Source organism: Lelliottia nimipressuralis (assembly GCF_004402045.1).
Lineage (GTDB): Bacteria > Pseudomonadota > Gammaproteobacteria > Enterobacterales > Enterobacteriaceae > Enterobacter > Enterobacter chinensis.
The window spans coordinates 228000-309077 of record NZ_SOMG01000015.1 but is presented as its reverse complement, the minus strand read 5'-3'; the positions used below and the strand labels follow the sequence as shown (position 1 = coordinate 309077).

73 protein-coding genes, 1 other RNA gene and 1 pseudogene (1 of these 75 cut by a window edge) are annotated in these 81078 nt (G+C 55.5%); 47 read left to right on the top strand and 28 right to left on the bottom strand.

Annotation, left to right across the window (positions count from 1 at the left end; genetic code table 11):
• Window positions 1–103: 103 nt before the first annotated feature.
• Window positions 104–1018: a recombination-associated protein RdgC gene (gene rdgC, locus E3U32_RS10050; RefSeq protein ID WP_023310540.1), complete on the bottom strand. Its 915-nt coding sequence runs from the start codon at window positions 1016–1018 to the stop codon at window positions 104–106.
• Between the two features lie 123 nt (window positions 1019–1141).
• Here rdgC and mak point away from each other — a divergent pair, with 123 nt between their 5' ends.
• A complete protein-coding gene (gene mak, locus E3U32_RS10045) occupies window positions 1142–2053 on the top strand; it encodes a fructokinase (protein ID WP_134348651.1) in 912 nt (303 codons plus the stop codon).
• Window positions 2054–2151: 98 nt separating this feature from the next.
• Here the strand turns inward: mak and sbcC are convergent, their stop codons facing one another.
• Both sbcC and sbcD read right to left on the bottom strand, forming a co-directional pair.
• Window positions 2152–5283, bottom strand: coding sequence for an exonuclease subunit SbcC (gene sbcC / locus E3U32_RS10040; RefSeq protein WP_134348650.1), 3132 nt, complete (start codon window positions 5281–5283; stop codon window positions 2152–2154).
• Window positions 5280–6485: an exonuclease subunit SbcD gene (gene sbcD, locus E3U32_RS10035; protein ID WP_134348648.1), complete on the bottom strand. Its 1206-nt coding sequence runs from the start codon at window positions 6483–6485 to the stop codon at window positions 5280–5282. The genes sbcC and sbcD overlap by 4 nt, the downstream gene beginning before the upstream one ends.
• Before the next feature lie 187 nt (window positions 6486–6672).
• Here sbcD and phoB point away from each other — a divergent pair, with 187 nt between their 5' ends.
• The 7 genes from phoB to E3U32_RS10000 all read left to right on the top strand — a co-directional run bounded on the left by phoB (window position 6673) and on the right by E3U32_RS10000 (window position 17934).
• Window positions 6673–7362 carry a phosphate response regulator transcription factor PhoB gene (phoB, locus tag E3U32_RS10030; RefSeq protein WP_008503265.1) on the top strand — a complete coding sequence of 230 codons (690 nt, stop codon included), beginning with the start codon at window positions 6673–6675 and terminating at the stop codon, window positions 7360–7362.
• 21 nt (window positions 7363–7383) lie between these two features.
• Window positions 7384–8679, top strand: coding sequence for a phosphate regulon sensor histidine kinase PhoR (gene phoR / locus E3U32_RS10025; RefSeq protein ID WP_134348647.1), 1296 nt, complete (start codon window positions 7384–7386; stop codon window positions 8677–8679).
• Window positions 8680–9088: 409 nt separating this feature from the next.
• The gene (gene brnQ, locus E3U32_RS10020; protein ID WP_134348646.1) at window positions 9089–10408 is read left to right on the top strand and encodes a branched-chain amino acid transporter carrier protein BrnQ; all 1320 of its coding nucleotides are present in this window, start codon (window positions 9089–9091) and stop codon (window positions 10406–10408) included.
• A gap of 81 nt (window positions 10409–10489) precedes the next feature.
• Entirely contained in the window at window positions 10490–11863 is a 1374-nt protein-coding gene (gene proY / locus E3U32_RS10015; RefSeq protein WP_033144753.1) for a proline-specific permease ProY, read from the top strand.
• Between the two features lie 164 nt (window positions 11864–12027).
• Window positions 12028–13845 (top strand): maltodextrin glucosidase, encoded by a 1818-nt coding sequence (gene malZ, locus E3U32_RS10010; RefSeq protein ID WP_134348645.1) that lies wholly within the window; start codon window positions 12028–12030, stop codon window positions 13843–13845.
• A 91-nt stretch (window positions 13846–13936) separates the two neighbouring features.
• The gene (locus E3U32_RS10005; protein WP_134348644.1) at window positions 13937–16552 is read left to right on the top strand and encodes a DUF2339 domain-containing protein; all 2616 of its coding nucleotides are present in this window, start codon (window positions 13937–13939) and stop codon (window positions 16550–16552) included.
• Window positions 16549–17934 carry a DUF3999 domain-containing protein gene (locus E3U32_RS10000; protein WP_134348643.1) on the top strand — a complete coding sequence of 462 codons (1386 nt, stop codon included), beginning with the start codon at window positions 16549–16551 and terminating at the stop codon, window positions 17932–17934. Before E3U32_RS10005 ends, E3U32_RS10000 begins: the two co-directional genes overlap by 4 nt.
• A gap of 43 nt (window positions 17935–17977) precedes the next feature.
• On the opposite strand, the gene E3U32_RS09995 is transcribed toward E3U32_RS10000, so the two are convergent.
• The gene (locus E3U32_RS09995; RefSeq protein WP_014168840.1) at window positions 17978–18580 is read right to left on the bottom strand and encodes a peroxiredoxin; all 603 of its coding nucleotides are present in this window, start codon (window positions 18578–18580) and stop codon (window positions 17978–17980) included.
• A 127-nt stretch (window positions 18581–18707) separates the two neighbouring features.
• Window positions 18708–19289 carry an ACP phosphodiesterase gene (gene acpH / locus E3U32_RS09990; RefSeq protein ID WP_134348642.1) on the bottom strand — a complete coding sequence of 194 codons (582 nt, stop codon included), beginning with the start codon at window positions 19287–19289 and terminating at the stop codon, window positions 18708–18710.
• A 92-nt stretch (window positions 19290–19381) separates the two neighbouring features.
• On the opposite strand from acpH, the gene queA reads away from it, so the two are divergent.
• The 7 genes from queA (at window position 19382) to E3U32_RS09955 (ending at window position 26050) form a co-directional block, all read left to right on the top strand.
• Window positions 19382–20452, top strand: coding sequence for a tRNA preQ1(34) S-adenosylmethionine ribosyltransferase-isomerase QueA (gene queA, locus E3U32_RS09985; protein WP_134348641.1), 1071 nt, complete (start codon window positions 19382–19384; stop codon window positions 20450–20452).
• Window positions 20453–20507: 55 nt separating this feature from the next.
• Window positions 20508–21635 carry a tRNA guanosine(34) transglycosylase Tgt gene (gene tgt / locus E3U32_RS09980; protein WP_134348640.1) on the top strand — a complete coding sequence of 376 codons (1128 nt, stop codon included), beginning with the start codon at window positions 20508–20510 and terminating at the stop codon, window positions 21633–21635.
• A 22-nt stretch (window positions 21636–21657) separates the two neighbouring features.
• A complete protein-coding gene (gene yajC / locus E3U32_RS09975) occupies window positions 21658–21990 on the top strand; it encodes a preprotein translocase subunit YajC (protein ID WP_042320789.1) in 333 nt (110 codons plus the stop codon).
• 27 nt (window positions 21991–22017) lie between these two features.
• Window positions 22018–23865 (top strand): protein translocase subunit SecD, encoded by a 1848-nt coding sequence (gene secD / locus E3U32_RS09970; protein WP_134348639.1) that lies wholly within the window; start codon window positions 22018–22020, stop codon window positions 23863–23865.
• A 10-nt stretch (window positions 23866–23875) separates the two neighbouring features.
• Window positions 23876–24847 (top strand): protein translocase subunit SecF, encoded by a 972-nt coding sequence (gene secF, locus E3U32_RS09965; RefSeq protein WP_134348638.1) that lies wholly within the window; start codon window positions 23876–23878, stop codon window positions 24845–24847.
• A 142-nt stretch (window positions 24848–24989) separates the two neighbouring features.
• Window positions 24990–25355, top strand: a complete 366-nt coding sequence (locus tag E3U32_RS09960) for a VOC family protein (RefSeq protein ID WP_134348637.1) — start codon at window positions 24990–24992, stop codon at window positions 25353–25355.
• A 14-nt stretch (window positions 25356–25369) separates the two neighbouring features.
• Window positions 25370–26050, top strand: coding sequence for a helix-turn-helix transcriptional regulator (locus E3U32_RS09955; protein ID WP_134348636.1), 681 nt, complete (start codon window positions 25370–25372; stop codon window positions 26048–26050).
• Window positions 26051–26138: 88 nt separating this feature from the next.
• Here the strand turns inward: E3U32_RS09955 and E3U32_RS09950 are convergent, their stop codons facing one another.
• Together E3U32_RS09950 and E3U32_RS09945 are read right to left on the bottom strand one after the other, a co-directional pair.
• A complete protein-coding gene (locus E3U32_RS09950) occupies window positions 26139–27023 on the bottom strand; it encodes a nucleoside-specific channel-forming protein Tsx (protein ID WP_025756198.1) in 885 nt (294 codons plus the stop codon).
• A 270-nt stretch (window positions 27024–27293) separates the two neighbouring features.
• On the bottom strand, window positions 27294–27833 hold the full coding sequence (locus E3U32_RS09945) for a DUF3251 domain-containing protein (protein WP_134348635.1): 540 nt from the start codon (window positions 27831–27833) through the stop codon (window positions 27294–27296).
• A 152-nt stretch (window positions 27834–27985) separates the two neighbouring features.
• On the opposite strand from E3U32_RS09945, the gene nrdR reads away from it, so the two are divergent.
• From nrdR to thiL, 5 genes are all read left to right on the top strand, one after another.
• Window positions 27986–28435, top strand: a complete 450-nt coding sequence (gene nrdR, locus E3U32_RS09940) for a transcriptional regulator NrdR (RefSeq protein ID WP_006176872.1) — start codon at window positions 27986–27988, stop codon at window positions 28433–28435.
• A 4-nt stretch (window positions 28436–28439) separates the two neighbouring features.
• On the top strand, window positions 28440–29543 hold the full coding sequence (gene ribD / locus E3U32_RS09935; protein ID WP_134348634.1) for a bifunctional diaminohydroxyphosphoribosylaminopyrimidine deaminase/5-amino-6-(5-phosphoribosylamino)uracil reductase RibD: 1104 nt from the start codon (window positions 28440–28442) through the stop codon (window positions 29541–29543).
• A gap of 87 nt (window positions 29544–29630) precedes the next feature.
• Entirely contained in the window at window positions 29631–30101 is a 471-nt protein-coding gene (gene ribH / locus E3U32_RS09930) for a 6,7-dimethyl-8-ribityllumazine synthase (RefSeq protein ID WP_006176874.1), read from the top strand.
• A gap of 21 nt (window positions 30102–30122) precedes the next feature.
• Window positions 30123–30542, top strand: coding sequence for a transcription antitermination factor NusB (gene nusB, locus E3U32_RS09925; RefSeq protein ID WP_006809908.1), 420 nt, complete (start codon window positions 30123–30125; stop codon window positions 30540–30542).
• Between the two features lie 77 nt (window positions 30543–30619).
• Window positions 30620–31591 (top strand): thiamine-phosphate kinase, encoded by a 972-nt coding sequence (gene thiL, locus E3U32_RS09920; RefSeq protein WP_116341632.1) that lies wholly within the window; start codon window positions 30620–30622, stop codon window positions 31589–31591.
• A 62-nt stretch (window positions 31592–31653) separates the two neighbouring features.
• Here thiL and E3U32_RS09915 read toward each other — a convergent pair whose 3' ends face one another.
• The 4 genes from E3U32_RS09915 to xseB form a co-directional block, all read right to left on the bottom strand.
• The gene (locus E3U32_RS09915) at window positions 31654–32628 is read right to left on the bottom strand and encodes an aldo/keto reductase (RefSeq protein WP_134348633.1); all 975 of its coding nucleotides are present in this window, start codon (window positions 32626–32628) and stop codon (window positions 31654–31656) included.
• 64 nt (window positions 32629–32692) lie between these two features.
• On the bottom strand, window positions 32693–34555 hold the full coding sequence (gene dxs / locus E3U32_RS09910) for a 1-deoxy-D-xylulose-5-phosphate synthase (RefSeq protein WP_134348632.1): 1863 nt from the start codon (window positions 34553–34555) through the stop codon (window positions 32693–32695).
• Window positions 34556–34579: 24 nt separating this feature from the next.
• Window positions 34580–35479: a (2E,6E)-farnesyl diphosphate synthase gene (ispA, locus tag E3U32_RS09905; protein ID WP_134348631.1), complete on the bottom strand. Its 900-nt coding sequence runs from the start codon at window positions 35477–35479 to the stop codon at window positions 34580–34582.
• Window positions 35480–35722, bottom strand: coding sequence for an exodeoxyribonuclease VII small subunit (xseB, locus tag E3U32_RS09900; protein WP_008503331.1), 243 nt, complete (start codon window positions 35720–35722; stop codon window positions 35480–35482).
• 191 nt (window positions 35723–35913) lie between these two features.
• Here xseB and thiI point away from each other — a divergent pair, with 191 nt between their 5' ends.
• Complete coding sequence (gene thiI / locus E3U32_RS09895) at window positions 35914–37362, top strand: tRNA uracil 4-sulfurtransferase ThiI (protein WP_134348630.1); 1449 nt, start codon at window positions 35914–35916, stop codon at window positions 37360–37362.
• A gap of 95 nt (window positions 37363–37457) precedes the next feature.
• On the opposite strand, the gene yajL is transcribed toward thiI, so the two are convergent.
• Entirely contained in the window at window positions 37458–38051 is a 594-nt protein-coding gene (yajL, locus tag E3U32_RS09890) for a protein deglycase YajL (protein ID WP_134348629.1), read from the bottom strand.
• Window positions 38014–38925, bottom strand: a complete 912-nt coding sequence (gene panE, locus E3U32_RS09885; RefSeq protein ID WP_134348628.1) for a 2-dehydropantoate 2-reductase — start codon at window positions 38923–38925, stop codon at window positions 38014–38016. The genes yajL and panE overlap by 38 nt, the downstream gene beginning before the upstream one ends.
• Window positions 38926–39046: 121 nt before the next feature.
• Here panE and E3U32_RS09880 point away from each other — a divergent pair, with 121 nt between their 5' ends.
• Window positions 39047–39538, top strand: a complete 492-nt coding sequence (locus E3U32_RS09880; RefSeq protein ID WP_023334701.1) for a YajQ family cyclic di-GMP-binding protein — start codon at window positions 39047–39049, stop codon at window positions 39536–39538.
• 30 nt (window positions 39539–39568) lie between these two features.
• On the opposite strand, the gene E3U32_RS09875 is transcribed toward E3U32_RS09880, so the two are convergent.
• The 8 genes from E3U32_RS09875 to E3U32_RS09840 form a co-directional block, all read right to left on the bottom strand.
• Complete coding sequence (locus E3U32_RS09875) at window positions 39569–40930, bottom strand: MFS transporter (protein WP_134348627.1); 1362 nt, start codon at window positions 40928–40930, stop codon at window positions 39569–39571.
• Between the two features lie 149 nt (window positions 40931–41079).
• On the bottom strand, window positions 41080–41967 hold the full coding sequence (gene cyoE, locus E3U32_RS09870; RefSeq protein WP_013095848.1) for a heme o synthase: 888 nt from the start codon (window positions 41965–41967) through the stop codon (window positions 41080–41082).
• A gap of 11 nt (window positions 41968–41978) precedes the next feature.
• Window positions 41979–42305: a cytochrome o ubiquinol oxidase subunit IV gene (locus E3U32_RS09865; RefSeq protein ID WP_134348626.1), complete on the bottom strand. Its 327-nt coding sequence runs from the start codon at window positions 42303–42305 to the stop codon at window positions 41979–41981.
• Entirely contained in the window at window positions 42305–42919 is a 615-nt protein-coding gene (locus tag E3U32_RS09860) for a cytochrome o ubiquinol oxidase subunit III (protein WP_023334703.1), read from the bottom strand. The genes E3U32_RS09865 and E3U32_RS09860 overlap by 1 nt, the downstream gene beginning before the upstream one ends.
• Window positions 42909–44900 (bottom strand): cytochrome o ubiquinol oxidase subunit I, encoded by a 1992-nt coding sequence (gene cyoB, locus E3U32_RS09855; RefSeq protein WP_063144774.1) that lies wholly within the window; start codon window positions 44898–44900, stop codon window positions 42909–42911. The genes E3U32_RS09860 and cyoB overlap by 11 nt, the downstream gene beginning before the upstream one ends.
• Before the next feature lie 16 nt (window positions 44901–44916).
• Window positions 44917–45864, bottom strand: a complete 948-nt coding sequence (gene cyoA / locus E3U32_RS09850) for a cytochrome o ubiquinol oxidase subunit II (RefSeq protein WP_134348625.1) — start codon at window positions 45862–45864, stop codon at window positions 44917–44919.
• A 477-nt stretch (window positions 45865–46341) separates the two neighbouring features.
• Window positions 46342–47817: a muropeptide MFS transporter AmpG gene (gene ampG, locus E3U32_RS09845; RefSeq protein WP_134348624.1), complete on the bottom strand. Its 1476-nt coding sequence runs from the start codon at window positions 47815–47817 to the stop codon at window positions 46342–46344.
• A gap of 46 nt (window positions 47818–47863) precedes the next feature.
• Entirely contained in the window at window positions 47864–48442 is a 579-nt protein-coding gene (locus E3U32_RS09840; RefSeq protein WP_063144771.1) for a lipoprotein, read from the bottom strand.
• Between the two features lie 302 nt (window positions 48443–48744).
• Between E3U32_RS09840 and bolA the strand changes: the two genes are divergently transcribed.
• The 11 genes from bolA to E3U32_RS09780 all read left to right on the top strand — a co-directional run bounded on the left by bolA (window position 48745) and on the right by E3U32_RS09780 (window position 59826).
• Window positions 48745–49062: a transcriptional regulator BolA gene (gene bolA, locus E3U32_RS09835; protein WP_021241655.1), complete on the top strand. Its 318-nt coding sequence runs from the start codon at window positions 48745–48747 to the stop codon at window positions 49060–49062.
• A gap of 330 nt (window positions 49063–49392) precedes the next feature.
• Window positions 49393–50691, top strand: coding sequence for a trigger factor (tig, locus tag E3U32_RS09830; protein WP_134348623.1), 1299 nt, complete (start codon window positions 49393–49395; stop codon window positions 50689–50691).
• Between the two features lie 260 nt (window positions 50692–50951).
• Window positions 50952–51575: an ATP-dependent Clp endopeptidase proteolytic subunit ClpP gene (gene clpP, locus E3U32_RS09825; RefSeq protein ID WP_010428105.1), complete on the top strand. Its 624-nt coding sequence runs from the start codon at window positions 50952–50954 to the stop codon at window positions 51573–51575.
• A 127-nt stretch (window positions 51576–51702) separates the two neighbouring features.
• On the top strand, window positions 51703–52977 hold the full coding sequence (gene clpX, locus E3U32_RS09820) for an ATP-dependent protease ATP-binding subunit ClpX (protein ID WP_023334705.1): 1275 nt from the start codon (window positions 51703–51705) through the stop codon (window positions 52975–52977).
• A 182-nt stretch (window positions 52978–53159) separates the two neighbouring features.
• The gene (lon, locus tag E3U32_RS09815; protein ID WP_014882775.1) at window positions 53160–55514 is read left to right on the top strand and encodes an endopeptidase La; all 2355 of its coding nucleotides are present in this window, start codon (window positions 53160–53162) and stop codon (window positions 55512–55514) included.
• Between the two features lie 210 nt (window positions 55515–55724).
• Window positions 55725–55997 (top strand): nucleoid-associated protein HU-beta, encoded by a 273-nt coding sequence (gene hupB / locus E3U32_RS09810; protein WP_002444653.1) that lies wholly within the window; start codon window positions 55725–55727, stop codon window positions 55995–55997.
• 212 nt (window positions 55998–56209) lie between these two features.
• Complete coding sequence (ppiD, locus tag E3U32_RS09805; protein ID WP_134348622.1) at window positions 56210–58081, top strand: peptidylprolyl isomerase; 1872 nt, start codon at window positions 56210–56212, stop codon at window positions 58079–58081.
• 148 nt (window positions 58082–58229) lie between these two features.
• Window positions 58230–58610: a helix-hairpin-helix domain-containing protein gene (locus tag E3U32_RS09795; protein ID WP_134348621.1), complete on the top strand. Its 381-nt coding sequence runs from the start codon at window positions 58230–58232 to the stop codon at window positions 58608–58610.
• Window positions 58611–58709: 99 nt separating this feature from the next.
• Window positions 58710–59108 (top strand): YbgC/FadM family acyl-CoA thioesterase, encoded by a 399-nt coding sequence (locus E3U32_RS09790; protein ID WP_134348620.1) that lies wholly within the window; start codon window positions 58710–58712, stop codon window positions 59106–59108.
• 48 nt (window positions 59109–59156) lie between these two features.
• Window positions 59157–59510, top strand: coding sequence for a type II toxin-antitoxin system RelE/ParE family toxin (locus tag E3U32_RS09785; protein ID WP_108415717.1), 354 nt, complete (start codon window positions 59157–59159; stop codon window positions 59508–59510).
• The gene (locus E3U32_RS09780) at window positions 59497–59826 is read left to right on the top strand and encodes an addiction module antidote protein (RefSeq protein WP_134348619.1); all 330 of its coding nucleotides are present in this window, start codon (window positions 59497–59499) and stop codon (window positions 59824–59826) included. Before E3U32_RS09785 ends, E3U32_RS09780 begins: the two co-directional genes overlap by 14 nt.
• Window positions 59827–59828: 2 nt before the next feature.
• Here E3U32_RS09780 and queC read toward each other — a convergent pair whose 3' ends face one another.
• Both queC and E3U32_RS09770 read right to left on the bottom strand, forming a co-directional pair.
• Window positions 59829–60524 (bottom strand): 7-cyano-7-deazaguanine synthase QueC, encoded by a 696-nt coding sequence (gene queC / locus E3U32_RS09775; protein ID WP_134348618.1) that lies wholly within the window; start codon window positions 60522–60524, stop codon window positions 59829–59831.
• A gap of 65 nt (window positions 60525–60589) precedes the next feature.
• The gene (locus E3U32_RS09770) at window positions 60590–62290 is read right to left on the bottom strand and encodes an SgrR family transcriptional regulator (RefSeq protein ID WP_134348617.1); all 1701 of its coding nucleotides are present in this window, start codon (window positions 62288–62290) and stop codon (window positions 60590–60592) included.
• Window positions 62291–62391: 101 nt separating this feature from the next.
• Here E3U32_RS09770 and cof point away from each other — a divergent pair, with 101 nt between their 5' ends.
• Window positions 62392–63210 (top strand): HMP-PP phosphatase, encoded by an 819-nt coding sequence (cof, locus tag E3U32_RS09765; protein ID WP_134348616.1) that lies wholly within the window; start codon window positions 62392–62394, stop codon window positions 63208–63210.
• Between the two features lie 40 nt (window positions 63211–63250).
• Here the strand turns inward: cof and E3U32_RS09760 are convergent, their stop codons facing one another.
• Window positions 63251–64297 (bottom strand): PLP-dependent cysteine synthase family protein, encoded by a 1047-nt coding sequence (locus E3U32_RS09760; RefSeq protein ID WP_134348615.1) that lies wholly within the window; start codon window positions 64295–64297, stop codon window positions 63251–63253.
• A gap of 115 nt (window positions 64298–64412) precedes the next feature.
• Here E3U32_RS09760 and E3U32_RS09755 point away from each other — a divergent pair, with 115 nt between their 5' ends.
• The 5 genes from E3U32_RS09755 (at window position 64413) to amtB (ending at window position 70332) form a co-directional block, all read left to right on the top strand.
• Window positions 64413–64871: an Lrp/AsnC family transcriptional regulator gene (locus tag E3U32_RS09755; protein WP_008503307.1), complete on the top strand. Its 459-nt coding sequence runs from the start codon at window positions 64413–64415 to the stop codon at window positions 64869–64871.
• A 30-nt stretch (window positions 64872–64901) separates the two neighbouring features.
• Window positions 64902–66674 carry a SmdA family multidrug ABC transporter permease/ATP-binding protein gene (locus tag E3U32_RS09750; protein WP_134348614.1) on the top strand — a complete coding sequence of 591 codons (1773 nt, stop codon included), beginning with the start codon at window positions 64902–64904 and terminating at the stop codon, window positions 66672–66674.
• Window positions 66667–68448 carry a SmdB family multidrug efflux ABC transporter permease/ATP-binding protein gene (locus E3U32_RS09745; RefSeq protein ID WP_134348613.1) on the top strand — a complete coding sequence of 594 codons (1782 nt, stop codon included), beginning with the start codon at window positions 66667–66669 and terminating at the stop codon, window positions 68446–68448. Before E3U32_RS09750 ends, E3U32_RS09745 begins: the two co-directional genes overlap by 8 nt.
• 220 nt (window positions 68449–68668) lie before the next feature.
• Entirely contained in the window at window positions 68669–69007 is a 339-nt protein-coding gene (gene glnK, locus E3U32_RS09740; RefSeq protein ID WP_008503304.1) for a P-II family nitrogen regulator, read from the top strand.
• Window positions 69008–69042: 35 nt separating this feature from the next.
• The gene (amtB, locus tag E3U32_RS09735; RefSeq protein ID WP_047347266.1) at window positions 69043–70332 is read left to right on the top strand and encodes an ammonium transporter AmtB; all 1290 of its coding nucleotides are present in this window, start codon (window positions 69043–69045) and stop codon (window positions 70330–70332) included.
• Window positions 70333–70415: 83 nt separating this feature from the next.
• Here amtB and tesB read toward each other — a convergent pair whose 3' ends face one another.
• Window positions 70416–71276, bottom strand: a complete 861-nt coding sequence (tesB, locus tag E3U32_RS09730) for an acyl-CoA thioesterase II (RefSeq protein ID WP_134348612.1) — start codon at window positions 71274–71276, stop codon at window positions 70416–70418.
• Between the two features lie 203 nt (window positions 71277–71479).
• On the opposite strand from tesB, the gene E3U32_RS09725 reads away from it, so the two are divergent.
• Window positions 71480–72007, top strand: a complete 528-nt coding sequence (locus E3U32_RS09725; protein ID WP_029741632.1) for a YbaY family lipoprotein — start codon at window positions 71480–71482, stop codon at window positions 72005–72007.
• 33 nt (window positions 72008–72040) lie between these two features.
• Here E3U32_RS09725 and E3U32_RS09720 read toward each other — a convergent pair.
• A pseudogene (locus E3U32_RS09720) lies at window positions 72041–72438 on the bottom strand (MGMT family protein).
• An 84-nt stretch (window positions 72439–72522) separates the two neighbouring features.
• Between E3U32_RS09720 and ffs the strand changes: the two are divergent.
• From ffs to E3U32_RS09705, 3 genes are all read left to right on the top strand, one after another.
• Window positions 72523–72619, top strand: an RNA gene (gene ffs, locus E3U32_RS09715) — signal recognition particle sRNA small type.
• Window positions 72620–72865: 246 nt separating this feature from the next.
• Entirely contained in the window at window positions 72866–73117 is a 252-nt protein-coding gene (locus E3U32_RS09710) for a hypothetical protein (protein ID WP_063144756.1), read from the top strand.
• A complete protein-coding gene (locus E3U32_RS09705) occupies window positions 73114–73329 on the top strand; it encodes a hypothetical protein (RefSeq protein ID WP_008503298.1) in 216 nt (71 codons plus the stop codon). Before E3U32_RS09710 ends, E3U32_RS09705 begins: the two co-directional genes overlap by 4 nt.
• Window positions 73330–73412: 83 nt before the next feature.
• Here E3U32_RS09705 and E3U32_RS09700 read toward each other — a convergent pair whose 3' ends face one another.
• Complete coding sequence (locus E3U32_RS09700) at window positions 73413–74834, bottom strand: PLP-dependent aminotransferase family protein (RefSeq protein WP_134348610.1); 1422 nt, start codon at window positions 74832–74834, stop codon at window positions 73413–73415.
• 86 nt (window positions 74835–74920) lie between these two features.
• Between E3U32_RS09700 and E3U32_RS09695 the strand changes: the two genes are divergently transcribed.
• The 3 genes from E3U32_RS09695 (at window position 74921) to E3U32_RS09685 (ending at window position 79873) form a co-directional block, all read left to right on the top strand.
• Window positions 74921–75532 carry a YczE/YyaS/YitT family protein gene (locus tag E3U32_RS09695; protein WP_134348609.1) on the top strand — a complete coding sequence of 204 codons (612 nt, stop codon included), beginning with the start codon at window positions 74921–74923 and terminating at the stop codon, window positions 75530–75532.
• 77 nt (window positions 75533–75609) lie between these two features.
• Window positions 75610–76677 (top strand): LacI family DNA-binding transcriptional regulator, encoded by a 1068-nt coding sequence (locus E3U32_RS09690; protein WP_134348608.1) that lies wholly within the window; start codon window positions 75610–75612, stop codon window positions 76675–76677.
• 103 nt (window positions 76678–76780) lie between these two features.
• Window positions 76781–79873 (top strand): beta-galactosidase, encoded by a 3093-nt coding sequence (locus E3U32_RS09685; protein ID WP_134348607.1) that lies wholly within the window; start codon window positions 76781–76783, stop codon window positions 79871–79873.
• Between the two features lie 35 nt (window positions 79874–79908).
• Here the strand turns inward: E3U32_RS09685 and E3U32_RS09680 are convergent, their stop codons facing one another.
• A complete protein-coding gene (locus E3U32_RS09680; protein ID WP_134348606.1) occupies window positions 79909–80718 on the bottom strand; it encodes a nickel/cobalt efflux protein RcnA in 810 nt (269 codons plus the stop codon).
• A 135-nt stretch (window positions 80719–80853) separates the two neighbouring features.
• Here E3U32_RS09680 and E3U32_RS09675 point away from each other — a divergent pair, with 135 nt between their 5' ends.
• Window positions 80854–81078, top strand: the 5' portion of a protein-coding gene (locus E3U32_RS09675; protein WP_024906840.1) for a metal/formaldehyde-sensitive transcriptional repressor. It continues 48 nt past the right edge of the window; the window shows 225 of its 273 coding nt (coding positions 1–225); it begins with the start codon at window positions 80854–80856; its stop codon lies off the right edge, out of view.

Genomic DNA, 81078 nt, shown 5'->3' with positions numbered 1-81078 from the left:
AAACGGGTTCTTATGCCTTAGTTGTAAGTGTCTACCATGTCCCCGAACAAGTGTTCACTATGTCCCCGGACCGTACAGGGGAGAGGGTCAGGGTGAGGGGAAATTATCTCTGCGCTTCGCCGCCGAGACCTTCCACCAGATTCTGAATCAACGCAGCCAGCTCTCCGGTCATCAGGATGAAGTCCGCGTCAAAGCGCTGAGCGTAGTCTTCTCTGTCGATATCTTCGTTCTGATCGCGCAGCTCGTCGCAGAACTTCAGACGTTTCACGGAGCCGTCGTCGCACATCACGAACTGAATGCGCTGCTGCCAGTCGAGAGCCAGTTTGGTGACCACTTTGCCCGCTTCGATGTGTACCGCGATCTCGTCGCTCACCAGATCCTGTTTTTTCGCACGGATCACGCCGCCATCTTCCAGCAACGCTTTCAGTTCGGCCTCATCAAGGATCTGGAAACCTTGTGCCGCAGCACCGCTGCGTACCCATTCGGTCAGCGTCAACTCGATTGGCGTTTCCAGTGCCAGCGGAACGACCGGTAAAGAGCCGATACTTTTGCGCAGCAGGGCAAGCGTATCTTCCGCTTTTTTAGCACTGGCGCAGTCCACCATGATCAGCCCGTTAACGGTATCGATCCACATCATGGTCTGGCTAAAGCGGCTGAAGGCGCGCGGCAGCAGGGAATGCAGAACTTCGTCTTTCAGCGAATCTTTTTCGGTTTTTTTCAGCTTGCGGCCCTGCTCGGCTTCCAGCTTGAAAATTTTCGCTTCGAGCGCCTGCTTAACTACCGGCGTGGGCAGTATTTTCTCTTCTTTGCGGGCGCAGACGATGATTTGACCCGTGCTACTGGCGTGGGTCAGTGCATCGCTTTGTGAACCCATTGGAGGAACCCAACCGGTTTTTGCCATATCCTGGCTACCGCATGGGGAAAAGGTATAAGCGGCTAACTGTTTTTCCATCTCTTCTGCACGCAGCGAAACGTCGCGGCTGAGACGGTAAACCATCAAATTTTTGAACCACAGCATGATAATTTCCACGGCCTTGTCGTTAAATCAGCGGGCATGATAACGAATTGTCGCATCGCTTGCATTGCTAATCGGGAAGCGTGCTTCTACTCTGTTGATAATCAAAATAATGAGGAGAGTCTTGTGCGTATTGGGATTGATTTGGGCGGCACCAAAACAGAAGTCATCGCGCTGAGCGAGCAGGGGCAACAGCTGTTCCGCCATCGTCTGCCGACGCCGCGCGATGATTATCACCAGACTATCGAGACGATTGCCAGGCTGGTTGAGATGGCAGAGCAGGCGACAGGGCAAACCGGCAGCGTCGGGATGGGGATCCCGGGGTCGATCTCGCCATATACCGGGGTGGTTAAAAACGCCAACTCGACCTGGCTCAACGGTCAGCCTTTTGATAAAGATTTAAGCGCGCGCCTGAACCGGGAAGTGCGTCTGGCCAACGATGCCAATTGCCTGGCGGTCTCTGAAGCCATCGATGGCGCAGCCGCCGGCGCCCAGACCGTGTTTGCCGTTATCATCGGTACCGGCTGCGGCGCGGGCGTGGCGTTCGGCGGGCGCGCCCATATCGGCGGTAACGGTACCGCGGGCGAGTGGGGACATAACCCGCTGCCGTGGATGGATGAGGATGAGCTTAAATACCGCGCTGAAGTGCCGTGCTACTGCGGAAAACAAGGCTGTATTGAGACGTTTATCTCCGGCACCGGTTTTGCGACCGATTACCACCGTCTGAGCGGCCAGCCGCTCAAGGGCAACGAGATCATGCGTCTGGTCGAGGAGCAGGATCCGGTGGCCGAGCTGGCCCTGAGCCGCTACGAAATGCGGCTGGCGAAATCTCTGGCACACGTGGTGAATATTCTCGATCCAGACGTGATTGTGCTGGGCGGCGGCATGAGCAACGTCGACCGGCTGTACGCCACAGTGCCGACCCTGATGAAACAGTGGGTCTTCGGCGGCGAGTGTGAAACCCCGATCCGCAAAGCCGTCCACGGTGACTCCAGCGGCGTGCGCGGCGCGGCGTGGCTGTGGCCAGTAAATTCGTAGACCCGGTAAGCGAAGCGCCACCGGGCGAATTCAGGCAGCCGCAATAAAAAAGCCGGGTGGCGGCTACGCCTTACCCGGCCTACAGAATGGAGTGGCCTTTACTGCACGGCAAACTCCCTGTCCAGCCTGCTATACCCCAGCCCGTTAATTTTCTTCACTTTGATCTGCACTGGAATGCGCTCTTTCATCGCCTCAACGTGGCTGATCACACCGATGGTTTTTCCGGTGGCGTTCAGCGCGTCGAGCGCATCCAGCGCGGTATCCAGCGTTTCACTGTCGAGCGTGCCGAACCCTTCATCCAGGAACAGGGAATCAATCCGCGTCTTATGACTCACCAGATCGGAAAGGGCCAGTGCCAGCGCCAGACTGACCAGGAAGCTCTCGCCGCCCGAGAGCGTACGGGTATCGCGAACTGCATCTGCCTGCCAGGTATCGACCACTGCCAGCTCCAGCGCGTCGCTGGCCTTACGCTGCAACAGATAGCGCCCGTGCAGACGGTTAAGCTGCTGGTTGGCGAGCCAGACAAGATTGTCCAGCGTCAGCCCCTGAGCGAACTTACGGAACTTGTCACCGGTGCTGGATCCGATAAGCGCGTTCAGATACCCCCAGTCGTCTGCCTGACGTGCGGCCTCTTCAATTTGTTGCATCAGCGCCATCTGGTGCTGTCGGTTATCGCTGTCCTGCTTAAGCTGCTGACGGATCTCGCCCTGATGCGTGGTGTTCTCCCGAAGCTGTTGCGCCAGCAGTTGCAGCTGGATTTGCAGTGTGGCGGCGTCGGCGTCGAGCCCTTCCGGACGCAGCGCCAGATGAGAGTGCAGCTGTTGGTTAGCTTGTCCACACAGAGTCGCGGCCTGCTGTAACTGGTTTTCCAGCGACTGTTTCAGCTGTTCGAGGTGGCGAATGGTGTCATCATCCAGCAGAGCGGCAAGAAACGCGTCCCGATCGGCAAAACAGCTTGCTGAGAGCGCCGTGGTGAATTGCGTCTGTGACTGCAGCAGGCGCTCTCGCTCCAGCGCTTCCTGTTGCTGCTGTGCGCTAAGCTGGCTTTGTAGCGACACGCATTCGTCGTGGATGTCGCGCCAGTCATCAGGAATAGCCGGTTCGACTTCTCCACCGTCCGTTACCGGAAGCGCGTCAAGCAGCGGCTTCAGAGTATTCATACGTTCCTGAAGCACGCCGTGCTGCGTTTGCTTCTCCTGCCACTGTGCGAATTCGGCTTCACGGGCGTGTAGCCAGGCGGCTTCGTTGCCGTCTTCAGGTACGTTAAGCGATAGTGAGAGCAGGGTGTGTTCCAGCGCCTGGCGCGTGGTCGTCAGCTGCTGCTGATACTGTCGTTCCTGCACTTCCTGCTCGTTCAGCTGATTTTGCAGGGTCAGACGCTGGCTGAGCTGATAAAGCTGGCGCTCATAATGTTCCTGCTCGTTCATCCATGGCGCGATATCATCCTGAATAGTCAACGCGACATTCAGGGACGTGCAGGTTTCCAGCCACTCTTTAGTGAGTGCTTGCTCTTCCTGAGCCAGGGTCTGCGCTTCGTCTGTCTCACGCTGGATCTGCTGAGTGAGGGCGTTGACCTGTCCCAGCACCAGCAGGCCTTCCTCTTTGAGTGAGGCGACCTCTTTCTCCAGGGCATCACGGCGGCGCTGATTATCCGTCAGTTCAAGCGACTGGTATGTCTCCACCGCGGGGTGCTCGCTGGAACCGCACAGCGGACAGGGTTTGCCTGCCTCAAGCTGGGAACGAAAGCTTTCCAGGTCTTTAATCGTCGCTTCACGTTCGCAGAGGGTCTTCAGGTCCAGATAGTGCTGGTGTTTCTCTTTGTACTGCTGGCGGCGCAGCGTCAGCGTTTCGTTGAGTTTATTTTGATCGGCCTGGGCCTTCTGAACACTTTCACCGCTCTGGCGCAGGCGCTTTTGCAACGGCTGATAGCGGGCATGCAGCGACGTTAGCCGCTGGCGCAGCGTGCGTGACCGGGACTGCTGCTCCATGGCGACGCTGACCTCATCCGCCGTCAGCGTCAGCGCATTTTCCGGCATCTCAGCCAGCTTGTTACGTAATTCACTCATCCTCATAGCAAGCGAGGCTAACTGCGATTTATCGCGGTTAAGCTGTGAGAACTGCGCGCGCCAGCCGGCAATCTCCTGACCCAGCAGACGATAACGCTCGTGCTCCGCCAGCCACTGCGCCAGCGCGGTCAGTTCGGTCTGAAGCTGCTCGTGGTTACGCAGGGCGGTGTTGCGGATCCGCGCGCGCAGCGCGGTTTTAGCTTTTAAGCGAGTATTTACTTCGATAATTCGCTGCTGTGTTTGCGTCAGGCGCGTGGTCTGCTCCTGCTGATGCTCCCAAAGCGGCCGAAGCTGGGCGGCGGGCTGAGCAAGCTGGAGTTTTGCCAGTTCAGGTGCTGCGTCCGTCAGCGCCTGTTGCGCCTGCTGTTGCATCGCGGTGACGCGCTGTTGCTCGCGCACAAGCTCATCATGGCGCGTAAGCCACTGAAAATCTTTCTGTTGGCTTTGCTGCTGTTCCAGCAGGGTTTTCTCTTCGTCAGTAAGTGCCTGCAAACTTTGCTGTAACTGCTGCTGTTGCTCTTCGCTCAACAGCACGACGCCCGCAGCCTGCGCCTCGCACTTTTCAAGCACGCTGCGGGCGGCCTTGTGTTTCTCAAATACCATGGCGGAAATCTGGCCGTAGATCTCGGTGCCGGTCAGCTCTTCCAGCAGTTCTGCACGATCGCTCGGTTTGGCATTCAGGAAGGCGGCAAATTGTCCCTGAGAGAGCAGCATGGAGCGGGTAAAACGGCCATAGTCCAGTCCGGTAAGCGCGGCGGTTTGCTCCAGCTTATCCGTCACTTTGTCGGCCAGGATTTTGCCATCTTCGCAGCGCGCCAGCTCCACGCGCGGTGCCTGCAGATTCCCGTCAGGCTGATTGCGCGCGCGGTTCTGGCTCCAGAAGGCGCGATAGGCAGTTCCTTTCACTTCAAACTCCACTTCGGCCAGACACTCAGCGGTGTCGCGCGTCATCAGGTCGTTTTGCGCCTGAGAAACCTTCTGCAGGCGTGGGGTTTCGTGATAAAGCGCCAGACAGATGGCGTCGAGCAGGGTGGTTTTGCCTGCTCCCGTCGCGCCGGTAATGGCAAATAGCCCGTTGCTGGCAAAGGGCTCAGCGGTAAAGTCAATTTTCCACTCGCCCTTGAGGGAGTTAAGATTTTTCAGGCGCAGGCTCAAAATTTTCATGCGTTTTCATCCTCATCATTGAGCGCATGCAGGGTATGAGTGAACAGCTCGCTAAGCCTTATGCGCTTCGCGTCGTCTATCTCCTCCTGCGAGAGCCTGCGTTCAAACACTTCTTCTACCCTCAGCTCGCTGAGGGTTTCGCGCTGGGCGCTGAGCAGAATTTTCTCGCGCTGCTCGCGGCTGCGGCGTACCAGTAACACTTCAACCGGCAAGTCTTCGGTCAGCGCCTGGATTTTTCGCTGCATATCATGCAGGTATTCATCGGTGGTGATTTCGATATCCAGCCAGACGGGAGGATTAAGCGCCGCGCCGCGCCACTGCTCAAGCTGGGCGGTAATGGCGTCGAGATCGCCTTTTAGCACCGCCAACGGCTGGGTGACCGGCACCTCCAGCGTCTCCACGGCGCTGAGTTTGCCCTCAGTGAAGCTCACCTGATGCACGGATTTGGCTTTGCCCGTTTCATCGAAGCTGAGCGAAAGGGGCGATCCGCAGTAGCGGATGTGCTCACAGCCGCCGATAACCTGCGCGCGGTGGATATGCCCGAGTGCAATATAGTCTGCTGGCGGGAAGTTTTGCGCCGGAAAGGCGTCCAGCGTGCCGATATAGATGTCGCGGACGGCGTCACTTTTACTGGCTCCGACGGTGGTGAGGTGCCCGGTCGCAATCACCGGAATCGGCTGGTCGCCGCGCAGAGCACAAGCTTCGGCGTGCTGCTGGTGATAATAGTCGGTGATGGCCTGTAACAGATGTTGCTGCTTTTCTGCACCCGACAGCCCTGCCTGGCTTTGCACGATGTCCCGCGGACGTAAAAACGGTATGGGGCACAGCACCGCTCCCGGCGTACCGTCGCGTTTTTTCAGGATCTGCGGGGCGTGCCCGGCGCTGGCGACCACGGTGGTATTGAGAAATGCCAGGATGTCGCGGGATTCATTGAGCGTCGCGACGGAATCATGGTTGCCGGCGACAATCACCAGATGGCAGCCGGTTTGCTGCAAATTCACCACGAAGCGGTTATACAGTTCACGCGCATAGCTGGGGGGAGAGCCGGTATCAAAAATGTCACCCGCCACAATAATCGCGTCCACCTCGTGCGTCTGGGCCGTTTCCAGCAGCCAGCTCAGGAACGCTTCATGTTCAGCCGCACGGCTTTTGCTGTAAAAATTTTGACCCAGATGCCAGTCCGAGGTGTGAAGTATGCGCATAGCTGATCCGTGGCAAAAAAGAGAAAGCAGGATTATAAACCTTCAGAGACGGGAAAATAACCGCTGTAATAAAACAACAGTTTGTCCGCGAACGTGGTACTGTTTTTCATAAATCTGTCATAAATCTGACGCATAATGGCGCCGAATTACAAACTTGTAACTTAAATAAGATAAGACAGGGCAAAGTATGGCGAGACGTATTCTGGTCGTAGAAGATGAAGCTCCAATTCGTGAAATGGTGTGCTTCGTGCTCGAGCAAAATGGCTTCCAGCCGGTTGAAGCGGAAGATTATGACAGCGCAGTTAACCAGCTAAATGAACCCTGGCCCGATCTGATTCTGCTGGACTGGATGTTGCCTGGCGGTTCCGGACTGCAGTTTATCAAACACCTGAAGCGTGAAGCGCTGACCCGCGACATACCGGTGGTGATGCTCACGGCGCGCGGAGAGGAAGAGGATCGCGTCCGCGGTCTGGAGACCGGCGCGGATGATTACATTACCAAACCTTTTTCACCGAAAGAGCTGGTGGCCCGCATTAAAGCCGTGATGCGCCGTATTTCGCCGATGGCGGTGGAAGAGGTGATAGAGATGCAGGGACTCAGCCTTGACCCCACCTCACACCGCGTGATGACCGGTGAAAATCCTCTCGACATGGGGCCTACCGAATTTAAACTCCTGCACTTCTTTATGACCCACCCGGAGCGCGTTTACAGCCGCGAGCAGTTGCTGAATAACGTCTGGGGAACTAACGTGTATGTCGAAGACCGGACGGTTGACGTCCATATCCGCCGCCTGCGAAAAGCGCTGGAACTGAGCGGCCACGATCGCATGGTGCAGACGGTCCGCGGCACGGGTTATCGTTTTTCTACCCGTTTCTGAATAATGACAGGAGTGTGACGCGTGCTGGAACGTCTGTCATGGAAAAGGCTCGTCTTTGAACTGATCTTATGTTGTATTCCGGCCTTCATTCTGGGGGCCTTTCTTGGATACCTGCCGTGGTTTCTGCTGGCGTCGGTCACCGGGCTGCTGATCTGGCATTTCTGGAACCTGCTGCGCCTCTCCTGGTGGCTGTGGGTTGACCGAAGCATGACGCCGCCGCCGGGAAGCGGCAGCTGGGAGCCGCTGCTGTACGGTCTGCATCAGATGCAGATGCGTAATAAAAAGCGCCGCCGTGAGCTGGGAAGCCTGATTAAGCGTTTTCGCAGCGGCGCGGAATCGCTGCCGGATGCCGTCATTCTCACCACCGAAGAAGGGACCATCTTCTGGTGTAACGGCCTTGCGCAACAGCTGCTGGGCCTGCGCTGGCCGGACGATAATGGCCAGAATATCCTCAACCTTCTGCGTTATCCCGAGTTCACGCTGTATCTGAAAAAGCGTGATTTTACCCGTCCGCACAATCTGAAGCTCAACAATGGTCGCCATCTGGAAATCCGCGTGATGCCCTACAGCGATAAGCAGTGGCTGATGGTGGCGCGCGATGTCACCCAGATGCACCAGCTGGAAGGGGCTCGTCGCAACTTCTTCGCGAACGTCAGCCACGAATTACGTACGCCGTTGACCGTGCTTCAGGGTTACCTGGAGATGATGCAGGAGCAAACGCTTGAAGGTGCGCCGCGTGAAAAAGCGCTGCACACCATGCGCGAGCAAACGCACCGGATGGAAGGCCTGGTGAAGCAGCTGCTGACGCTCTCGAAGATTGAAGCGGCACCAACGCTTGCGCTGAATGACACCATCGATGTGCCGATGATGCTGCGGGTAGTGGAGCGTGAAGCGCAGACGTTAAGCCACAAAAAGCATCACCTGACCTTTGAGGTCGACAGCACGCTGAAGGTACTGGGCAGTGAAGATGAACTGCGCAGCGCCATCTCCAACCTGGTGTATAACGCGGTGAACCATACGCCGGAAGGGACGGACATCGTGGTGCGCTGGCACCATACCCCAACGGGAGCCGAGTTTAGCGTGGAGGACAACGGGCCGGGGATCGCCCCGGAGCATATTCCGCGCCTCACCGAGCGTTTCTACCGTGTAGATAAAGCACGATCGCGACAGACAGGAGGAAGCGGCCTGGGGCTGGCGATTGTTAAACACGCGGTGAATCACCATGAAAGCCGTCTCGATATCCAGAGTACGCTGGGTAAAGGAACCCGCTTCAGCTTCGTGATCCCGGAACGATTAATTGCCAAAAAGATCGCCTGACAGCAGGTGTGTCATTTTACCTTTCCACGGGTCAGCGTCTGCTGGCCCGTTTGCTTTGCAGTCAAGCGAAACGCGGATGAATTTTATACGGCTGACTGTTTTTTGTTCGCATGATTAGCCATGGGTTTTTCTTATAAATAGCGTATTGTGCTGGTGTGTATTTTCATGCTGGCATATTGTTCTGGTTTTACGATCCCACCTTGCCTTTAAACGTTATAAGCGTTTAAATTGCGCCCCAGATACTGTCAGACCGACTGTATTTGCGTGGTAAATCGAAAAACTATTCTTCTCCACGCCAGGACGGGAGCATTTCCCGCTGAAATTGAGCAAATTTTCGGCTGTATCGTCCCGTCAGGGGAATCGGAAATCTCAATGTTTTCAACACCACATCCACAGGCAGTAAGGTTTTATGACCCATCACTTAAAATCGCGTGACATCATCGCGCTGGGCTTTATGACATTTGCGCTGTTCGTTGGCGCAGGCAACATCATTTTCCCTCCAATGGTTGGCTTACAGGCAGGTGAACACGTCTGGACCGCCGCGTTTGGTTTCCTGATTACTGCCGTGGGTCTACCGGTACTGACCGTCGTCGCGTTGGCGAAAGTCGGCGGCGGCGTGGATAGCCTCAGCACCCCGATTGGCAAAGTGGCTGGCGTTCTGCTGGCAACCGTCTGCTATCTGGCCGTTGGCCCACTGTTTGCGACCCCGCGTACGGCGACCGTTTCCTTCGAAGTGGGTATTGCTCCCCTGACCGGTGACGGCGCAATGCCGCTGTTTATCTACAGCCTGATTTACTTCGCGATTGTGATTCTGGTTTCCCTCTATCCGGGCAAACTGCTGGATACCGTGGGCAACTTCCTGGCTCCGCTGAAAATTGTGGCGCTGATTGTTCTGGCGGTAGCGGCCATTGTCTGGCCTGCAGGCCCGATCAGCGACGCGATGGACGCCTATAAAAACGCCGCGTTCTCTAACGGCTTTGTGAACGGCTATCTGACGATGGATACGCTGGGCGCCATGGTGTTTGGTATCGTTATCGTTAACGCTGCGCGTTCCCGCGGTGTGACTGAAGCGCGCCTGCTGACCCGCTATACCATCTGGGCTGGCCTGATGGCCGGTGTGGGCCTGACGCTGCTGTATCTGGCGCTGTTCCGCCTGGGCTCCGATAGCGCCATGCTGGTTGATCAGAACGCGAATGGTGCGGCTATCCTGCACGCCTACGTTCAGCACACCTTCGGTGGTGCGGGCAGTATGCTGTTGGCGGCGCTCATTTTCCTGGCATGTCTGGTGACCGCAGTGGGCCTGACCTGCGCTTGTGCAGAGTTCTTTGCGCAGTATCTGCCGCTCTCTTACCGCACGCTGGTGTTTATCCTCGGTATCTTCTCCATGGCGGTATCCAACCTCGGTTTGAGCCACCTGATTCAGGTCTCTATTCCGGTGCTGACGGCGATTTATCCGCCGTGTATCGTGCTGGTGGTACTGAGCTTCACTCGCCCGTGGTGGAACAATGCCTCACGAATTATTGCGCCAGCCATGTTTATCAGCCTGATTTTTGGTATCCTTGACGGCATTAAAGCATCAGCATTCGCAGGAATACTGCCTGCATGGACACAGCGTCTGCCGCTGTCCGAGCAGGGTCTGGCCTGGCTGATGCCTACCGTTGTTGCACTGGTTCTGGCCATTATCTGGGACCGTGCTGCAGGGCGTCAGGTCGCATCAAACGCCCATTAATCAACGGCAACAAACTGTTTAACCACGGGGCTTAAGGCCCCGTGGTTTTTTGTTTTTTTCGTGTTGAATGGCAAGATTTAAATGGAAAGCACTAACAAACTCAAACGTGGGCTCAGCACGCGCCACATCCGCTTTATGGCGCTGGGCTCTGCTATTGGAACCGGTCTTTTTTATGGCTCGGCAGATGCCATCAAAATGGCCGGCCCAAGCGTTCTGCTGGCTTACATCATCGGCGGCGTGGCGGCGTATATCATCATGCGCGCCCTCGGTGAAATGTCTGTTCACAACCCGTCAGCCAGCTCATTCTCCCGCTACGCGCAGGAAAACCTTGGCCCGCTGGCCGGGTTTATCACCGGCTGGACCTACTGCTTCGAAATCCTGATTGTGGCGATTGCCGACGTAACGGCGTTTGGCATCTACATGGGCGTCTGGTTCCCGGCGGTGCCGCACTGGATTTGGGTCCTTAGCGTGGTGCTGATCATTTGCGCCGTCAACCTGATGAGCGTGAAGGTGTTTGGCGAGCTGGAATTCTGGTTCTCCTTCTTCAAGGTCGCCACCATCATCATCATGATTGTGGCCGGTTTCGGCATCATCATCTGGGGAATAGGCAACGGCGGGCAGCCGACCGGCATCCATAATCTCTGGAGCAACGGTGGCTTCTTTAGTAACGGCTGGCTCGGCATGGTCATGTCGCTACAGATGGTGATGTTTGCCTACGGCGGTATCGAGATTATTGGTATCACGGCCGGTGAAGCGAAAGATCCGGAGAAATCCATTCCGCGCGCCATCAACTCGGTGCCGATGCGTATTCTGGTGTTCTACGTGGGTACGCTGTTCGTGATTATGTCCATTTACCCGTGGAACCAGGTGGGTACCAACGGCAGCCCGTTTGTACTGACCTTCCAGCATATGGGCATTGCGTTTGCTGCCAGTATTCTGAACTTTGTGGTGCTGACCGCGTCGCTCTCTGCAATCAACAGTGACGTCTTTGGCGTGGGCCGTATGCTGCACGGCATGGCGGAGCAGGGCAGTGCGCCGAAGGTGTTCGCCAAAACTTCACGTCGCGGTACGCCATGGGTGACGGTTGTGGTGATGACCGTTGCGCTGCTGTTCTCGGTTTACCTGAACTACATCATGCCGGAGAACGTCTTCCTGGTGATTGCGTCTCTGGCGACCTTCGCAACCGTCTGGGTGTGGATCATGATCCTGCTGTCGCAGATTGCGTTCCGCCGCCGTCTGTCACCGGATGAGGCGAAAGCGCTGAAGTTTAAAGTACCGGGCGGCGTCGCAACCACCGTCGTTGGGCTGATCTTCCTGGTGTTCATTATTGCCCTGATTGGCTACCACCCGGATACCCGTATTTCCCTCTACGTGGGCTGTGCGTGGATCGTGCTGCTGCTGGTGGGCTGGATGTTTAAATGCCGCCGTGACCGTCAGCTGGCGGAAGCACAGTAAGGTAAAAATGCCGGGTGGCGCTGCGCTTACCCGGCCTACACTCCCTTTTGCCCCGGAAAAAAATCTCCTCCTCCTTTCTCCTCCCCCAATAATCCCGATCGTGATGAGCTATCCTTAACCACCCTGTGGCAAGGTGACGTCAATTTCATCAAAGGGGATTCGTGATGTTAAACGCCTGGCACCTACCGGTTGCCCCATTTGTTAAGCAAAACAAAGACAACCTTGTGATTACGCTCTGGCTGGCGGGGGAAAACCAGCCTGAACGCGTGACGCTCCGCGCCGAAATAGATAACGAAGAGACCGCGCTGAAAATGCACAAGCAGCGCAGCCAGCCGCAGCCGGGGATCACGGCGTGGCGAGCGAATATCGACCTGAGTAGCGGACAGCCTCGCCGCCGGTACAGCTTCAAACTGCTGTGGAATAACCGCCAGCTGTGGTTTACCCCGCAGGGGTTTAGCCGTTTCCCGCCCGCACGGTTGGAGCAGTTTGCCGTTGATTACCCGGATAACGGCCCGCAGTGGGTTAACGAGCAGGTCTTTTACCAAATCTTCCCGGACCGCTTTGCCCGCAGCCAGAAGCGGACTGCCGAACAGGATAAGGTCTATTACCACCACGCCGCTGGCCACGACATTATTCTGAAAGAGTGGGATGAACCGCTAACCGCGCAGGCTGGCGGCTCGACGTTTTACGGCGGCGATCTGGACGGCATTAGCGAGAAGCTCCCGTATCTGAAAAAACTGGGCGTGACGGCGCTGTACCTCAACCCGGTGTTTAAAGCCCCGAGCGTGCACAAATACGATACCGAAGATTATCGCCACGTTGACGCGCAGTTTGGCGGTGATGAGGCGCTGTTGCGCCTGCGTAAGAACACCCAAAAAGAAGGCATGCGCCTCATTCTGGACGGCGTGTTCAACCATAGCGGAGATTCGCACGCCTGGTTTGACCGTCATAACCAGTCGATGGGTGGGGCATGCCATAACCCGGGCTCGCCGCAGCGCGACTGGTATAGCTTTAACGAGGAGGGCCGAGCGCTGGACTGGCTGGGCTATGCGAGCCTGCCGAAGCTGGATTTCCAGTCGCCAACGCTGGTGGATGAAATTTATGGCGGCGAAAACAGCATCGTACGGCACTGGCTGAGCGAGCCGTGGAATATGGACGGCTGGCGTCTGGACGTGGTGCATATGCTGGGGGAAGCGGGCGGCGCGCGGAATAATCTTCAGCACGTCGCCGGGATTACGCGCTCGGCGAAAGCGGCCCAGCCAGAGGCGTTTGTGTTTGGCGAGCACTTTGGCGACGCGCGCCAGTGGCTGCAGAACGATGCGGAAGATGCGGCGATGAATTATCGCGGCTTTACCTTCCCGCTATGGGGATTCCTCGCCAATACCGATATCTCCTACGATCCGAATCATATTGACGCGGAAACCTGCATGGCGTGGATGGAGAACTACCGCGCCGGCCTGTCGCATCAGCAGCAGCTGCGGATGTTTAACCAGCTCGACAGCCACGATACCGCGCGCTTTAAATCCCTGCTCGGCAAGGATGTCGCGCGTCTGCCGCTGGCGGTCACCTGGCTCTTCACCTGGCCGGGCGTACCGTGCATTTACTATGGAGACGAAGTGGGGCTGGACGGGAACAACGATCCGTTCTGCCGCAAAACATTCCCGTGGGCGCCAGAGAAGCAGGACAAGACGCTGTTCAGCCTGTATCAGCGGCTGGCGAAACTGCGTAAACAGAGTCTCGCCCTGCGCTACGGCGGCTGCCAGGTGGTGTACGCCCACGATAACGTGGTGGCCTTTGTCCGTGTTTATAATCAGCAGCGCGTGCTGGTGGCGATTAACCGGGGCGAGGCCTGCGAAGTGGTGCTGGAAGATTCACCACTGCTGGCGGGGAAAACGTGGAAGAGCAAAGAGGGAAAAGCGACGTTCCAGGACGGCGTGCTCACGCTTCCGGCAATCTCCGCTGCGGTCTGGTTCGCCAGTTAATCGCGGGCGGAAGGGTTTTCACCTTTTAAGATGGCGCAAATGCAACTATTTGTGTCAATCTTAACGGATCGTTTACGGTGAAGGTGGAAACATGGACGAGCTTTACATCCTTGGCTGTTTGTTCCTGGTTTTTGCACTGGGGGTTGCGCCGGTGCTTGCGGTTATCGGCTTTAATCGAAGCACGGCGGCGAGACAGGAGATCGCCCGGCTTCGCCAGCGTATTGAGGCACTCGAGCAGCGCGGCGCGGCGGAGAACGCACCGGAGCCTGAACAGGCCGCTGCGCCGGCGGTAGTGCCCGAGCCAGTGGTTGAGGACGCGCCCGCGCCTGTCGACCCCTGGCGCCCCGAGATTCCCGCTGCCGCGGCAGAACCCGCTCCTGCTCCTGCGCCCGCGGCAAAACAGCCTTCTGCCTTTGGCGGCATACTGACGTCGCTGGTGCGCTGGTTCATGCAGGGCAATCCGCTGGCGAAGCTTGGGATCCTGCTGCTTTTCCTCGGGCTCTCTTTCCTGCTGCGCTATACCGTCGAACACTCCCTGTTCCCGCTTGAGCTTCGCCTTGCCGCGACGGCGCTGTTTGCTATGGTTCTGCTGGCACTCGGGTGGCGGCAGCGGCACAAACAGCGTGTCTATTCGCTGATTCTCCAGGGGGGGGCGACAGGCATCCTCTATCTGACCGTCTTTGGTGCCTTCCGGCTCTGGCAGATGTTGCCGATGACGCTGGCCTTTGCGCTGCTGGTGGTCATTTGTGCGGCGAGCGTCGGGCTGGCGGTGCTGCAGAGGGCGCTGAGCCTTGCCATGCTGGCGAGCCTCGGCGGGTATCTTGCGCCGCTGCTCTTGTCTACCGGGGGCGGCAGCTTTGTGGCGCTGTTCTCTTTCTATCTCCTGCTTTCCATCGGCATTCTCGCGATTAGCATCTGGCAGCACTGGCGCGAGCTGAATCTGCTTGGACTGCTGTTTACGTTCGGCGTCGGCGGTCTGTGGGGGCTGAACGACTACCGGCCTGAAGACTATTGGGTTTGCCAGCTGTTTCTGATTGCCAATACGCTGATATTCGGCGTGCTGAGCGTGGCGCTGTCGCTGCGGGCGCAGGAGAAAGGGAAGCAGATCGTTGACGGCGTACTGCTGTTTGCCCCGCCGCTGATAGGCTTCGGGATGCAGTACGGCATGACCCGGCACTGGGAATATGGCCCGGCGCTGAGCGCCCTCGGATATGGCGCATTTTATCTTACCCTCGCGTTCCTCGCCCTGCGTCGCTATCCCTCTCTCGGACGACCTCTGGTCCTGGCGGCGCTGGCGATCGGCGGCGGGTTTGCCACGCTCGCCATTCCGCTGGCGCTGTCGGCGCGCTGGACGGCGATGGCCTGGGCGCTGGAAGGGCTGGGTATCCTCTGGCTGGGCGTGCAACAGCAGCAGCGGCGCATGAGCTATAGCGGGACGGCGCTGCTGGTGCTGGCGCTGGGTAGTGCGCTGTGGGCGCAAATGAACGGTATTACGTCGCTGAGCCTGCTGCTTATCTTCGCCGTACTCAGCCTTTGCTGGCTGGCTGCGGCCTGGCTTTGGCGGAATATCCTTCTACCGGGCAGTTGGGTACTGCTGGCAGGCGGACTGCTGTTCTGGATAGTGGCGTTACTGGGCGCCTCGCAGCTGATGCTGAAGCAGGAATTATCTGTTCTGGCAGGCGTACTGGCGCTGATGGCCGGTTCGGTCTGGGGCTGGCGGCTGGCTGCCGCTCGTCTGGCGTGGCGGGAGCTGGATGCCAGCAAATGGCTGCTGTGGCCGGTTATGCTGCTGATGGTGGGTTATCAGCTCTGGCACCAGCAGATCTTTGCCGCTGGCTGGTCAAATCTGGCCTGGTGCGTTGCACTTCCTGCCGCACTGATGCTGCTGCGACGTGACGGTAAAAGACTCCTGCCGCGCATCGCGATGGGACTGCACCTGTCGCTGTTCTGGATGATTTTACTGGCGCTGGCCGCCGAGCTTTACTGGTTTGCCCGGTCGTTGCCGTGGGGCATGGCGGCCTGGGGCAGCGGATTAGCGATGGCAGCAGGCGGCGGTTTGATTATGGCGCTCTCTGCAGCGGTACGGCGTCGCGGATGGCCGTTCCTGGAATGGCCCGCGCTTTACGCCTGCCTGGCACCGATCCCTGTTGTCGCGGCGCTGCTGGTGTTGCTGGTCGTGACCAATTTCCAGGACGGTGTGGTCTATCGCCAGACATGGCTACCGCTGGTGAACCCGCTTGAGGAAGGTGCCGCGTTCGCATTACTGGGGCTGGTGATCTTTTATCGGGCAGTGGAGCGCTACTACCCCGCGTTGCTTTCGCAAGCCCGCCCGTGGCCTGCCGTCGCGATTATGGCGTTTGGCTTCTGGTGGCTTAACGGTGCGCTAATGCGCGCCCTGGCCTGGTATGGCGACGTGGCCTGGAATATGGAATCGTTGTGGGATTCGCGGCTTGTCCAGACCTGTTTTGCCCTGTTCTGGATGTTGAGCGCGCTGGTGGTCATGATCCATGCCACCCGCCGGGTTTCCCGGCAGGAGTGGCTCTGCGGCGCTGCGCTGCTGGGTGTGGTAATGGTTAAACTGATGCTGGTAGACAGCGCGGGCGGAGGCGGTCTGTCGCGTGCGGTGGCGTTTATCGGCGTGGCGATACTGGTACTGATCGTGGGGTATTTCTCACCGCTACCGCCCAAAACAGGAGATGAAAAATGAAATGGATGAAAGCGGTAGCGTATACCGCGCTACTGGCGCTTTCCGGCCCGGCGTTCTGCGACGAGGTACAAGCGGAATCGCCCCGGGACTATGCCTTTGGCCGTTCACTGGATACGTCTGTTCCTTCCCAGTGGTATCGGGTGATGCTGCCGCTCGCCGTCTATGAGCAGAGCACGTCACCGGATCTGCATGATGTCCGCGTTTTTAACCAGTCGGGCGAGCCGGTTCCCTTTAGCCTGATCGCCGCTACGCGTCCGCAGCCGTCAGTGCAATCCACAGCACTTCGCCTCTTTCCTCTGGACGCCTCGCCGCTTGCGTCTTCGCGAAACGGCGGTGATAGCGATAAAATTCTGCTCCGTTCCGGAAACGGCGTGGAGATTGTGCTCGAGGGGCAAAAAGCCGCCGCAGCCGGGCATCATTATCTGCTGACCTTGCCGGAGCAGGCTACGGGGGAGATGTCCATATCCCAGCTGCAGCTGCTCTGGAATACCCCTCAGACGCCGTGGCAGGGAACGGCGTCGGTCTATTACAGCGAGGATCTTAAGCACTGGTATACCCTGCGCGAGGATATGCCGCTGCTGGACGTCGTCAGCGGTCAGGATCGTCTTAAGCTCGATCGGATCGATACCGATACTGTTTTATCTCCCGATGCGAATCGCTATCTCATGGTAGTGCTGAATACGCAAAATCAGGGGTTAACCTTGACTGGCGTAAACGCAATTAGCGCCCCTGAGCAGGCGGCCCCGGAAGAGATTAACCTTGAGGGGAAAGGGGAGCCGCTATCGGCAAGTGAAGCGCAGTGGCGGTGGGCACGACCGCAACCGCTAAGTGCTGTCAGCATCTCACTGAATGGCGATGGCGTCCTTCCCGTGGAGATAGCGTGGCGGAGTTCGGAAAAAGACACATGGCACCCGCTGAAAAAAGAGGTTCTGTACCGTCTGGAGGGGAAAACGTCCCTACCGGTTTCGCTTAACGGGGGCCTGGTCCAGGCGGTGAAAATCACGGCGCTGAATGCGCGTTTGCCAGAATACCTGCCGAGCGTCACGGGGCATCGTGACCGCTATGACCTGGTGTTCAACGCGCAGGGGAAAGCACCGTACGTGCTCGCCTGGGGCAACGGGGCCGCAAAGCCTGCAAACGTGGATCCCGGCATGCTGATCCCTGCCGACCTGCGAAAAACCTATGATATGGCGAACCTGCCGCAGGCTGACATTCAGGATAATATCGCGTTAGGCGGTGAGGAGCGTCTGACCGCTACCTCTGCGGCCGAGCGGGAGAGCAGGATGAACACGCTGCTGGTGTGGGGCGTGCTGATCGCAGGGGTGATTCTGCTGGCGGGTATGGCCTGGCGCATCTGGCGGGAGACGCAGCGTAAGGCATAAAAAAAGGCCCGCATAAGCGGGCCTTTTTCGTAAACCGTGCCGATTACAGGCTGGATACGTTCTCAGACAGGTATTTAGCCACGCCGTCTGGAGACGCGTTCATGCCTTCTTTACCTTTTTCCCACTGAGCCGGGCACACTTCGCCGTGCTCTTCGTGGAACTGCAGCGCGTCAACCATGCGCAGCATTTCGTCGATGTTACGACCCAGTGGCAGATCGTTCACAACCTGGTGACGAACGATGCCGTTGGCGTCGATCAGGAAAGAACCACGCAGTGCAACGCCAGCGTCCGGATGTTCGATACCGTAAGCCTGCTGGATTTCGCGTTTGATGTCCGCAACCATTGCGTATTTCACCGCACCGATGCCGCCTTTGTCGACAGGGGTGTTACGCCATGCGTTGTGTACAAACTCAGAGTCGAAGGAGACGCCAACCACTTCCACGCCACGCTTCTGGAATTCTTCATAACGTTTGTCGAATGCGATCAGCTCAGACGGGCAAACGAAAGTGAAGTCCATTGGCCAGAAGAACAGAACGGTCGCTTTACCGTTGGTGTGCTGTTTGAAGTTGAAGTTTTCAACGATTTCACCGTTGCCCAGAACTGCTGCAGCTGTAAAATCCGGAGCCGGACGAGTTACCAGAACCATATGATTCTCCTGTAGATACTAAGGTTATTTGGAACGCAACGCGAGCCAGTATAGAGAGTGTTCATGGATAAGACAAAGAGGTGGTGACAATCGTTCCGCCAGCTTTTACCTATCAATGCGAATTTTGTCAGAGCTGTTTGTTTTTCGCCTGCGCCATCATGCGCGGATAAAACTGCCAGAAACGCGTTTCCAGCGCATCGTAATGTTCGTCAAGGTCATACCAGGAGTCGCGCAGCGCATCAAGCCGCGGACGACGACTCGCCATCCCATTCAACACATTCTGGATGAAGTCCATCTCACGATAGCGCTCCAGCCAGCGTTCGGACCACAGATAATTATTCAGATTCACAAAGCGCGGCGGTGAGTCGGGCAAAATGATCGACACCTGCTGGTGGGCATAGCGAACAAAATCCGGCAATGGCATCTCCGGCGACAGCTGCTCCCAGTGGCGCGACAGGAAGTGGTCCCACATCACATCAAGCGTGATCGGCGCAACGCGGCGCGTTTCAGGGCGAAACCACGCTTTGGCTTCCGTCACTTCCGGCAGCTTATCGGTCAATACGTCGATGCGGCGGTGCATAAAAATCCCGTCGACAACCTCTGGGGAATAGTCTTCAGCGGGGTTGCCGCGCACGAAATCGGCCAGCAAATTACCGGAAAGAGAGCTGTCAGCGAGATGAGCGAGATGCAGGTGAGCGAGAAAATTCATGCGTTTTATTTGTCCGGGGGCGGCTAGTTGTTGCAGCAAAAGGGTGCGAGCACTAGACTATGCCGCCTGTTTTTAAGTCACGAGTATACGTCATGCGCGTCGCCGATTTCTCCTTTGAACTACCTGAATCCCTGATTGCTCACTATCCAATGCCTGAGCGCAGTAGCTGTCGTTTGCTGTCACTGGATGGGCCAACGGGCGAGCTGACGCACGGTACTTTCACCGATTTGCTCGACAAGCTCAACCCTGGCGATCTGCTGGTCTTTAACAATACCCGCGTGATCCCGGCACGCCTGTTTGGCCGTAAAGCCAGCGGCGGCAAGATTGAAGTGCTGGTCGAACGTATGCTCGATGATAAACGTATTCTGGCACATATTCGCGCGTCCAAGGCGCCGAAACCGGGCGCGGAACTGCTGCTGGGTGATGACGAGAGCATCAAAGCGACGATGACCGCGCGCCACGACGCGCTGTTTGAAGTGGAATTCAACGACGAGCGCACGGTGCTTGATATTCTGAACGCCATTGGCCACATGCCGCTGCCGCCGTACATTGAGCGTCCGGACGAAGAGGCCGACCGCGAGCTGTACCAGACCGTCTACAGCCAGAAACCTGGCGCGGTCGCGGCGCCAACGGCGGGCCTGCACTTTGATGAACCGCTGCTGGAAAAACTGCGCGCGAAAGGGATTGAGATGGCGTTTGTGACGCTGCACGTCGGCGCGGGAACCTTCCAGCCGGTGCGCGTAGACAGTATCGAAGATCACATCATGCATTCTGAATATGCCGAAGTGCCGCAGGATGTGGTGGATGCGGTGCTGGCCGCGAAAGCGCGCGGTAGCCGCGTCATTGCTGTCGGTACGACGTCGGTGCGCTCGCTGGAGAGTGCCGCGCAGGCGGCGAAAAACGATCTTATCGAGCCGTTCTTTGGCGACACGCAGATTTTTATCTACCCGGGCTATCAGTACAAAGTGATTGACGCGCTGGTGACCAACTTCCATCTGCCTGAATCCACGCTGATTATGCTGGTGTCCGCGTTTGCGGGTTATCAGCATACGATGAATGCCTACAAGTCTGCGGTAGAACAAAAATATCGCTTTTTTAGCTACGGGGACGCGATGTTTATCACGTACAATCCGCTGGCTTTGAATGAGCGTGTCGGGGAATAAGTCCGCGGCACCAGAATAATGTGTCGGACTGTTTTTCTGGCACAGAGGAATGAAAATGAAATTTGAACTCGATACCACCGATGGCCGCGCGCGTCGCGGTCGCCTGGTGTTTGATCGCGGCGTGGTAGAGACCCCCGCGTTTATGCCTGTGGGCACCTACGGCACCGTCAAAGGGATGACGCCGGAAGAGGTGGAAGCCACTGGCGCGCAGATCATCCTCGGTAATACCTTCCACCTGTGGCTGCGCCCGGGTCAGGAGATCATGAAGCTCCACGGCGATCTCCATGACTTCATGCAGTGGAAAGGCCCCATCCTGACCGATTCCGGCGGTTTCCAGGTCTTCAGCCTGGGAGATATCCGCAAGATCACCGAGCAGGGCGTACACTTCCGTAACCCGATTAACGGCGATCCGATTTTCCTCGATCCTGAAAAATCGATGGAGATTCAGTACGACCTCGGCTCTGACATCGTGATGATCTTCGACGAATGTACGCCGTACCCGGCCGACTGGGACTACGCGAAACGCTCTATGGAGATGTCTCTGCGCTGGGCGCAGCGTAGCCGCGACCGTTTTGACTCCCTGCAGAACAAAAATGCGCTGTTTGGCATTATCCAGGGCAGCGTTTACGAAGATTTACGCGATATCTCTGTTAAAGGTCTGGTAGAGATAGGTTTTGATGGCTACGCTGTCGGCGGTTTGGCTGTGGGTGAGCCGAAGGAAGATATGCACCGTATTCTGGAACATGTCTGCCCGCAAATCCCGGCAGATAAGCCCCGTTACCTGATGGGCGTGGGTAAACCAGAAGATCTGGTTGAAGGCGTACGCCGCGGCATTGATATGTTCGACTGCGTCATGCCAACCCGCAACGCGCGTAACGGTCATCTGTTTGTTACCGATGGCGTGGTGAAAATCCGTAACGCGAAGCATAAAAGTGACACCAGTCCGCTCGATGCCGAGTGCGATTGCTATACCTGTCGCAATTATTCTCGTGCGTATCTGCATCATCTCGATCGTTGTAATGAGATTTTGGGTGCACGTCTCAATACCATTCACAATCTTCGCTATTATCAGCGCTTAATGGCTGGTTTACGTAAGGCTATCGAAGAGGGTAAATTAGAGAGCTTCGTGACCGATTTTTACCAACGTCAGGGCCGGGATGTCCCACCTTTGAACGTTGATTAATTTTAATAATGAGGGAATTTGAATGAGCTTTTTTATTTCTGATGCGGTAGCAGCAACTGGCGCGCCTTCTCAGGGCAGCCCAATGTCTCTGATTCTGATGCTGGTTGTGTTCGGTCTGATCTTCTACTTCATGATCCTGCGTCCACAGCAGAAGCGCACCAAAGAGCACAAAAACCTGATGAACTCTATCGCGAAAGGCGATGAAGTGCTGACCAACGGTGGCCTGGTGGGTCGCGTGACCAAAGTAGCGGAAAGCGGCTACATTGCTATCGCCCTGAATGACACCACTGAAGTGGTTATCAAACGTGACTTCGTAGCTGCCGTTCTGCCGAAAGGCACCATGAAGGCGCTGTAATCCCAACTTTTCCCAAAGGGAACTGCCGTGTTAAACCGTTATCCTTTGTGGAAGTACATCATGCTGGTCGTCGTGATTATCGTCGGCCTGCTGTACGCACTTCCCAACCTGTATGGTGAGGATCCGGCCGTTCAAATCACTGGCGCGCGCGGTGTCGCCGCCAGTGAGCAAACGCTGATCCAGGTCCAGAAAACGTTACAAGAAGAAAAAATTACCGCTAAGTCTGTGGCACTGGAAGAGGGCGCTATTCTTGCTCGCTTCGACACCACCGACACGCAGCTCCGCGCTCGTGAAGCGCTGATGGGCGTGCTGGGTGATAAATATGTCGTGGCGCTTAACCTTGCTCCTGCAACCCCGCGTTGGCTGGCTGCTCTGAATGCAGAGCCAATGAAACTGGGTCTTGACCTGCGTGGTGGCGTTCACTTCCTGATGGAAGTGGATATGGACACCGCGCTCGGCAAGCTGCAGGAACAGAATATCGATAGCCTGCGCAGCGATCTGCGTGAAAAAGGCATCGCCTATACCACCGTGCGTAAAGAAGATAACTACGGCATGAGCATCACGTTCCGCGACAGTGCGGCACGCGACCAGGCTGTAACTTACCTGTCTCAACGTCACCGCGATCTGGTGATTACCTCTCAGGGCAGCAACCAGCTGCGCGCGGTGATGACGGATGCGCGTCTGAGCGAAGCGCGTGAATACGCCGTTCAGCAGAACATCAACATTCTGCGTAACCGTGTAAACCAGCTGGGTGTAGCTGAGCCGTTGGTTCAGCGTCAGGGCGCTGACCGTATCGTGGTAGAGCTGCCGGGTATCCAGGATACCGCACGTGCGAAAGAGATTCTGGGTGCAACCGCTACTCTCGAATTCCGTCTGGTTAACTCCAATGTCGACCAGTCCGCTGCTGCCGCAGGCCGTATTCCGGGTGACTCCGAAGTGAAACAGACCCGCGAAGGTCAGCCAGTTGTGCTGTACAAACGCGTGATCCTGACCGGTGACCATATCACCGACTCCACTTCCAGCCAGGACGAATATAACCAGCCGCAGGTTAACATCTCGCTCGATAGCGCGGGTGGTAACATCATGTCTAACTTCACCAAGGACAACATCGGCAAACCGATGGCGACCCTGTTCGTGGAGTACAAAGACAGCGGTAAGAAAGATGCAAACGGTCGTGCGGTGCTGGTGAAAGAGGAAGAGGTGATTAACATCGCCAACATCCAGTCTCGTCTGGGTAACAGCTTCCGTATTACCGGTATTAACAACCCGAACGAAGCGCGTCAGCTCTCTCTGCTGCTGCGTGCCGGTGCGCTGATTGCGCCAATTCAGATTGTTGAAGAACGTACGATTGGTCCAACGCTTGGTATGCAAAACATCCAGCAGGGTCTGGAAGCGTGTCTGGCCGGTCTGGTTGTCTCCATCCTGTTCATGATCTTCTTCTATAAGAAGTTTGGTCTGATTGCGACGTCCGCGCTGCTGGCTAACCTGGTGCTGATCATCGGCATCATGTCCCTGCTGCCGGGCGCGACGCTGACCATGCCGGGTATTGCGGGTATCGTTCTGACCCTTGCGGTGGCGGTCGACGCCAACGTACTGATAAACGAACGTATTAAAGAAGAGCTGAGCAACGGTCGCTCTGTGCAACAGGCGATTGAAGAAGGCTACAAAGGGGCGTTCAGCTCCATCTTCGATGCGAACGTAACAACACTGATTAAGGTTCTTATCCTGTATGCAGTGGGTACTGGCGCTATCAAAGGCTTTGCGATTACAACCGGTATCGGTGTCGCAACGTCGATGTTTACCGCTATTGTCGGCACCCGTGCCATCGTGAACCTGCTGTATGGCGGCAAGCGCGTCAAAAAGCTGTCTATCTGAGGAGTGCGTTGTGGCACAGGAATATACTGTTGAACAATTAAACCACGGCCGTAAAGTCTGGGACTTTATGCGCTGGGACTACTGGGCCTTCGGCATTTCAGGTTTTCTGCTGATTGTGTCCATCGTCATCATGGGCGTGAAAGGCTTTAACTGGGGTCTCGATTTTACCGGTGGTACGGTAATTGAAATCTCCCTGGAAAAACCGATCGATATGGACCAGATGCGCGAGTCTCTGCAGAAAGCGGGCTTTGAAGAGCCGCTGCTGCAGAACTTCGGCAGCAGCCGCGACATCATGGTGCGTATGCCGCCGGTACACGATGCCAACGGCAGCCAGGAGCTGGGTAGCAAGGTTCTGAACGTCATCAACGAATCGACCAGCCAGAATGCGGCGGTGAAGCGTATTGAGTTCGTCGGCCCAAGCGTAGGTGCTGACCTGGCGCAGACCGGTGCGATGGCGCTGATGGTGGCGTTGATTTCCATCCTGATTTACGTTGGTTTCCGCTTTGAGTGGCGACTGGCGGCAGGTGTGGTTATCGCTCTTGCGCACGACGTGGTGATCACCATGGGCGTACTGTCGCTGTTCCACATTGAGATTGACCTGACGATTGTGGCATCCCTGATGTCCGTTATCGGTTACTCACTGAACGACAGTATCGTGGTATCTGACCGTATTCGTGAAAACTTCCGTAAGATCCGTCGCGGTACGCCGTACGAAATCTTTAACGTGTCGTTGACCCAGACGCTGCACCGTACCTTGATCACATCCGGAACCACCTTGATGGTTATCCTGATGCTGTATCTCTTCGGTGGTCCGGTACTGGAAGGCTTCTCGCTGACCATGTTGATTGGTGTGACTATCGGTACTGCGTCGTCTATCTACGTTGCATCCGCTCTGGCACTGAAACTCGGCATGAAGCGCGAGCACCTGCTCCAGCAGAAAGTCGAGAAAGAAGGGGCGGACCAGCCGTCCATTCTGCCGTAAGGCGACGTTTAGCGCGTTATCGAAATCCCGGTCAGTTGACCGGGATTTTTTTTATCTGCTCCTGACAAACACTCCTGACAGTATGCTGTCAGGAGCCCTGTCGTAGACTCTTTTCGAACCCAAACAACACTCAGGAGAATGTATGAAAAGCGTAATTAACTGGTTTGAAATCCCGGTCACGGATATGGATCGCGCAATTAATTTTTATGAGCCAGTGATGCAGGTTTCATTAAAAAGCGAGAAAATGGACTGCGTCGAGCTGGCCGTATTCCCGCATGAGGATCCGGGTACCGGCGGGGCGCTGGCAAAATTTGAGGGCATTGTACCGTCTCACGAAGGCGCTATTATCTACCTGCATACTGACAATCTGGCGGCCACGCTCGACCGTATCGCTAGCGCAGGCGGCGAGTGCGTATTCGGGCCGCTGGAATTGCCGCGTGGCATTGGCACTATTGCTCTGTTTACCGACTGCGAAGGTAATCGCGTCGGCCTCCATCAACCTGCCTGAGAGCTGAATAAGATATGACCCGACGCGCTGACCGTTTGTTCCAGATTGTGCAGATCCTGCGGGGCAGGCGTCTGACAACGGCAGCGCATCTGGCAGACCGGCTTGGTGTATCTGAGCGCACGGTCTACCGCGATATCCGCGACCTTTCACTTTCCGGCGTGCCGGTAGAGGGTGAGGCAGGAAGCGGATATCGGCTAATGTCGGGTTTTGACCTACCGCCGCTGATGCTGACAAATAAGGAGTCAGAGGCGCTGATCGTCGCGATTCGCCTGCTCAAAACCTGGGGAGGTGAGTCGCTGTCGCGCGAGCTGGAGTCGGCTCAGGAAAAGGTGCTGGCTATCCTGCCCGAGGAGAGCCGGCGAAAGGCGGAGCAGACGCGGATCTACGCGCCGGATTTTTGCATGCAAAGCCACTCCCGCAGCGATTTTGACATGATTCATCAGGCGATTTCCGCCCAGCGCGTGCTGGTGTTGCATTATCGTGATGAAGCCGGACAGCTCTCTAAGCGCGAGGTTCAGCCGCTGGGGCTGTTCTTCTGGGGGGAGCGCTGGCTGCTGGCGGCGTGGTGCGAACGGCGCGATGACTATCGCTGTTTCCGGCTCGACAGATGCCTCAATATTATGCAGACGGAGAGACGGTTTAGCGAGAGTGCGGATAAGTCACTGGCGGATTTTTTGCGGAAGGTGAAGCAGTAAAAAGCCGGGTGGCGGCTACGCCTTACCCGGCCTACATTCGGATCGTAGGCCCGGTAAGCGTAGCGCCACCGGGCGAAATCCGCACTGATTAGAAGTTGTAACCCACAACCAGGTAACCACCCCAACCGGTAGAACGAACGCTGAAGTCGCCGTTACCGAAGTTCAGGCTGGCGTCGTCGTTCCACTGGCCACCGTTGTGCCAGTAACGCGCAACAACAGAGTAGTGCCAGTGATCGTAGTTCAGCGCCAGGATGTGGCTGGAGGCGATGGAGTCGTTGGTGCGCGCTTTCTTACCGTTCAGGTCGCGGAAGTCGTTGTCGCCCAGATCTGAACCCCAGTCAAAGTTGGTGAAGCCGATATAGCTCAGGTTGCCGCCCCACAGCTGGGTGATTGGCACAAAGTATTTCACTTTGAAACGGTAGCCATCCCACTCGTTTTCGTTCGCGGCACCGTAGTTCTGCCACTGGTACTTAGCGTACACGTTCAGAGACAGGCTCATTGGCAGGCCGGTGTCGATGTCCGTACCCAGACCCATGTACCAGGTGCTCTGGCGACCGGACTTGTTGCGGCCCATGTCGTAGATGTAGTTGTTCGCGAAATACCACTCTTTGAACGGACCAAACGCCAGGCTGGTACCGGTCAGTTTATCAATAGAGAAGCGCGGTTCGATCTCCATGAACAGTGGGGAACCGTGGTTCCAGATACCTTTCGCGTCGGTGTTACCACCGAAGAAGACCGGTGCATCCATATAGCCATAGAAATCAAACCAGTCTTTCTTGGCGAATGCTTCATATTCCAGGTAGGTATCGTTGCGGATCTGTGGTCCGAAGCGGGTGTGGTAGCTGCCGACCACGTTAACGCTCTGATGCCACCAGTCGGAGAGGTATTGCGGTTTATCGTTTTCCGCTGCGTTAACAGTGAAAGAGGAGGACAGTGCCAGCACGGCCCCAGCTGCGAGTAATGTTTTTTTCATAATCATGCCACTGATTGAAATTCCCTTCCGGGAGTGAAAAATGCGCGAATTGCGTTTCTAAATATTTCGTGTTTCTGCGGTGCCTATTATAGGAATCCCTGCTCACAAAAATATGTGTTGTTTCACATATCTCTCACACACGTAATCGATTGCGTTCACGTTTGCGTACTTTAAACGGCCGGGATTGTAGCGGCAATCATTTATGTTGCCAATCCATACGAAATGTAAATGTTAGCGGAGTGACATTTCACTCCGCTTAAGAGGATGGAATTACTGCGCGGCGGGTTGAATGTCGTGAATGCGGATGAAGCCTAACTGTTCCGGCGTAAGGCCGCTTAACTGAAGAGGAATTTCCACATCGCTGGGTGCTAAAACGCTGGCCGGGGCGGTGAAAAGCTGATTCTTCACGTTCACCTCCTGGTAATTCTCCGTGGTGCCCTGGATCTGCCCCCATTCGACGGTGCCGCTGAAGGCCGGAAGCGGATCGTTGGATTCGCCCTGGATGCGTAATGTTGCGCGAGTACCATCTGCATTCGCCGCCACGTTCACCAGCGACATCTTCAGCGTGCCAACCTGGCTGTTCAGGCGCGCAGGCGTATTTGCTCCCGGCAGCAGATAGACTCCGCTACTGGATTTAGCGTTAAGCGCGTTTTGCTGGGTGATCTTCACCGTTTCTTTGTTCAGTTTGTCCATCGCCGTATTGAGCGTATTCACGCTCTGTTTCATTTGACGGACTTCGGTTTGCTGTGCACAGGCGCTAAGGGTGAAGAGGCTCCCCACCAGCAAAATTTTCAGGTAACGTCTTGTCATTGCGTTTATTTCCTTGAAATAACGGATCGCTCTAATGGTAGCTAGCATCAGCGTGTCAGACATAGATCCTTTATCTCAAAAAGCTCTTCCTTTGTTGTCAGGCCAGATCAGGGTAAAATGAAAATCAGTTAACCGGATAACAGGGATACCGTATGCATTGCCCATTCTGCTCCGCTGTGGATACCAAAGTCATCGACTCTCGTCTTGTGGGCGAAGGGTCATCCGTACGCCGTCGTCGGCAGTGTCTGGTGTGCAACGAGCGTTTCACGACCTTCGAGGTTGCAGAGCTGGTGATGCCGCGCGTGGTAAAAAGTAACGATGTGCGCGAGCCGTTTAACGAAGAGAAGCTGCGCAGCGGGATGCTGAAAGCCCTCGAAAAACGTCCTGTAAGCGCAGATGACGTTGAAATGGCGTTAAATCACATCAAATCTCATCTTCGTGGCTTAGGCGAGCGTGAAGTGCCCAGCAAGATGATCGGCAACCTGGTGATGGAGCAGTTGAAAAAGCTCGATAAGGTCGCCTATATCCGCTTCGCCTCTGTGTACCGCAGCTTCGAAGATATCAAAGAGTTTGGCGAAGAGATCGCCCGCTTACAGGATTAAGCTCATGCACGATGAGATGTACATGGCGCGCGCCATGAAGCTGGCGCAGCGCGGTCGTTTTACTACCCATCCCAACCCGAACGTCGGGTGCGTGATCGTTAAAGATGGCGAGATCGTGGGAGAGGGCTTTCACTATCGTGCAGGCGAGCCACATGCTGAAGTTCATGCGTTGCGTATGGCCGGCGAGAAGGCGCGCGGTGCCACGGCCTACGTTACGCTGGAGCCCTGCAGCCATCACGGGCGTACGCCGCCGTGCTGCGAAGCGCTGATTGCAGCAGGTGTTTCACGCGTGGTCGCATCGATGCAGGACCCCAATCCGCAGGTGGCTGGACGCGGTCTGTATCGCCTGCAGCAGGAAGGCATTGAGGTCAGCCATGGGCTGATGATGCAAGACGCCGAAGCGATCAATAAAGGCTTCCTGAAACGTATGCGCACCGGGTTCCCGTATATCCAGCTTAAGCTGGGCGCCTCGCTGGATGGACGTACGGCGATGGCAAACGGCGAGAGCCAGTGGGTAACCTCGCCGCAGGCAAGGCGCGATGTGCAACGTCTGCGTGCGCAAAGCCATGCTATCCTCACCAGCAGTGAAACGGTTCTGGCTGACGATCCGGCCATGACCGTACGCTGGGACGAACTGAATGCCGATACCCAGGCGCTTTACCCGCAGGAGAACCTGCGTCAGCCTCTGCGTATTATCATTGATAGCCAGAACCGCGTGACGCCTGAACACCGCATTGTCCAGCAGCCCGGTGAAACCTGGATTGCCCGCACCAAAGAAGATACGCGTGAATGGCCGGAAGGCGTGCGCAGCATCATGGTGCCGGAGCATAACGGTCATCTGGATCTCGTGGTGCTCATGATGCTGCTCGGCAAGCAGCAGGTGAACAGCATCTGGGTAGAAGCGGGGCCAACGCTTGCCGGTGCGCTCTTACAGGCCGGACTGGTGGATGAATTGATTGTTTACGTTGCGCCTAAACTGTTAGGTCACGACGCGCGCGGCCTGTTTGTGCTGCCCGACCTTGAAAAACTGGCCGATGCACCACAACTCAAATTTAGCGAGATTCGTCCGGTGGGTCCGGATGTCTGCCTCCACTTAACGACAGCGTAATTGCTCCCGAAATAGGGAAGCAGTGCGCAAAGTATTATGATAAAATCCGCCCCCCTGCGGGGCCAAATGAACCCGTAAAGGAAGAGTATGAACATTATTGAAGCTGCTGTAGCTACCCCGGACGCTCGCGTCGCCATCACCATTGCGCGTTTCAACAACTTCATCAACGACAGCCTGCTGGAAGGTGCCATTGACGCCCTGAAACGTATTGGCCAGGTTAAAGATGACAACATTACCGTTGTTTGGGTTCCAGGTGCTTACGAACTGCCACTGGCAGCGGGCGCGCTGGCAAAAACCGGTAAATACGACGCGGTGATTGCACTGGGTACTGTTATTCGTGGCGGCACTGCGCACTTCGAATACGTTGCGGGCGGTGCAAGCAACGGTCTGGCACACGTTGCGCAGGATGCTGAAATTCCTGTCGCGTTTGGCGTGCTGACCACCGAAAGTATTGAGCAAGCCATCGAACGTGCTGGCACCAAAGCCGGTAACAAAGGTGCAGAAGCTGCACTGACCGCGCTTGAAATGATCAATGTATTGAAAGCCATCAAGGCCTGATTTTTTTGTAAGGGGAATTCCGTGAAACCTGCTGCTCGTCGCCGCGCCCGTGAATGTGCCGTCCAGGCACTTTACTCCTGGCAGTTGTCCCAGAACGACATCGCTGATGTTGAATACCAGTTCCTGTCAGAACAGGACGTGAAAGATGTTGACGTTCTGTACTTCCGTGAACTGCTGTCGGGAGTGGCGACTAATAGCGCGTATCTCGATGGTCTGATGAAACCTTACCTGTCCCGTCTGCTCGAAGAGTTGGGTCAGGTAGAAAAAGCAGTGTTGCGTATCGCGCTGTTTGAGCTGTCAAAACGTGATGATGTGCCGTATAAAGTGGCCATCAACGAAGCGATCGAACTGGCGAAAACCTTCGGCGCTGAAGACAGCCACAAGTTTGTAAACGGCGTTCTTGATAAAGCAGCACCTGCGATCCGTCCCCACAAAAAGTGATCCGCAAACCGGAGTCCTGCGTTGCCTGACGGGCAGTGCGGCTCCGGTTTTTTCTTTTATTTGCTGAGGCATAACGTATGGCATGCGGCGAATTCTCCCTGATTGCCCGTTATTTCGACCGTGTCAGAACCTCTCGTCTTGATGTTGAAACCGGCATTGGCGATGACTGTGCACTTCTCAATATTCCCGAAAAACAGACGCTGGCAATCAGCACCGACACCTTAGTGTGCGGACGTCATTTCTTACCGGATATCGATCCTGCCGACCTGGCGTATAAAGCGCTGGCGGTTAACGTTAGCGATCTGGCGGCAATGGGCGCCGATCCCGCATGGCTGACGCTGGCCCTGACGCTGCCTGAGGTGGATGAAGCCTGGCTTGAAGCCTTCAGCGATGCGCTGTTTGAGCAGCTCAACTACTACGATATGCAGCTGATTGGCGGTGATACCACAGCCGGGCCACTGTCGATGACGCTGGCGATCCACGGCTATGTCCCGCTCGGTCGCGCGCTGAAGCGCTCGGGCGCAAAACCCGGCGACTGGATTTACGTGACCGGTACGCCGGGCGACAGCGCGGCAGGGCTGGCTATTCTGCAGGATCGCTTAACCGTGAAGGACGCTGACGATGCGGCGTATCTGGTGAAACGCCATCTGCGCCCGACGCCGCGTATTCTGCACGGTCAGGCGCTGCGCGAGCGGGCAAGCTCGGCTATCGATCTCTCTGACGGTCTCATCTCAGACCTCGGCCATATTCTGAAGGCCAGCGGCGTCGGCGCGCGCGTTGACCTGGACCTGTTCCCGCTGTCAGAACAGCTGCTTCGCCATGTGGAGCCTGAGCAGGCCCTGCGCTGGGCGCTCTCCGGTGGCGAAGACTATGAGCTGTGCTTCACGGTGCCTGAGCTGAACCGTGGGACGCTGGATGTGGCGTTAGCGCATCTCGGCGCGAAGTTTACCTGTATCGGTCAGATCATGCCGGAGAGCGAAGGGCTGAAGTTTGTGAAAGACGGTGCGCCCGTTACGCTGGACTGGAAAGGGTACGATCACTTCGCGTAAGTTTGCGCGCTCTGTATTGCCGGGTGGCGGCTTCGCCTTACCCGGCCTACAAAAGATGGAGCTTACTTAAACCCCACCACCGGATGCTGCTGATACGGCGTCTCCAGCTCGGCAATTTGCTCCGGCGTCAGCGTGATATCCACCGCATTCAGCAGTTCATCAAGTTGCTCTTCCCGGGATGTGCCGATAATCGGTGCCGCGACGCCGCGTTTACCCAGCAGCCACGCCAGCGCCACCTGCGCACGAGTTGCACCGGTATCGTCGGCGATCCCGGCTAAGCGTTCGGCGATTAGCGCATCGCTGGCCTCTGTTCCTTCGTACAGGTTTTTTCCCACTTCATCCGATACCAGACGAGCCGTGGTTTCACCCCATGGACGGGTCAGGCGGCCGCGTGCCAGCGGGCTCCAGGGGATCACCGCTACACCTTCCTGATGGCACAGCGGCAACATCTCGCGTTCTTCTTCACGATAGATCAGATTGTAGTGATCCTGCATGGTGACAAAGCGCGCCCAGCCGTGCTGCGCCTGGAGATCCAGCGCCTGTGCAAACTGCGATGCATGCATAGACGACGCGCCGATGTAGCGTGCTTTACCGGCTTTGACCACGTCGTTCAGCGCGTCAAGCGTCTCCTCGACTGGCGTGTTGTAATCCCAGCGGTGAATTTGCAGCAGATCGACGTAATCCATATTTAACCGTCTGAGACTGTCATCAATGGAACGCAGGATTTGCGCGCGAGAAAGGCCCTCAGCCAGGTCGCCCACCGGGTAGTACACCTTGGTGGCGACGACGATTTCATCACGACGGGCAAAATCGCGCAGGGCACGGCCGACAATCTCCTCGCTGCTGCCGTCAGAGTAGCTGTTGGCGGTGTCAAAGAAGTTAATGCCGCCCTCGATAGCGCGTTTGATAATCGGACGGCTGCTCTCTTCCGGCAGCGTCCAGGCATGGTTTCCCCGATCGGGCTCGCCAAAGGTCATGCATCCCAGACAAAGTCTGGAAATTTTAAGGTCGGTTTTTCCTAATGTAGTGTATTGCACGGTTCCGCTCCTGCTGTTTAAACACCAGGTTTAAGCATAGCAGGAGCGGAAAAGGGGGAGGGGGTCAGTCCAGCCAGGTGCGGATTTTGGCTTCGATACCGGCAGCGTCCAGGCCAATAGCCGCACGCGCTTCGTCCTGAGTACCTTGCGGAATGAAATGATCCGGCAGGCCGAGGTTCAGCACCGGAACGGCTTTACGGTTTGCCATCAGCACTTCGTTCACGCCGCTGCCCGCACCGCCCATGATGGCGTTTTCTTCCAGCGTGACCAGTACGTCATGCATTTCAGCCATACTCAGGATGAGGGATTCGTCGAGCGGCTTCACAAAGCGCATATCCACCAGGGTTGCATTCAGCGTTTCAGCCACTTTCGCGGCCTCCGGCATCAGCGTACCGAAGTTCAGGATCGCCACTTTCTCACCGCGACGTTTTACCAGACCTTTACCTATCGGCAGTTTTTCCAGAGGCTGGAGCTCAACGCCTACCGCATTACCGCGCGGGTAGCGAACGGCGCTTGGACCATCCTGATAGTGGTAGCCGGTAAACAGCATCTGGCGACATTCGTTCTCGTCGCTTGGCGTCATGACAACCATATCCGGAATACAGCGCAGGAACGACAGGTCAAACGCACCCTGGTGCGTCTGACCGTCAGCACCGACGATGCCCGCACGATCGATAGCAAACAGTACCGGCAGTTTCTGAATGGCCACGTCATGGATCACCTGATCGTAGGCGCGCTGCAGGAAGGTGGAATAGATAGCGACAACCGGCTTGTAGCCGCCAATGGCCAGGCCCGCTGCAAACGTCACCGCGTGCTGCTCGGCAATGGCCACGTCAAAATACTGGTCAGGGTATTTTCTGGAGAACTCCACCATGCCAGAGCCTTCACGCATGGCCGGGGTGACCGCCATCAGCTTGTTGTCTTTCGCTGCGGTTTCGCACAGCCAGTCGCCGAAGATTTTTGAATAGCTCGGCATGCCGCCGCTGCTTTTTGGCAGACAGCCGCTGGACGGGTCAAATTTCGGTACCGCGTGGAAGGTAATCGGATCTTTTTCCGCCGGTTCGTAGCCACGCCCTTTTTTAGTCATGATGTGCAGGAACTGCGGGCCTTTCAGGTCGCGCATGTTCTTGAGTGTGGTCACCAGACCCAGCACGTCATGGCCGTCAACCGGGCCAATATAGTTAAAGCCCAGCTCTTCAAACAGGGTACCTGGCACGACCATGCCTTTGATGTGCTCTTCGGTGCGCTTGAGCAGCTCTTTGATCGGCGGTACGCCGGAGAAGACTTTCTTGCCGCCTTCACGCAGCGAGGAGTAAAGCTTGCCGGAGAGCAGCTGAGCCAGATGGTTGTTCAGCGCGCCGACATTTTCGGAAATCGACATTTCGTTATCGTTAAGAATAACCAGCATGTCTGGCTTGATATCGCCCGCGTGGTTCATGGCCTCAAAGGCCATACCTGCGGTGATAGCACCATCGCCAATCACGCAGACGGTGCGGCGCTGTTTGTTCTCTTTTTCGGCGGCAACGGCAATACCGATACCCGCAGAAATGGACGTGGAGGAGTGACCGACGCTCAATACGTCATACTCGCTCTCACCGCGCCACGGGAACGGATGCAGGCCGCCTTTCTGTCGAATGGTGCCAATTTTATCGCGACGTCCGGTCAGAATTTTGTGCGGATATGCCTGGTGCCCTACGTCCCAGATTAGCTGATCGAACGGCGTGTTATAGACGTAATGCAGCGCCACGGTCAGCTCAACCGTGCCAAGCCCGGAGGCGAAATGGCCGCTGGAGCGGCTAACGCTGTCGAGCAGGTAGCGACGCAGTTCGTCGCACAGCTTCGGCAGGCTCTCTTTCGGCAACAGGCGTAACTCCTGGGTGGAGTCCACTAACGCCAGTGTCGGGTATTTGGCAATATCAAAACTCATCAAAGGCTCATCGAGATAGTGTGTTTATTTATCACGCTGGATTATATAGTCCGCTAGCGCTTCCAGTGCCGAGGTATCCAGCGATTGCGCGGCCAGCTGATTCAGAGACTGGCGGGCATCCTCTATCAGATCCCGGGCTTTACGTTGGGCTTGCTCAAGGCCCAGCAAGGCGGGGTAGGTACTTTTGCCAAGCTGCTGGTCCGCACCCTGACGTTTTCCCAATGTTGCAGTATCGCCCACCACATCCAGAATGTCATCCTGAACCTGGAATGCCAGACCGATACTTTCTGCGTATCTGTCCAGAATCGGCAGGGCTTTGCGCCCTTGTTCACCCGCACTCAGCGCGCCCAGGCGAACGGCTGAACGAATCAATGCCCCTGTTTTATGGCGATGAATACGCTCCAGCTGTTCCAGATTAACCTGACGTCCTTCCGCGTCCAGATCCAGGGCCTGTCCGCCGCACATGCCGGCTACGCCGCTGGCCATTGCCAGTTCGGAGATCATTGCCAGGCGGTCGCGGTCAGCCACTTCAGCCATCGGCGCGTCGCTCAGAATCGAAAATGCCAGCGTTTGCAGGGCATCACCCGCCAGAATGGCATTCGCCTCGCCAAACTTGATATGGCAGGTTGGTTGACCCCGACGCAAATCGTCGTCGTCCATGGCCGGTAAATCATCGTGGATCAGCGAGTAGGCGTGGATGCACTCAACGGCGGCTGCCGGGGCGTCCAGCGTGTTATCGCTGATACCAAACATATTGCCTGTGGCGTAGACCAGAAACGGGCGCAGGCGCTTTCCACCCAAGAGTGCGCCATAGTGCATGGCTTCAACCAGTGGAGTGTTCTGAAAAGGCTGTGGCGCAATAAAACGGCGCAGGGCGTCGTTGGCGCGCACGACACGCGCCTGAAGCTCGGTGGCAAAATCCATTTACTCGGCGTCCGGTGTGAAAGGCGTGGTTTTCGCATCTTCGCTGTCGGACAGCAGGATCTGCACACGCTGTTCGGCCTGCTGCAGTTTGACCTGCCCCTGGCGCGCCAGCTGTACGCCGCGCTCGAATTCGTTGAGCGCCTCTTCCAGCGGGAGATCGCCGCTCTCAAGGCGGGTGACAATTTGCTCCAGTTCACTCAGCGCAGTTTCGAAACTGGCCGGTGCGTCGTTCTTCTTCGGCATAGTGAATTGACTCTTATATTCTTCGCCCCGACATGGTAACGGACTCGGGCGGATAAGCAAATAACGCGCAATGTGCACAGGAGCGGCGCGATGGTGATATACTTGCGCGCCTGGATGCAGCCACGGGTGTGGGCTGCTGTACTCTTTTCCATTACAAGCCTTAATACGCTTGCCTAAGAAACATTGCCGCCATGAAGTTTATCATTAAATTGTTCCCTGAAATCACCATCAAAAGCCAATCTGTGCGTTTGCGCTTTATTAAAATTCTCACCGGGAACATTCGTAACGTATTAAAGCACTACGACGAAACCCTCGCCGTGGTGCGCCACTGGGACCACGTTGAGGTTCGTGCGAAAGACGAAAACAAACGTCAGGATATTCGCGACGCCCTGACCCGTATTCCGGGTATCCACCATATTCTGGAAGTGGAAGACGTCCCGTTCAGCGATATGCACGACATCTTCGAGAAAGCGCTGGTCCAGTACCGCGACCAGATCGAAGGCAAAACCTTCTGCGTACGCGTGAAGCGTCGCGGTAAGCACGAATTCAGCTCCATTGAAGTGGAACGTTACGTTGGCGGCGGCTTGAACCAGCACGTCGAGTCTGCGCGCGTGCGTCTGACCAACCCGGATGTGACCGTCAATCTGGAGATCGAAAACGATCGCCTGTTACTGGTGAAAGGCCGCTATGAAGGCATCGGCGGCTTCCCGATCGGGACCCAGGAAGATGTTCTGTCCCTGATCTCCGGCGGCTTCGACTCCGGCGTCTCCAGCTATATGCTGATGCGTCGCGGCTGTCGCGTGCACTACTGCTTCTTCAACCTGGGCGGCGCGGCGCACGAAATCGGCGTTCGTCAGGTGGCGCATTATCTGTGGAACCGCTTCGGCAGCTCCCACCGCGTGCGTTTTGTGGCGATCAACTTCGAACCTGTGGTCGGCGAAATCCTCGAGAAAGTGGACGACGGCCAGATGGGCGTCATCCTGAAGCGCATGATGGTGCGTGCGGCCTCCAAAGTGGCTGAACGCTACGGCGTGCAGGCGCTGGTCACCGGCGAAGCGCTGGGCCAGGTCTCAAGCCAGACGCTGACCAACCTGCGTCTTATCGACAACGTGTCTGATACGCTGATCCTGCGTCCGCTTATCTCCCATGATAAAGAGCACATCATCGATCTGGCGCGTGAAATCGGCACCGAAGATTTTGCCCGCACCATGCCGGAATACTGCGGTGTGATCTCAAAAAGCCCAACGGTGAAAGCGGTGAAGGCGAAGATCGAAGCGGAAGAAGAGAACTTCGATTTCAGCATTCTGGAAAAAGTGGTGGCGGAAGCGTCCAACATTGATATCCGTGAGATTGCCCAGCAGACCGAGCAGGAAGTTGTTGAAGTTGAAACCGTAAGCGGTTTCGGTGCCAGCGATGTGATTGTGGATATTCGTTCGATTGATGAACAGGATGCCAGCCCGCTGAACGTCGAAGGCGTTGAGGTGGTTTCTCTGCCGTTCTACAAGCTGAGCACGAAATTTGGCGATCTCGACAAGAGTAAAACGTACCTGCTGTGGTGTGAGCGCGGGGTGATGAGCCGCCTGCAGGCGCTGTACCTGCGCGAGCAGGGCTTTGCGAATGTGAAAGTGTATCGCCCGTAATTCATTGCCCGGTGGCGCTTCGCTTACCGGGCCTACGGTACCGTGCACGTGTAGGCCGGGTAAGGCGTAGCCGCCACCCGGCTTTTTTTTATGCACTACTCTTCATAGTAGTTATAAATTCCCGCCGGCATTACCAGCGATGACGCAACCTCGTACGCTTTTTCGCGCCCGACCAGCAGGTCAATAATCTTTAAGCCAAAATCAATCGCAGTGCCGGGGCCCTGGCTGGTCAGCAGGTTGACGCGCGGATCCCAGACCACGCGTTTATCTACCCACTGGTCTTTCGGAATGGTCTCTTTCAGCCCAGGGAAGCCGGTCATGTTGCCGATGGGAAAGATGTCATGCGGAACCAGAACCGTGCCGGCAGCGGCACAGATGGCTGCGACGATCCGACCGGATAAATGGAACTGGCGCACGGTCTCAACCAGCAGAGTGCTGTCACGAAAATACTCCGCGCCCTTCAGACCACCCGGCAGGACGATGATGTCGTAATCTCCGTCCGCCACCTGCACAAGCGGGGCATCCGCGAGGAGCTTCACCCCGCGCGAGCAGGTGACGGCCAGATTACCGTCGCTGGCGACGCTGGCAGTTGTCACGTTAATGCCGCCGCGCACCATCAAATCAATGGTGGTTACCGCTTCAGTCTCTTCGCTACCAGGGGCGAGGCAGATCAGTGCCGACGCGCTCATATTCACTCTCCTTACGTTTAACCAGGTCATACAGACGGGCGTTTTCCGGTACGGCGATACCGTGCGCGCGGGCGCGTTTTAGCAGATAGCCGGTAATGTAGTCGATTTCTGTGTGGCGTAATGCCCGAACATCCTGCAACATCGAGGAGATGTTTTCTGCGGTACTCTCAATAACCTGCTCGACATAACAGCGTAAATCGTCTGCTGAGGTATGCAGGCCTTCCCGCTCAACGACCGCTGCGACTTCCGCACACAGCGTCGCAACATCCTGCGGATGATTTTTCAGCTCCCCGTTCGGGCAGTTCCACAGAGCCGTCAGCGGATTAATGACGCAGTTGACGGCCAGCTTGCGCCAGAGTTGAGGACGAATATGGTTATGCCAGGCCACGTCCGGCAACACCTTTTGCAGTACATCGGCAAGATAACTGTAGTCGCCATCCTGCGTTCTGGCGGGGCCGATGTGCGTCACCCCGCTGGCGACATGCACGATGATGTTTCCGTCCCGGCGGGCAGCGTGAGTGGTCGTCGCCATCAGCAGGGGCTGCGGGACGCTTTTCAGCTCATCAAGCGTCCCCATGCCGTTATGCAGCAGCAGTATGGGGGAAGTGGAGGGGAGCTGCGCGGCCAGTGTTTTTACCGCGTCTGAGACCTGCCACGCTTTGAGCGTCACCAGTAAAAGGTCGCTTTGCGCCAGGAAATCAGGATCGTTCGCGGTGAGGGATTCGTTAAAGATGCTTCCGTCTTCACCAATCAGGTTTACACTGCAATAGGGCTGGGGCACGCGCAGCCAGCCCTGAACCTCATGTCCGTGCTTGCACAGCGCGGTCAGCCAAAGCTGACCAAGCGCTCCGCATCCGAGCACTGTAATTTTCATTGTTCCTCCTCACCTGCAACTGCGCCAGGTGTTACAGCTTAATTATACAGCTAAGCTTCTGTTGAGTTATGCCTCGTAGCGGGTATTATGCAACGCAACAAAAGTGAAGGGAGAAGAAAAGATGCCATCTTTCGATATTGTTTCCGAAGTTGATATCCAGGAAGTTCGCAACGGCGTTGAGAACGCAACCCGCGAAGTTGAGTCACGTTTCGATTTTCGTGGCGTTGAGGCGTCGTTTGAGCTGAACGATGCAAATAAGACTATTAAGGTGCTGAGCGAGTCTGATTTCCAGGTGAATCAGCTGCTCGACATTCTGCGCGCCAAGCTGTTAAAACGCGGCATTGAAGGGACGTCTCTGGATGTGCCGGAAGAGTTCGTGCACAGCGGTAAAAACTGGTTTGTTGAAGCCAAGCTGAAGCAGGGTATTGAGAGCGCGGTGCAGAAGAAGATCGTCAAGCTCATCAAAGACAGCAAGCTGAAGGTACAGGCGCAGATCCAGGGTGAAGAGATTCGCGTCACCGGCAAGTCCCGTGATGACCTGCAGTCCGTGATGGCGCTGGTGCGCGGCGGCGATCTGGGACAACCGTTCCAGTTTAAAAACTTCCGCGATTAATAAAAAAGCCCGGTTTAACCGGGCTTTTTTTCAGGCTTTGAGCGCCTGTTCGACCTCGAAGCGGTTGGTCATTTTACTGTCTATTTTGACGTAAGCGCTGCGTTCTTCCGGAACAATAAGCACCTCTGTCACACCCTCTTTGGCTTCCAGACGCTGCTTCAGCGCATCGCTAATTTCCACATCATCCGGAATTTCTACCCGCAGGCTGCTCACGTAGCGCGGCTCTTTCATGGTGCTGGCGACCAGCAGCCAGACGGTCGCCAGTAGCGCACCTGCCAGAAACACGGTTTGCGAATCAAACAGCCCGTCCACCCATCCGCCAAGCGAGCCGCCAATCGCCACGCCGAGAAACTGGCTGGTGGAGTAAATGCCCATTGCTGTGCCTTTGTAACCGGCGGGGGACTCTTTGCTTATCAGCGACGGGAGCAGGGCTTCCATCAGGTTAAAGGCCAGGAAGAAGAGCTGCACGCCGGCGATCAGTTCCCAGAAGTGCGGGCCGGAACCCCAGAGCACAATCTCGGCAATCAGCAGGACCGCCACGCAGCCCACGAAGACGCGCTTCATTTTGCGCTTCACTTCGGCGTAGATGATAAACGGCACGACGGAGACAAACGAAATCAGCATCGTGACCAGATAGATTTTCCAGTGCTCTGCTGCCGGGAAGCCCGCAGCGGCAAGCTGACCGGGCAGGGCGACAAAGGTCGACATCAGCAGGATGTGCAGACACATAATGCCAAAATTGAGCTTCAGCAGGCGTGGTTCAACAAGCACTTTGCTGAAGCAGCCTTTTACCATCCCCGATTCACGGTTGAGGACGTGGTTTTTGCTGTCCGGCACTACCCACAGGGTTAAGGCAATACCGAGGGTCGCCAGCAGGGCAATCATCCAGAACAGGGCATGCAGGCCAAGCGCATGGGTAATAATGGGGCCCAGCACCATGGCAATCGCAAAGGTGACGCCAAAACTCACGCCGATGAAGGCCATCGCTTTGGTGCGGTTCTGCTCGCGGGTTAAGTCTGACAGCAGTGCCATCACCGCGGCAGCAATCGCGCCGGAGCCCTGCAGGGCACGGCCAAGAATGATGCCCCAGATGGAGTGGGAGAGGGCGGCAATGATGCTCCCGAGTACAAAGATCAGCAACCCACCGACAATCAGCGGCTTGCGACCCACCCGGTCAGAGAGCAGGCCAAAGGGGATCTGGAATACCGCCTGCGCCAGACCGTAAATGCCAATGGCCAGGCCAATCAGCGCCTCGCTGGCTCCCTGCAGTGCCATACCGTACGTGGTCAGAACAGGCAGGACCATAAACATGCCAAGCATCCGTAGCGAGAAGACAGTCCCTAAGCCCCAGGTCGCGCGTAGCTCGCCTGGCGTCATTTTATAATCGTTCATTACCACCTCAGTTCAAAAGCAGGCCATAGTGTAGTGCGGGGAAGGGGCGGGGTAAATAAAGGGTTATTTAACAAATATTACATGCGTTATTAATAGATTCAGTGAATAAAAAAGGGTGCCGAAGCACCCCTTTATTCACCTGTTGTGGCTTACCAGACGTAAGTCAGCAGGTTGTGTGAATCTGGCACCATGAAGTCAACGGACATCATCACGGACAGAGAGGTGATGGCGACAATCGAGAACACAAACAGTTTGCGCGCCCAGACTTTGTCATCTTCCACTTTGTAACCGCGCAGCGCCATACCGAGCCACCAGACGCTCACTGCAGCCGCTACCGCCAGATATTTATATCCAGCGTAACCACCCAGAGAGAGCATCAGCGTTGCGACAGCAAAGGCGATGATGTAGAGCGTGATGTGGTTCTTGGCAACGGAAATGCCCTTCACGACCGGCAGAACCGGGATATTCGCTGCCTGATAATCCTTAAAGCGGAAAATCGCGATGGCATAGGAGTGCGGCATCTGCCACAGGCTAAAGATAGCCAGCAGGATCAGCGCACCGCTGTCGAACTCGTTCGTGACCGCGCAGTAGCCAATCACCGGCGGCGCAGCGCCGGAGAGAGAACCAATCAGCGTGCCGTAGACGGAGTGACGTTTCATATACAGGCTGTAGACGCCCACATAGACCACGAACCCCATCACCCCCAGCCAGCAGGCCAGCGGGTTAGCACCAAACCACAGCAGCATAAAGCCAGCAATACCCAGCAAGGTGGCGTACACCAGCGAGACGGAAGGGGCGATCAGGCCTTTCACCAGCACCCGATTTTTGGTCCTTTCCATCTTCTTGTCGATATCCATGTCGATGTAGTTGTTAAATACACAACCGGACGCAACAACCAGTGACACACCGACCAGCGTGTAGATAAAGAGGGTGTAATCAATGCTGCCTTTAGAGGCCAGCAGGAACCCTCCGATCACGGAGATCAGGTTGCCAAAGATGATGCCTGGTTTCGTTACTTGCAGGTATTGCTTAAACATACTCGCCGCTCTTAGTGAACCATCATGTTGTAGTTGAGGTTCCACATAATCCAGATGGAACCGACTACCAGGATAGCGATGATAATCACGGTAAAGATGAAGGCCGTCATGTTCCAGCCTTCATCGGACTTGGTGTTCATGTGCAGGAAGCAAACCAGATGCACCAGAATCTGAATCACCGCGGTCACCAGGATTGCACCCAGAATAACCGGTTTAGACGCAGAACCGCTCATCACCATCCAGAACGGGATCACCGTCAGGATGATCGACAGGATGAAACCTGTCATGTAGGTTTTTACGCTACCGTGGGAAGCGCCATGATCGTGTGAATGACTCATTACATCGCCCCCATCAGATATACAACAGAGAACACACAGATCCACACCACGTCCAGGAAGTGCCAGAACAGGCTCAGGCACATGATACGGGTACGGTTAGTGCTGGTCAGACCGCGACGGGATACCTGGAACATCAGTACCGCCATCCAGATCAGACCAGAGGTTACGTGCAGACCGTGGGTACCTACCAGCGCGAAGAACGCGGACAGGAAGCCACTGCGATCCGGACCGAAGCCTTCCAGAATCAGGTGATGGAATTCATAGATTTCCATCCCGATAAATCCAGCACCAAACAACCAGGTCAACGCCAGCCAGGAAACCACCTGGCTCTTGTTGTTTTTGTACATGGCGATAGCCGCCATGCCGTAGGTGATGGAGCTGAATAACAGCAGTGCGGTTTCAACCAGAACGAACGGCAGTTCAAAGATGTCCTTGCCAGCCGGGCCGCCCGCCGTGCCGTTCACCAGAACGGCATAGGTCGCGAACAGACAGCAGAACAGAATGCAGTCGCTCATCAGGTAGATCCAGAAACCGAAGACTTTGGTCGGTCCTGTATCGTGGTGCGCATGTTCATGCGCGTGGGCAGTCGAGTGCGCCAGAGTATCAGTTGCCATTTTTCAGCCCCGCTTTAGAAATCTCGTCGAAATGCTGATTTTCCAGCTTTTCAACTTCACGGACTGGTACGTAGTAGTCCACGTCCTCGTCAAAGCTCTTCACAATCCAGCTGATTACGATGCCGGCGAAGCCAACAATCGCCATCCACCAGATGTGCCAGATCATTGCGAAACCAAATACCGTTGCGAAGGCGGCAATGACAATGCCCGCACCGCTGTTTTTCGGCATGTGGATCTCTTCGTAATGAGCAGGTTGCTTGTACGCTTCACCTTTTTCTTTCATTTCCCAGAATGCGTCGCGTTCATGAACCTGCGGCACGATGGCGAAGTTATAGAAAGGAGGTGGAGAAGAGGTTGCCCACTCCAGCGTACGGCCACCCCATGGGTCACCGGTCAGGTCACGGTTCTGGTCGCGGTCGCGAATAGACACGTAGAACTGAATCAGCTGAGACGCGATACCACAGGCAATCAGCACCGCACCGCCCGCTGCAACCATCAGCATTGGGTGGAACTGCGGATCGATCTGCTGGCTCAGACGACGGGTCATACCCATGAAGCCCAGCACGTACAGCGGCATAAACGCCACGAAGAAGCCGATGATCCAGAACCAGAACGCGCGTTTACCCCATTTTTCGTTCAGCGTGAAGCCGAACGCTTTTGGCCACCAGTAGGTTACGCCAGCGAAGCAGCCGAAGACCACGCCACCGATGATAACGTTATGGAAGTGCGCAATCAGGAACAGACTGTTGTGCAGAACGAAGTCAGCACCTGGTACCGCCAGCAGTACGCCGGTCATCCCACCCACAGAGAAGGTGACGATGAAGCCGATGGTCCACAGCATTGCTGAGTGGAACACGATACGGCCCTGGTACATGGTGAACAGCCAGTTGAAGATCTTAACCCCGGTAGGGATTGCGATAATCATGGTGGTAATACCGAAGAAGGCGTTTACGTTCGCGCCCGCACCCATGGTGAAGAAGTGGTGCAGCCAAACGATGAACGACAGAACGGTAATACACACGGTTGCCCACACCAGAGAGGTGTAACCAAACAGACGTTTACGCGAGAAGGTTGCCGCGATTTCGGAGAACACGCCGAAGACAGGCAGAACCAGAATGTACACTTCCGGGTGACCCCAGGCCCAAATCAGGTTGATGTACATCATCATGTTGCCACCCATATCATTCGTGAAGAAATGGGTGCCCAGGTAGCGGTCCAGGGTCAGCAGCGCGACGGTGACGGTCAGAATTGGGAAGGAGGCAATAATCAGGATGTTGGCGCACAGAGATGCCCAGGTAAATACCGGCATCTTGAACATGGTCATGCCAGGGGCACGCATCTTGATAATGGTCACGAAGAAGTTAATACCGGTCAGGGTAGTACCGACACCGGAGAGCTGAAGCGCCCAAATCCAGTAGTCGACGCCAACGCCCGGACTGTACTCAATTCCTGACAGCGGCGGGTAAGCCAGCCAGCCGGTCTGCGCGAATTCGCCCACGCCCAGTGACAGGTTAACCAGGATAACGCCGACAACCGTGAACCAGAAGCTCAGGTTGTTCAGGAACGGGAACGCCACGTCGCGCGCGCCGATTTGCAGCGGAACGACAACGTTCATCAGACCGATAACCAGCGGCATCGCCACGAAGAAGATCATGATAACGCCGTGGGCGGTAAAGATCTGATCGTAGTGGTGCGGCGGCAGGAAGCCGGCTTCACCCGCAGAAGCGAGAGCCTGCTGGCTACGCATCATGATCGCATCCGCAAAGCCACGAATTAACATGACGATACCGACGATGCAGTACATGATACCGAGTTTTTTGTGGTCAACCGAAGTCAGCCACTCGTTCCACAGGTAGCTCCACTTACCGAAGTAAGTGATCAGGGCCAGTAAGGCCGCGCCACCAATGATAATTGCAGCCACCGTAATCACGATAATCGGTTCGTGATACGGCACTGCATCCAGTGTCAATTTTCCGAACATTTTCTTCCTCGGCCCCTTAGTGAGCGGTTTCCGCGTGGCTCATGTCCATGCCTTCCATACCTTCATGCGCGCTGTGCTCGCCTTCAGGCTGGGTCATGTCCATGCTCTTACCGTGATCCATAAATTTGCCAATAACCTCTTTGAACAAATCAGGTTTCACGTTAGAGAAGTACTCCACCTTGTTGTATTCGCTAGGTGCAGCCACTTTATCGAACGCCGCCATGTCAGACATGGTGTTTGGAGACTGCTTCGCTTTTTCAACCCACTGGTCGAAAGCGGCACGGTCTGGCGTTGCAATAGCTTTGAACTTCATACCTGAGAAGCCCGGGCCGCTATAGCTGGCGGAGATACCATCATAGGTGCCTGCTTCATTCGCGATCAGATGCAGGTTAGTCTGCATACCGGCCATCGCGTAAATCTGGCTACCCAGACGTGGGATGAAGAAGGAGTTCATTACGGAGTTGGAGGTCACTTTGAACTGAACCGGAGTGTTCGCCGGGAAGGCGATTTCATTCACGGTAGCAATACCCTGTTCCGGATAGATGAAGAACCATTTCCAGTCCATGGAGACCACTTCGATGGTAATCGGTTTCTCATCGTGAACCAGCGGTTTGCTTGGCTCAAGTGCGTGAGTGGTTTTCCAGGTCAGTACGGCAAGGAACAGGATGATCAGAATAGGGACCGTCCAGACCACAGCTTCCACTTTATTGGAGTGTGACCAGTTCGGGCTATACTTCGCATCTTTATTGCTCGCACGATACTTCCAGGCGAAACCAACAGCCATCAAAATGGCTGGAATAACCACAATCATCATCAGGCCAAATGCCGTCAAAATCAGTGAACGTTGTTCCAGTCCAATCTGTCCTTTGGGGTCTAGTAGTGCAGAATCGCAGCCACTGAGTAATACAGTGCCAGCGAATAATGACAACCATCCCAAACTTTTATTGTATTTCCTGAGTCTCATTTAACGACCTCAATTCCACGGAGTCTGGTGGCGTTTAAAGTGTGCGGGCATTTTACGGGAAGGTTACATTACTGTAAACATCATTAGACCTGTGTCAGGAAGGTGTTACCGGGTTCTGCCGCACATGTCACAAGTGTTGCAAATTATGTCGCTTTTTAAGACAAAAGCCGCATGGCGCGGGCTTTATAACGAAAGGACCCCCAAGCATACCCTAAAAGGGGCAATTGGTATAACCATTGTTAAAAATAAACAAAAAATTAACAATTAATTATCAATAAAAAGACATCTAAAAAACGAAAAATCAAACTTACGAATGCTGAATCGTTTAATGGAAAATAGTGTTGTGGAATTGGCGCTAATAATTTCCAAATCCTATCCCGCACAAAACAACAAATATTTTTTTAGCGGTTGATGGCTATTTCACCGTTATAATTTCGTTTAGTGATTACAACGGGAAATAACCTTTCGCATTTTTCTTCAGGTCATCTGCGTTTTACGCAACGCCATGAAATCGAGCAGACCCCCTGTCAGGATCCCGGCGATTGCCATCAGGGCTCCGGCATCCAGCAGAAGGGCTTCGAAGGGGAGCGCCAGAGAAGTGCAGGCGTTAATAATGAGCACGACTAGCCAGAGCGCCAGCGCAAAGCAGCCCACCATTAACAGACGTAAGGCAAAACGGTAGGCGCGATGATATTCGGTACGCGGCATAAAGTGTTCTGTCCGCTGGGTATATTCCAGCGTCTGACGGCAGACCAGCAACAGTAAAATCCCCGGCACGGCAGCCACGACCGAGAAGAGATAAAACGTCGGCCAACCGTGAGCTTCAACAAACCAGCCGGCAATTGGGCCAACATAGACGCGGCCAACGGCGGAGAGCGCCGAGAGCAGAGCGAACTGCGTGGCGGAAAACGACTTGTTGCACAGGGTCATCAGCAGGGCGACAAATGCCGCTGTCCCCATACCGCCACAGAGATTTTCGAAGAACACCGCGGTGGCCATGCTGAACGTATGTTTATCGGTAATCGACAGCAGCCAGTAGCCTGCGTTAGAGGCGCCTTGCAGGATGCCGAAGATCAGCAGCGCGCGGAACAGCGTCAGGCGCTGCATCAATACGCCGCCGTAGAGCGCGCCAACGATGGTCGCAAACAGCCCCAGCGTTTTATTCACCACACCCACTTCACCGGCATCAAAACCGACGCCCCGGATCAGGAAGGTGGTAGTCAGGCTCATTGCAAAGGCATCGCCCAGTTTATAAAGGACGATAAGTAGCAGGATCAGCCAGGCGTTGTTGCGACCAAAGAAGTCGCGCAGCGGTTCGGCGACGGCCTGCTCCAGCGAGCGGGGGACCGGGATGACATCACTCGGTTCGGGCGCGAATAGCGTAGCGATAATGCAGGGGATAAGCAGGGCAGCCATCAGCCAGTACATGCCCTGCCAGCCGAGGTAGCGGTCGGCCAGCCACAGCGCCAGCCCGCCAGAGACCAGCATCCCGAGGCGATAGCCCAGCACGCTGATCGCCGCACCGGCACCGCGCTCTTCCGCAGGTAACACGTCCGTCTTCCAGGCGTCAAAGACGATATCCTGCGAAGCGGAACAGAAGGCAATCACCACCGCGAGCGCGGCCATCCAGCGTAACTGTGTGGTGGGCTCAAGAAAACCCATCGCCGCAATGGCCAGCAGTAGCAGGATCTGCGTCATCACTAACCAGCCACGACGACGCCCCAGGAAAGGCGGAGTGTAGCGATCCATGACCGGCGACCACAGGAACTTAAAGACATAGGCCTGACCCACAAGCGAGAAGAAACCAATGGTTTTAAGATCGATGTTCTCGACCGTCATCCACGCCTGAAGCGTGCCTGAAGTGAGTGCGAGGGGTAAACCCGAGGCAAAGCCGAGGATCAGCAGAATGGCTGATTTCGGTTGCTGGAAAATGCGTAAGTAATGGCTGGACATGTTCTTATAAAACTGACCCGGCGATATACCGGGTCAGTTAGCTGGATTAACGCGCGTTTTGCTTGATGAAGTCGTGAATGCTGGTGTCCTGCGCCATATCGGCGATGGTATCGGTCAGCACGCTGTTCACGGCGTTAGCAATGTTCTGGTTTGAGGCCTGGAAAGCCCCCTCAACGGAGTAGCTAGCGCGGTAGTTTTTGTTCATCTTGTTGCCATTCTTCGCGGTGGCAATAATGGCAATATCGGCTTTGGTCGCGATGTTGTAGCGCACGTTCCCCTGGGAAACGTCAGCGTACAGGTTGTTCACGATGATCTGCAGATCAACCGCGCCGCTTGGGCCAATCATATAGCCGCGAGCCGTCATCTGTTTCTCCAGCACTTCCTGGAGCAGGAAGCGCAGGTCACGGGACGCGGTGAGCGTAACCTGCTGGTTATCGCGGGTCACTTTTGCCAGCGCCTGATCCTGACGCTGGTCGGCACCGTTAATGCTCACGGTGACGCCCATCAGGCTTGGGTCCTGCTGAGGCAGGGTAATTTTTGGTGAGACATCAATGGTGGTAGGCGGGGTAGCACAGCCTGCCAGCATAAAAAGGGCTACCAATGGAAAGAAGAGTTTTTTTAACATTTTAAGGTTCTCACGAATCGTAAGCATAGAGAGAAAAATTGCCGCCATCATAACATTGCCAACGGTCAGGGGAAGTGGTCAACGCATGTAAATTCATCGCCTTGTCTGAAAACTGACCAGCTCACCCTTTTTCTCCCCTTGCGAATGACAAAAGGTATGAGCCTCACAGTGAACTTCATTCCTTTGAATGAGAAAATCAGATGAAAGCTAAATATTTGTTGTCAAGGTGTAATGGAAACGGTAAAAGCGGCTAACATTTAAAGGGATGGGTGACATCCTGGCGTTGTCGGAGGAGTAATTTCATGATGATACGTGAGCATATAGAAGATAAATTAAGGGCAGCGTTCAACCCTGTGTTCCTCGAAGTCGTCGACGAAAGCTATCGTCATAACGTGCCGGCAGGTTCTGAAAGCCACTTTAAAGTGGTTCTGGTTAGCGATCGCTTCACGGGAGAACGTTTCCTGAACCGACACCGCTTGATCTACAGCACCTTGACGGAAGAGCTCTCCACAACCGTACATGCTCTGGCATTGCATACTTACACCATTAAGGAATGGGAAGGTTTGCAGGATACGGTTTTTGCATCGCCGCCTTGTCGCGGTGCAGGCACCATCGCCTGATAAATCGGATTTGCAACGGCTGGAGCTTTTCCAGTATGTTGCTAAGAGATTTCCTCAAAACGGCCTCCGGGCCGTTTTGTTTTGTCTGAGTTTTGAGCGGATGGAGCGATTTTAAGGCTAAAAATAGGCTTAAAGTGTGAAAAAAGCCGCAGCAACATGCCCCAACCGTTCTCGACTCACCTAAGTGATGCCGCTATAATGCCGCGTCTTATTGAATGTCTTCGGGATGATTCTGGCGACAGGGAATGTGAATCTGCACTAAGAGAGCATCCCGGTATAACAGACAGATTCAGAGTTGACCGAGCACTGTGATTTTTTTGAGGTAACAAGATGCAAGTTTCAGTTGAAACCACTCAAGGCCTTGGCCGCCGTGTAACGATTACTATCGCTGCTGACAGCATCGAAACTGCTGTGAAAAGCGAGCTGGTCAACGTAGCAAAAAAAGTACGTATTGACGGCTTCCGTAAGGGCAAAGTACCAATGAATGTTGTTGCTCAGCGTTATGGCGCTTCCGTGCGTCAGGATGTGCTGGGTGAACTGATGAGCCGCAACTTTATTGATGCGATCATCAAAGAAAAAATCAATCCGGCCGGTGCGCCGAACTACGTTCCAGGCGAATACAAACTGGGCGAAGACTTCACCTACTCCGTAGAGTTTGAAGTGTACCCGGAAGTTGAGCTGAAAGGTCTGGAGTCCATCGAAGTTGAGAAACCGGTTGTTTCTGTAACTGACGAAGACGTTGACGGCATGCTGGACACCCTGCGTAAGCAGCAGGCGAACTGGAAAGAGAAAGAAGGTGCTGTTGACGCGGAAGACCGTGTGACTATCGACTTCACCGGTTCTGTAGACGGCGAAGAGTTCGAAGGCGGCAAAGCGTCTGACTTCGTACTGGCAATGGGCCAGGGTCGTATGATCCCTGGCTTCGAAGACGGTATCAAAGGCCACAAAGCGGGCGAAGAGTTCACCATCGACGTGACCTTCCCTGAAGAGTACCACGCTGAAAACCTGAAAGGTAAAGCAGCCAAGTTCGTCATCAACCTGAAGAAAGTTGAAGAGCGCGAACTGCCAGAACTGACTGAAGAATTCATCAAGCGTTTCGGCGTGGAAGATGGTTCTGTCGCGGGCCTGCGTACCGAAGTGCGTAAGAACATGGAGCGCGAGCTGAACGGCGCTGTGCGTAACCGCGTTAAATCTCAGGCGATCGACGGTCTGGTTAAAGCGAACGAAATCGACGTTCCAGCTGCCCTGATCGACAGCGAAATCGACGTGCTGCGCCGTCAGGCTGCACAGCGTTTCGGTGGCAACCAGCAGCAAGCGATGGAACTGCCACGCGAGCTGTTCGAAGAGCAAGCTAAACGCCGCGTTGTTGTTGGCCTGCTGCTGGGCGAAGTGATTCGTACCCACGAGCTGAAAGCTGACGAAGAGCGTGTGAAAGGCCTGATCGAAGAGATGGCTTCTGCATACGAAGATCCATCAGAAGTGATCGAGTTCTACGGTAAGAACAAAGAGCTGATGGACAACATGCGCAATGTTGCCCTGGAAGAGCAGGCTGTCGAAGCGGTACTGGCGAAAGCTAAAGTGTCTGAAAAAGCGACCTCTTTCAACGAACTGATGAACCAGCAGGCGTAATTTCGCCCCAAAGGTTTAAAGTTTGAACAGAAAACCCGTTGCCTTGCGGCAGCGGGTTTTTTTTATCGCAGCATTAGCCCAGGAAGAGTGCTAAAACGCCCTTTCGGTGTTAGCGTAACAACAAAAGGTTGTTATGCTTGAAATAGGGCACTGTGAACCCCATAAGTACGTAATCACGATGAATGAGACTGGCTGATAATCCGTCCGTAAGGTTACAATCAGTACAGCAGGTGTTTTCAATTTTGATCCAGGAGACGGAAATGTCATACAGTGGCGAACGAGATAACTTTGCACCCCATATGGCTCTGGTGCCAATGGTTATTGAACAGACCTCACGTGGTGAGCGTTCTTTTGATATCTATTCCCGTCTGCTCAAGGAACGCGTTATCTTTCTGACCGGCCAGGTAGAAGACCACATGGCTAACCTGATCGTGGCGCAGATGCTGTTTCTGGAAGCGGAAAACCCGGAAAAAGACATTTACCTGTACATTAACTCCCCGGGTGGCGTGATTACAGCAGGTATGTCCATTTATGACACCATGCAATTCATCAAGCCTGATGTAAGCACTATCTGTATGGGTCAGGCTGCATCAATGGGTGCGTTCCTGTTAACGGCAGGGGCTAAAGGTAAGCGTTTCTGCTTGCCTAATTCCCGCGTGATGATTCACCAGCCGCTGGGCGGTTACCAGGGGCAGGCGACGGATATTGAAATCCACGCCCGCGAAATTCTGAAAGTAAAAGCGCGCATGAATGAACTTATGGCGCAGCATACGGGTCAACCACTCGAGCAGATCGAGCGCGATACCGAGCGCGATCGCTTCCTCTCTGCTCCAGAGGCAGTTGAGTACGGCTTAGTCGACTCCGTGTTGACCCATCGTAATTGATGCCCGCGACGCGAGTGTGCCGCTATACTAAGGTAGGGCGGCATTCTGCCTGAGAGCAGCTTGCGTCTTAGAATGGCATTTGCGTCGTCATGTGCGGCACAAAGAACTTAAAAAGAGGTTTGGACTCATGACAGATAAACGCAAAGATGGTTCGGGCAAACTGCTGTACTGCTCTTTTTGCGGCAAAAGCCAGCATGAAGTGCGTAAACTGATTGCCGGGCCGTCCGTGTATATCTGCGACGAATGTGTCGATTTATGTAACGACATCATTCGCGAAGAGATTAAAGAAGTCGCGCCACACCGCGAACGTAGCGCGCTGCCTACGCCGCATGAAATTCGTCATCACCTTGATGACTACGTCATCGGTCAGGAGCAGGCTAAGAAAGTGTTGGCGGTAGCGGTATACAACCACTACAAACGTCTGCGTAACGGCGATACCAGCAATGGCGTAGAACTGGGTAAAAGTAACATTTTGCTGATCGGCCCAACCGGTTCCGGTAAAACGCTGCTGGCTGAAACCCTGGCGCGCCTGCTGGATGTTCCGTTCACCATGGCGGACGCCACCACTCTGACCGAAGCCGGTTATGTGGGTGAGGATGTCGAAAACATCATTCAGAAACTGTTGCAGAAGTGCGATTACGACGTACAGAAAGCCCAGCGCGGGATTGTTTACATCGATGAGATCGACAAGATCTCCCGTAAGTCAGACAATCCGTCCATCACCCGCGACGTGTCGGGCGAAGGCGTACAGCAGGCACTGCTGAAGCTGATCGAAGGTACGGTTGCTGCCGTTCCGCCACAGGGTGGTCGTAAACATCCGCAGCAGGAGTTCCTGCAGGTTGATACCTCCAAGATCCTGTTCATCTGTGGTGGTGCGTTTGCCGGTCTCGATAAAGTCATCTCCCACCGTGTTGAAACCGGCTCCGGCATTGGTTTTGGCGCAACGGTGAAAGCGACGTCCGAAAAACCAAACGAAGGCGAACTGCTGTCGCAGGTTGAACCAGAAGATCTGATCAAATTCGGTCTGATCCCTGAATTCATCGGCCGTCTGCCGGTTGTGGCAACGCTGAATGAACTGAGTGAAGACGCGCTGATCCAGATCCTGAAAGAGCCGAAAAATGCGCTGACCAAGCAGTATCAGGCGCTGTTCAATCTGGAAGGCGTTGACCTGGAATTCCGTGACGAAGCGCTGGATGCCATTGCCAAAAAAGCAATGATTCGCAAAACCGGCGCGCGTGGCCTGCGTTCTATCGTTGAAGCGGCGCTGCTCGACACCATGTACGATCTGCCGTCGATGGAAGACGTTGAGAAAGTGGTGATTGACGAGTCCGTTATTAGCGGTCAAACCAAGCCGCTGCTGATTTACGGTAAACCGGAAGCACAGCAGGCATCTGGCGAATAATTCACCAAATCATACAAGCAGTTAATCAAAAAGGGGGGATTTTATCTCCCCTTTACTTTTTCCTTATTCATAGCGTTGAATGTGTGGGAAACATCCCCATATACTGGATACATGTTAATGGTTATGTGAAGCACAGTGACATGACCAGCTTACCTGGCGGACACTAACTAAGAGAGAGCTCTATGAATCCTGAGCGTTCTGAACGCATTGAAATCCCCGTATTGCCGTTGCGCGATGTGGTGGTTTATCCGCACATGGTCATACCCTTATTTGTAGGGCGGGAAAAATCTATCCGTTGCCTCGAAGCCGCTATGGATCATGATAAAAAAATCATGCTGGTGGCGCAGAAAGAAGCATCAACGGATGAGCCGGGTGTAAACGATCTTTTCACCGTCGGGACCGTGGCCTCTATTTTGCAGATGCTGAAGCTGCCTGACGGCACCGTGAAGGTGCTGGTAGAAGGCCTGCAGCGTGCGCGTATTACCACTCTGTCAGACGATGGCGAACACTTCTCTGCGAAGGCAGAGTACCTTGATTCGCCTGAGCTTGATGAGCGCGAGCAGGAAGTGCTTGTGCGCACCGCGATTAGCCAGTTTGAAGGCTATATCAAGCTGAACAAGAAAATCCCACCAGAAGTGCTGACGTCGCTGAACAGCATCGACGATCCTGCACGTCTGGCGGACACCATCGCTGCACATATGCCGCTGAAGCTGGCTGACAAACAGTCCGTGCTGGAAATGTCCGACGTTAACGAACGTCTGGAATACCTGATGGCGATGATGGAGTCTGAAATCGATCTGCTGCAGGTTGAGAAGCGTATTCGCAACCGCGTGAAAAAGCAGATGGAGAAATCTCAGCGTGAGTACTACCTGAATGAGCAGATGAAAGCCATTCAGAAAGAACTCGGCGAGATGGACGACGCGCCGGACGAAAACGAAGCGCTGAAGCGCAAGATTGACGCGGCGAAGATGCCGAAAGAGGCGAAAGAGAAAGCCGAAGCAGAACTGCAGAAGCTGAAAATGATGTCTCCGATGTCGGCTGAAGCGACCGTTGTCCGCGGCTATATTGAGTGGATGGTGCAGGTTCCGTGGAACGCCCGCAGCAAGGTCAAAAAAGACCTGCGTCAGGCGCAGGAAATCCTCGATACCGACCACTACGGCCTGGAACGCGTGAAAGACCGCATTCTTGAGTACCTCGCGGTACAAAGCCGTGTAAACAAAATTAAGGGCCCAATTCTGTGCCTGGTAGGACCGCCGGGGGTGGGTAAAACCTCTCTGGGTCAGTCCATCGCCAAAGCGACCGGACGTAAGTATATCCGTATGGCGCTGGGTGGCGTACGCGATGAAGCGGAAATCCGCGGTCACCGCCGTACCTACATCGGTTCTATGCCGGGTAAACTGATCCAGAAGATGGCGAAAGTGGGCGTTAAAAACCCGCTGTTCCTGCTTGATGAGATCGACAAAATGTCATCGGACATGCGTGGCGATCCGGCTTCTGCTCTGCTGGAAGTGCTTGATCCAGAACAGAACGTGGCGTTCAGCGATCACTACCTGGAAGTGGATTACGACCTGAGCGACGTCATGTTTGTGGCCACGTCGAACTCCATGAACATTCCGGCTCCGCTGCTGGACCGTATGGAAGTGATCCGCCTCTCCGGTTATACCGAAGATGAGAAGCTGAACATTGCTAAGCAGCACCTGCTGCCGAAACAGATTGAGCGTAACGCGCTGAAAGCCAACGAGCTGACCGTAGAGGACAGCGCAATTATTGGCATCATCCGCTATTACACCCGTGAAGCGGGCGTGCGTAGCCTTGAGCGTGAAATCTCTAAACTGTGTCGTAAAGCGGTAAAACAGCTGCTGCTGGATAAGAGCCTGAAACACATTGTGATTAACGGCGACAATCTGCATGCCTATCTCGGCGTTCAGCGTTTCGACTACGGTCGCGCGGACAACGAAAACCGCGTTGGTCAGGTGACCGGCCTGGCATGGACGGAAGTGGGCGGCGATCTGCTGACCATCGAAACCGCCTGTGTACCGGGTAAAGGCAAGCTGACCTACACCGGTTCTTTGGGTGAAGTGATGCAGGAATCCATTCAGGCGGCACTGACCGTGGTGCGCGCGCGTGCGGAAAAACTGGGTATCAACCCGGATTTCTACGAAAAACGCGACATCCACGTGCACGTACCTGAAGGGGCGACGCCAAAAGATGGCCCAAGCGCGGGTATTGCCATGTGTACCGCTCTGGTTTCTTGTTTGACCGGTAACCCGGTGCGCGCCGATGTGGCGATGACCGGCGAAATTACACTGCGTGGCCAGGTTCTGCCGATTGGTGGTTTAAAAGAAAAACTGCTGGCGGCACATCGCGGTGGGATCAAAACCGTATTGATCCCTTACGAAAACAAACGCGATCTGGAAGAGATTCCGGACAACGTGATCGCCGATCTGCAGATCCATCCTGTGAAGCGAATTGAGGAAGTTCTTACTCTCGCATTGCAGAATGAACCCTCCGGAATGCAGGTTGTAACCGCAAAATAGTGACCTCGCGCAAAGAGCGTCAATAAAAACAAGGCTGGTAAGTCATTTCGCACTTGCCAGCCTTTTTTTGTATAGCTAATTTAGATTGCTGATTAGGTCAGCCATCAACAACGGGTGTTGTAAGGTCATGGCAGGCCTGATATAACTGCTGCGCGGTCGCGTTGTGAAGGATTCAGGCGCGATATAAATTATAAAGAGAGGAAGAGAACAGTGAATAAATCTCAACTGATTGACAAAATTGCTGCTGGTGCTGATATTTCTAAAGCTGCAGCTGGACGTGCGTTAGATGCATTAATTGCTTCTGTTACTGAATCTCTGCAGGCTGGGGACGACGTTGCACTGGTAGGCTTCGGTACTTTTGCTGTTAAAGAGCGTGCTGCCCGTACTGGCCGCAACCCTCAGACCGGTAAAGAGATCACCATTGCTGCCGCTAAAGTGCCTGGTTTCCGTGCAGGTAAAGCGCTGAAAGACGCAGTAAACTGATTGCTTTCCCGTCTCAGGGAAGCCGTATAGTACAAGGGCGCATCTTCTGATGTGCCTTTTTTGTTTGTCCAGACCTGATTTGTGCGAGTTTATGCGAGTTGTGGGCTGACAATCGCCCCGTTTTCTTGTCACAATACGACCTTACGCGCGACGGGCAGGATTTTCCGTCAGCGTCAGGTAACCAGTCACCTACAGCGGAGTGTTGTTACACCATGATGGACAGCTTACGCACGGCTGCTAACAGTCTCGTGCTCAAGATTATTTTCGGTATCATTATCGTGTCGTTCATATTGACCGGCGTGAGCAGTTACCTTATTGGCGGTGGCGCGAACTATGCCGCAAAAGTGAATGGCCAGGAAATCAGCCGTGGCCAGTTCGAGAATGCTTTTGCCGGTGAACGTAACCGTATGCAGCAACAGCTGGGCGACCAATTCTCTGAACTGGCGGCTAACGAAGGGTACATGAAGACCCTGCGCCAACAGACACTGAACCGTCTTATCGACGAAGCGCTGCTGGATCAGTATGCCAAAAAGCTGGGCCTTGGCATCAGTGATGAGCAGGTGAAAAAAGCCATCTTCTCCACGCAAGCCTTCCAGTCTAACGGTAAATTCGACAACGCGCGTTACAACAGTATCGTCAATCAGATGGGCATGACTGCCGATCAATACGCTCAGGCGCTGCGTAACCAGCTGACAACCCAGCAGCTCATCAATGCCGTTGTGGGCACTGATTTCATGCTCAAAGGTGAAACGGATGAACTGGCCGCGCTGGTGGCACAGCAGCGCGTTGTACGTGAAGCGACGATTGACGTGAACACCCTGGCGGCGAAACAGCAGGTAAGCGACGCTGACGTTAATGCCTGGTACGAGCAGAACAAGAATTCCTTTGTTTCTCCGGAGCAGTTCCGTGTGAGCTACATCAAGCTGGATGCGGCTGCGTTGCAGGAAAGCGCGTCTGACGCGGAAATCCAGTCTTATTACGACCAGCATCAGGACCAGTTCACTCAGCCGCAGCGTAACCGCTACAGCGTGATTCAGACCAAAACCGAGGCTGATGCCAAAGCGGTTCTGGATGAACTGAACAAAGGCGCTGATTTCGCGACCGTCGCGAAAGCGAAATCCACCGATATTATCTCCGCGAAAAACGGCGGTGATATGGGCTGGCTGGAAGAGGCAACCACGCCGGATGAGCTGAAAAATGCCGGTCTGAAAGACAAAGGCCAGCTTTCAGGCGTCATTAAATCCTCCGTTGGTTTCCTGGTTGTCCGTCTGGACGACATCATTGCTGCGAAAACCAAGCCGCTGGCTGAGGTTCATGATGATATCGCGGCGAAAGTGAAGCAGGAAAAAGCGCTGGATGCCTACTACGCACTGCAGCAGAAAGTGAGCGATGCTGCCAGCAACGACAACGAGTCTCTGGCGGGTGCAGAGCAGGCGGCTGGGGTGAAAGCGGTTGAGACGGGCTGGTTTGGTCGTGACAACCTGCCGGAAGAGCTGAACTTCAAACCGGTTTCTGATGCCATCTTTAACGGCGGACTGGTCGGCGAGAACGGCACGCCAGGCAGCAACTCTGACATCATTACCGTTGACGGCGATCGTGCATTCGTTCTGCGCGTTAGCGAACATAAGCCAGAAGCGGTCAAACCGCTGGCGGAAGTGAAGGATCAGGTTGTCGCCCAGGTTAAGCACAACAAAGCGGAACAGCAGGCGAAACTGGATGCTGAGAAGATTCTGGTTGATCTGAAAGCGGGTAAAGAGGACGCGTTGAAAGCCGCTGGTCTGAGCTTCGGTGAGGCGAAAACGCTGAGCCGTACGGGTCAGGATCCTGTCAGTCAGGCAGCGTTTGGTCTGAACCTGCCAGCAAAAGATAAACCAAGCTTCGGTACCGCCACCGATATGCAGGGTAACGTCATTCTGCTGGCGCTGGATGAAGTGAAAGCCGGTACCCTGCCAGAAGCGCAAAAGAAAGCGATGGTTCAGGGCATTACCCAGAACAATGCCCAGATTGCTTTCGAAGCCATGATGAGCAACCTGCGTAAAGAAGCCAAAATTAAGCTGGGTGATGTGATAACTCAGCAGCAATAATTACGTATCTGCTCGCAGAATTTCGTAACGCTCTGCAAAAACTAAAGGCCGCTTTCGCGGCCTTTTCCATTTCTGCAATCTGCTGTTTGTGCCTGTTTTTTTCGGCGGTTATCGTGACGTGGCTGTCAACTAACAAGGAGATAACAGCATGAAATGTGGAATCAAAGCACTGTTAATTACGCTGGCTATTGCCACCACCGGGATGAGCGCTGGCGCGCTGGCGGGGACACCTGCCGCCAAACCACAGACGGTACAGAGCAAGACCGACGCAGCCGCGCCGGTGCAGGGGCAAACCAAAGCGACCGACGCCGGTAAAAACGTGGATGATGACGGTACGCGGGTGAGTATCAATTCGGCATCTGCAGAAGACCTGGCCCGCGCGATGAATGGTGTCGGCCTGAAAAAAGCACAAGCTATCGTCAGCTACCGCGAAGAGTATGGTCCTTTCAAAACTGTCGACGATCTCAAACAGGTTCCGGGTATGGGCAGCGCGCTGGTTGAGCGCAACCTCTCACACCTGACGTTGTAATCTCACATTTACTTGCACTGCAGCAATAATTTGCCAGGATAAAGAGGTCATACCAGTTATGACCTCTAATCCTACAATAACAGTAAAGGCTATTGCGCTATGCAGACAAAAATCAAAGTACGCGGTTTTCACCTCGACGTTTACCAGCATGTGAACAATGCCCGCTATCTTGAGTTTCTTGAAGAAGCGCGCTGGGACGGGCTCGAAAATAGCGAAAGCTTTCAGTGGCTGAGTGCGCACAACATCGCGTTCGTGGTCGTCAATATCAACATCAACTACCGCCGTCCGGCCGTGCTGGGTGATGTGCTCACCGTGACCAGTCAGGTACAGCAGTTAAGTGGCAAAAGTGGGGTATTAAGCCAGGTGGTGACGCTCGATCCAGAAGGGCAGGTGGTGGCTGATGCGCTGATTACGTTTGTCTGTATCGATCTGAAAACCCAGAAGGCGCTGCCGTTCGAAGGAGAGTTGCGGGAAAAGCTGGAGCTGATGATCGCTTAGGATTTTTGTCTTTTATAAAAGACAAAAGGATTTTTCAGGGATAGAATAATGGACAGGGACTACGTTGTTGAACGTTACCGGACCCGTGACGGAAAAATTCCGTTCGAGGAGTGGGTAGCAAGGATGAGGCGAAAGGATCCGGAGACCGTTTTACGGATCCTTATGCGTATTAACCGTGCAATAAAACGTAATTTTGGTGATTACAAATACCTTAGAGAAGGTGTTTGGGAGATGCGAATTGATAGTGGTCCCGGTTACAGGATCTATTTTGCCGTAGAGCATCAGAGGGTCTTGTTGTTACTCATCGGGGGTGACAAGAAGAGTCAAAGAGAAGATGTTAAACAGGCGGTAGATTACTTGAAAGATCATCTATCGAAAGGAAAAACAGATGAGCACCTCTAAACGACAATATTCAAGTTCTGTCAGTCATCACAATGCGGTTGTGAAAATGCTTCGTGAGAACCCTTCCTATGCTCAACTTTACCTGCAAATAGCACTGGAAGAAATTTATGAAGATCAGGGGATCCCTGCCTATCTCATTGCACTCCGTCAGGTCATCGAATCCCGCGGCGGCATAGGTGAAATTGCTGCTAAATCGGGTCTTTCCCGTCAGCAGCTATACCGAACCTTGTCTGACAACGGCAACCCAACGCTGACGACGTTAATGAAAGTCACGCGTGCTGCCGGCGTAAAACTGTTCGACAGCACGGTCAAGTAACCCTATTTAAGCCCGGTTTTTTTCTGCATCGCGGCCATCACGCCGACTTTATCGGCAAGATAATGATTCAGCCCGTTAGCGCGCAGGTTACAGGCGGCGCACTGGCCGCAACCGTCGCCTTTGATGCCGTTATAGCAGGTGAGGGTTTCGCTGCGAACCAAATCCAGCTTGCCCCAGTAGTCCGCCAGCGCCCAGGTTTCTGCTTTATCCAGCCACATCAGAGGGGTTTCAAAGCGCGTATCTTTCGCCATCCCCAGATTGACGGCGTGGTTTAACGCTTTCACAAACTCGTCGCGACAGTCCGGGTAACCGGAGAAGTCGGTTTCACATACGCCGGTTATCACCGCTTCGGCTTTTACCTGGTAAGCGTAAATCGCTGTCAGGGTCAGGAAAAGGATATTACGGCCCGGCACGAAGGTGTTTGGAATGCCGCTGGCATCGGGTTCGTAGTCCGGGACGGGAATACTGTCGCGGGTGAGGCTGCTGACGGCCAGTTCATTTAACAGCGTAACATCCAGTACTTTGTGCGCGCGTGCGCCCAGTTTCAGGGCCAGTTCACGGGCAACGTCGATTTCAGCACGATGACGCTGACCATAATCGAAAGTAACACAGTGAACTTCATCGTACTGATGAAGAGCCTGGACCAGGCAGGTAGTAGAGTCTTGTCCTCCGCTGAACACGACGACGGCACGTTTCATAAATCATCTCGACAGTTACGTAAAAACGTTATGTTACCGTCTGACCACGACGGCGACCAGCTTCTTCACGATTTGGGGGCGGGCAGCCAGGCTTCGGTAAAATCAAACCAGCCGCGGGTGTTGAGGCGTATGCCGTTTACCCCCGGTGGGGCGCTGATTTGATACTGGTAGTTAAAAAGCGGTGTAAGGACCGCGTTTTCCATAAGCTGGCTAAATATCGCTTTCAAGCCAGCATGCCTATCCTGTTCATCGGCCTGGGTCTGTACCGCATCCAGGGTGGCCTGCAGATGAGCATACTGCGGCGCGCTCAGCAGATGTGGCCAGAGGGCATCACAGCGCAGCCATTGCTCAAGTGTATATTCCGGGGCTTCGCCAATCAGCCTGTCGCCCATCATCATGTCCGCGTCCGCCAGTTGCTGGCATCCATCCCAGGTTTTCGCATCGAAAAAGATAACCGTAAGCGCGCAGCCTTGTTGAGCAAGGTACTGTTTTAGCTGTCGAGCCATCGTGTGTAACTCAACCGGCAAATGGTAAATCAGGGTTAATTTCTTCGGTAGAGGGACATGTGTTAAATCCGGCCACTGGGGGATCGCCCAGCCGGGCAGTAATTCCTCTGTTGGGGTAATCAGCCCTTCGTTTAGCCCAAGCGTATGCAGAAGCGTTGAGAGATGAATAATATTGATGAGCCGTCGCGCCTGCATTTCACTAAGACGCGGGCTTTGCTTCAGTGTGAGATAACAAAAGCCCAGACTGATGCTGTTGGTTACCAGGCGCAGGCTCTCAAGTTCATCCGGCTCGCCAATGGCAATCTGCACCGGATGACGACAGCTGGTACCCAGACCAGAGTCAAACAGCGCCGGTGTGATCCAGTATTCAATAGCCTTAAGCAGCGGATGGCTGAGATGGTACTGTTCGTGACTCTCCAGACGAACCAGGTCGGGTTCATAGACGCTGAGTCTGAAGGGCCCGCTGCCCGTCATGGGCTGTTCGGGATGGGCAAGACGGCTGCAGTAGGTGGCCAGACGGTGTGCCAGCCAGTAATCCGGCTGGTGCAAGGTAAATGTCAGACACTGAGGGTGAGTGACGTCAACGCGTAAGACGCTCTGAAATAGCTTACGCAGGGCGGGCAGGGCAAAAAGCGCGGTCAGGCTTTGCTGAAGCTGTCCGGTCTCGACTTTATCGCCGTTATGCCAGTGCAGAGTGGATCGAATATAAAAATGCCAGCGCAGGCCGTCCTCTGACACCTCCCAGTGGTGGGCGAGATCGCCCGTGGGTTCACTGGAGCTGCCATGAAAGCGCGTCAGCCCGGAAAAAATCTGTCCGGCCAGATGCTGTTCCGCACGACCGGGCAGAAAACCCGGATGAAGCGGGTCCAGCGAGCGGTAATAGGGGATGCGCAGCGTCGGCGTGTCGTTTTGCCACTGTCCGCCTAAAAATGGATGCAGCAATGACCGCAGCGCGTCTGGTGCAAGCTGGGCCAGCTCAAGCACGTTGTGCTGCTGCCCACGTTTTAACGCCTCTTCCATCATCGCATTGCGCAGCGACTCCGGAGCGACATGGAACGTCAGTTCACCCCGTTTACCGCGGCCAGACTGCGCTCGCCAGCTCAGCCAGCCCGCTTCCTGGGCCTGTCGTAGCAGCGTTCGGACATGCCGCTCGCTACAAAAACAGCGGGCGGCCAGCTCGCTGATGGTGACCTTTTGCGTCGCACCCTCGGAAGGTTGCCAGAGGCGGTGATACTGATTAAGTCGATTAAGCTGGCGCATGAGAAACCCGGAACAATAATTATCATCTATTCACTATTACTTCCGTATATCTCACACGATACTGATGCACAAGTTAATCGCATCACATTTCGGGAGTAATCATGGCTCGGCTCGCTGCATTTGATATGGACGGTACGCTGTTAATGCCGGATCACCGTTTGGGGAAGAAAACCCTGAACACGCTGAAGCGCCTGCACGAGCGTGATGTCACCCTGACGTTTGCTACCGGGCGTCATGTGCTGGAAATGCGCCATCTACTTGGCGCGTTTTCCCTCGACGCCTTTCTGATCACCGGCAACGGGACGCGAATTCATTCTGTAGAAGGTGATGTGCTGCACCGTCAGGATCTCAACCCGGAAGTGGCGGATATCGTGCTGCACAGCACCTGGGATACGCAGGCCAGCATCCACGTCTTTAACGATCAAGGCTGGTTTACCGGACGTGAAATTCCGGAACTGTTGCATGCGCACGTCTACAGTGGTTTTAAATACCAGCTTATCGACCTGCGTCGGATCCCCGCCCATGCGGTGACCAAGATCTGCTTCTGCGGCGATCACGACGATCTCTGTCGCTTACGCATTCAGTTGAATGAGGCGCTGGGTAACCGGGCGCATCTGACCTTCTCGGCGGTGGATTGTCTGGAGGTGTTACCTGTGGGCTGTAACAAAGGTTCCGCCCTGGCAGTACTGAGCGACCACCTGGGCTTAACGCTGCAGGACTGTATGGCGTTTGGTGACGCTATGAATGACCGGGAGATGCTGGGCAGCGTCGGCCGTGGTCTGATTATGGGAAATGCGATGGCGCAGCTAAAAGCAGAGCTTCCCCATCTGCCGGTTATTGGGCACTGCGGTAACGAAGCGGTGTCTCATTTTTTGACGCATTGGCTGGACAACAACAACCTCCCGTATTCCCCCGAATAGTGAGACCCTTCCAGCAAGCCAGACCGAGGTCTGGCTTTTTTTATTTCAGCAGCTCTGCAATCCGGGCTTTCCACGGGGCGATATCGCCGATGTTGGTCTGCACCCACTCCGCATTGTAGTAGGTTTCAAGGTAGCGTTCGCCGCTGTCGCACAGAAGCGTGACGATAGAGCCGGTGCGGCCCGCTTCACGCATGCGTGCGGCGAGATGTAAGGCACCCCACATGTTGGTCCCGGTAGACGCGCCAACTTTGCGGCCAAGCTGCGTCTCCAGCCAGTGCGCCGTTGCCACGCTTGCGGCATCCGGCACGCGAAGCATTTCATCCACCACATCCGGGATGAACGATGGTTCAACGCGCGGACGGCCAATCCCTTCAATTTTGCTGCCCACCGGGCTGCGCAGGCTGGCATCGCGGTTTTGCCAGTAGTCGAGGAACACGGAGTTCTGCGGATCAACCACCATCAGCTGGGTATCATAGCCCTGACAGCGAATGTAGCGTCCGATCGTGGCTGACGTGCCGCCAGTACCGGCGCTCATCACAATGTACGACGGAACCGGATGCGGTTCGTGGGTCATCTGGCGGAAGATACTGTCGGCAATGTTGTTATTGCCGCGCCAGTCCGTCGCGCGCTCAGCGAAGGTGAACTGGTCCATATAATGGCCGTTGAGCTCGCGGGCCAGCATTTCGGAGGCGTCGTAGATTTCGCAGGCGCTTTGCACAAAGTGGCAGCGACCGCCGTAAAATTCGATCTGTTCGATTTTGCGTCTCGCAGTGCAGGAAGGCATCACCGCGATAAACGGCAGGCCCAGCAGGCGAGCAAAATAAGCTTCGGACACCGCCGTTGAACCGGATGAGGATTCAATGACAGTGGTACCTTCTTTAATCCAGCCGTTACATAAACCGTATAAAAACAGAGAACGCGCCAGACGATGCTTCAGGCTGCCGGTAGGATGGGTGCTTTCATCCTTCAAATAGAGCTGAATACCGTCAAATCCCGGCAGGGAAAGGCGAATCAGGTGCGTATCCGCCGAGCGCTGATAGTCGGCATTGATTTCGCTGATCGCATGTTTAACCCAGGTGCTATTCATCGTAGTTATCCGTTTGTCATTTTGTGCCTAGCATAGCGAAAAGCACAGAAAAAATTGTTGCTATCTGGCCTTTAAAATAGAATGAAGGGAGAAAAATTTTCTCTGTGAGGTGGGTATGCTAGATAAAATTGACCGCAAGCTCCTTTCATTGCTGCAGAGTGACTGTACCCTCTCTTTGCAGGCGCTGGCAGATGCCGTTAATCTGACCACCACGCCGTGCTGGAAGCGCCTCAAGAAGCTTGAAGATGACGGTATTCTTCTGGGGCGCGTCGCATTATTAGATCCCGAAAAGCTGGGGCTTGGGTTGACGGCATTCGTCCTGATAAAAACTCAGCATCACAGCAGCGAGTGGTATTGCCGCTTTGTCACTCAGGTGTCTGAAATGCCAGAGGTGCTCGGCTTCTGGCGTATGGCCGGCGAGTACGACTACCTGATGCGCGTTCAGGTCGCAGACATGAAGCGCTATGATGATTTCTACAAGCGACTGGTGAACAGCGTACCGGGATTATCGGACGTTACCTCAAGCTTCGCCATGGAACAGATTAAATACACCACAGCGTTACCGATTGAATAACTTCGTAAAATACCTTCAGGAACAAACCGCGTGCGATTATTTGCCCAATTAAGCTGGTACTTTCGTCGGGAGTGGCAACGCTACCTCGGCGCTGTATTCCTGCTTATTATCATTGCCATTTTGCAGTTGATCCCGCCGAAAGTGGTGGGATACGTCGTGGATGGCGTCACCGAACAGCATTACACCACCGCACGGGTGTTGATGTGGGTTGGCACGCTGGTGCTGACGGCCGTCATTGTTTATCTGCTGCGCTACGTCTGGCGCGTGCTGCTGTTTGGCGCGTCCTATCAGCTGGCCGTTGAGCTGCGTGAAGATTTTTATCGCCAGCTGAGCCGGCAGCATCCCGAATTTTATCTGCGCCATCGCACCGGGGATCTTATCGCGCGCGCCACTAACGACGTCGATCGCGTGGTCTTTGCCGCCGGGGAAGGGGTGCTGACGCTGGTGGACTCGCTGGTGATGGGCTGTGCGGTGTTGATCGTCATGTCCACGCAGATCAGCTGGCAGTTAACCCTGCTTGCCCTGCTGCCGATGCCGCTCATGGCGCTGGCGATCAATCGCTACGGCGAACAGCTGCACGAGCGCTTTAAGCTGGCGCAGGCGGCGTTTTCGTCTCTGAACGATCGCACCCAGGAGAGTATGACCAGCATCCGTATGATCAAAGCGTTTGGCCTGGAAGACAGACAATCTGCTCTGTTTGCGGCTGATGCCGCAGACACGGGGGCGAAGAACATGCGCGTCGCGCGTATTGACGCCCGTTTTGACCCGACAATTTATATCGCAATTGGCATGGCAAACCTGCTGGCGATTGGTGGCGGAAGCTGGATGGTGGTGCAGGGCGCGTTGACCCTCGGCCAGTTAACCAGCTTTGCGATGTATCTGGGTCTGATGATTTGGCCGATGCTGGCGCTGGCGTGGATGTTTAACATCGTTGAGCGTGGCAGCGCGGCCTATAGCCGTATTCGCGCCATGCTGGCTGAGGCGCCAGTGGTCAATGACGGTAGCGAATCGGTACCGGAAGGACGCGGTGTTATGAAGGTCGACGTCCGTCAGTTTGTCTATCCGCAAGCGGAACATCCGGTACTGGAGAACGTCAGTTTTACGCTTCAGCCCGGCCAGATGCTGGGCATTTGCGGCCCGACGGGGGCCGGAAAAAGTACCGTGCTCTCTCTGCTCCAGCGTCACTTTGACGTCACGCAGGGTGATATTCGCTTCCATGATATTCCCCTGACCAGGCTGGTGCTGGATGAGTGGCGAGGTCGCCTGGCGGTGGTGAGCCAGACGCCATTTCTGTTTTCAGACACCGTGGCGAACAACATTGCCCTTGGAAAACCGTCGGCAACGCAGGAAGAGATAGAGCATGTGGCGCGGTTAGCCAGCGTACATGACGATATTTTGCGTCTGCCCCAGGGCTATGATACGGAAGTCGGAGAGCGGGGCGTCATGCTGTCCGGCGGGCAAAAACAGAGAATCTCCATTGCCCGCGCGCTATTGCTGAATGCTGAAATCCTGATCCTGGATGATGCGCTTTCCGCCGTGGATGGCCGTACCGAGCACCAGATCCTGCATAACCTGCGCCAGTGGGGCGACGGACGCACGGTGATTATCAGCGCCCACCGTTTGTCAGCGCTCACCGAAGCCAGCGAAATACTGGTATTACAGCACGGGCATATTGCCCAGCGCGGGCAGCATGAAACGCTTGCTGAGCAACCGGGCTGGTATCGCGATATGTATCGCTATCAGCAGCTTGAAGCGGCGCTAGATGATGCGCCGGAACACGTTGAGGAGGCCACTCATGCGTAAGCTCGGAACGATGTGGCCGACGCTTAAACGTCTGCTGGCCTACGGCTCGCCGTGGCGTAAACCGCTGTCCGTGGCCGTGCTTTTACTCTGGATTGCGGCGATTGCCGAGGTGAGCGGCCCGCTGCTCATCAGCTACTTCATCGATAATATGGTCGCTAAAAGCTACCTGCCGCTGGGGCTGGTGGCGGGCTTAGGCGTGGCTTATGTTGGCTTACAAGTGACGGCTGCCGGGCTGCACTATGCCCAGTCGCTGTTGTTTAACCGTGCCGCGGTGGGCGTCGTACAGCAGCTGCGTACGGATGTGATGGACGCCGCGCTTCGCCAGCCGCTCAGCGAGTTTGATACCCAGCCGGTCGGGCAGGTGATTTCACGGGTAACCAACGATACGGAGGTGATCCGCGATCTGTACGTCACCGTGGTGGCGACCGTGTTGCGCAGCGCAGCGCTGATTGGCGCAATGCTGGTGGCAATGTTCAGCCTCGACTGGCGTATGGCGCTGGTGGCAATCACTATCTTCCCGGCGGTGTTGATTGTCATGGTTATCTACCAACGTTACAGCACGCCGATTGTGCGTCGGGTGCGCGCCTACCTGGCCGACATCAATGATGGCTTCAACGAAGTGATCAACGGCATGAGCGTCATCCAGCAGTTCCGCCAGCAGGCACGTTTTGGCGAGCGGATGGGCGAAGCCAGCCGCTCGCACTACATGGCGCGCATGCAGACCCTGCGGCTTGATGGGTTCCTGTTACGCCCGCTTTTGAGCCTCTTCTCCACGCTGGTGCTGTGCGGGCTGCTGATGCTCTTTGGCCTGACCACACGAGGAACCATTGAGGTTGGTGTTTTATACGCCTTCATCAGCTACCTTGGCCGCCTGAACGAACCCTTGATTGAGCTTACGACACAGCAGTCGATGCTCCAGCAGGCCGTAGTGGCAGGGGAGCGCGTATTCGAGTTGATGGACAGACCGCGTCAGACCTACGGCAACGATGAGCGTCCTCTGCAAAGCGGGGCCATTGCCTTTGATAACGTCTCGTTTGCCTATCGCGATGACCAGATGGTGTTGCAGGACATCACGCTTGATGTCCCGTCACGCGGGTTCGTGGCGCTGGTGGGGCATACCGGCAGCGGCAAGAGCACGCTCGCCAGCTTATTAATGGGATATTACCCGGTAAGCCGCGGTGAGATCCGCCTCGACGAACGCCCGCTCGCGTCTCTCAGCCACACTGTGTTACGCAAAGGCGTTGCGATGGTGCAGCAGGATCCGGTCGTACTGGCCGATACCTTCTACGCCAACGTGACCCTGGGGCGAGATTATACCCAGGAGCAGGTCTGGGACGTGCTGGAAAAAGTGCAGCTGGCAGCGCTGGCGCGCGGGTTTAGCGACGGGATCAATACGAAACTGGGCGAGCAGGGGAACAATCTCTCCGTTGGACAAAAACAGCTCCTGGCGCTGGCGCGGGTGCTCATTGAAACACCGCAGATACTGATTCTGGATGAAGCAACGGCCAGTATTGACTCCGGTACCGAGCAGGCCATCCAGCAGGCGCTGGCTGCCGTACGCGACCATACGACGCTGGTGGTGATTGCCCATCGCCTTTCGACCATCGTCGAGGCAGATACTATTCTGGTGCTGCATCGCGGACAGGCCGTTGAACGCGGTACGCACCGCGAGCTGCTGGAAGCAAAAGGGCGGTACTGGCAGATGTATCAGCTGCAGCTGGCGGGCGAAGAGCTGGCGGCCAGCGTGCGAGATGAAGAGTCGCTTAGCGCCTGATGCACCAAAATGAGGCGGCGCGCTAACAGTCATTCCTGTTGGTGCAAAACTAAAACGCACCCTGCACCGGCATGGTGCGTTTTTTTTCACCGGTTCGTTTATCGGTACCGTGTAACGCTCATCGCACCGCTGTTCCCCCTGGTTTTCATTTCTGGCACATCCCTTGCAATACCTTCTGCGTTAGCTGCGGCCATTACCGAATTCTGACTGGAGGGGATCTATGAAGCTGGTTACGGTTGTAATCAAACCATTCAAACTCGAAGACGTGCGTGAAGCGTTGTCTTCAATGGGTATTCAGGGACTGACTGTCACCGAAGTGAAAGGCTTTGGTCGTCAGAAGGGTCATGCCGAGCTTTATCGCGGGGCGGAATACAGCGTTAACTTTCTGCCAAAAGTAAAAATTGATGTCGCGATTGCTGACGATCAGCTAGATGAAGTCATTGATGTCATTAGCAAAGCGGCCTATACCGGCAAAATTGGCGACGGCAAAATTTTCGTTGCCGAACTGCAGCGCGTCATTCGCATCCGTACCGGCGAATCTGACGAAGCGGCACTGTAATTAACGCCTGGCACACAGTGATAGGGAACGAGAAAATGAAGATAGCAACACTTAAAACGGGTCTGGGTTCGCTGGCACTGCTGCCGGGCCTGGCGCTGGCTGCTGCACCTGCGGTGGCAGACAAAGCCGATAACGCCTTTATGATGATCAGCACCGCGCTGGTGCTGTTCATGTCCATTCCGGGCATTGCGCTGTTCTATGGCGGCCTGATCCGTGGCAAAAACGTTCTCTCCATGCTGACGCAGGTTGCCGTAACGTTCGCACTGGTCTGCGTGCTGTGGGTGGTTTACGGTTACTCGCTGGCTTTCGGCACGGGCAACGCGTTCTTTGGTAACTTCGACTGGGTGATGCTGAAAAATATTGAACTGACCGCGCTGATGGGCAGTTTCTACCAGTATATTCACGTTGCTTTCCAGGGCTCGTTCGCCTGCATTACCGTCGGGCTGATTGTGGGCGCGCTTGCGGAGCGTATTCGTTTCTCTGCGGTCCTGATCTTCGTGGTGGTCTGGCTGACGCTCTCCTATGTGCCGATTGCGCACATGGTCTGGGGTGGCGGTCTGCTGGCGACGCATGGCGCGCTGGACTTCGCGGGTGGTACCGTTGTTCACATTAACGCCGCAGTAGCGGGTCTGGTTGGCGCATACCTGATTGGCAAACGCGTGGGCTTCGGTAAAGAAGCGTTCAAACCGCACAATCTGCCGATGGTCTTCACCGGTACCGCGATCCTCTACTTTGGCTGGTTTGGTTTCAACGCCGGCTCAGCAAGTGCCGCGAACGAAATCGCCGCGCTGGCCTTCGTGAATACCGTTGTGGCCACGGCAGGTGCAATCCTCTCCTGGGTCTTTGGCGAGTGGGCTGTGCGCGGTAAACCTTCTCTGCTGGGTGCCTGTTCGGGGGCGATTGCCGGTCTGGTCGGTATCACCCCAGCATGTGGTTATGTCGGTGTGGGTGGCGCGCTGCTGGTCGGCCTGGTGTCAGGTCTGGCGGGTCTGTGGGGCGTGACGGCGCTGAAACGTATTCTGCGCGTTGATGACCCTTGCGATGTGTTTGGCGTGCACGGCGTGTGCGGCATCGTCGGCTGTATCATGACCGGTATCTTTGCAGCGAAATCGCTGGGTGGCGTGGGCTACGCAGAAGGCGTCACCATGGCCCATCAGGTGCTGGTGCAGCTGGAAAGTATTGCTGTCACCGTGGTGTGGTCTGCCGTTGTCGCTTTCATTGGCTACAAACTGGCGGACATGACGGTTGGTCTGCGCGTACCGGAAGAGCAGGAACGCGAAGGTCTGGACGTCAACAGCCACGGCGAGAATGCGTATAACGCATAATCTGAGCGTTTTGCCGCCTTACCCGGCCTACAACTGCACAATCCGTAGGCCCGGTAAGCGTAGCGCCACCGGGCTTTTTTTCATCAACCTCTATTACGCATCACCCCTTCCTGGACCGTCGAGGCGACCAGCACGCCATCCTGAGTATAAAACTCCCCACGCACAAACCCGCGCGCGCTCGATGCTGACGTACTTTCCACGCTGTAGAGCAACCACTCATTCATGTTGAATGGACGGTGGAACCACATGGAGTGATCGATCGTCGCGACCTGCATCCCTTTTTCGAGGAACCCGACGCCGTGCGGCTGCAGCGCCACCGGCAGGAAGTTGAAATCTGACGCATAGCCCAGCAGATACTGATGAACGCGGAAGTCCTCCGTTACGGTACCGTTAGCCCGGATCCAGACCTGGCGCTTCGGTTCCGCGGTGTGACCTTTCATCGGGTTGTGGAACTCGACGGGGCGGATCTCAAGCGGCTTATCGCAGAGAAACTTCTCTTTGACCTGCGGCGGAAGCAGATGCGCCAGCGCACGGGCGATATCGGTCTCTGATTTGAGCTCGTCTGGCGACGGTGCCGGAGGCATCACTTTCTGGTGCTCGTAGCCGGGTTCAGGCGCCTGGAAAGAGGCGGTCATGTAAAAGATCGGCTTACCGTTCTGGATGGCCGCTACGCGGCGCGCGCTGAAACTGTTGCCATCTCTCAGGACTTCAACGTCATACACGATCGGTTTTGCGCTATCACCAGGGCGTAAGAAGTAGCTGTGGAATGAGTGCACCAGACGGTCTGCCGGGACAGTCTCCTTTGCAGCGTACAGCGCTTGTCCAACGACTTGTCCTCCGAAGACCTGGCGTAAGCCTAAATCTTCGCTCTGTCCGCGAAAGAGTCCTTCCTCAATTTTTTCCAGATTCAGTAATGTCAGCAGATTGTTCAGTGCCTGACTCATAGTTGTCCTCAATAAACGCCGTAGCGAAAGATAGGCAGAGTATAACGCAGAAATGAAAGTGGTCCGATGGGTAGAATAATCTGAATATCGGGACGATTTCAGGCATTAATCAGTGATTTGTGCCACACTTGAATACGTTATGTGATTGAAACGACATCGGATGGGATCGATCCCGCTGGTGCATTGATGATAAGGAGACTTCAATGAAACTCGTGCCCATGCTAAGTGGTGTAGCTATTGCGGTGGCGTTGTCCGCCTGTGCCGGTAAGAGCGCCCAGGTGCCTGTACCAGCAGCCGATCCGAACGGGATTAATACCCTTTCGCAGCAATCCATTCAGCAGCCTAACGTTTCCGGTACCATCTGGATTAAACAGAAAGTCGCGTTACCGCCGGATGCGGTATTAACGGTGACGCTGTCTGATGCTTCCCTGGCCGACGCGCCATCGAAGGTTGTGGCTCAGCGCGCCGTCCGTACGGAAGGCAAGCAGGCGCCGTTTAGCTTCGTGTTACCGTATAACCCGTCGGACGTGCAGCCTAATGCCCGTATCCTGCTGAGTGCAGCGGTAACGATCAACGGTAAGCTGGTGTTTATCACCGATACGGTCCAGGAAGCGATTAACAACGGTGGGACAAAAGTCGACCTGAATCTGGTGCCTGTGCAGCAGACCGAAGTGCCGGTTGCACCGCAGACCAATCAGCCGTCCCTGCCAACCCCACCAACTCAGATGTAATGATGGTATTTCCCCTCTCCTCCGGGAGAGGGGTCAGTACACCCAGCGGTACTTCTGCAAATCGATCTGACCCGAGCCTGACACCTGCACGCCCTCTGAAAGTAACGCCTGACGCTGACGCTGGAGATCCGGTCCGGTGAGCGAGATGGCGCCATGACGATTCACCACCCGATGCCAGGGCAACGTGCTTCCTTCCGGTAGCCGTTTCAGGACGCCTCCAACCTGTCGCGCCGCGCGCGGAGAGCCTGCCAGACGCGCGACATCACCATAGGTGGTGACATAGCCTTCCGGCACAGAGGCCACAATTTGCCATACGCGCTGTGGAAAGGAGTCGTGTTCGTCCATACCTTCACCTGTGGGGATTTTCTGGAGAGCCATGGTAAACGAAGATCGTGATGATTGCTGCGCCTGTTTGCGCAAGAAACCAGCATCCAGTTCCTGGCAGCTTGCAATTGGGCGTTAGCACAGGGATAATGCGCCAGCGCGTTGGTTATCAACGCTCTCAATGGGGGCTCTGTTGGTTCTCCCGCAACGCTACTCTGTTCACCAGGTCAGGTCCGGAAGGAAGCAGCCAGGGCAGACGACGTGTGTGCCGGGATGTAGCTGGCAGGGCCCCCACCCATTTCTGGCCTCATAATGTCTTCCTCTTTAGCCTTATTCCACACAAATACAAAGCCTATATCGTGTAATATATATTTCATTTCACTGAAATATTAATGTCATAAACTTGTAATAATAGACTGGCATTTTATATTCGGATGTCTATTTTCTTCCATAACTCAAAAAAATATATATCTGGATAACATTGTTAACTTCGTGTATTAAATAAAGTACTTATTCCGAAGGGAAGTGACAAACATGGCTACAGCGGTATTAAATGTTAAGATTGATGACGCGCTAAAAGAAAGACTTCGCCACTATGCGGAAGACAATAACGAGAATTTAAGCGTGACGACAGAGAAACTGCTGCTGCTGGCGTTTGAAGCAGTAGAAGAGGCGGGAGTATCGGAAGAGGATATTGATAATCAGCATACGGAAGAAGAGAGTGTTTCTCCTTTTACTCCTAAAGAAATCAAAGCTCTACGTAAACTTCTGAAGAAGAGAAAATGAAACAACAACTGTCAACTGCCAGTGACTACAAAGAGGCCTGCGATCTGTTGCGTTCAGGCTACGTGAAGCACGTACGTCTTGGCTGGAATGTCGGTAGTGATGAGTTCTTTCGTATTGCGTCTGACTGGTGTGATACCGGCGCAAAAATAAAGAAAGATGGTGAAAACTTCGTTATTTCACTTAAAGGTTTTCCTATTCCTGCTCAGCATTAACTCCTGACTGGTGAAAACTGCTGACTGCCTACGTGACAGTCAGCAGTTTTTATTTTTTATGATCGGCTTCAAACTTTTTAATATTAAATCACGCTGCGTTTTACCGGCAGTACGTTTTTATTCAGAGCAAGCCATAGCGGTTTGATCCTCAGCAACGCCTGCTCAAGCTCTGTCGGTTCGAGCGAGAAGGGCATCCGTAAATAGCGATCAAACGCGCCTGATAAACCAAACCGCGTCCCGGTCCCCAGATTGATCCCCAGAATCTCAGCCCGCGCGGCAAGCTGTGTCGCCAGCATGCCCGGGAGTTCTATCCAGTAAGAGAGCCCGCCTTCCGCTTCATGGAACGTCCACTCCGGGAAATGTTCGCGCAACAGTTCACCGCATCGATCGCGTCGTTCTGCCAGCATCTTCCGGCGTGCGGGTAGAAACGTCTCGCTGTTGTTCATGAGCCACAGCATCGCCAGCTGTTCCAGCAGCGGCGACCCTAAATCCAGGGTATCCCGCGTCTGGGCAAGCGTGGCGATAGTACGCGAGGAGGCGCGGATCCAGCCGAGACGCAGTCCTCCCCAGAAGCTTTTTCCCGCAGAGCCTAACGTGATGACGGTGGCCTGCGGGTTAAAGGATGCGAGGGGCGGCGGTGGAGGCGAGTCAAACCAGAGATCCACCATCGTCTCGTCTACCACCAGCGCCGTACGGGTTTGTGCAGCAATATCGGTGATGGTCTGACGGGTAGCGATGTCCATGCATCGTCCGGTCGGGTTATGAAAATCTGGCATCAGATACGCCAGCCGCGGCGCTGTCTGGGCAAGCGTTGCCGCGAAGCCGTCCGTATCCCAGCCGGTTTCCGGCAGTGACACCCCCACGGGCCGACACTGCGCCCCCTGAATGGCGGCAATCGCCAGCGGGTAGGTGGGATGATCAACCACGACGCGATCCCCCGGCCCGGTCATCATCCTCAGTACCAGCGCAAAGCCGCTGACAGCGCCATTGACCACCATCACTTCTTCAGCGCGAGTGGGAAGACCGCGTGCGGTGTAGCGCGCAGCGATGGCCTCCCGCAGCGCCGGCAGTCCAAGCTGATCGTAGCCCGTCAGCGAGAGGTGTTGCGTAATGGCCGTGAGCGCATGGGTATACGCCTGGTGGATCTCCGGACCGGCATTCAGGGCGGCAGTGGAGAGGTCCAGTGCGGCACTCGCCGCTGAAAGAGTGGGAACAGCGCGCGTATCCGGGAGGATCACTCGTGAACCGCTACCGTGACGGCTTTCAAGGTAACCCTCCTCACGCAGATGGGCGAGGGCGCTGCTGATCGTGGTCCGGCTCACGTCGAGCGCAGAGGCCAGCTCACGTTCGCCCGGCAGCCGCGTATTGAGTGCCAGCCGGCCATCAAGGATGAGCAGACGCAGCGCATCGGCCAGCTGACGCCAGAGCGGAGTGCGGGAAGAGGTTTGCTGCCAGTGGCCTAAAAGGCGTATCAGAGACTGGCTTCCGAAGCGGCGTGATGACATATGCAGTCCACTATTTGAAAACTGGACATTAATCATAGTGCCATTTTAGGTCAGGATGAAAGCCTGGTTCACTGGAGAAGATAAAAATGGTGCGTCGTCTGCTACAACTTTATGTCGGTTTAGGGCTGTATGGCCTTTCCACCGCGATGTTTATTCGTTCCGATTTGGGTGTCGATCCCTGGGATGTGTTTCACCTTGGGGTGGGGATGCAGCTGGGGATGAGTATCGGGACGGTGATCATTTTAGTCGGCGCTGCGGTGCTGCTGCTGTGGATCCCACTGCGTCAGATGCCGGGGCTTGGCACGATCAGTAACGTGATTTGTATCGGTCTGGCGGCAGATGCCAGCATGGCGCTTATCCCCGAACTGAGTTCCTTGCCCCTTCGAATAACGCTATTAGTCGGGGGCATTGTGATGAACGCAATTGCGACCAGCATGTACATCGGTGCCGGTTTCGGGCCTGGCCCGCGCGACGGCCTGATGACCGGCATTCATGCCCGGCTGGGGTGGTCCATTCGCAGCGTGCGTACCTCAATTGAGGTGTCTGTCCTGCTGATTGGGTGCGTGCTGGGCGGCACGTTTGGGGTGGGGACCGTATTATATGCCCTGACCATTGGCCCACTTATCCAGCTCTGTTTGCCCTGGTTCCGCCAGAAGCCGCGCATTGAAGAAATTCCCCAGCCGGAGCGGGTTGTTTAATTTTGCGAAGCGCTCACATGTTTTAACGGCGTCGCTGTGCCAGAATAGGCATCCCGAAATACGCGATGCCAGAATGCATGAAAGCTATCACTCTCTATGATGTCGCCCTCCTTGCGGGGGTTTCTTATCAAACCGTTTCCCGCGTCATTAACGACGCGGAACATGTGTCCGCCCGCACGCGAGAAAAGGTGCAGCAGGCGATGGCGGAGCTGCACTACGTTCCTAACCTTCGGGCACAGCAGCTGGCGGGTAAACGCACCCGTACGCTGGGCCTCATCACTACCGATCTGGCCCTGCACGCGCCTTCGCAAATTGTATCGGCGGTAAAATCCCGTGCGGCGGAACAGGGGGCGAGCGTCCTCATTTCCATGGTGGAGCAACCACAGCAGTGTCAGACCGCGCTTCAGGCGTTGCTGGCGCAGCGCGTAGAAGCCCTGCTGGTGAATGTTCCGCTTGACGATGAACATGCCGAACAGCTCAGGGCGCTGGCGTCGCCTGTTCCGGTGCTGTTCCTTGATGTATCGCCCTCCGCGCAGGTAAACAGCCTTGTGTTTAACGCAGAACAGGGCGCGCGTCTGGGCGTTGAGCATCTGATTTCGCTGGGGCATCAGCGTATTGCCCTGCTGAGCGGGCCGGAAAGTTCTGTTTCAGCACGGGCGCGTCTGGCGGGATGGAAAGCCACCCTGACACGCGCGGGTCTGGAAGCCGTTGCAGTGGCATACGGTGACTGGAGCGCGGCCAGCGGATATGAGAAGGGGCATCTGCTGCTGTCTGGTGCATTACCGGATGCGATTCTGGTGGCGAACGATCAAATGGCGCTCGGGGTGATTCGCGCCTGCGCGGAAAAAGGGATCGCGGTGCCGGGCCAGATTTCCGTGGTCGGGTTCGACGATACGGCTGACAGCGCCTGGTTTTCCCCGCCGCTGACGACCATTCGTCAGGCCTTTCGCGAGGCGGGCGAGCGCAGCGTGGAGTGGCTGCTGGCCCCCTCCGGGGGCGAAACGTGCTGGCAGGTTCAGCTGCCGGTTACGCTTGTTACCCGTCATTCCAGCGCGCGCCATGCTCCCCAGCAGGCTGAACGAGAGGAGCTGGCCCAGCAGCTCAGAAGTCTGGCACTGCTGGCCGAGCAGCTTGCCCGCAAATAAGACTTTTGTGATCTGACTCGCTACCCCGCGATTGAACGCTTTACCGTCGCAGAGTGCCAGGGCATGTTAACCAAAATTGTGAGCGCTTCGCAAAGAGGTTGATATGTCCAATACCCCATCGCTGACCCTCAGCGCCATTCTGGCCCGACGAGACTGGGAAAATCCGGGAGTTACCCAGTGGAATCGCCTGGCCGCACACGCGCCTTTACACAGCTGGCGTAATGAACACTCTGCCCGGGACGATGCCGGATCCGTCAGCAGGCGCACTCTCAACGGGGTGTGGCGATTCAGTTTTTTTGCTGCGCCCGAGCAGGTTCCTCAGGCATGGGTAACCAAAGATTGCGACGATGCCGTTGCGATGCCCGTGCCGTCTAACTGGCAGATGCAGGGGTTCGATACGCCCATCTACACCAATGTGACCTATCCCATACCCGTTAACCCGCCTTTTGTGCCGCAAGAAAACCCGACCGGCTGTTACTCGCTCACATTTGACGTGGAGGAGGCCTGGTTACAGAGCGGGCAAACCCGCGTTATCTTTGACGGCGTGAACTCGGCGTTTCATCTGTGGTGCAACGGAGAGTGGATAGGCTATTCCCAGGACAGCCGACTGCCCGCCGAATTTGACCTCTCGTTGGTATTACGCCCCGGTCAGAACCGCCTGGCGGTGATGGTCTTGCGCTGGTGCGACGGCAGTTATCTGGAAGATCAGGACATGTGGCGCATGAGCGGCATTTTCCGCGATGTGACCCTACTGCATAAACCCGAGACGCAGATTGCCGATTATCACGTGGTGACAGACCTGAATGCGGAACTGGACCGCGCGGTGCTGAAGATTGACGTCGCCCTGCAGGGAGCGCAATTTTCGACGTGTGAAGTGGCCTTTACCCTGTGGCGCAAGGGGGAGAAATGCGCCAGCGTTGTCCAGCGCCCGGGATCTGCCATTGTTGACGAACGCGGCAGCTGGGCCGAGCGCTTAAAGGTAACGATCCCCGTGGTGTCCCCCGCGCTCTGGAGTGCGGAAACGCCAGAACTGTATCGCCTGACGATGGCGCTGCTTAACCCGCGGGGGGAAGTGCTGGAGATTGAGGCGTGCGATGTTGGCTTCCGCCGCGTTGAAATCAGCAACGGCCTGCTGAAGCTCAACGGTAAACCGCTGCTGATTCGCGGGGTTAACCGGCACGAACATCATCCGGAAAACGGCCAGGTGATGGACGAAGCGACCATGCGTCGCGATATCGAAGTCATGAAGCAGCATAACTTCAACGCCGTGCGCTGCTCGCACTACCCGAACCATCCGCTGTGGTACCGGCTTTGCGATCGTTACGGGCTGTACGTCGTTGACGAAGCCAATATCGAAACCCACGGCATGGTGCCTATGAGCCGCCTGGCTGACGATCCGCGCTGGCTGCCCGCCATGAGCGAGCGCGTGACCCGCATGGTGCAGCGCGATCGTAATCACCCCTCAATTATCATCTGGTCGCTGGGCAATGAGTCTGGTCACGGCGCAAACCACGACGCATTGTACCGCTGGGTGAAGTCCACGGATCCGACGCGCCCGGTACAATACGAAGGCGGTGGAGCGAATACGGCGGCGACCGATATCGTCTGCCCGATGTACGCCCGTGTCGATCGGGATCAGCCCTTCCCGGCGGTGCCTAAATGGTCAATCAAGAAATGGATCGGCATGCCGGATGAAACGCGTCCGCTGATCCTCTGTGAATACGCCCACGCGATGGGTAACAGCTTCGGTGGGTTCGCGAAATACTGGCAGGCGTTTCGCAGCCATCCTCGCCTGCAGGGAGGGTTTGTCTGGGACTGGGTCGATCAGGCCCTGACGAAAAAAGACGAAAATGGTAACGCGTACTGGGCCTACGGCGGGGACTTTGGTGATAAACCGAACGATCGGCAGTTCTGCCTTAATGGCCTGGTCTTCCCCGATCGCACGCCGCACCCGGCGCTGTACGAAGCGCAGCGCGCGCAGCAGTTTTTTACCTTTACACGTATAAGCACCTCTCCGCTGGTGATAGAGGTACAAAGCGGCTACCTGTTCCGCCACACCGATAACGAAGTACTGAGATGGACGCTTGCCCGTGACGGGGAAGTGCTGGCCACGGGCGAGGTTATGCTCGCGATGGCCCCTGAAGGCGCTCAGCGTGTTGAGATCGCCCTGCCAGAGATGAAGGCCGAACCGGGTGAGGTCTGGCTGAACGTTGAAGTCCGCCAGCCGCTGGCAACGCCGTGGTCACCGGCTAATCATCGCTGCGCATGGGAGCAGTGGCCGCTTCCGGCTCCGCTCTTTATTGCGCCACCAGTGTCTGCGGGCGAACCTCCGGTTTTGATGCAAAACGAGCGCATGCTGGAGGTCACGCATCGTCAACAGCGCTGGCAGTTCGACTGCACCTCAGGCAACCTGACGCAATGGTGGCGCGAGGGCGTTGAAACGCTGCTCGCCCCGGTGACGGATAACGTGAGCCGCGCACCGCTGGACAATGACATTGGCGTGAGTGAAGCGACGCAAATCGATCCTAATGCATGGGTTGAACGCTGGAAAGCGGCGGGCATGTACGATTTCACCTCGCGCGTTCTGCACTGTGAGGCAGAGCAGCACGCGGGCGACGTCGTGGTCACCACCCTGCACGTCGGGGAGTATCACGGCAAAGCGCTGTTCCTGAGCCGTAAAACCTGGCGGGTGGACGATCGGGGGAGGCTGCACGGGGATATTCAGGTCGATATTGCGTCCGATATTCCGGAGCCTGCGCGCATTGGACTGAGCATTCATCTTGCCGAAACGCCGGAAAACGTTCACTGGCTGGGGCTGGGACCGCATGAAAACTACCCGGACAGAAAGCTGGCAGCAGAACAGGGGCGCTGGACATTACCCCTGGAGGCCATGCATACGCCGTATATCTTCCCGACGGAAAATGGTTTGCGCTGTGATACCCGCGAACTCGTGCTGGGAGCGCATCAGCTGAATGGCGCGTTCCATTTCTCAGCGAGCCGCTACAGCCAGCAGCAGCTGCGTGAGACAACCCATCATCATCTGCTGCGGGAAGAGCCGGGATGTTGGCTCAACCTTGATGCGTTCCATATGGGCGTGGGTGGCGATGACTCCTGGAGCCCCAGCGTTTCGCCGGAATTTATCCTCCAGAAACGCCAGCTTCGTTATTCCTTCAGCTGGCAACAAAGTCTTAACTGACCATTGAGAGGCGGCCACACGACGTGGCCGCAGGCTTACGCCAGAATTCCGCTCAGGCCATGCAGGCTCATGTAAATCCCTACTACGGTTATCAGCGCTGCGGAGATCCACGGCGCTTTGCGGGAGAATTCGCTAAACCCGGGCCAGCGTTTTGTCGCATGTTTGAGGCTTAAGGCGGCTATTGCGCCGGAAGCGACCAGCGTTAACGCCAGACCAATACTGAAGCTGAACACCAGCGTCGCGCCGAGGGCAAAATGCTTTAGCTGCAGGCAGATGAGTAGAACGGTGATGGACGCCGGGCAGGGAATGAGACCTCCCGTCAGGCCAAACATCACGATCTGTCCGGTGGTGACGTTTTGACCGTTGAAACGCCGGTTAATATCCTGCGCGTGCGCGCGCTGGTGGGCGTCCTGCCACTCGTCATCAACCAGTGGGTGTTCGTGGTGGTGATGATCGTGATGGTGGTCATGGTGATGATCATGGTCGTGATGATGATCGTGCGGCTGGCTCTCTTTCCAGGTTCGCCACGCCATCCACAGAGCGATTGCAACGATCAATACGCCAGAGATCAGCTGGAACCAGGGCTCGGACGTATGTGCATCCCAGCCCCGTCCAAACCATAATCCTGCCATGGCAATAATCCAGACCACCGCCGTATGGGAAAGCGTTGCCGCCAGACCGAGCAGTACCGCCTGCTTCAGCGTGCCGCGGATGGCCACGATAAAAGCGGCCATCATCGTTTTCGAGTGGCCCGGCTCCAGGCCATGTAGCGCACCGAGCAGAATAGCGCTGGGGACAAACAGCCAGGCATTACCCTGCTGCAGGAGTGAAGCAAAATCGTTCATGGAAAATTCCGGAGTGGAAAGCGTGACCTGATACTACTCCCCCCCAGTAGATTAATACTACCCCCCAGTAGAAAAATACTCAGGGGGAGTAGAGCGTGATATGCTTTAAATGCCAAAAAGATAAGGGTTGAAGAGATGTCACATACCGTTCGCGACAAGAAAATGTTATTGACTCGCCTGAAGAAAATTCAGGGGCAGAGTAACGCTCTGGAGAAAATGCTGAATAGCGATCACGAATGCGCCGAGGTATTACAGCAGCTGGCGGCGATCCGCGGGGCAGTCAACGGCATGATGATGCAGGTGATCGAAGGGCACTTAACCGATCATGTGGTGAAAGAGCCTGAAGAAGCGCAGCGTGAA

Coding starts and splice junctions, on each gene's coding strand:
- rdgC (WP_023310540.1), bottom strand. CDS start 1,018: ATGCTGTGGTTCAAAAATTTGATGGTTTACCGTCTCAGCCGCGACGTT.
- sbcC (WP_134348650.1), bottom strand. CDS start 5,283: ATGAAAATTTTGAGCCTGCGCCTGAAAAATCTTAACTCCCTCAAGGGC.
- sbcD (WP_134348648.1), bottom strand. CDS start 6,485: ATGCGCATACTTCACACCTCGGACTGGCATCTGGGTCAAAATTTTTAC.
- phoB (WP_008503265.1), top strand. CDS start 6,673: ATGGCGAGACGTATTCTGGTCGTAGAAGATGAAGCTCCAATTCGTGAA.
- brnQ (WP_134348646.1), top strand. CDS start 9,089: ATGACCCATCACTTAAAATCGCGTGACATCATCGCGCTGGGCTTTATG.
- proY (WP_033144753.1), top strand. CDS start 10,490: ATGGAAAGCACTAACAAACTCAAACGTGGGCTCAGCACGCGCCACATC.
- malZ (WP_134348645.1), top strand. CDS start 12,028: ATGTTAAACGCCTGGCACCTACCGGTTGCCCCATTTGTTAAGCAAAAC.
- E3U32_RS10005 (WP_134348644.1), top strand. CDS start 13,937: ATGGACGAGCTTTACATCCTTGGCTGTTTGTTCCTGGTTTTTGCACTG.
- E3U32_RS10000 (WP_134348643.1), top strand. CDS start 16,549: ATGAAATGGATGAAAGCGGTAGCGTATACCGCGCTACTGGCGCTTTCC.
- E3U32_RS09995 (WP_014168840.1), bottom strand. CDS start 18,580: ATGGTTCTGGTAACTCGTCCGGCTCCGGATTTTACAGCTGCAGCAGTT.
- acpH (WP_134348642.1), bottom strand. CDS start 19,289: ATGAATTTTCTCGCTCACCTGCATCTCGCTCATCTCGCTGACAGCTCT.
- queA (WP_134348641.1), top strand. CDS start 19,382: ATGCGCGTCGCCGATTTCTCCTTTGAACTACCTGAATCCCTGATTGCT.
- tgt (WP_134348640.1), top strand. CDS start 20,508: ATGAAATTTGAACTCGATACCACCGATGGCCGCGCGCGTCGCGGTCGC.
- yajC (WP_042320789.1), top strand. CDS start 21,658: ATGAGCTTTTTTATTTCTGATGCGGTAGCAGCAACTGGCGCGCCTTCT.
- E3U32_RS09960 (WP_134348637.1), top strand. CDS start 24,990: ATGAAAAGCGTAATTAACTGGTTTGAAATCCCGGTCACGGATATGGAT.
- E3U32_RS09955 (WP_134348636.1), top strand. CDS start 25,370: ATGACCCGACGCGCTGACCGTTTGTTCCAGATTGTGCAGATCCTGCGG.
- E3U32_RS09950 (WP_025756198.1), bottom strand. CDS start 27,023: ATGAAAAAAACATTACTCGCAGCTGGGGCCGTGCTGGCACTGTCCTCC.
- E3U32_RS09945 (WP_134348635.1), bottom strand. CDS start 27,833: ATGACAAGACGTTACCTGAAAATTTTGCTGGTGGGGAGCCTCTTCACC.
- nrdR (WP_006176872.1), top strand. CDS start 27,986: ATGCATTGCCCATTCTGCTCCGCTGTGGATACCAAAGTCATCGACTCT.
- ribD (WP_134348634.1), top strand. CDS start 28,440: ATGCACGATGAGATGTACATGGCGCGCGCCATGAAGCTGGCGCAGCGC.
- ribH (WP_006176874.1), top strand. CDS start 29,631: ATGAACATTATTGAAGCTGCTGTAGCTACCCCGGACGCTCGCGTCGCC.
- thiL (WP_116341632.1), top strand. CDS start 30,620: ATGGCATGCGGCGAATTCTCCCTGATTGCCCGTTATTTCGACCGTGTC.
- dxs (WP_134348632.1), bottom strand. CDS start 34,555: ATGAGTTTTGATATTGCCAAATACCCGACACTGGCGTTAGTGGACTCC.
- ispA (WP_134348631.1), bottom strand. CDS start 35,479: ATGGATTTTGCCACCGAGCTTCAGGCGCGTGTCGTGCGCGCCAACGAC.
- xseB (WP_008503331.1), bottom strand. CDS start 35,722: ATGCCGAAGAAGAACGACGCACCGGCCAGTTTCGAAACTGCGCTGAGT.
- thiI (WP_134348630.1), top strand. CDS start 35,914: ATGAAGTTTATCATTAAATTGTTCCCTGAAATCACCATCAAAAGCCAA.
- yajL (WP_134348629.1), bottom strand. CDS start 38,051: ATGAGCGCGTCGGCACTGATCTGCCTCGCCCCTGGTAGCGAAGAGACT.
- panE (WP_134348628.1), bottom strand. CDS start 38,925: ATGAAAATTACAGTGCTCGGATGCGGAGCGCTTGGTCAGCTTTGGCTG.
- E3U32_RS09880 (WP_023334701.1), top strand. CDS start 39,047: ATGCCATCTTTCGATATTGTTTCCGAAGTTGATATCCAGGAAGTTCGC.
- E3U32_RS09875 (WP_134348627.1), bottom strand. CDS start 40,930: ATGAACGATTATAAAATGACGCCAGGCGAGCTACGCGCGACCTGGGGC.
- cyoE (WP_013095848.1), bottom strand. CDS start 41,967: ATGTTTAAGCAATACCTGCAAGTAACGAAACCAGGCATCATCTTTGGC.
- E3U32_RS09865 (WP_134348626.1), bottom strand. CDS start 42,305: ATGAGTCATTCACACGATCATGGCGCTTCCCACGGTAGCGTAAAAACC.
- E3U32_RS09860 (WP_023334703.1), bottom strand. CDS start 42,919: ATGGCAACTGATACTCTGGCGCACTCGACTGCCCACGCGCATGAACAT.
- cyoB (WP_063144774.1), bottom strand. CDS start 44,900: ATGTTCGGAAAATTGACACTGGATGCAGTGCCGTATCACGAACCGATT.
- cyoA (WP_134348625.1), bottom strand. CDS start 45,864: ATGAGACTCAGGAAATACAATAAAAGTTTGGGATGGTTGTCATTATTC.
- ampG (WP_134348624.1), bottom strand. CDS start 47,817: ATGTCCAGCCATTACTTACGCATTTTCCAGCAACCGAAATCAGCCATT.
- E3U32_RS09840 (WP_063144771.1), bottom strand. CDS start 48,442: ATGTTAAAAAAACTCTTCTTTCCATTGGTAGCCCTTTTTATGCTGGCA.
- bolA (WP_021241655.1), top strand. CDS start 48,745: ATGATGATACGTGAGCATATAGAAGATAAATTAAGGGCAGCGTTCAAC.
- tig (WP_134348623.1), top strand. CDS start 49,393: ATGCAAGTTTCAGTTGAAACCACTCAAGGCCTTGGCCGCCGTGTAACG.
- clpP (WP_010428105.1), top strand. CDS start 50,952: ATGTCATACAGTGGCGAACGAGATAACTTTGCACCCCATATGGCTCTG.
- clpX (WP_023334705.1), top strand. CDS start 51,703: ATGACAGATAAACGCAAAGATGGTTCGGGCAAACTGCTGTACTGCTCT.
- lon (WP_014882775.1), top strand. CDS start 53,160: ATGAATCCTGAGCGTTCTGAACGCATTGAAATCCCCGTATTGCCGTTG.
- ppiD (WP_134348622.1), top strand. CDS start 56,210: ATGATGGACAGCTTACGCACGGCTGCTAACAGTCTCGTGCTCAAGATT.
- E3U32_RS09795 (WP_134348621.1), top strand. CDS start 58,230: ATGAAATGTGGAATCAAAGCACTGTTAATTACGCTGGCTATTGCCACC.
- E3U32_RS09790 (WP_134348620.1), top strand. CDS start 58,710: ATGCAGACAAAAATCAAAGTACGCGGTTTTCACCTCGACGTTTACCAG.
- E3U32_RS09785 (WP_108415717.1), top strand. CDS start 59,157: ATGGACAGGGACTACGTTGTTGAACGTTACCGGACCCGTGACGGAAAA.
- E3U32_RS09780 (WP_134348619.1), top strand. CDS start 59,497: ATGAGCACCTCTAAACGACAATATTCAAGTTCTGTCAGTCATCACAAT.
- queC (WP_134348618.1), bottom strand. CDS start 60,524: ATGAAACGTGCCGTCGTCGTGTTCAGCGGAGGACAAGACTCTACTACC.
- E3U32_RS09770 (WP_134348617.1), bottom strand. CDS start 62,290: ATGCGCCAGCTTAATCGACTTAATCAGTATCACCGCCTCTGGCAACCT.
- cof (WP_134348616.1), top strand. CDS start 62,392: ATGGCTCGGCTCGCTGCATTTGATATGGACGGTACGCTGTTAATGCCG.
- E3U32_RS09760 (WP_134348615.1), bottom strand. CDS start 64,297: ATGAATAGCACCTGGGTTAAACATGCGATCAGCGAAATCAATGCCGAC.
- E3U32_RS09755 (WP_008503307.1), top strand. CDS start 64,413: ATGCTAGATAAAATTGACCGCAAGCTCCTTTCATTGCTGCAGAGTGAC.
- E3U32_RS09745 (WP_134348613.1), top strand. CDS start 66,667: ATGCGTAAGCTCGGAACGATGTGGCCGACGCTTAAACGTCTGCTGGCC.
- glnK (WP_008503304.1), top strand. CDS start 68,669: ATGAAGCTGGTTACGGTTGTAATCAAACCATTCAAACTCGAAGACGTG.
- amtB (WP_047347266.1), top strand. CDS start 69,043: ATGAAGATAGCAACACTTAAAACGGGTCTGGGTTCGCTGGCACTGCTG.
- tesB (WP_134348612.1), bottom strand. CDS start 71,276: ATGAGTCAGGCACTGAACAATCTGCTGACATTACTGAATCTGGAAAAA.
- E3U32_RS09725 (WP_029741632.1), top strand. CDS start 71,480: ATGAAACTCGTGCCCATGCTAAGTGGTGTAGCTATTGCGGTGGCGTTG.
- E3U32_RS09710 (WP_063144756.1), top strand. CDS start 72,866: ATGGCTACAGCGGTATTAAATGTTAAGATTGATGACGCGCTAAAAGAA.
- E3U32_RS09705 (WP_008503298.1), top strand. CDS start 73,114: ATGAAACAACAACTGTCAACTGCCAGTGACTACAAAGAGGCCTGCGAT.
- E3U32_RS09700 (WP_134348610.1), bottom strand. CDS start 74,834: ATGTCATCACGCCGCTTCGGAAGCCAGTCTCTGATACGCCTTTTAGGC.
- E3U32_RS09695 (WP_134348609.1), top strand. CDS start 74,921: ATGGTGCGTCGTCTGCTACAACTTTATGTCGGTTTAGGGCTGTATGGC.
- E3U32_RS09690 (WP_134348608.1), top strand. CDS start 75,610: ATGAAAGCTATCACTCTCTATGATGTCGCCCTCCTTGCGGGGGTTTCT.
- E3U32_RS09685 (WP_134348607.1), top strand. CDS start 76,781: ATGTCCAATACCCCATCGCTGACCCTCAGCGCCATTCTGGCCCGACGA.
- E3U32_RS09680 (WP_134348606.1), bottom strand. CDS start 80,718: ATGAACGATTTTGCTTCACTCCTGCAGCAGGGTAATGCCTGGCTGTTT.